100 protein-coding genes and 1 pseudogene (1 of these 101 only partly in view) are annotated in these 99,508 nt (G+C 69.5%); 48 read left to right on the top strand and 53 right to left on the bottom strand.

Features of this window, described 5'->3' with window-relative positions; translation table 11 throughout:
• Nucleotides 1-225: 225 nt before the first annotated feature.
• From ACZ6DT_RS05805 to ACZ6DT_RS05795, 3 genes are read right to left on the bottom strand one after another with little or no spacing between them, the layout of a single operon-like run.
• Entirely contained in the window at nucleotides 226-855 is a 630-nt protein-coding gene (locus ACZ6DT_RS05805) for an anti-sigma factor family protein (RefSeq protein ID WP_465589275.1), read from the bottom strand.
• Complete coding sequence (locus tag ACZ6DT_RS05800; protein WP_465589272.1) at nucleotides 852-1,364, bottom strand: sigma-70 family RNA polymerase sigma factor; 513 nt, start codon at nucleotides 1,362-1,364, stop codon at nucleotides 852-854. The genes ACZ6DT_RS05805 and ACZ6DT_RS05800 overlap by 4 nt, the downstream gene beginning before the upstream one ends.
• Nucleotides 1,361-1,729 carry a hypothetical protein gene (locus tag ACZ6DT_RS05795; protein WP_465589269.1) on the bottom strand — a complete coding sequence of 123 codons (369 nt, stop codon included), beginning with the start codon at nucleotides 1,727-1,729 and terminating at the stop codon, nucleotides 1,361-1,363. Before ACZ6DT_RS05795 ends, ACZ6DT_RS05800 begins: the two co-directional genes overlap by 4 nt.
• A 132-nt stretch (nucleotides 1,730-1,861) precedes the next feature.
• Here ACZ6DT_RS05795 and ACZ6DT_RS05790 point away from each other — a divergent pair, with 132 nt between their 5' ends.
• Complete coding sequence (locus ACZ6DT_RS05790; protein ID WP_465589266.1) at nucleotides 1,862-2,302, top strand: Rieske (2Fe-2S) protein; 441 nt, start codon at nucleotides 1,862-1,864, stop codon at nucleotides 2,300-2,302.
• A 64-nt stretch (nucleotides 2,303-2,366) separates the two neighbouring features.
• Here the strand turns inward: ACZ6DT_RS05790 and ACZ6DT_RS05785 are convergent, their stop codons facing one another.
• On the bottom strand, nucleotides 2,367-2,822 hold the full coding sequence (locus ACZ6DT_RS05785; RefSeq protein WP_465589263.1) for a PTS sugar transporter subunit IIA: 456 nt from the start codon (nucleotides 2,820-2,822) through the stop codon (nucleotides 2,367-2,369).
• Nucleotides 2,819-3,064, bottom strand: a pseudogene (locus ACZ6DT_RS05780) (PTS sugar transporter subunit IIB); the annotation flags it as partial. The pseudogene ACZ6DT_RS05780 and the gene ACZ6DT_RS05785, both read right to left, overlap by 4 nt.
• Before the next feature lie 225 nt (nucleotides 3,065-3,289).
• Between ACZ6DT_RS05780 and ACZ6DT_RS05775 the strand changes: the two are divergent.
• The 4 genes from ACZ6DT_RS05775 to ACZ6DT_RS05760 all read left to right on the top strand — a co-directional run bounded on the left by ACZ6DT_RS05775 (nucleotide 3,290) and on the right by ACZ6DT_RS05760 (nucleotide 6,698).
• Nucleotides 3,290-4,078: a GntR family transcriptional regulator gene (locus ACZ6DT_RS05775; protein ID WP_465589260.1), complete on the top strand. Its 789-nt coding sequence runs from the start codon at nucleotides 3,290-3,292 to the stop codon at nucleotides 4,076-4,078.
• Nucleotides 4,075-5,331: a PTS transporter subunit EIIC gene (locus ACZ6DT_RS05770; protein ID WP_465589257.1), complete on the top strand. Its 1,257-nt coding sequence runs from the start codon at nucleotides 4,075-4,077 to the stop codon at nucleotides 5,329-5,331. The genes ACZ6DT_RS05775 and ACZ6DT_RS05770 overlap by 4 nt, the downstream gene beginning before the upstream one ends.
• A gap of 40 nt (nucleotides 5,332-5,371) precedes the next feature.
• Nucleotides 5,372-5,638, top strand: coding sequence for an HPr family phosphocarrier protein (locus tag ACZ6DT_RS05765; protein ID WP_076163675.1), 267 nt, complete (start codon nucleotides 5,372-5,374; stop codon nucleotides 5,636-5,638).
• Nucleotides 5,639-5,873: 235 nt separating this feature from the next.
• Nucleotides 5,874-6,698 (top strand): serine hydrolase domain-containing protein, encoded by an 825-nt coding sequence (locus ACZ6DT_RS05760; protein ID WP_465589255.1) that lies wholly within the window; start codon nucleotides 5,874-5,876, stop codon nucleotides 6,696-6,698.
• Here the strand turns inward: ACZ6DT_RS05760 and ACZ6DT_RS05755 are convergent.
• A complete protein-coding gene (locus ACZ6DT_RS05755; RefSeq protein WP_465589253.1) occupies nucleotides 6,688-7,629 on the bottom strand; it encodes a D-2-hydroxyacid dehydrogenase family protein in 942 nt (313 codons plus the stop codon). The genes ACZ6DT_RS05760 and ACZ6DT_RS05755 overlap by 11 nt on opposite strands.
• Nucleotides 7,630-7,722: 93 nt before the next feature.
• Here ACZ6DT_RS05755 and ACZ6DT_RS05750 point away from each other — a divergent pair, with 93 nt between their 5' ends.
• Nucleotides 7,723-8,352, top strand: coding sequence for a maleylpyruvate isomerase family mycothiol-dependent enzyme (locus tag ACZ6DT_RS05750; RefSeq protein WP_465589250.1), 630 nt, complete (start codon nucleotides 7,723-7,725; stop codon nucleotides 8,350-8,352).
• A 3-nt stretch (nucleotides 8,353-8,355) separates the two neighbouring features.
• Here the strand turns inward: ACZ6DT_RS05750 and ACZ6DT_RS05745 are convergent, their stop codons facing one another.
• Complete coding sequence (locus ACZ6DT_RS05745) at nucleotides 8,356-9,555, bottom strand: endonuclease/exonuclease/phosphatase family protein (protein WP_465589247.1); 1,200 nt, start codon at nucleotides 9,553-9,555, stop codon at nucleotides 8,356-8,358.
• A 152-nt stretch (nucleotides 9,556-9,707) separates the two neighbouring features.
• Here ACZ6DT_RS05745 and ACZ6DT_RS05740 point away from each other — a divergent pair, with 152 nt between their 5' ends.
• Nucleotides 9,708-10,124: a hypothetical protein gene (locus ACZ6DT_RS05740; protein WP_465589245.1), complete on the top strand. Its 417-nt coding sequence runs from the start codon at nucleotides 9,708-9,710 to the stop codon at nucleotides 10,122-10,124.
• Nucleotides 10,125-10,141: 17 nt separating this feature from the next.
• A complete protein-coding gene (locus ACZ6DT_RS05735) occupies nucleotides 10,142-10,810 on the top strand; it encodes a TetR/AcrR family transcriptional regulator (protein WP_465589242.1) in 669 nt (222 codons plus the stop codon).
• A 186-nt stretch (nucleotides 10,811-10,996) separates the two neighbouring features.
• Here ACZ6DT_RS05735 and ACZ6DT_RS05730 read toward each other — a convergent pair whose 3' ends face one another.
• From ACZ6DT_RS05730 to ACZ6DT_RS05700, 7 genes are all read right to left on the bottom strand, one after another.
• Entirely contained in the window at nucleotides 10,997-12,265 is a 1,269-nt protein-coding gene (locus tag ACZ6DT_RS05730) for a GrpB family protein (RefSeq protein ID WP_465589240.1), read from the bottom strand.
• A gap of 57 nt (nucleotides 12,266-12,322) precedes the next feature.
• Entirely contained in the window at nucleotides 12,323-13,180 is an 858-nt protein-coding gene (locus ACZ6DT_RS05725; protein ID WP_465589238.1) for a shikimate dehydrogenase, read from the bottom strand.
• Nucleotides 13,167-14,624 carry an endolytic transglycosylase MltG gene (gene mltG, locus ACZ6DT_RS05720; RefSeq protein WP_465590514.1) on the bottom strand — a complete coding sequence of 486 codons (1,458 nt, stop codon included), beginning with the start codon at nucleotides 14,622-14,624 and terminating at the stop codon, nucleotides 13,167-13,169. Before mltG ends, ACZ6DT_RS05725 begins: the two co-directional genes overlap by 14 nt.
• Nucleotides 14,625-14,983: 359 nt before the next feature.
• Entirely contained in the window at nucleotides 14,984-15,412 is a 429-nt protein-coding gene (gene ruvX, locus ACZ6DT_RS05715) for a Holliday junction resolvase RuvX (protein WP_465589235.1), read from the bottom strand.
• Nucleotides 15,413-15,479: 67 nt separating this feature from the next.
• Nucleotides 15,480-18,152, bottom strand: a complete 2,673-nt coding sequence (gene alaS, locus ACZ6DT_RS05710) for an alanine--tRNA ligase (protein WP_465589232.1) — start codon at nucleotides 18,150-18,152, stop codon at nucleotides 15,480-15,482.
• 101 nt (nucleotides 18,153-18,253) lie between these two features.
• On the bottom strand, nucleotides 18,254-18,565 hold the full coding sequence (locus ACZ6DT_RS05705) for a hypothetical protein (protein WP_037305987.1): 312 nt from the start codon (nucleotides 18,563-18,565) through the stop codon (nucleotides 18,254-18,256).
• Nucleotides 18,562-18,960, bottom strand: a complete 399-nt coding sequence (locus ACZ6DT_RS05700) for a DUF948 domain-containing protein (RefSeq protein WP_465589229.1) — start codon at nucleotides 18,958-18,960, stop codon at nucleotides 18,562-18,564. The genes ACZ6DT_RS05705 and ACZ6DT_RS05700 overlap by 4 nt, the downstream gene beginning before the upstream one ends.
• A gap of 143 nt (nucleotides 18,961-19,103) precedes the next feature.
• Here ACZ6DT_RS05700 and ACZ6DT_RS05695 point away from each other — a divergent pair, with 143 nt between their 5' ends.
• The 5 genes from ACZ6DT_RS05695 (at nucleotide 19,104) to ACZ6DT_RS05675 (ending at nucleotide 26,183) form a co-directional block, all read left to right on the top strand.
• A complete protein-coding gene (locus tag ACZ6DT_RS05695; RefSeq protein WP_465589226.1) occupies nucleotides 19,104-19,487 on the top strand; it encodes a hypothetical protein in 384 nt (127 codons plus the stop codon).
• Nucleotides 19,488-19,721: 234 nt separating this feature from the next.
• Nucleotides 19,722-21,800: a phosphocholine-specific phospholipase C gene (locus ACZ6DT_RS05690; RefSeq protein ID WP_465589223.1), complete on the top strand. Its 2,079-nt coding sequence runs from the start codon at nucleotides 19,722-19,724 to the stop codon at nucleotides 21,798-21,800.
• 102 nt (nucleotides 21,801-21,902) lie between these two features.
• Nucleotides 21,903-22,589: a VOC family protein gene (locus ACZ6DT_RS05685; RefSeq protein WP_465589220.1), complete on the top strand. Its 687-nt coding sequence runs from the start codon at nucleotides 21,903-21,905 to the stop codon at nucleotides 22,587-22,589.
• Between the two features lie 10 nt (nucleotides 22,590-22,599).
• Nucleotides 22,600-23,679, top strand: coding sequence for a hypothetical protein (locus ACZ6DT_RS05680; protein ID WP_465589217.1), 1,080 nt, complete (start codon nucleotides 22,600-22,602; stop codon nucleotides 23,677-23,679).
• A 125-nt stretch (nucleotides 23,680-23,804) separates the two neighbouring features.
• Nucleotides 23,805-26,183, top strand: a complete 2,379-nt coding sequence (locus ACZ6DT_RS05675) for a chitinase C-terminal domain-containing protein (RefSeq protein ID WP_465589215.1) — start codon at nucleotides 23,805-23,807, stop codon at nucleotides 26,181-26,183.
• A 399-nt stretch (nucleotides 26,184-26,582) separates the two neighbouring features.
• On the opposite strand, the gene ACZ6DT_RS05670 is transcribed toward ACZ6DT_RS05675, so the two are convergent.
• The 22 genes from ACZ6DT_RS05670 to ACZ6DT_RS05565 all read right to left on the bottom strand — a co-directional run bounded on the left by ACZ6DT_RS05670 (nucleotide 26,583) and on the right by ACZ6DT_RS05565 (nucleotide 48,433).
• Nucleotides 26,583-27,161 (bottom strand): 1,2-dihydroxy-3-keto-5-methylthiopentene dioxygenase, encoded by a 579-nt coding sequence (locus tag ACZ6DT_RS05670; protein ID WP_465589212.1) that lies wholly within the window; start codon nucleotides 27,159-27,161, stop codon nucleotides 26,583-26,585.
• Nucleotides 27,158-27,790, bottom strand: coding sequence for a methylthioribulose 1-phosphate dehydratase (gene mtnB / locus ACZ6DT_RS05665; protein WP_465589209.1), 633 nt, complete (start codon nucleotides 27,788-27,790; stop codon nucleotides 27,158-27,160). The genes ACZ6DT_RS05670 and mtnB overlap by 4 nt, the downstream gene beginning before the upstream one ends.
• Complete coding sequence (mtnC, locus tag ACZ6DT_RS05660; RefSeq protein ID WP_465589206.1) at nucleotides 27,787-28,503, bottom strand: acireductone synthase; 717 nt, start codon at nucleotides 28,501-28,503, stop codon at nucleotides 27,787-27,789. Before mtnC ends, mtnB begins: the two co-directional genes overlap by 4 nt.
• Nucleotides 28,500-29,516: a s-methyl-5-thioribose-1-phosphate isomerase gene (locus ACZ6DT_RS05655; RefSeq protein WP_465589203.1), complete on the bottom strand. Its 1,017-nt coding sequence runs from the start codon at nucleotides 29,514-29,516 to the stop codon at nucleotides 28,500-28,502. Before ACZ6DT_RS05655 ends, mtnC begins: the two co-directional genes overlap by 4 nt.
• Nucleotides 29,516-30,646, bottom strand: coding sequence for an acyl-CoA dehydrogenase family protein (locus ACZ6DT_RS05650; protein WP_465589200.1), 1,131 nt, complete (start codon nucleotides 30,644-30,646; stop codon nucleotides 29,516-29,518). Before ACZ6DT_RS05650 ends, ACZ6DT_RS05655 begins: the two co-directional genes overlap by 1 nt.
• A complete protein-coding gene (locus ACZ6DT_RS05645) occupies nucleotides 30,643-31,371 on the bottom strand; it encodes a nucleoside phosphorylase (protein WP_465589198.1) in 729 nt (242 codons plus the stop codon). Before ACZ6DT_RS05645 ends, ACZ6DT_RS05650 begins: the two co-directional genes overlap by 4 nt.
• Nucleotides 31,368-32,279, bottom strand: coding sequence for an ABC transporter permease (locus ACZ6DT_RS05640; protein WP_465589195.1), 912 nt, complete (start codon nucleotides 32,277-32,279; stop codon nucleotides 31,368-31,370). Before ACZ6DT_RS05640 ends, ACZ6DT_RS05645 begins: the two co-directional genes overlap by 4 nt.
• A complete protein-coding gene (locus ACZ6DT_RS05635) occupies nucleotides 32,276-33,280 on the bottom strand; it encodes an ABC transporter permease (protein WP_465589193.1) in 1,005 nt (334 codons plus the stop codon). The genes ACZ6DT_RS05640 and ACZ6DT_RS05635 overlap by 4 nt, the downstream gene beginning before the upstream one ends.
• Nucleotides 33,277-34,794: an ABC transporter ATP-binding protein gene (locus ACZ6DT_RS05630; protein WP_465589190.1), complete on the bottom strand. Its 1,518-nt coding sequence runs from the start codon at nucleotides 34,792-34,794 to the stop codon at nucleotides 33,277-33,279. Before ACZ6DT_RS05630 ends, ACZ6DT_RS05635 begins: the two co-directional genes overlap by 4 nt.
• Nucleotides 34,775-35,812 carry a BMP family ABC transporter substrate-binding protein gene (locus ACZ6DT_RS05625; protein WP_465589188.1) on the bottom strand — a complete coding sequence of 346 codons (1,038 nt, stop codon included), beginning with the start codon at nucleotides 35,810-35,812 and terminating at the stop codon, nucleotides 34,775-34,777. The genes ACZ6DT_RS05630 and ACZ6DT_RS05625 overlap by 20 nt, the downstream gene beginning before the upstream one ends.
• Nucleotides 35,813-35,887: 75 nt before the next feature.
• Nucleotides 35,888-36,127 carry a hypothetical protein gene (locus ACZ6DT_RS05620; protein WP_465589185.1) on the bottom strand — a complete coding sequence of 80 codons (240 nt, stop codon included), beginning with the start codon at nucleotides 36,125-36,127 and terminating at the stop codon, nucleotides 35,888-35,890.
• A gap of 509 nt (nucleotides 36,128-36,636) precedes the next feature.
• Nucleotides 36,637-38,004: a replication-associated recombination protein A gene (locus ACZ6DT_RS05615; protein ID WP_465589182.1), complete on the bottom strand. Its 1,368-nt coding sequence runs from the start codon at nucleotides 38,002-38,004 to the stop codon at nucleotides 36,637-36,639.
• A 43-nt stretch (nucleotides 38,005-38,047) separates the two neighbouring features.
• Nucleotides 38,048-38,896, bottom strand: coding sequence for an SGNH/GDSL hydrolase family protein (locus tag ACZ6DT_RS05610; protein ID WP_465589179.1), 849 nt, complete (start codon nucleotides 38,894-38,896; stop codon nucleotides 38,048-38,050).
• 75 nt (nucleotides 38,897-38,971) lie between these two features.
• Nucleotides 38,972-40,159 carry a phosphotransferase gene (locus tag ACZ6DT_RS05605; protein ID WP_465589176.1) on the bottom strand — a complete coding sequence of 396 codons (1,188 nt, stop codon included), beginning with the start codon at nucleotides 40,157-40,159 and terminating at the stop codon, nucleotides 38,972-38,974.
• 79 nt (nucleotides 40,160-40,238) lie between these two features.
• The gene (locus tag ACZ6DT_RS05600) at nucleotides 40,239-41,180 is read right to left on the bottom strand and encodes a DUF389 domain-containing protein (protein WP_465589173.1); all 942 of its coding nucleotides are present in this window, start codon (nucleotides 41,178-41,180) and stop codon (nucleotides 40,239-40,241) included.
• Nucleotides 41,180-42,952 carry an aspartate--tRNA ligase gene (aspS, locus tag ACZ6DT_RS05595; protein WP_465589170.1) on the bottom strand — a complete coding sequence of 591 codons (1,773 nt, stop codon included), beginning with the start codon at nucleotides 42,950-42,952 and terminating at the stop codon, nucleotides 41,180-41,182. The genes ACZ6DT_RS05600 and aspS overlap by 1 nt, the downstream gene beginning before the upstream one ends.
• Nucleotides 42,953-43,055: 103 nt before the next feature.
• Complete coding sequence (gene merB, locus ACZ6DT_RS05590) at nucleotides 43,056-43,631, bottom strand: organomercurial lyase (protein WP_465589167.1); 576 nt, start codon at nucleotides 43,629-43,631, stop codon at nucleotides 43,056-43,058.
• A 264-nt stretch (nucleotides 43,632-43,895) separates the two neighbouring features.
• A complete protein-coding gene (locus tag ACZ6DT_RS05585) occupies nucleotides 43,896-45,803 on the bottom strand; it encodes an intein-containing Rv2578c family radical SAM protein (protein ID WP_465589164.1) in 1,908 nt (635 codons plus the stop codon).
• An 80-nt stretch (nucleotides 45,804-45,883) separates the two neighbouring features.
• Nucleotides 45,884-46,006 carry a hypothetical protein gene (locus ACZ6DT_RS05580; protein ID WP_465589162.1) on the bottom strand — a complete coding sequence of 41 codons (123 nt, stop codon included), beginning with the start codon at nucleotides 46,004-46,006 and terminating at the stop codon, nucleotides 45,884-45,886.
• Nucleotides 46,007-46,086: 80 nt separating this feature from the next.
• Entirely contained in the window at nucleotides 46,087-47,034 is a 948-nt protein-coding gene (locus ACZ6DT_RS05575; protein WP_465589160.1) for a sucrase ferredoxin, read from the bottom strand.
• Between the two features lie 85 nt (nucleotides 47,035-47,119).
• Nucleotides 47,120-48,301 (bottom strand): cupin domain-containing protein, encoded by a 1,182-nt coding sequence (locus tag ACZ6DT_RS05570; RefSeq protein ID WP_465589157.1) that lies wholly within the window; start codon nucleotides 48,299-48,301, stop codon nucleotides 47,120-47,122.
• The gene (locus ACZ6DT_RS05565) at nucleotides 48,302-48,433 is read right to left on the bottom strand and encodes a hypothetical protein (protein WP_465589155.1); all 132 of its coding nucleotides are present in this window, start codon (nucleotides 48,431-48,433) and stop codon (nucleotides 48,302-48,304) included.
• A 171-nt stretch (nucleotides 48,434-48,604) separates the two neighbouring features.
• Here ACZ6DT_RS05565 and crcB (ACZ6DT_RS05560) point away from each other — a divergent pair, with 171 nt between their 5' ends.
• Both crcB (ACZ6DT_RS05560) and crcB (ACZ6DT_RS05555) read left to right on the top strand, forming a co-directional pair.
• The gene (gene crcB, locus ACZ6DT_RS05560) at nucleotides 48,605-49,015 is read left to right on the top strand and encodes a fluoride efflux transporter CrcB (protein WP_465589152.1); all 411 of its coding nucleotides are present in this window, start codon (nucleotides 48,605-48,607) and stop codon (nucleotides 49,013-49,015) included.
• Nucleotides 49,012-49,386, top strand: a complete 375-nt coding sequence (gene crcB / locus ACZ6DT_RS05555; RefSeq protein WP_465589149.1) for a fluoride efflux transporter CrcB — start codon at nucleotides 49,012-49,014, stop codon at nucleotides 49,384-49,386. The genes crcB (ACZ6DT_RS05560) and crcB (ACZ6DT_RS05555) overlap by 4 nt, the downstream gene beginning before the upstream one ends.
• A gap of 1 nt (nucleotide 49,387) precedes the next feature.
• On the opposite strand, the gene ACZ6DT_RS05550 is transcribed toward crcB (ACZ6DT_RS05555), so the two are convergent.
• Nucleotides 49,388-49,813, bottom strand: coding sequence for a MarR family winged helix-turn-helix transcriptional regulator (locus ACZ6DT_RS05550; RefSeq protein ID WP_465589146.1), 426 nt, complete (start codon nucleotides 49,811-49,813; stop codon nucleotides 49,388-49,390).
• An 86-nt stretch (nucleotides 49,814-49,899) separates the two neighbouring features.
• Between ACZ6DT_RS05550 and ACZ6DT_RS05545 the strand changes: the two genes are divergently transcribed.
• On the top strand, nucleotides 49,900-50,976 hold the full coding sequence (locus ACZ6DT_RS05545; protein WP_465589143.1) for an NAD(P)/FAD-dependent oxidoreductase: 1,077 nt from the start codon (nucleotides 49,900-49,902) through the stop codon (nucleotides 50,974-50,976).
• Nucleotides 50,977-51,057: 81 nt separating this feature from the next.
• On the opposite strand, the gene ACZ6DT_RS05540 is transcribed toward ACZ6DT_RS05545, so the two are convergent.
• From ACZ6DT_RS05540 to ACZ6DT_RS05530, 3 genes are read right to left on the bottom strand one after another with little or no spacing between them, the layout of a single operon-like run.
• Nucleotides 51,058-52,011 (bottom strand): LLM class F420-dependent oxidoreductase, encoded by a 954-nt coding sequence (locus ACZ6DT_RS05540; protein ID WP_465589140.1) that lies wholly within the window; start codon nucleotides 52,009-52,011, stop codon nucleotides 51,058-51,060.
• On the bottom strand, nucleotides 52,008-54,122 hold the full coding sequence (locus ACZ6DT_RS05535; RefSeq protein WP_465589137.1) for a S9 family peptidase: 2,115 nt from the start codon (nucleotides 54,120-54,122) through the stop codon (nucleotides 52,008-52,010). The genes ACZ6DT_RS05540 and ACZ6DT_RS05535 overlap by 4 nt, the downstream gene beginning before the upstream one ends.
• A 33-nt stretch (nucleotides 54,123-54,155) precedes the next feature.
• Nucleotides 54,156-55,010 carry a PPK2 family polyphosphate kinase gene (locus tag ACZ6DT_RS05530; RefSeq protein ID WP_465589134.1) on the bottom strand — a complete coding sequence of 285 codons (855 nt, stop codon included), beginning with the start codon at nucleotides 55,008-55,010 and terminating at the stop codon, nucleotides 54,156-54,158.
• A 156-nt stretch (nucleotides 55,011-55,166) separates the two neighbouring features.
• Here ACZ6DT_RS05530 and rocD point away from each other — a divergent pair, with 156 nt between their 5' ends.
• The 3 genes from rocD (at nucleotide 55,167) to ACZ6DT_RS05515 (ending at nucleotide 58,563) form a co-directional block, all read left to right on the top strand.
• On the top strand, nucleotides 55,167-56,369 hold the full coding sequence (rocD, locus tag ACZ6DT_RS05525; RefSeq protein ID WP_465589131.1) for an ornithine--oxo-acid transaminase: 1,203 nt from the start codon (nucleotides 55,167-55,169) through the stop codon (nucleotides 56,367-56,369).
• 31 nt (nucleotides 56,370-56,400) lie between these two features.
• Complete coding sequence (locus tag ACZ6DT_RS05520; RefSeq protein WP_465589128.1) at nucleotides 56,401-57,762, top strand: DUF2252 domain-containing protein; 1,362 nt, start codon at nucleotides 56,401-56,403, stop codon at nucleotides 57,760-57,762.
• A 192-nt stretch (nucleotides 57,763-57,954) separates the two neighbouring features.
• On the top strand, nucleotides 57,955-58,563 hold the full coding sequence (locus tag ACZ6DT_RS05515) for a phosphatase PAP2 family protein (protein ID WP_465589125.1): 609 nt from the start codon (nucleotides 57,955-57,957) through the stop codon (nucleotides 58,561-58,563).
• Here ACZ6DT_RS05515 and zapE read toward each other — a convergent pair.
• Entirely contained in the window at nucleotides 58,517-59,551 is a 1,035-nt protein-coding gene (zapE, locus tag ACZ6DT_RS05510) for a cell division protein ZapE (RefSeq protein WP_465589122.1), read from the bottom strand. The two genes, ACZ6DT_RS05515 and zapE, sit on opposite strands and share 47 nt — an antisense overlap.
• 98 nt (nucleotides 59,552-59,649) lie before the next feature.
• Between zapE and ACZ6DT_RS05505 the strand changes: the two genes are divergently transcribed.
• The 10 genes from ACZ6DT_RS05505 (at nucleotide 59,650) to ACZ6DT_RS05460 (ending at nucleotide 66,427) form a co-directional block, all read left to right on the top strand.
• Nucleotides 59,650-60,405 carry a pyrimidine reductase family protein gene (locus tag ACZ6DT_RS05505; protein ID WP_465589120.1) on the top strand — a complete coding sequence of 252 codons (756 nt, stop codon included), beginning with the start codon at nucleotides 59,650-59,652 and terminating at the stop codon, nucleotides 60,403-60,405.
• Nucleotides 60,402-60,959: an RNA polymerase sigma factor gene (locus tag ACZ6DT_RS05500; RefSeq protein WP_465589117.1), complete on the top strand. Its 558-nt coding sequence runs from the start codon at nucleotides 60,402-60,404 to the stop codon at nucleotides 60,957-60,959. Before ACZ6DT_RS05505 ends, ACZ6DT_RS05500 begins: the two co-directional genes overlap by 4 nt.
• Entirely contained in the window at nucleotides 60,959-61,384 is a 426-nt protein-coding gene (locus tag ACZ6DT_RS05495; RefSeq protein WP_465589115.1) for a hypothetical protein, read from the top strand. Before ACZ6DT_RS05500 ends, ACZ6DT_RS05495 begins: the two co-directional genes overlap by 1 nt.
• Before the next feature lie 185 nt (nucleotides 61,385-61,569).
• A complete protein-coding gene (locus tag ACZ6DT_RS05490; protein ID WP_465589112.1) occupies nucleotides 61,570-62,019 on the top strand; it encodes an Asp23/Gls24 family envelope stress response protein in 450 nt (149 codons plus the stop codon).
• Nucleotides 62,019-62,195: a hypothetical protein gene (locus ACZ6DT_RS05485; RefSeq protein ID WP_465589110.1), complete on the top strand. Its 177-nt coding sequence runs from the start codon at nucleotides 62,019-62,021 to the stop codon at nucleotides 62,193-62,195. The genes ACZ6DT_RS05490 and ACZ6DT_RS05485 overlap by 1 nt, the downstream gene beginning before the upstream one ends.
• Nucleotides 62,192-62,548 carry an Asp23/Gls24 family envelope stress response protein gene (locus ACZ6DT_RS05480; protein WP_465589107.1) on the top strand — a complete coding sequence of 119 codons (357 nt, stop codon included), beginning with the start codon at nucleotides 62,192-62,194 and terminating at the stop codon, nucleotides 62,546-62,548. The genes ACZ6DT_RS05485 and ACZ6DT_RS05480 overlap by 4 nt, the downstream gene beginning before the upstream one ends.
• Before the next feature lie 13 nt (nucleotides 62,549-62,561).
• Nucleotides 62,562-63,098 (top strand): DUF6286 domain-containing protein, encoded by a 537-nt coding sequence (locus ACZ6DT_RS05475; protein WP_465589104.1) that lies wholly within the window; start codon nucleotides 62,562-62,564, stop codon nucleotides 63,096-63,098.
• A complete protein-coding gene (gene amaP, locus ACZ6DT_RS05470; RefSeq protein ID WP_465589101.1) occupies nucleotides 63,095-63,682 on the top strand; it encodes an alkaline shock response membrane anchor protein AmaP in 588 nt (195 codons plus the stop codon). The genes ACZ6DT_RS05475 and amaP overlap by 4 nt, the downstream gene beginning before the upstream one ends.
• A 28-nt stretch (nucleotides 63,683-63,710) precedes the next feature.
• Nucleotides 63,711-64,790 carry an ATP-dependent DNA ligase gene (locus tag ACZ6DT_RS05465; protein ID WP_465589098.1) on the top strand — a complete coding sequence of 360 codons (1,080 nt, stop codon included), beginning with the start codon at nucleotides 63,711-63,713 and terminating at the stop codon, nucleotides 64,788-64,790.
• Nucleotides 64,791-64,861: 71 nt separating this feature from the next.
• The gene (locus tag ACZ6DT_RS05460; protein ID WP_465589096.1) at nucleotides 64,862-66,427 is read left to right on the top strand and encodes an alpha/beta hydrolase; all 1,566 of its coding nucleotides are present in this window, start codon (nucleotides 64,862-64,864) and stop codon (nucleotides 66,425-66,427) included.
• 220 nt (nucleotides 66,428-66,647) lie between these two features.
• Here ACZ6DT_RS05460 and ACZ6DT_RS05455 read toward each other — a convergent pair whose 3' ends face one another.
• Nucleotides 66,648-66,890 (bottom strand): DUF2630 family protein, encoded by a 243-nt coding sequence (locus tag ACZ6DT_RS05455; RefSeq protein WP_465589093.1) that lies wholly within the window; start codon nucleotides 66,888-66,890, stop codon nucleotides 66,648-66,650.
• A 90-nt stretch (nucleotides 66,891-66,980) separates the two neighbouring features.
• On the opposite strand from ACZ6DT_RS05455, the gene ACZ6DT_RS05450 reads away from it, so the two are divergent.
• Nucleotides 66,981-67,337 (top strand): thioredoxin family protein, encoded by a 357-nt coding sequence (locus ACZ6DT_RS05450; protein ID WP_020637318.1) that lies wholly within the window; start codon nucleotides 66,981-66,983, stop codon nucleotides 67,335-67,337.
• 86 nt (nucleotides 67,338-67,423) lie between these two features.
• Here ACZ6DT_RS05450 and ACZ6DT_RS05445 read toward each other — a convergent pair whose 3' ends face one another.
• Both ACZ6DT_RS05445 and pruA read right to left on the bottom strand, forming a co-directional pair.
• A complete protein-coding gene (locus tag ACZ6DT_RS05445; protein WP_465589090.1) occupies nucleotides 67,424-68,353 on the bottom strand; it encodes a proline dehydrogenase family protein in 930 nt (309 codons plus the stop codon).
• Between the two features lie 18 nt (nucleotides 68,354-68,371).
• A complete protein-coding gene (pruA, locus tag ACZ6DT_RS05440; protein WP_465589088.1) occupies nucleotides 68,372-70,009 on the bottom strand; it encodes an L-glutamate gamma-semialdehyde dehydrogenase in 1,638 nt (545 codons plus the stop codon).
• Between the two features lie 128 nt (nucleotides 70,010-70,137).
• Between pruA and ACZ6DT_RS05435 the strand changes: the two genes are divergently transcribed.
• Complete coding sequence (locus ACZ6DT_RS05435) at nucleotides 70,138-71,733, top strand: PucR family transcriptional regulator (RefSeq protein WP_465590511.1); 1,596 nt, start codon at nucleotides 70,138-70,140, stop codon at nucleotides 71,731-71,733.
• Nucleotides 71,734-71,828: 95 nt separating this feature from the next.
• Here the strand turns inward: ACZ6DT_RS05435 and ACZ6DT_RS05430 are convergent, their stop codons facing one another.
• The 4 genes from ACZ6DT_RS05430 to ACZ6DT_RS05415 form a co-directional block, all read right to left on the bottom strand.
• Nucleotides 71,829-72,836, bottom strand: a complete 1,008-nt coding sequence (locus tag ACZ6DT_RS05430) for an LLM class flavin-dependent oxidoreductase (protein ID WP_465589085.1) — start codon at nucleotides 72,834-72,836, stop codon at nucleotides 71,829-71,831.
• Between the two features lie 40 nt (nucleotides 72,837-72,876).
• The gene (locus tag ACZ6DT_RS05425) at nucleotides 72,877-73,269 is read right to left on the bottom strand and encodes a DUF6221 family protein (protein WP_465589082.1); all 393 of its coding nucleotides are present in this window, start codon (nucleotides 73,267-73,269) and stop codon (nucleotides 72,877-72,879) included.
• Between the two features lie 236 nt (nucleotides 73,270-73,505).
• Nucleotides 73,506-74,528, bottom strand: a complete 1,023-nt coding sequence (locus ACZ6DT_RS05420; protein ID WP_465589079.1) for a DNA polymerase domain-containing protein — start codon at nucleotides 74,526-74,528, stop codon at nucleotides 73,506-73,508.
• Nucleotides 74,529-74,547: 19 nt separating this feature from the next.
• Complete coding sequence (locus ACZ6DT_RS05415) at nucleotides 74,548-75,105, bottom strand: GNAT family N-acetyltransferase (protein WP_465589076.1); 558 nt, start codon at nucleotides 75,103-75,105, stop codon at nucleotides 74,548-74,550.
• A gap of 24 nt (nucleotides 75,106-75,129) precedes the next feature.
• On the opposite strand from ACZ6DT_RS05415, the gene ACZ6DT_RS05410 reads away from it, so the two are divergent.
• From ACZ6DT_RS05410 to ACZ6DT_RS05375, 8 genes are all read left to right on the top strand, one after another.
• Nucleotides 75,130-75,816, top strand: coding sequence for a TVP38/TMEM64 family protein (locus tag ACZ6DT_RS05410; protein WP_465589073.1), 687 nt, complete (start codon nucleotides 75,130-75,132; stop codon nucleotides 75,814-75,816).
• A gap of 180 nt (nucleotides 75,817-75,996) precedes the next feature.
• The gene (locus tag ACZ6DT_RS05405; protein ID WP_465590509.1) at nucleotides 75,997-77,601 is read left to right on the top strand and encodes a serine/threonine-protein kinase; all 1,605 of its coding nucleotides are present in this window, start codon (nucleotides 75,997-75,999) and stop codon (nucleotides 77,599-77,601) included.
• A gap of 73 nt (nucleotides 77,602-77,674) precedes the next feature.
• Nucleotides 77,675-77,980, top strand: coding sequence for a hypothetical protein (locus ACZ6DT_RS05400; protein ID WP_465589070.1), 306 nt, complete (start codon nucleotides 77,675-77,677; stop codon nucleotides 77,978-77,980).
• A gap of 19 nt (nucleotides 77,981-77,999) precedes the next feature.
• Nucleotides 78,000-78,422 carry a peptide-methionine (R)-S-oxide reductase MsrB gene (gene msrB, locus ACZ6DT_RS05395; protein WP_465589067.1) on the top strand — a complete coding sequence of 141 codons (423 nt, stop codon included), beginning with the start codon at nucleotides 78,000-78,002 and terminating at the stop codon, nucleotides 78,420-78,422.
• A gap of 93 nt (nucleotides 78,423-78,515) precedes the next feature.
• Nucleotides 78,516-79,319, top strand: a complete 804-nt coding sequence (locus ACZ6DT_RS05390; protein ID WP_465589064.1) for a TIGR04222 domain-containing membrane protein — start codon at nucleotides 78,516-78,518, stop codon at nucleotides 79,317-79,319.
• 113 nt (nucleotides 79,320-79,432) lie between these two features.
• Nucleotides 79,433-80,362, top strand: a complete 930-nt coding sequence (locus ACZ6DT_RS05385; RefSeq protein ID WP_465589061.1) for a TIGR04222 domain-containing membrane protein — start codon at nucleotides 79,433-79,435, stop codon at nucleotides 80,360-80,362.
• A complete protein-coding gene (locus ACZ6DT_RS05380) occupies nucleotides 80,355-81,167 on the top strand; it encodes an MbnB/TglH/ChrH family RiPP precursor modification enzyme (protein ID WP_465589058.1) in 813 nt (270 codons plus the stop codon). Before ACZ6DT_RS05385 ends, ACZ6DT_RS05380 begins: the two co-directional genes overlap by 8 nt.
• Nucleotides 81,164-81,514, top strand: coding sequence for an SCO6045 C-terminal-like domain-containing protein (locus tag ACZ6DT_RS05375; protein ID WP_465589055.1), 351 nt, complete (start codon nucleotides 81,164-81,166; stop codon nucleotides 81,512-81,514). Before ACZ6DT_RS05380 ends, ACZ6DT_RS05375 begins: the two co-directional genes overlap by 4 nt.
• Before the next feature lie 148 nt (nucleotides 81,515-81,662).
• On the opposite strand, the gene ACZ6DT_RS05370 is transcribed toward ACZ6DT_RS05375, so the two are convergent.
• The 4 genes from ACZ6DT_RS05370 to hemE are packed head-to-tail and all read right to left on the bottom strand — an operon-like array spanning nucleotide 81,663 to nucleotide 86,188.
• On the bottom strand, nucleotides 81,663-83,009 hold the full coding sequence (locus tag ACZ6DT_RS05370; protein ID WP_465589052.1) for a CoA transferase: 1,347 nt from the start codon (nucleotides 83,007-83,009) through the stop codon (nucleotides 81,663-81,665).
• Complete coding sequence (gene hemQ, locus ACZ6DT_RS05365) at nucleotides 83,009-83,701, bottom strand: hydrogen peroxide-dependent heme synthase (protein WP_465589049.1); 693 nt, start codon at nucleotides 83,699-83,701, stop codon at nucleotides 83,009-83,011. The genes ACZ6DT_RS05370 and hemQ overlap by 1 nt, the downstream gene beginning before the upstream one ends.
• A gap of 25 nt (nucleotides 83,702-83,726) precedes the next feature.
• Nucleotides 83,727-85,109, bottom strand: coding sequence for a protoporphyrinogen oxidase (gene hemG / locus ACZ6DT_RS05360; RefSeq protein WP_465590506.1), 1,383 nt, complete (start codon nucleotides 85,107-85,109; stop codon nucleotides 83,727-83,729).
• 5 nt (nucleotides 85,110-85,114) lie between these two features.
• On the bottom strand, nucleotides 85,115-86,188 hold the full coding sequence (gene hemE, locus ACZ6DT_RS05355) for a uroporphyrinogen decarboxylase (protein ID WP_465589046.1): 1,074 nt from the start codon (nucleotides 86,186-86,188) through the stop codon (nucleotides 85,115-85,117).
• Nucleotides 86,189-86,276: 88 nt separating this feature from the next.
• Here hemE and ACZ6DT_RS05350 point away from each other — a divergent pair, with 88 nt between their 5' ends.
• From ACZ6DT_RS05350 to ACZ6DT_RS05340, 3 genes are all read left to right on the top strand, one after another.
• Nucleotides 86,277-86,840: a DUF3000 domain-containing protein gene (locus ACZ6DT_RS05350; protein WP_465589044.1), complete on the top strand. Its 564-nt coding sequence runs from the start codon at nucleotides 86,277-86,279 to the stop codon at nucleotides 86,838-86,840.
• Between the two features lie 923 nt (nucleotides 86,841-87,763).
• Complete coding sequence (locus ACZ6DT_RS05345; protein WP_034318331.1) at nucleotides 87,764-88,480, top strand: response regulator transcription factor; 717 nt, start codon at nucleotides 87,764-87,766, stop codon at nucleotides 88,478-88,480.
• A gap of 68 nt (nucleotides 88,481-88,548) precedes the next feature.
• Nucleotides 88,549-89,814, top strand: coding sequence for an HRDC domain-containing protein (locus tag ACZ6DT_RS05340; protein WP_465589041.1), 1,266 nt, complete (start codon nucleotides 88,549-88,551; stop codon nucleotides 89,812-89,814).
• A 106-nt stretch (nucleotides 89,815-89,920) separates the two neighbouring features.
• Here ACZ6DT_RS05340 and ACZ6DT_RS05335 read toward each other — a convergent pair whose 3' ends face one another.
• Nucleotides 89,921-90,577 (bottom strand): TetR/AcrR family transcriptional regulator, encoded by a 657-nt coding sequence (locus ACZ6DT_RS05335; protein ID WP_465589038.1) that lies wholly within the window; start codon nucleotides 90,575-90,577, stop codon nucleotides 89,921-89,923.
• A 178-nt stretch (nucleotides 90,578-90,755) separates the two neighbouring features.
• Here ACZ6DT_RS05335 and ACZ6DT_RS05330 point away from each other — a divergent pair, with 178 nt between their 5' ends.
• From ACZ6DT_RS05330 to ACZ6DT_RS05305, 6 genes are all read left to right on the top strand, one after another.
• Complete coding sequence (locus ACZ6DT_RS05330) at nucleotides 90,756-92,222, top strand: amino acid permease (protein WP_465589035.1); 1,467 nt, start codon at nucleotides 90,756-90,758, stop codon at nucleotides 92,220-92,222.
• Nucleotides 92,223-92,233: 11 nt separating this feature from the next.
• A complete protein-coding gene (locus ACZ6DT_RS05325) occupies nucleotides 92,234-93,067 on the top strand; it encodes an urea amidolyase associated protein UAAP1 (protein ID WP_465589032.1) in 834 nt (277 codons plus the stop codon).
• Nucleotides 93,064-93,675, top strand: a complete 612-nt coding sequence (locus tag ACZ6DT_RS05320; RefSeq protein ID WP_465589030.1) for an urea amidolyase associated protein UAAP2 — start codon at nucleotides 93,064-93,066, stop codon at nucleotides 93,673-93,675. The genes ACZ6DT_RS05325 and ACZ6DT_RS05320 overlap by 4 nt, the downstream gene beginning before the upstream one ends.
• Nucleotides 93,672-97,247 (top strand): urea carboxylase, encoded by a 3,576-nt coding sequence (gene uca, locus ACZ6DT_RS05315; RefSeq protein WP_465589027.1) that lies wholly within the window; start codon nucleotides 93,672-93,674, stop codon nucleotides 97,245-97,247. The genes ACZ6DT_RS05320 and uca overlap by 4 nt, the downstream gene beginning before the upstream one ends.
• A complete protein-coding gene (locus tag ACZ6DT_RS05310) occupies nucleotides 97,244-98,857 on the top strand; it encodes an allophanate hydrolase (protein WP_465589024.1) in 1,614 nt (537 codons plus the stop codon). The genes uca and ACZ6DT_RS05310 overlap by 4 nt, the downstream gene beginning before the upstream one ends.
• 186 nt (nucleotides 98,858-99,043) lie before the next feature.
• Nucleotides 99,044-99,508, top strand: the 5' portion of a protein-coding gene (locus tag ACZ6DT_RS05305; RefSeq protein WP_465589022.1) for a D-alanyl-D-alanine carboxypeptidase family protein. It continues 123 nt past the right edge of the window; 465 of the gene's 588 nt are visible here — the first part of the coding sequence; its start codon is at nucleotides 99,044-99,046; its stop codon lies beyond the right edge, outside the window.

The following is a 99,508-nucleotide window of genomic DNA, read 5'->3' as shown; positions in this document are numbered from 1 at the left end:
ACAGTTCTTCTCACGCATTTGTGAAGGGGGGGGCGTGGCCGGTGGTTGGGCGTTTGTTCCGGGAAGCCCCCCTGGAGGGACCCTGGGTCCCTCAAGGAGGCCTTCACGGAACGCGATCGCCACAGCAGACCTGCTGGCAGCGGTCGGATCGTCCGGTCCGAAAGTTTTCGGAGTGGGGGCAATCCGCGTCGCCTCCGGCGTCGAAGGCCTGTCATGACACCGGGATCAGGGGTTCATCCGCAGCAACGGCAGACCCGAGGGCGTGCGGATCTCCAGCGCCTTGATGTCGCCGGTGCGCATCGCGGTGCCGACCACGATGTGCGCGGTGTCCTTGGGCATCGCGCGCCAGGACGCGAGTTCGCTGGTGCCGGCGGCGGCGCCGACGGCGACCAGGATGTAGTCCCCGGTGCGGTTGCCGCCGTAGCTGCACGTCATGTCGACCCTCGTGCCGGTGTCCGTGGCGGACATGGCGACCTCGGCGGTCACCGGATAGTCGCCGAGCGGGGTCATCGGGTCGCCCGCCGTCGCGACCGGGCCGGCCAGGACGACCACGAGCGCGACACCGGCGGCGACGGCCACGCCTGCCGCGGTGGTGGTGATGGCCCGTTGGATCCGCCTTCCCCGGCGGACCCGTTTGAGCACGGTCGGCAGCAGTTCCGGCGAGGGCGCGGGTTCGTCTTCCGGCAGCGCGGGGGCGCCTGCCTGGGCGAGCAGGCCGGGGATTCCGGCCAGCTCGCGCACGGATGCGGCGCACCGGTCGCAGACGCGAAGGTGCTTCTCGTAGGCGAACCGGTCTTCCGGGGACAACGCCCCGAGCACGTAAGCCGCGTCGTAGGTGGCGAAGGGGTCGGTCATTGAGTCACCCCTCTTTCCTCCAAGATCAGCCGCAACGCCCGCAACGCGTAGTGCGTCCGCGACTTGATGGTCCCTTCGGCCGCACCCAGCCGCTTCGCAGCGTCGGCGACGGAGTAACCCTGGAAATAACACAGGACGAGCACGTCCCGGTGTCTCGGCGAGAGCTCGCCGAGGGCTTCGGCGACCAGCCAGCCTTGAACGGCCCGTTCGGTGCCGTCCGTGACCGCCGTTTCGGGCGGCTGGCCGGTCACCACCTCCGGATGCGCCTCGGAGGCGCGCCAGTCGTCGATGGCGATCCGCCTCGCGACGGTGAACAGCCAGCCGCGGGCCGATCCCTCCGTCTGGTCGAGCACCTTGGCGTTACGCCAGGCCCGCAGCAACGTCTCCTGGACGACATCCTCCGCGCGGACCCGGTCTCCGCTGGTGAGGTGCAGTGCGTAGGACCAGAGCGCCGCCGCGTGCTCGTCGTGCAGAGCCCGCATCAGCCGGTCCTCCGCGAATTCTTTCACCGATCCGTGCTTTCGCGGTTGAGGAGCAGCGGGAGGGCGAAGACCACGCACACCACTTCGGCGATCAAACCCCAGAGCTCGGCCTGTGTGGTGAAGCGCTCCGAGACGCCGAAGAAACCTGTGGTCAGCGAGAGCACGTACGCACCCAGCGTCGCCAGGCCGAAGCCGATCGCCGCGAGCGCGGGCAGCCGGTGGTGCCACACCAGGACGGCGACCGCGATGACCACGCCCGCCACGACGTTCACCAGGAAGAGCGGGCCGACCACGTCGGTTTCCGACGCCCAGTCCTGCCATACGACGTAATGCACCCATGCCGAGCCGAGCAGGCCCGCCGCCACGACCGCCCGCAGCAACCACCGGATCATGTCCGTATCTCTTTTCCGCGTGTTCGGTTCCCCTATGCCTTTGAACACGGAAAATCGGGTCTCCCGGTTCAATCCGATACCCGATGGACGCCGAAATTGAACCGGATGGCCGCTCCGACCGTGTGTAGGGGCATGACTGCCGAACTCCACTCCCGCCGCACCGTCCTGACCACCGGAGCCGCCGTCGCCGGCGCGGCCGTCGGTGCCGTGGCCCTCACGGCCTGCGGAAGCGAAACCCCGCCGTCCGGCTCCACCACCGCACCGTCCGCCGCAGAGCCGGGCGAGACCCTGACCGCGCTCTCCGACCTCGAGGTCGGCAAGGCGAAGGCCGCCAAGACCGCCGACGGCAAGGACGTCATCGTCACCAGGACCGCCGAAGGCACGGCGGCCGCGTTCAGCGCGATCTGCACGCATCAGGGCTGCGCGGTCGTCCCCGAGGGGGCCGAGCTCAAATGTCCCTGCCATAACTCGATCTTCGACGCCGCGACCGGCGCGGTCAAAAAGGGACCGGCGGACCAGCCGCTGCCCTCGATCGCGGTCAAGGTCATGAACGGCCAGGTCGTCACGGCCTGACGAACACGAAAGGGTCCCTTTAGGACGGAATTTCCGTCCTAAAGGGACCCTTTGAGCCGAGGCTTCAGCTGTCCCAGGTGAAGATCGCGTCGCCCGCCTCGACGTCGCCGCCGGTGAGCAGTCCCGAAAGGACTTCGGCCTTCGCGTCCAGCGCCACCACCGGCACGATCGGCGAGTAACCCGCGGCCTCGACCGCCTCGGGGTCCCACTCGACGACCGGCTGCCCGGCGCGGACGGTCTCACCCTTGACGACGTGGAGGCCGAACCCCTCGCCCTTCTGCTTCACCGTGTCGATCCCGAGGTGGACCAGCACCCCGCGGCCGTCTTCGGTGGCCACCACGAAGGCGTGCGGGTGCAGGGTCACGACCGTCCCGGCGACCGGCGCGACCGCGTCCTGACGCCCGCCCGAGGGCATGACCGCGAGACCGGGGCCGACCATCGCCTGCGCGAAGACCGGATCGGGCACTTCGGTCATAGCGGTCGTCTTACCGCTCACGGGGCTCAGAATTTCGAGACTCACATCAGGTCCTCGATGTCGCTGGCGATCGTGTCGGCCTCCGGCCCCACGATCACCTGGACGCCCGCCCCCATGCGGACGACGCCCATCGCGCCGGCGGCCTTCAGCGCCGCCTCGTCGAGCAGGCTCATGTCTTCGAGCTCACACCGCAGCCGGGTGATGCAGCCCTCCACCTCGATGACGTTCTCGGCACCGCCGAGACCCGCGAGGATCTTTTCCGCCCTGTCATCCGCCATCGCGGTCTCCCTGTTCCCTGTCGGTTTCCCACATGCGAACCAGCTGTACTACGCCGTTCGCCGACTCGCACGTGATCCCTGGCCACGAACGCGTAACGGTGGTTGACACCCGCTCGTGCGACGGAGCATCCTGCCCCATCGGATCATTGGTCTAGACCGGAACGTACCAATCTTCCGGATCAGATGCGAGTACGGGTTCCCCCGACCGACCGGCCCGAAAGGACGGTGACCGTCATGAGCGCTTCCGCGCAGCTGCCGCCGTCCGACCGTGTGATCAACGGACCGACGCCCAAGCACGCCCAGCTGCGGGAGATTCTGCGCCGCACAGTGGAGCGTGAGCTACCCCCAGGCTCGCCCATCCCCTCGGAACGTGACCTCGCCGAGACTTACCAGGTGTCGAGGCTCACCGTCCGCTCGGCGATCGGCAAGCTGGTCGAAGAAGGGCTCTTGTCGCGAGTGCGCGGCAAGGGGACGTTCACCGCCGCGAGGCGGATGGAATTGCAGCTCTACTTGATGTCCTTCACCGAGGACATGCGCCGTCGCGGGATGACGCCGACCACGGAGGTCGTCAAAACGGCCACCGAGGTCCCGCCCGCCCCTTCGGCGCACGCCCTCGGCCTGGCCCCGGGAACCCCGGCGCACCGGCTGGTGCGGCTCCGTCGCGCCGACGGGGTGCCGCTGGCGGTCGAACGCGGCTGGTATCACGCCGGCCGGATGCCCGGCCTGCTCGATCTCGATCTCACCCGATCGTTGTACGTCCAACTCGCCCAGTCGTATGACCTGCGCCCGGACCACGCTTGGCAGACGGTCTGGGCCGAATCCGCGGACCGCGAAACGGCACGCCTGCTCGGCATGCGCGCCGGCAGCCCGCTTCTTGTCTTCCGCCGGGTCTCCAGTGTCAACGGGGAGCCGATCGAAGACATGACTTCCTGGTACCGGGGCGATCATTACCAGGTCACCATGCAGCTGGACCGGAACACCCCGGATTCCGGTCACCATCCTCACTACGGAGGTACCCGATGAGCTCCACCACCGCCGAGGGGGCGAAGAGCAAGGGCAAGGGACTGGCCGGGCTTCAGCGCTTCGGCCGCAGCCTCATGCTCCCCATCGCCGCTCTGCCCGCCGCCGCGCTCCTCAACAGGTTCGGTCAGCCCGACCTGCTCGGCGAGGAGGGGCTCGGCTGGACCAAAGTCGCCGAGGTTCTCGGTGCGGCGGGCAACTCGCTGTTCAACTGGCTGCCGCTCCTGTTCGCGGTGGGTATCGCCGTCGGCTTCGCCCGGAAGAGCGACGGTGCGACCGCGCTGGCCGCCGTGGTCGGCTTCTTCGTGTTCACCAGCGTCCTCCAGGTCTTCGCGCCGTTCTCCGAGCTGCCGGGCTGGAACCCCGAGAAGCCCGCGGGCCTGATGCTCAACCCGATGAAGTGGCCCTACAGTGTGCTGGCCGGTGTGATCGTCGGCCTGGTCACCGCCCTGCTGTGGCAGAAGTTCTACCGTATCAAGCTGCCGCCGTACCTGGCCTTCTTCGGCGGCCGCCGGTTCGTGCCGATCGTCACCGCCCTGACGCTGATGATCCTCGCGGTGCCCTTCGGCCTGGTCTTCCACTGGGTCAACGAAGGTATCCAAGCCGCGGGAGAGGCGGTCACCGGCGCCCCTGTCGTCGGTGGCGGTATCTACGGTGTGCTGAACCGGTTGCTGATCCCGGTCGGCCTGCACCAGCTGCTGAACGTGCCGGTGTGGTTCATCTTCGACGGTGGCGACCTCACCCAGTTCTTCGAGGGCGACCCCACCCGCGGCGCCTTCATGACCGGGTTCTTCCCGATCTTCATGTTCGCCATCCCCGCCGCGGCGCTGGCGATCTGGCAGAGCGCGAAGCCCAGCCAGAAGAAGATCGTCGGCGGTGTGATGATCGCCGGTGCGCTGACCTCGTTCCTGACCGGGATCACCGAACCGATCGAGTTCTCGTTCATGTTCGTCGCGTGGCCGCTGTACTTGATCCACGCGGTCCTGACTGGTACGTCGATGGCACTGGTGAACGCGCTCGACATCCACCTCGGCTTCGGCTTCTCCGCCGGGGCGATCGACTTCGCGCTCAACAGCGGTCTCCCGGCGGCGAGCAGCAACGTTTGGCTGCTCATCCCGATCGGGTTGGCCTATGGAGTCATCTACTACGTGATCTTCCGTTTCGTGATCAAGAAGTGGAACCTGCGGACCCCGGGCCGCGAGGACGACGCTGTCGAGGCGGATCTCGAAGCCACCGCGGCGAAGCCCGTCAAGTAGTTTCAGCTCAGTAGAACCGAAGGCACGAAAGGGAAAGAACATGCCGGAGAAACGCGTCACCGTGGCCAGCAAGGTGGGCCTGCACGCCAGGCCCGCGGCCACGGTCGCCAAGGCGGCCGCGGCGCAGCCCGTCGCGGTGTCCATCGCCAAGGCGGGTGGTGACCCGGTCGCGGCCGGCAGCGTGCTGAACCTGATGACGCTCGCCGCCGGCTACGGCGACGAGGTCATCATCAGTGCCGAGGGTGAGGGGGCCGAGGCGGCCGTCGACGCCATCGCCGAGCTGGTGGCGACCGACCTCGACGCCTGACCCGGTCCCTGCGTGTCCGGGGTGAACCCGCGACCGCGATCGACGTCGGCAGGGCGCCATCCGGTCATCCACGTCACGGATGCGGACAGAGCGCCCTGCCACCGCGATAGCGGGGGCCTTCGGCCGGGCGGGTTCACGCGTACGGCCACCTTCACAGGTGCACCTTCGGCTCCGCCGACAAGTTCTCCGAAGCCCGGGCCGCCCCGACCGGCCCGGGCTTCGTAGGGTGTTGGACATGGACAGCGTGCGCGAGATCGAACAGTGGCCTTCCGCCAACGCCGCCACGGCCGTGGTGACCGCCGCCGGTGACGTGCTGGGCACGCACGGCGACACGACGAAGGTGTACAAGCTGGCGTCGGTGACCAAACCGCTCACCGCCTACGCCGCACTGATCGCCATCGAAGAGGGCGTCGTCGAGCTCGACACCCCCGCCGGGCCGGAGGGCGCCACGATCCGGCATCTGCTCGCGCACACCTCGGGCCTGGCCTTCAACGAGCACAAGCCGATGGCCGCGCCGGGCAACCGGCGCCTGTACTCCAACGCCGGATTCGAGCAGCTCGCCGACGCGCTCACCCAGCACTCCGGCATCCCCTTCGCCGACTACCAGGCGGAGGCGCTTTTCCAGCCGCTGGGCATGAAGGCGACCAAGCTGACCGGCTCCCCCGCTTCGGGCGCGGAGTCCACTGTGGACGACATGGTCGCGTTCGCCGCCGAACTGCAGGCACCGAAGCTCGTCGCCGCCGAAACGGTGCGCGAGGCGACTTCCGTGGTCTTCCCCGAACTTTCCGGTGTCCTGCCCGGGTTCGGCCACCAGAAGCCGAACGACTGGGGCCTCGGTTTCGAGATCCGCGACCACAAGAGTCCACATTGGACCGGATCGTCGAGCTCACCGCGGACCTTCGGCCACTTCGGGCAGTCCGGCACGTTCCTCTGGGTCGATCCCGACGCCGGCGCCGCCTGCGTCGCGCTCACCGACCGCGCCTTCGGACCATGGGCCGCCGAGGTGTGGCCGCCCTACACCGACGCCGTGCTCGCCGAACTGCGCGACCTCACTCCATGACACGGATCGGCGAACCCGCCTGGAAGGCCGCGATGTCCTCCACCGCGTCGCGGTAGAAGATCTCGTAGGCCTCCCGGGTGACGTAGCCGATGTGCGGGGTGAGCACGACGTTGTCCAGCGTCCGCAGTGGATGCTCCGACGGCAGCGGCTCGACGTCGTAGACATCCAGCGCGGCGACCGCGATCTCCTTGCGGCGCAAGGCGTCCACCAGCGCGGCTTCGTCCACGATCGGGCCGCGTGAGGTGTTGACCAGCATCGCCGACGGCTTCATCGCGGCGAGTTCGGGCGCACCGACCAGCCCGCGGCTGCGGTCACTGAGCACCAGATGGACCGACAGGACGTCCGCACGGGCGAACAGTTCCTCTTTCGAAACCGCCGTCACGCCGTGGGGATCGGCCTTCTCCTGGGTCAGGTTCTGGCTCCAGGCGATGGTCTCCATGCCGAAAGCCTGGCCGATCTTGGCCGCGCCGGCACCGAGCCTGCCGAGCCCGAGCAACCCGAGGGTCTTGCCGGACAGGATCGTGCCGACAGTGGTCTGCCAGCCGCCGTCGCGCATGTTCGCCGACTCCACCGGCACGTTCCGGGCGGCGGCGAGGATCAGCGCCCAGGTGTGCTCGGCCGCCGGGGCCGCGATGTACCCGGTGGAGGAGACGACCACACCATTACGCCGGGCGGCGGCCACGTCGATGGCGGCGTTGCGGTGGCCGGTGCTCACCAGCAGCTTGAGGGCGGGCAGCCGGTCGAGGACCTCGGCCGGGAAGCGGGTGCGCTCGCGCATCGCGACCACGACGTCGAAGTCCCGGAGGCGGCCCACCACGCCGGCGGGATCCGCGAACGGCTTCGTGAACACCTCGATCTCGGCGCCGAGGGAATCCCAGTCCCCGAAACCGAGCGCTACTTCCTGGTAATCGTCGAGAATCGCGATCTTCATGATCGCCAGGCTAGTTCAGCTCTTTCGAAGAACTCGAACGGCGAGGACTCTGGTTCCATGGCGGCGAGGTGTATCGCAGAACAGAGGAGCGGGATGAACGACGGCGAGATCCTGGCCTGGACCGAGACGGAACGGCTGAGCTTCGCGGATCTGCTGGCGGGTCTCGCCGAGCACGACTGGTCGGCGACCACCCTGTGTACGGAATGGACGGTCCACGCGATGGCGGGCCATCTCGCGCAGACCACCAGGAACCGGCTCAAGGACACCCTCGTCGGCATCGTCAGGGCCAAGGGCGACTGGGACAGGATGAACGTCGACCAGGCCGTCGCCTACGCCACCCGGTTCTCCCCGGCCGAACTCGTCGCTCAGATCCGCGAGGACGCCGGATCACGGCGCCGCTCACCCGGCGCCAAACCGGTCGACCCGCTCGCCGACGTGCTCATCCACGGCCAGGACGTCGCCCGCCCGCTCGGCATCACCCGGCCGATGCCGGAGAAGCCGGCGATCGCGGCGCTGGAGCACCTGCTGGTCAGCCCGTTCTGGGGGGCCAAGAAGCGGTGCAAGGAACTCAAGTTGATCGCCACCGACGCCGAGTGGACCGGTGGCACGGGCCACGAGGAGGTGCGGGGCTCCCTCGTCGACCTGCTTCTGGCCGTGAGCGGCCGGAGCACCGGCCTCGCCACCCTCACCGGCCCGGGCACCGTCCGGCTCGGCGCCGGCTGAACGTCACCAGCGCGGGACGAACACGTCGACCCGGACCAGGTGGTGGTCCGAAGCGTCGTTGAGCCGGGCCGACGGTGAGCCGGGCAGCGGCCAGAAGACCTCGGCGCGCCAAGGGAACAGGCCCTTCGACGGCAGGACGTAGTCGATCCGCAGGTTCCCCGGCGCGTTGTCGTTGAAGTCGCCGGTGTCGAAGAAGGGGTCGCCCTTCTGGCCGATGTTGGCGCCTGCCTGGTCCTGGGCGGCGCGCACGCCCCCTTCGCTGCCCGGCCGGGTCTCGATGACGCGCGGCGCGTTCAGCAGGCGTGAGATCGCGCCTGGGACGCTGTCTCCGTCGAGCGGGTCGGAGTTGTAGTCACCGGCGACGACGAACTTCTCGTGCGCGCGGAGCCCGCCTCGACGGCCGTCGTCGTCGTAGATGTAACGGCCCTTGCCCGGGGTCACGTAGTCCGCCCAGAAGCGGATCTCGTCGTTGTTGCGGGTGCCGTTGCGGTCTTCGGGGCCGTCGAAGGTGGGCGGCGTCGGATGCGCGGTCAGGAAGTGGACGGTCGAGCGGCCGACGCGGACCGGGACGTCCCAATGGGACTTCGACGACAGGCGCAGCACGTCGAGCGCCTGCGGCGAGTACCAATCACCCGGCGCCGGGGTGGCCGGGTCGTCCGGGAGCAGCGCGCCCGGCATGTCCTTCCAGCGGAACTTCTGGAACGTCCGCACGTGCTTGGTGTCGATCGGGTACTTGGACAGCACGAGCATGCCGTACTGGCCCTCGAAGAGGCCGAAACCGTGCGCGTCGTTGCCGCCGCCGACCTGGCCGTTGCGGTCGAGGTCGTGGCCGGTCGCGACGCCGGTGTTCGACGGCGCCGTGAAGGCGTACGGGTAGTCGATCGGCGCGGCGCCGTTCTGGCCGCGCTCGAGGTAGTTCTCGCGGAACAGATCGGCGGCGCGGTTGCCGGGCACGTAGTCGAACTCGTTGATCAGCAGCACGTCCGGCCGGTTGCGCTGGATCACCTCGGCGACCTCGCCCGCCTGGGCGTTGCCCGGCTGCGACAGGTCGGTCACCAGCTGACCGGCGGCGCCACGGTTGAGCGAAGCGTTGTACGTCGCGAAGCGGACGTTGTGCCCGACGGTGGCTTCCGCCGGTGTGGCGGCCAGCAGCGTCCCGGCCAGTAAGGCGCCCGAGGTGAGCACGGCGGCGATGCGTTTCACGGTCTTGAACTCCCCGTTTCGAGGGCGACAGTCGGTGCGACCTTACGCACCTCACGCGGCCGCACGGGTGAGCTTCAGGTGAACAGCAGCTCTTGAACGCGTTCAAGAGCTGGGCTACGGTACTTCTTGAACACGTTCAAAAGGAGGTCCTCATGCAACCCGTCGTCGTGGCCTACGCGCTCTACCTGGCCATCACCGTCCCGCTGACCGTGCTGGTAGCCCGCACGTTGAGCAGGCACGGCAAGACGTTCCTGGAAGACGTCTTCCAGGACAAACAAGCGCTGGCGCATTCGGTCAACCAACTGCTCGTCGTCGGGTTCTACCTGGTCAGCCTGGGTTTCGTGACCCTGTTCCTGACCAGCGACGACATCGTCCTCGACGCGCGCGACGTCTTCGAGATGCTGTCGGTCAAGGTCGGCACCGTGGCGCTCGTACTCGGCGTGATGCACGTCGGGAACGTGCTGGTGTTCAACGGCATCCGGCGCAAGCACCTCAATCACGCGGCCGCGCGTCCCGTTCCGCCGCCCTACCCCGGCTATCCGGCGCCCGCTCCGCACCCCGCGCCCTGACCGGATAACGTGCAGGCGTGGCGAAGAGTGAGGAAACCAAGTCACTGATCGTGGCGACCGCGTTACGGTTGTTCGCCGAGAACGGCTACGACCGCACGACCATGCGGGCCATCGCCGCCGAAGCGGGTGTGTCGGTCGGGAACGCCTACTACTACTTCGCCTCGAAAGATCAGCTGATCCAGGGTTTCTACGACGAGATCGCCAGGGTGCACCTGACGACGGCGCGGCAGGCGATCGAAGGTGAGCGGGACTTCGGCGCGCGGCTCAAGAGCGTCCTGCTCGCCTGGCTCGACGTCGCCGAGCCGTACCACCGCTTCGGCACCCAGTTCTTCGTCAACGCCGCCGACCCGGACTCGCCGCTGAGCCCGTTCAGCGAGGAGTCTTCGCCCGCGCGGGACGCCTCGATCGGCCTGATGCGCGACGTCATCGCCGACTCCGACGTCAAACTCGACCCGGACCTGCGCGACGACCTGCCCGACCTGCTGTGGCTCTACCAGATGGGTGTCGTGCTGTTCTGGGTCCACGACCGCTCCCCCGGCCAGAAACGCAGCCGGGTACTGGTGGAACGGACCGTCCCGCTGATCGCGCGGCTGGTGGGGCTTTCGCGGCTGCGGGTGCTGAGGCCGGTCAGCCGGGAAATCGTTTCGCTGATCCGGGACCTTTCGAAGCGCGACTATGCCGCTTGACGCGCGTTTTAGTCACCTACTTGCGTTTCGGAGGCTCGCACGATTCCGTGAAGGCCTCCTTGAGGGACCCTGGGTCCCTCAAGGAGGCCTTCACGGACTTCTGGGACGCGAGCCAGAAGCCGTTCCTCGGGCACTTCAGCCTCAACGCGAGCGCGTGCAGCCGGTCGAGGCCCCGCAAGTAGGTGACTAACTGCGAGTCGGGGAGGGTTCCCGGACCGTGCGGAAGTACAGGAACCGCGGCTGGGTCCGCAGCTTCGCGTACCACCGCGGGTCCGATTCGGCGATCGTCTCGTCCGGCATCGGCTCGACCAGCCTGTCGACCGCGAAGCCGGCGTCCCGCACCGCGCCGAACGTCCAGCTCAGCGGCCGCCGGTAGAACCGGACCTTCTGCCCCGCCGGGAACTCGTCTTCCAGCAGTTCGAGCTGGAAGTAGTTCCGCTTGTCGAACCAGCGCCAGTCCTCGCCGGGATGGTGCACCGAGAACACCAGGAGCCCGCCCGGTTTGAGCACCCGCCGGAACTCCGCCAACGCCGGCGCCCACTCCTTCAGGTAATGCAGCACGAGCGACGCCGTGATGACGTCGATCGAACCGTCGTCCAGAAAGGACATCGGCCGCGAGACGTCGGCCGTCTCGAACTTCGCGACGTCCCCGAACTTCTCCCTGGCGATGGCGACCATACCCGCGCTGGCGTCGACGCCGAGGACGTCCGCGCCTTTCGCGGCGAGCAGCGCACTGAGATGACCCGCCGCGCTGCCGACGTCCAGCACCCGTTTGCCCGCCACGTCCCCGGCCAGCTCGACGATGGCGGGGCGGTCGTAGTGGGCGTTGGTGCTGCTGGTTTCGGCGTGCGCCGCGTAGAGCCGGGCGAACCCGTCGTATTGGGCCGCGCGCGCCCGCTCGATGATCTCGTCGATCACCTCGGTCTTGGCGTCGGCGTAGTGCTGGATGTACTTCCAGGTGCGCGACGCGAGTTCGCGTTTCTTGGCCTCGTAGAGCTTCCGCTCGTCCTCGTGCGCGATCAGGCGGTCGCGGAAGAGCCGGTAACGCTCGGTCTGGCCGTTGTCCGGCGAGTAGACGTGCAGGTTGATGTTGGTGTCCGGGCCTTTGAAGGCTCGGTGCTTCTCCCACTCCGGCTCGCGGATGACGAGCTTGTAGCCCTCGGCCTCCAACTGCGGCACATAAGCGTCCTCGTCGTCCGAATCGGTGACGATCAGCATGATGTCGATGATCGGTTTGGCGCACAGTCCCGGCACCGATGTGGAGCCGACGTGCTCCAGGACCAGCGCGCGTTCCCCCAGGATTCCCCTGATGCGCTTGGCTTCCCGGTCGAACAGGGCGGGCCACTCCGGGTCGTATTCGGCCAGCGTGACGGTGGAATTCAGGACCGGAGCCTGCTCGACCCACGCATTGTTGATGTCTTCTTCGGTGTAGTCGTCTCGATCGGGTTTGGGCACGACCCCTCGTTCCTTCCTCAAGGCAGTCGGCCAGATTATCGAACCCGGACGATCTTGTCAGGAGATCGGCAGCGAAAGGATCCCGCCGGTCGCCGCGCGCAGCGCGTCCCGCATCTCCGCACGCGGCGCCGGCTGCCCGGTGAAATACTCGGACTGCCCGAAAGCCTGGTGCAGCAACATGTCCAGTCCGGTCGCGAGCCGCCCGCCCTGCTCGGCGACGGCTTCGGCGAGCGCGGTCGGCCAGGGGTGGTAGATGACGTCGAGGACGCAGTTGATCCGGGCCAGCTCCGCCAGATGCGGCCGGACGGCCTCCGGGGGCACGGTGTTCACCAAGACCGCCGAGCCGGCCGCGAGTTTCCCGAAGTCGGCGTCGGCCCAGCGGAGGACTTCGGCGTCGAGTCCGGCCCGCCGCGCCGCCTCGACCGTTTCCGTCGCCCGTGCGGGATCCCGCACGACGAGCCGCACCGTTCGCACACCGAGCGACGCGAGCCCGACGACGGCAGCCGCGGCCGTTCCGCCCGCTCCGAGGATCACAGCGGTGTCGTTCTCACCGGGCGAGTACTCCCCCGCGATCCGCAGCGCCTCGGTGACCCCGTCGACGTCGGTGCAGTCCGCCAGCCAGCCGGTTTCCCGGCGCGCCAGCGTGTTCGCCGCGCCGACCGCCGCCGCGCGTGGCGTGACCTCGTCGGCGAACTCCAGCGCGGCCCGTTTTCCGGGCATGGTCACCGAAAGCCCGGCCCACTCGGGGCCAAGACCACGGACGAACCCGGGCAGTCCGGGGCCGTCCATCTCGACCCGCTCGTAGGTCCAGCCGTCCAGGCCCAGCGCACGGAAGGCGGCGCCGTGCAGCACGGGCGAAAGCGAGTGTTCGACCGGCTTTCCCAGGATCGCGGCCTTACGGTTAGTAGACACCACGCCTCTGTGCGTCGAGCTTGTTCTTGTTGTGCTCGTCGTTCGTCACCGCGAAACAGGAGAGCCCGTTCTTCTCGCACTTGACGAAGAAGAGCCAATCTCCCGCGACTGGCTTTAGCGCGGCCTGGATCGCTTCCGCGCTGGGCACCGCGATCGGCGTCGGGGTCAGGCCATAAGACTTGTAAGTGTTGTAGGCACCCGCTTTTTCCCGTTCCTCGGGCTTCGTGAGCAACGTCGGCCGGTCGAGGATGTAGTTGATCGTCGAGTCCATCTCGAGCCGCATCTTGTCGGCGAGCCTGTTGTAGATGACCCGCGAGATCTTCCCGAAGTCGGCCTTCACCGCCTCGCGTTCGATGATCGACGCGATGACGAGCGTCTCGTACGGTGTCCTGCCCTCGCCCTTGGACTGATCGCTCAGCCCGGCGTCGAGGATGCGCTTCGCGGAGGCTTTCACGACGTCGGTGAGCAGTTCCTCGGCCGTCCAGCCGGGTTTGACGTTGAAGATGCCCGGGGCGATCAGCCCTTCGAGCCGCCGGTCCTTGTGCTCGGCCTTCGTGGCGGATTCGACGGCCCACGACGGGACGCCCAGCTTCGCCAGATCCGCGGTCTCGATCGTCTTCCGCAGTTCCTCGACCGGGATACAGGTGCTCGTGCCGTTCAGGTCCGCGCAGGAAGCCTTGGACAGTAACGAATACACGCCAGGTGTCACCTTGCCGTCCGGCTGGGTGATGTCGTGGAACTGAGTGTACGGCCGGATTTCGACCTGGCCGACCTTCGACGCGGGAGCGGTCATCTTCTCGACCGCGCTGGCACCGGACATTTTCGTCTTCATGACGTAATAGCCCTGCTGGAGCCGCGAGACGGCGGTGTTGTCCTCGCCCGCCTTCACGAACGCCTTGCCGCTGGCGACCACCCCGGCCGCCTGCAACCGGTTGCCGATCGCGGACGTCGAGTCGCCCTTCTCCACCCGGACGAGGACGTCGCTCTCGCCGGCGCCTTCGTAGTCTTCGTAGCCGAAGATCTCGGTGAACCCGTAGTAGGCACCACCGGCGAGCAGGAGGAGCACGGCCAGCGCGGCGATCCAGCCCAGCGCGCGCTTCTTCTTGCGCTTCTTGGGCGGCGGTCCCTGACGTTCCGGGCGCTCGTCCTCGATGCGTTCCGGCTCCGCGCGATCGTCGTCGTCGTCGTAGACCTGGGCGTCGTCGTAATCCTCGTAGCCGTCGTACTCGTCATAGTCGTCGTACGCGTCATCGCCGAAGATCTCGTTGTACTCCTCTTCGCTGCCCTGAGGCGGCGAAGAAGGAGCGACGCCGGGACGCCGTGCCATCGGCGCTTCCTGGATCGCGGGGAGGATGTCGGTCGGCCGCTCGTCCGGGAGCGGGCCGTCGTCCTCGCGGCGCCTGCGGCGGCCGGGGCGGGGCGGTTCGTCCTGCGCGTAGGCGGGCATACCGAGACCCCGGTCACCCGGCTGCGGGGACCGCCGCTGCGGTGCCGGAGGCGGCGGAGGAGCCGCCGCGGGTTCCGGAGCCCGCCTCGGCGGGGCCGGACGTTGTGCCGGCGGCGGATCGTCGGCGGCACGCCGGACGCGCGGTGGCGGCTCTTCGGGAGACCGGCGGGTACGCGGCGGTTCTTCCACCGGGGGCCGCACGGGCGGCGCCTCAGGGGGTTCCTGCCGGATGTGCCGTCGTCCCGAGGGCTGGGGTTCGGGACTTCGACGGGGCGGGGCCGGCGGCTGGATGCCTTCCTCAGGCTCCCGCAGCCGTCGTCTACCGCCCTGACGGCGCTCGGGCCGGCCGTGGGGCTCGGTCATGTATCGCCCTTCCGTGCGCGATGTGCCGCTACCGCGTCGATCCACGCCTGCAGGATCTCGACCGCGGCCGCCTGATCGACGACGGCACGATGCTTGCGTCCCTTCACCCCACGCTGCGACAGCATCCTGGATGCCGTCACCGTGGTCAACCGCTCGTCGGCCAGTCGCACCGGCACCGGAGCGACCCTGGCCGCGACCTTTTCGGCGTAGTCGAGCGCCGCTTCGGCCGCGGGGCCGTGCCGGTCCTTGAGCGTTCTCGGCAAGCCGACGACGACTTCGACCACGTCGTGTTCCGTGACGAGTCCGACGAGCTGATCGACGTCCTTATTGCCCGCCGCGTCGCGAGTGAGGGTAACGAGCGGGCTCGCGAGGATGGGGTCGGGATCGCTGAGCGCGACCCCGACCCGGACGGATCCGACATCCACCCCGAGCCGCCTGCCGCGCCCCGGATCGGACTCCCCCGGCCGATCCGGGCGCCGCCCAACGGCGTCGTCAGCCAACTTGGGCGACCGCCGCGCGCAGTGAGGCGATGGCCTGTTCGGCCCCGGCCGGGTTGGTACCCCCGCCTTGGGCCATATCCGGCTTGCCGCCGCCGCGGCCGCCGATCGCCTCGGCGAACGACGGGACGAGCTTGCCCGCCGCGACCCCCTTGTCCTGCGCCGCCTTGGTGGTGGCGACGACGAAGGCGACCTTCTCGCCCTGCGGGGCGAACAGCGCGACGATGCCGGGACGGTTGCCGAGCCTGCCGCGGATGTCGGAGGCCAGCGCGCGCAGACCGTTCGAGTCGACGCCCTCGCCGAGCTTCTCCGCGACGACCGCGATTCCGCCGATGTCCTCGGCCTTGTCCGCGAGCGAACCCGCCGAGCCGAGCACCTGCCGGGTGCGCAGCTGCTCGATCTCCTTCTCTGCGTTCTTGAGCCTTGTGAGCACGTCGTCGATGCGCGACGGCAGCTGGTCCGAGGGCACCTTGAAGGTGTTCGCGAGCTGCGAGACGAGCAACTGCTCCTTGCGGACGTACTTGAGCGCGTCCGTGCCGACCAGCGCCTCGACGCGGTGCACGCCGGAGCCGATGGACGAGTCGCCCACCAGTTTCACCAGGCCGAGCCGGCCGATGCGGTCGACGTGGGTGCCACCGCAGAGTTCGCGGGAGTACTCGCCCATGTCCACGACGCGGACGTCGTTGCCGTACTTCTCGCCGAAGAGCGCGACCGCGCCCAGTTCGAGGGCCTTGTCCTTGGTGGTGACGAAGGTGTTCACCTCGACGTTGGTCTGGAGGTAGTCGTTGACCTCCTCCTCGACCTCGGTCAGCACGTCGGCCGAGACGCCGCCGGAGGTGGTGAAGTCGAAGCGCATCCGGCCCGGCGAGTTCAGCGAACCGGCCTGCGCCGCGCGCTTGCCGTACGCGCCGCGCACGGCCGCGTGGACCAGGTGCGTCGCGGAGTGCGACCGCTCGATCGACAGGCGGCGGTGCTGGTCGACCGAACCGGTGAGCGCGGTGCCGATGCCGATCTCGCCGTCGAGCACCTCGACACGGTGCACGAACAGGCCCGGCACGATCTTCTGCACGTCGTGGACCTTGAGCTCCACGCCGTCGCCGAGCAGGACGCCGGTGTCGGCGACCTGGCCACCGCTCTCGGCGTAGAACGGCGTGCGGTCCAGGACCAGCTCCGCCTTCTTGCCCGTGCCGACGCTGCGCACCGGCACGCCGTCTTCGAGCAGCGCGACGACCTTCGCCTCGGCCTGCAGGTCGGTGTAGCCGAGGAATTCGGTCTCGCCGTGCTGTTCGAGCACCTTGCGGTACTCGGACAGGTCACCGTGACCGGTCTTGCGCGACGCCGCGTCGGCCTTCGCACGCTGCCGCTGCTCGTTCATGAGCGTGCGGAAGCCCTCTTCGTCGACGGACAGCCCCTGCTCGGACGCCATTTCCAGGGTCAGGTCGATCGGGAAGCCGTAGGTGTCGTGCAGCTGGAACGCCTTGTCGCCGGCCAGCAGCGAACCGCCGGAGCGCTTGGTCTCCTGAGCCGCCAGATCGAAGATGCGCGAACCGCTGGTGAGCGTGGAGAGGAACGCCTCCTCCTCGACGCGCACGACGTCCTCGATGCGGTCGAAACCGGAGACCAGCTCGGGGTAGGTCGGGCCCATCGTGTCGCGGACGACCGCCGCGAAGGCGGGCAGCACCGGCTCGTGCACGCCGAGCAGGCGCGCGGAGCGGATGATGCGGCGCAGCAGGCGGCGCAGCACGTAACCGCGGCCGTCGTTGCCGGGGGTGACACCGTCGCCGATGAGCAGGACACCGGTGCGGGCGTGGTCGGCGATGACGCGGAACCGGACGTCATCGACGTGACTGTTGTGGCCCGAGCCGTAGCGCCGGCCGGAGAACTCCTCGGCGCGGCCGATCACCGGGCGGACGAGGTCGGTCTCGTAGACGTTCTCGACACCCTGCAGGATCGTCGCGACCCGCTCGACACCCATTCCGGTGTCGATGTTCTTCTTCGGCAGCTCACCGATCGGTTTGTGGCCGTGCTTCGGGCTCTTCTCACCCCTCACGTCCTGCATGAAGACGAGGTTCCAGATCTCGATGTAGCGGTCCTCGTCGGCGACCGGGCCGCCCTCGCGGCCGTAATCGGGGCCGCGGTCGTAGTAGATCTCCGAGCAGGGACCGCCGGGACCGGGCACGCCCATGTCCCAGTAGTTGTCCTTGCCGTCACGGGACTGGATGCGCTCGCCGGGCAGGCCGGTGAGCTTCTTCCACAGGCCCGCCGCCTCGGCGTCGTCCTCGTAGACCGTCGCCCAGATACGTGCCGGGTCGAGGCCGTAGCCGCCGTCGCTCTGGGGCTTGGTGATCAGCTCCCAGGCCGCCTCGATGGCGCCTTCCTTGAAGTAGTCGCCGAAGGAGAAGTTCCCGGCCATCTGGAAGAACGTGTTGTGCCGCGTGGTCTTGCCGACCTCGTCGATGTCCGGGGTGCGGACGCATTTCTGGACGCTGGTCGCGCGCGGGTACGGCGGGGGGACCTCGCCGAGGAAGTACGGCTTGAACTGGACCATGCCGGCGTTGACGAACAGCAGGTTCGGGTCGTCGAGGATCAACGGCGCGCTGGGCACGCGCGTATGTCCCTTGTCCTCGAAATGGCTCAGAAAACGCTGGGTGATTTCGTGTGTTTCCACGGGAACGTCCTTGTATACGGGCTCGCGCGCAGGCGCTGGGAATGCGGACAGGCGGGAACGGCGGGGGGCTCGGGTCTGTTCCGGACGCGGACGCGACCCGATCAGCCCTCCGCCCGGCGAGCTCGCCGGGCCGGGCGCCGCGGCGACGCCGCGTGCCTGCCCGCAGGGCCGTCGGCGGCCGTGCTCAAACCGGTGCGTTCGGACACCATGTCGTGCAGCTCCTGTTCCCGTTCGCTCATCCCGGCGCGGACCTCCGCGCCGAACGAACCGACGGCGCCCGCGAGTTCCCGCACGGCGTCGCCCAGGTTCGAGGCTAACCCCGCCGGCGTGGCCTGGCGAGCGGTTTCGGTCGCTTTGCGTGACAGGGCGACGCCGGCGACCACGCCGACGCCGAGCCAGAACAGGCGCTTCATTTGCGGCCCCGCTTCTTCGCCGGGCGGGCGGCCTTCGCTTCCGCCTTCTTGCGGCGGGCCTTGATGGCCTTGCTGAGGCCGTAGGACAGCGCGGCCGTCTTCACCAGCGGTCCGCCGAGCGTCGCGGTGAACACCGACGACAGCGCGGACATGTTGCCGGAAACGGCCTGCGCGTTGGCGGTGATGCCGTCGACCCGCTCCAGCTGCGTGTTGACGTGCGTGAGCGTCTCGTTCGCGCCGATCAGCAACGGGTCGGTGTTCTCATGCGCCTTGCGGATGGCGATCGTGGCCTCGTCCAGGGTCCGGCCGAGCTTGAACAGCGCGATCGCCAGAAGCACGACGAGTACGACGAATGCTCCTGCGGCGATCAGCGCGGCGATCTGCCCTGCCGACACGGGCCCTCCTCAAGGGTCTGCGGTCTTTGGTGCCCGTGAGGTTACCGTCTCGCCAGCCGTTCGGCGGTGTCGCCCCGCCGGACGGTCACTCAGCGCAGTGACCTCACGACGAACCGGCGGGAACCGGACGTCAGCGCTCGCTCTTGGGCGGCCTGGTCCTCGCCTGCCCGGGCGGGTCATCGGGCGCGCGGCTGTTGCGGCGTTCGCTCCCCGGCGGCGGCGCGGAGGCGTCGGGGGCCCGTGCGTCCCGCGAGCCGGGCGAGGCCGTGGTCCGGACCGGCGCGGGCCTGGCGCTCGTGCGTGAAGTTTCGCGGCCCGGCTCGGGTGCTTCCCGCGATTCACCCGGCGGTGTCATGGGCGGCGCTGTTGTGGGTGGCGGTGTCGTCGGCGGCGGTGTCGTCGGTGTCGTCGGTGGCGGTGTCGTCGGTGGCTGGGACGTCACCTGTGGCGCGGGTACCGGCCTGGGGACCAGCGCGGTGGGCAGGTCCGGCACGCTGGAGAGCGCGACGAGGAGAAGAACCCCGTAACAGGCGGCGCCGCCGACACCGATCGCGATCCGGCGGACGAAGACACGGCGGCGGCCACCGGAGTCGGCGAACACCGGTCTCGCGAGGTCTCCCCCACGGTCGTTCTCGTCGTGACGCTCAGGAATCACGGCCATCCAGGGTTCGTACGGGCGGAACACTCCAAGCACGGGAACCGACTCCGAGTCGACCGGTTCGGTTCTTGTGACGTTCATGTTACTGGGTCAAGGTTCCGGCATGCCTGAACTGTCACGTCGTACGTTGCTGGGCGCCACCGGCGCCGCGGCCGCCACCACCCTGCTCCCGCCGTCCGTGCACTCCGCCATGGCCGAACCGATGCGGCGCGGCGGGCTCGACGCGATCGAGCACGTCATCGTGCTCATGCAGGAGAACCGGTCGTTCGACCACTACTACGGCAACCTGCGCGGCGTCCGGGGCTTCTCCGACGCCCATCCGCTCGAACTGCCGTCGGGGAAATCGGTGTTCGAGCAGCCGAATCCCGCCGGCGGCACGGTGCTGCCGTTCTCGGTACGCGAGGCGGCCGAACTCGCCGGGCGGAAAGCGGACGACATCCAGTACCTGGGCGACCTCGACCACAGCTGGAACGGCAGCGGCAAGGCGTGGGCACGTGGCTGGAACAACGGCTGGATCGCGGCGAAGACGCCGGCCACCATGACCTACTACGAGCGCCGCGACATCGCGCTGCAGTACGAACTCGCGGACACGTTCACCATCTGCGACGCCTACCACTGTTCGATCTTCGGCTCGACCAACCCGAACCGGAACTTCCTCTGGACCGGGACCACGGGTTTCGAACCGGGCAGCACGACGAACCGCGCGGTGACGAACGCCGCCTACTCCTACGACCACAAGGGTTACGATTGGACGACGTATCCCGAGCGCCTCGAGGCCGCCGGGGTGCCGTGGCAGATCTACCAGGAATGGGACAACTTCACCGACAACGCCGTCGAGTACTTCGTACCGTTCAAGAAGGTCGGCACGAAGATCCTCGCTTCGGTCGAGGAAAAGTTCCGCACCACCGAGGAGTTCTACGACGCGCTGCCGAAGAAGACCCCCGAGGAACGCGCGAAGCTGCTGGCGCAGTTCGACGCCGGGGTCGCGAAGCTGACGCCCGCCGAGCGGAACCTGTTCAAGAAGGCCATGTACCGCAGCGAGCCGGAGACGCTGGTCACCCGGCTGAAGGCGGACATCCAGGCACGACGGCTGCCCGCGGTCACCTGGCTGGTGCCGTCCGCGAAGGACTCCGAGCACCCCGGCGCGTCCACACCGGTCGGCAGCGCCAACCTGATCTACCGCGTGCTCGACGCGCTGGCGTCCGACCGCGAAACGTGGTCCAAAACGGTGCTGCTGATCAACTTCGACGAGAACGACGGCTACTTCGACCACGTCCCGCCGCCGATGCCGCCCGGAAACGCGGCCAACGACGCGGACCACTTCAACGGCCAGCCGCTCGGCTTCGGGCCGCGCGTGCCGATGACGGTCGTCTCACCGTGGTCGATCGGCGGCAACGTCGACTCCACCGTGTACGACCACACCTCGGTGCTGCGGTTCCTCGAGCGCTGGACCGGAATCGCCGAGCCGAACATCAGCAAGTGGCGGCGGACCGTCGCGGGCGACCTCACCGGTGCCTTCGACTTCTCGCGCGCCGGACGCCGGCCGCGGGTGAACCGGCCCGGCCCGGTGCCCGCGCCGATCAGCCGCTGGCGGCCGTCCGCCCCGGTGGAGCAGAGCCTGCCCGTGGCCGAGCCCGGCAACCGGCCGTCCCGTCCGCTGCCGTACCAGGTGTCGGTGTCCGGTTCGGTGGACAAGTCGGGGAATCTGGCGCTTTCGCTGGCCAACAGCGGCTCCTCGTCGGCGCATTTCGCGCTGTACCCGTACAAGGGCGAATTCGCCGAGCCCGCGCATCGCGACGTCCGCGGCGAGGCGCCGGAACTCGTGCGCCTGGCCGGTGACGAGTACCGCGTGGTCGTCCAGGGGCCGAACCGGTCGTGGTGGGAACTGCGCGGAAACCGTCGCGGGGCCGCCGCGGGTGTCGACGTCCGGACACGGTTCCCGACCTGGCGTTCGGGTGTCGAATTCAAACTGTCCAACTCGGGTGCTTCGGCCCTGACGCTGCGGCTTTCGTCCTCGCGGCTCACCCGGGTGGTGCGGGTCGGCGCTGGGCGTTCGGTCACGGTGGACTGGCCGGTTTCCGGTGGCTGGTACGACGTGAAGGTCACCGCGGACGGGGATCCGTCGTTCCTGCGGACGCTGACCGCGCGGGTGGAGAACGGTCGGACCGGCGTCTCCTGCTGATCGGTCCGTGAAGGCCTCCTTGAGGGACCCAGAGTCCCTCAAGGAGGCCTTCACGGACCTTAAACGGTTGCGTGCGGGTCGCCATTGTTTCTAACGTCGCTTATGACCGTCACCTTGCACACGCTCTGTTTCGCCGCTCACGACCCGCGACGTCTGGCGCGCTTCTGGGCGGGCCTACTCGGCTGGACAAGCGAGGGCGACGCCCTGGTCCCGGACGACGACACCGGCTTCCGGCTCCGCTTCCTGCCGACGGAAGAACCGAAGACCCGCCAGAACCAGATGCATTTCGACCTGACGAGCGATTCCCTCGAGGACCAGCGGCGGACGGTCGCGAAGGCGCTCGAACTCGGCGGCAGGCATATCGACATCGGCCAGCTTCCCGAGGAAGAGCACGTGGTGCTCGCCGACCCCGAGGGTAACGAGTTCTGCGTCATCGAGCCGGGCAACGATTTCCTCGCCGGATGCGGTTTCGTCGGCGCGGTGGCGAGCGACGGTTCGCAGGAGGTCGGTTACTTCTGGAGCAAGGCGCTCGGCTGGCCGCTGGTTTGGGATCAGGACCAGGAGACCGCGATTCGGTCGCCACACGGCGGTCCGAAGATCACCTGGGGCGGACCGCCGTTCACTCCGAAGACCGGGCCGAACCGGCTCCATTTCGTTGTGCACGGCCCGTTTTCGGAAGTCGAGCGGCTCGTCGCGCTCGGCGCGACCCGGCTCGGCACCGGCGAGAGCGGTCAGGTGGAGATGGCGGATCCCGACGGGAACGAGTTTTCTGTCGTGGTGCTCGGATAGCCTCCGCCGTATGGACATGAGAGCTGTCGCCGAGACCCTCATCGCGGGGGAACACGTCAGCACCTGGGATCTACGGGACAGCGGACCTGATGATCTTCTCGAACTCCGCGAAATCCGGCGAACCGGGAATCAGGCGCTTCGCAACGCGGCACGCACCCTGCTGTTCGGTTTGGGCGGCCCGGAGGCACTCGGCGAGTACGACCTCGCGCTCGTCCGCCGGCTGATCCGGAGCAAGCTTGCCACCGAAGTTCCGGTCGCGATGCGGTACTGCGAGTTCTGGTACGCCATCCCGACCACGGACCAGGCGTCGGTGCTCGACGCGTTCGGCCTGTCCGATCCGGAGCCGGTGACCATGTCGCTGGGTACCGAAATCCGGCGGCAGCGCCATGACGGCTCCGGGCATCAACACTGCGCCCGGAGTTACGTCAGTCCGGCGCTAGATGGATGGACATTCGTGTTCGGCCGGCCGTCGGACGACCTGCACCCCGCGAACGTCACCGAAGAAAGCACTTGGAGCATCGAACCGCGCGAGCACTATCAGGCCATGCTCGCGAACGAGAAGGTCTGGCGCGAAGTGGATCGGGAGCGCTGCGTCGCGTTGAGCCGCCGGTTCGGCGAAGCACACAACTACTACCGCAGCTATGGCGACTCCATGACATCGTGGTGCGTCGCCGAAAAAGGTGAACTGGTCCGATTCTACGACGTCGCCGCACCCGAGGAATCGGTCGGCGAACTCGCGGCCGAGAACGGTTACCTGCTCCCGCACGAGGACACCCCATTGCCCGAGGGCTGGGCCGACGACATCCAGCACACGGAGAACCCCTTGGACTGGCAACGGGAATGGATCCGGCGGCACCGGCGGCTGAAGGTGGAGCTCGGGTTGCCGGACCACTGCGACGCGGACACGATCGCCGAAGCGCTTTCAGTGCACCCCGGCACCATCGGCCCGCACACCCGCGTCGAAGGGCACGGGGTCATAGCACTCACCGGATGTGGCCGGAAGTATGGCCACCCGCGAACCTTGTTGACCGGCCTGACCTACACACCGGCGCCGGAACCGCCCTCCCTCCTCGACGAGGACCAGACCTGACGTAGCACAGGTACGCTCCGCCGTACGGCACAGGATGGAAATTGGTCTACACCTATTGACGCGCGCCAGGTCAGCGGCTCAAGCTGCTGTGACCGAGGGCCATCTTCCACTGTCGGAGGTTCGGCGTGCCAAGGAGAACCAGGAAACTACTCCCCCTGCTGGCGTCGCTCATCACGCTGGCCGGACTCATGATCGTCGTCATCACCCCGTCCACGTCGAGCGCGGCAGGTCACGAGGACTGTCGCCCCGACGGGCTGTACCGGACACCCGGCGTCGACACTCCCTACTGCACCGTCTACGACACCGCGGGCCGCGAATCCCTGGGAGAAGGGCATTCCCGCCGCGTGATCGGCTACTTCACCAGCTGGCGCACCGGGAAGAACGGCGCACCGGCCTACCTGGTCAACAACATCCCGTGGTCGAAGGTCACCCACCTCAACTACGCGTTCGCCCACGTCGACGCGCAGAACAAGGTCTCGGTCGGCGCGCCGAGCGCGACCAACGAGTCCATCGGCATGGAATGGCCGGGCGTCCCCGGCGCCGAGATGGATCCGTCGTTGCCCTACAAGGGACATTTCAACCTGCTGACCAAGTACAAGAAGCAGAACCCCGACGTGAAGTCGCTGATCTCGATCGGCGGCTGGGCCGAGACGGGCGGCTTCCTCAACCCGGACGGCACCCGTAACGCTTCGGGCGGCTTCTACAAGATGACGCAAACCCAGGCGGGCATCGACGTCTTCGCGGATTCCGTCGTGGAGTTCCTGCGCACCTACGGTTTCAACGGCGCGGACATCGACTACGAGTACGCGACGTCCGCGAACTACGCCGGCAACCCGGACGACTACTGGATCGCGCAGTCCAACCGCGGCACCCTCTGGGCGGGCTACGAGAATTTGATGCGCACGCTGCGCGAGAAGCTCGACAGGGCGGGCGCCGCTGACGGCAAGCACTACCTGCTGACGGCCGCCGTGCCCGCGTCCGGCTGGTTGCTGCGCGGCCAGGAGGTCTACGGCGTCACCCGGTATCTCGACTACGCCAACATGATGAGCTACGACCTGCACGGCGCGTGGAACCAGTTCGTCGGACCGAACGCGGCGCTCTACGACGCGGGCAACGACGCGGAACTCGCGCACTGGCAGGTGTACACCACACCGCAGTACGACGGGCAGGGCTATCTCAACACCGACTGGGCCTATCACTACTTCCGCGGCGCCATGCAAGCCGGCCGGATCAACATCGGCGTCGGGTTCTACACCCGCGGCTGGCAAGGTGTGTCCGGCGGGACGAACGGACTGTGGGGCAAGGCTCCGCTGCCGGACCAGAAACAGTGTCCACCGGGCACCGGATCCCACGTCGGTTCGACGGTGCCGTGCGGCAACGGCGCGATCGGCATCGACAACCTCTGGCACGACCTCGGCTTGGCGGGCGGCGAGGTCCCCGCGGGCGCGAACCCCATGTGGCACGCGAAGAACCTCGAGAACGAGATCACCCCGGACTACCTGGAGGCCTACGGGCTCACCCCGAAGACCGACCCGACGGACCGGGTCTCCGGCAACTACAACAGGTTCTACGACAACACGATGGTGACGCCGTGGCTGTGGAACAACGACAAGAAGGTGTTCCTGTCCACTGAGGACGAAGCCTCGCTCGCCACGAAGGCCAAGTACGTGGCCGACAAGGGCATCGGCGGCATCATGATCTGGGAACTGGCGGGCGACTACGCCTTCGACGAGGCCAAGGGCCAGTACTTCATGGGCGACACGCTGATCACGAAGATCAACGACGGCCTGCGCGGCGCCGCCCCGTACGGCAACAGCAAGTCGTCGCGTCCCGCGCCCTCGTCGGTGCTGAACGCCAACGTCAACCTGACCGGATTCGCGCTGGGTGACGCGAACTACCCGATCACCCCGCGGATGCGCATCACCAACAATTCGACCACCACCATCCCCGGCGGGACGAAGATCGAGTTCGACTACGGCACCAGTGCGCCCGGCAGCATGTCCGATCAGTCCGGCTTCGGTCTGACGGTCACGAGCAAGGGTCACAGCGGGCCCAACGTCGGTGGGATGAAGGGAGACTTCCAGCACGTCGCGGTGACCGTGCCGACCTGGCAGAACATCGCGCCGGGCGCCACCGTCGAGATCCGGCTGAACTACTACATGCCGATCGCGTCGCCGTCGAACTTCACGTTCACCTTCGGCGGTACGACGTACGCGATCGCGTCGGACCACCCGCGTGGCGGCGGTGCCCCGCCGACGACCACCACCCCCACCACGACCACCGGTACGACGACCACCACGACCAGTCCGACGACGACGAGGACGACCACCACCACCCCGACGACGACCACCACGGTGCCGTCCGACGCCTGGAAGCCGAACACCGACTACGCCACCGGTGCTCGCGTGACCCACAACGGCGCGGCATACGTGTGCCGTCAGGGCCACCGGTCGCTGCCCGGCTGGGAGCCGCCGAACGTGCCTGCCCTCTGGACCCCCGCCTGACAGAGCCCGGCAGCGCGCCAGGAAAGGTCCTTTCCTGGCGAATGCCGTAAGGAAAGGACCCTTTCTGGCGTCGGAGCTTCCGTGAAGACCTACGCGATTCGGCATTCCGTGAAGGCCTCCTTGAGGGACCCAGAGTCCCTCAAGGAGGCCTTCACGGCTCTTGCGTGTCCACACCGGACGCCATGCGAAACCGAGGTGCCGGTATTTTGCTTACCTACGCCTGACCAGGCCGGTCTCGGATTGATTGCTCAGCGCGTGCCGGGTGTTGACAATGCAGGAATCGGGACGTTCAGTGCCCCGATTCCTACCTCGTCGAGGGGGCGTTCCGGTCTCGGTGCTTGATCAACGGAAGATCGGGAACACCTCCCCGCTCACACCATCCCGCACGAGCCCAAAGCCTCAGTAGCGCCCGGCCGTCAACGTGTCGAAGTCCGGGAAGCTCCCCGCCAGTGTTTCGCCGGTGAAGTCGCCGACCCAGCCACCGTCGTCGTGGAAGAACCGGATGGACACGTAGTCGGGCCGCGTGCCCATGTCGAACCAGTGCGTGGTGTTCGCGGGCACGCTCAGCAGGTCTCCCGCCTCGCACAGCACCGCGTACACCTTCCCTCCGACGTGCAGGTAGAACACGCCGGACCCACGCGCGAAGAAGCGGTCTTCGTCATCGTCGTGGGTGTGCTCGGCCAGGAACTTCTGCCGGGCTTCGGCGGCTTCGGCCGCCCAGCCGGGCTCGCCGGACGGGGTCATGCGGACGGCGTCCACGAAGGTGTAGCCCTCGGCCGCCGAGACCTTGCCGATCGGCTCCTCGTAGGCGGCCAGCACCTGCTCGGGCGTCACTTCGCGCGGCAGGTCCGGGACGAGGTCCCAGCGTTCGAACCGGACACCGAGCCGCCCCAGTTCCCCGGTGATCACGGCCGGATCTTCGGTCCTGAGCGCGATCTCGTCGGGCCGGTCGTCCGGCCACACCGTCAGCAGGGTCATCGCACTCCCCTTTCTCGACCGACAAGTCTTGTCTCTACCCGGAACCGGAGCAACCACTCCAAACATTCCAGGCGGTGGCGAGCGTGGCGCAGGTCATCGCCCCAGACGTAGATCCCGTGCCGCGCGACGATCACCGCCGGCGTGTCCGCCCGGAACCCCGTCTCGAACGTGTCACCGAGGACGCGCATGTCCTGGCCGTTGGCGATCACCGGGATCGTCACCAGGTCGTCGTGCGCGGCGCGACCGAAGCCCTTGAGCATTTCGAGATCCCGCAGTTCGACGCCGTCGGGCCAGTGTTCGGCGGCGACCACCGGCGCGAGCGCGTGCACGTGGATCACCGCGCCCGCGCCCGACACCGCCGCGATCCGGGCGTGCAGCCCGGCCTCTGCCGACGGCACCTTGTCCGGATGTGGCTGGTCGGCGACGGCCAGCCCGTCCTCGCCGACCACCACGACGTCGTCACTGGTCAGCTCGCCTTTGTCCCGGCCGCTGACGGTGACGGCGACCCGCAGCGGCTCGCGGCCGAGCACCACCGAGAGGTTGCCGGACGTCCCCCGCATCCAGCCCAGCCCGGCGAACCGGGCGGACTCCTCGGCCAGTGCGCGCCCGGCGAGTTCCAGCATGGTCATCGAGGCACGACCTTCACCTCGTCGAACGTCCGGATGGCCCGGTGCGTCCCGAAGTCCGCGTCGCCGAAGGGCTCACCGTCGCGCGCGAGGCCGACGGTCTGCCAGCCGTCGGCGGCGGCCCCGTCGAGTTCGGCCGGGACGTCGGAGAAGAACACGATGTCACCCGGCTCCGCCTCCAGCGCGGAGGCGATCGCGCGGTACGACGGCGCCTCGCGCTTCGGCCCGGCGTTGACGGTGTCGAAATGCTTCTCGAACAGACCGGTGACGTCGCCGTCGGTGGTCCGCGAGAACGACGCGATCTGCCCGGCGACCGAACCGGACGAGAACACCGCGAGCCGCAGCCCGGACTCGTGCCACGACCGCAGCGCCGGGGCGACGTCGCCGAAGAACTCCGTCGTGAGGTCGCCCTCGGCGTACCCGCGCTGCCAGATGAGACCCTGCAACGTCTTCAGCGGCGCGATCTTCTGATCGGCGTCCATCCAGCCGTGCAGCACCCGCACGATGTCCACTGTGGACGCGTCCGCCGGGAGATCGCCGAGTTCCTTGATCCGGGCGACGGCGCCGGCGACCTCGGGGTCGTCCGGGTGTTCGTCGATCCACGGGCCCAGCCGCGGGCGCGCGTAGTCGTAGAGGGTCACGTGCACGTAGCTGGTGGCGGTCAGCGTGCCCTCGATGTCGAGGACCACCCATCGGGCGGTCAGCGTTGCGGTCACTGGTTCGCTTCCCCTTCTGCGTAGTACTCACGGAGCCGCCGGGGTTCGAAGGCCCCGCGGTCGGTCACCACCGTGGTCACGAACCGCGGTGGTGTCACGTCGAAGGCCGGATAGTGCCCACGCACGCGTTCGCTCGCGACGCGGTGGCCGAGCGCGCTCAGGACCTCGTCGCCGTCGCGGTATTCGATCGGCACGTCGGCGCCGGTCGGCGCCGCCTGGTCGGGCGCCTGGACCATCGCGTGGAACGGCACGCCGAACGCCACCGCCGCCACCGCGAGCCCCAGCGTGCCGATCTTGTTGACGACGTGGCCGTCCATGGTGACCCGGTCGGCCGCGGTCACCAGCGCGCCGACCTCACCCGAGGACAGCACCGCGGCGCCCATCCCGTCGGTGATCAGCCGGGTGTCGGCGCCCATCTCGGCGAGCGTCTCGGCGGTCAGCCGCGCGCCCTGCAGATACGGCCGGGTTTCCGTGCAGAGAAAGGAGAATTCTTTGCCCTGCCGCCGTGCGGCCAGCACGAATTCGACCAGGTACAGATCCGCCCAGCAATGCGTCAGCACGGTCGCCTCGTCCGGCACCAGCTCGGCGGCGTGCGCACCCAGCGCGCGGCTGCGCGATCGGTACGACTCGTCACCCAGTCGCGCTCCCGCCGTCGCGGCCTCGACGAGATCTCCGGCCGATTTGCCTACTTCGGACAGGACGGCGGAGACGGCCTTGCGCAGGTGGTTGTTGGTCTTGCGGGTCGCGATGATCCGCTCCCCCGCCCGCTCCAGATACGCGCGGGCTTCGGCGGGCGCGAGTCCCGACGCCTCACGAGCGGCGAGGACCATCGCGCCCAGTGCCGCGAAATACGGCCCGGACGACTGCGTGACCATGTCCTCGATGGCCGCCGCCACCTCATCCGAAGTGCGGCACAGCACCCATTCCCGTTCGAACGGGAAGACCCGGCGGTCGAGGATGTGCACGCCTTCGTCGTCGAGTCGGACGCTTTCGGCGAGGATCGGCAGTGTCATCAGCTGTACCCCGAAAGGCACGGCGGGATCCCGTTGAGGAAGTGGTCGCCGACCTCGCGTGCCTTGTAGGTCACGGGGTCGTGCAAGGTCAGCGTGCGGGCGTTGCGCCAGAAGCGATCGAAGCCGTACTTCGTCGCGGTCGCCCGGGCGCCGGTGAACTCGAAGACCTTGCTCGTGATCTCGACGGCGGCCCGGCTCGCGACGATCTTCGCCGACGAGATGGCGATCGCCGCTTCGGCACGCTCGGCCGGGGTCAGCTCGAATCCGCGCTCATCGGCCTCGCCGAGCGCGGCGACCGCGGCGTCGACGGCGAATCCGGCCGCCCGCGCGGTCGCGACCAGCTCGCCGTATCCGGCCAGGATGTACGGATCCTGCGTCGCTTTGTCCACATCGGACAGTGTCCAGGGCCGCGCGGTCTCCCGCGTGTACACCGCGGCCGCGTCGAGCGCGCCGAACGCGAGGCCGACGTACACCTGCGCGAGCATGAGCTGGAAGCCGATCGCCGCCAGGGAGGTCCGGGGCACCTTCGGATCCGACTGGTCCTCCGGCTGGGCGCCGAGCACGTCGTCGGCGGCGATCCGGACGGCTTCGAACCGCACCGCGCCGCTCGCGGTGAGCCGCTGGCCGATGTTGTCCCAGTCACCGGGGAAGGTGATCCCGTCGGCCCGCGCGTCGACGACGAACGTCAGCTTCTCGCCGTTGTCCGTCCTCGTCGCACTGACCACCAGGCGGTCGGCGACGGCCGCGCCGGTGGCGAAGGTCTTGGTGCCCTCGACGGTGAACCCGCCGTCGACCGGGGTCAGGAGCAGGGCCGCGTCGAGCGGATTGCTCACGCCCGCCCAGAACCAGCCCGGTTCGCTCGCCGCACGCGGCCCGAACAGGCCGGTGCGCCAAAGCTGCAGGTAGTGGTAGCCGAGCAGATGCCCGACCGACGCGTCGGCGGCGGAGACGATCCGGGTGGCCTGGTTCGCGGCCGCCCAGCCGGCGGTGTCGAGCAGAGGCAACAGGCCGGACTCGCGCAGCAAGCCGACTTCTTGGTCAGGGAGACGCCCGGCGAGGTCTCGCTCAGCCGCGTCCGCCGCCAGGGTGCTCGCCAGCTCGAGTGCCGCTTTTCGCCACACTTCGGTCATTCCGCCCCTTCCACCTCGATCAGCGCGTCCAGCGCCACGCGGGTCGCCCTCGCCACCCCGGTGGACACGACGTCGCGATGCGGGTCGTAGGCCGACGGGTCGGGGTGCTCGGGCCGCGCGTCGCCGTCGATCACGAGCACACCACCGGCCCGCAGGCCGCGCAATGCCGCGAACACCAGCAGCGTGGAGAGTTCCATCTCAATGGCGATCACCCGCGCGGCCAGGTACTCGGTCATCGGGAGGGTGAGCACCAGCGGGCTGAACGCGGCCCGGGTCCACACCACGCCCCGGTGTGCCTCCGGTGCCTCGCGGCTCAGCGCCACGACGACCTCCGGAGTGGCGAACGCCGGGTACTCCGGGTGGATCAGCTGCTGGGTGACGCCGTCGTCGCGGACCGCGGCCTCGGCGATGACGAGATCGCCGTCGGTGATCCCCTCGGCCAGCGAACCGGCGGTACCGAGCCGGAGGAACGTGCGGACACCCGCCTCGGCCAGCTCGCCGAACTGGCACAACGCGCCAGGCCCGCCGACGCCGTGTGACGACACGACGACCGGAACACCCTTCCAGGTGCCGGTATAGGTCCGGTACTCGCGGTTCTGCCCGACGAGGACGGCGTCCGCCAGCGATTCGGCCACCGCCGTCGCGCGGTCCGGATCGCCTACGACGAGGGCGCGCGGCGGCAGTCCGTGCCGGGGGATCTTGGTAATGGGCAGGACGTCGCTCACGCGGACTGTCCTTTCTTCCGCTTGAATCCATCCATGCCCCCGCCGCCACCCTCAACGGAGACGCTTCGCGCCCACCATCGATTCGACAGGAACAGCGCCACGAGCGTGACGACGTACGGGGCGGCATCGGTGGCCTGCTGCGGCAGCCCGATGCCCTGCAACCGGAAGCCGAACGCTTCCGCGAGGCCGAACAGCAGCGCCGCGAGCAGCACCCCGAGCGGATGAGCGCGGCCCAGCATCACCGCGACGACGGCGATCCAGCCGCGGCCCGCGGTCATGTTCTCGGCGAAGAGCGTCACCGAACCCAGCGCCAGTTGCGCGCCGCCGAGACCGCACAGCGCTCCTCCGGCGAGGATCACTCCGTAGCGGTACTTGGTCACGTCGACGCCGAGACTGGACGCGGCCTCCGGACGCTCGCCGACACCGCGCAGTCGCAGGCCCCACGGATGCCGGTACAGCAGCACCGCCAGCGCGGGCACGGCCAGCCAGGACAGGTAGACCAGCAACGACTGTCCGGGAATAGGCCCGAACTGGCCCAGCCCTAGCAACGAGGGATCGCTGAAGGAGCCTTCGGTGCCGAAGACGGTGCGGATGAGGAAGCTCGTCAGGCCGACCGCGAGCAGGTTGCTCGCGACACCCAGCACGATCGGATCGCCGTCGAAGGTGATCGAGCCGATCGCGAGGATCAGCGAGTACGCCGTCGCCGCGAACACCGCCACGACAACGCCGATCCACGCGCTGCCGGTGTACCAGCTCCCGGCGACGGCGCCGAAGCAGCCGACCAGGAGCGAGCCTTCGAGCGAGATGTTGAAGACCCCGGCCCGCTGGCACAGCGCGCCCGCGAGCGCGGCGAACAGGATCGGTGTCAACGCGGTGAGCGCCGAGGAGAACAGGCTCGCGTCGATCATGCCCGCTTTCCCTTCCGCTTGAAGGCCCCCGAGGTGGCCGCGAGGAAGATGATCAGCACCGCCTGCAGGACCGCGGTCAGTTCGCGCGGGACCTGGGTGGCGCGTTCCATCGCGAATCCGCCGCTGGTCAGCGCCGCGAAGAAGACCGCCGCGAGCAGTGTCCCGAGCGGGCTCGCCCCGGCGAGCAGCGCCGCGAGCAGGCCGATCCAGGTGTACTGCGGCGTGATCAGCGCGCCGTCGATGAACCGGTACGGGAAACCGAGGACGGCGATCGCGCCGACCAGCCCGGCCGACCCGCCCGAGGCGGCCAGCAGCCGCAGGGTGAGTTTCGGCCGGTCGATCCCGGCGTAGGCGGCGAACCGCGGCGCCCAGGCGGTCACCCTGGTCTCGAAACCGGCGGGTGTGCGGGCGTCGATCACCGTGTAGACCGCGATGACCGCCACCACCAGGAAGATCCCGGCCGTCACGCCGTCGATTTCGGGCAGCCGCGTGCCTTCGGGCAGTTGCGGGCTCTGCGGCAGGCTGGAGCCGGCGTCCTTCAACGGGAAGCGCACGAGATACCCGGCGAGCGACATCGCCGGATAGCTCAGCAGCAACGTGCTGATCAGCAACGGGACACCCAGGCGGTTCTCGCAGACCGCGGCAAGCGCGGCGTACGCGGCTCCGGCGAGGATGCCCGCGACCAGCGCGAGGGTCACCTTGACCGGCCCAGGACCGGGCACGTACAGCCCGACGGCGAGCGCGCTGACGGCCCCGAGCACCAGCTGTCCCTCACCGCCGAGGTTCACCATGCCCGCGCGCAGCGGGATCGCGAGCGCGGTCGCCATCCCCGCGACGGGAACGGCGTAGGCGAGGGTGTCGCCGATACCGTCGGGACCGAACGCGCCCGAGACGATCGCGCCGTACGCGGCCAGCGGATCGGTTCCGGTGGCCAGCAACAGGATCGCGCCGAGGACGAGCGCCGCGGCGACCGGGACGGCGACGAGGCGGACGCGGGTCATCCGGCACCTCCGGCCATCGCGAGGCCGATCGTGTGCTGATCGGCCTCGTCCTTGGTGAATTCGGCGACGATCCGGCCCTCGAACAGCACCAGCACGCGGTCCGACAACGCGAGGATTTCGCTGAGTTCGGCGGAGATCAGCAGGACGGCGTGCCCGGCGTCGCGATGGGCGACGAGCCGGGCGTGGATGTTCTCGATCGCGCCGACGTCGACACCTCGCGTGGGTTGTTCGACCAGCAGGAACGGCGCGCCGTGGGTGAGTTCGCGGCCGAAGATCGCTTTCTGCTGGTTACCGCCGGACAGTGTGCCCATCGCGGCGGCGGGGCCGGACGCGCGGACGTTGTAGTCCTCGATGATCGCCGACGCGTGGTCGTCGATCGCCCTGCGACGCAGGAATCCCTTGCGCACCAGGGGACGCTTGCGGTGAAAACCGACGGCGAGGTTCTCCCGGAGGCTCGCCGTGGGCGCCGAACCGACCTCGGCGCGATCTTCCGGGACATGGGCGAGCCCGGCTTCCCGGCGCGCGCGGACCGAAAGTCCGTCGAGATTCTGTCCATTGAGGACAATGGTGCCGCCGGTCTTCAGGAGGCCGGTGATCGCGTCCGACAGCTCGGCCTGTCCGTTGCCCGCGACTCCGGCGACGCCGACGATCTCCCCCGCGCGCACGGTCAGGGAAACGTCGTCCAGCAACGGCTTTCCTTCCATTCCGGGAACGGTCAAGGAGCGGGCTTCGAGGACGGCCTCGCCGGGAGTCCCGGGCGGATGCACGCGGTCGAGGTCGACCACGCGTCCGGTCATCGCGGCGGCGAGCCCGGCGGCCGTCTGGTCCGCGGTGCGGCCACGGGCGCTGACACGGCCGTCCCGCAGCACCGTGACATGGTCGCTGACGGCGAGGACCTCCTGGAGTTTGTGCGACACCAGCAGAATGGTGCGATCTCCGGCGGCGAGGGCACGCAGCACACCGAACAGCCGCTCGGTTTCGGGTGGGGTCAACACGGCGGTCGGTTCGTCGAGGACCAGCACGTCGGCCTCGCGATACAGCAGTTTGAGGATCTCGACGCGCTGCCGCAGCCCGACCGGCAGGTCACGGACCCGGTCGCCGGGCCGCAGCCGCAGTTCGTGCCGTTCGATCAGCTCGGTGACGCGGGCCGTCGCCTTCTTGCGGTCCAGCAGGCCTCGGCGGGTCGGTTCGCTGCCGAACACGACGTTCTCGGTGACGGTGAGCTCGCCGAACAGCGCGAACCCCTGCTGCACCATGCCGACACCGGCGTCGATGGCCTGCGCGGGCGAGCCGAAGGAGACTTTCTCGCCGTGCAGGGAGACCGTGCCCTCGTCGGGCCGGTGTAGACCGTAGAGCACGGACATGAGCGTCGATTTACCCGCACCGTTCTCGCCCATCAGGGCATGGATCTCGCCTCTGCCGACGTCGAGGTCCACGTGGTCGTTCGCGAGCACTCCGGGGAACCGCTTGACGATCCCCCGGAGTGAGACGGCGTCAGGACTTGGCGGGGTCATCGACGACGATCGCGCCCGAGATGATCCGGTCCCGCAGCTCGCCGGCCTTGGCCAGCACGTCGGGGTGGCTCGCGACGACACACTGCGACGTCGCGGCGTCCGGCTCCAACCCCGTCAGGGAGATGCCCTTCTCCTTGAGGCCGTAGGACTTGATCTCGCCGGTCTTCCCGCCGAGGATCGCGTCGACCCCGTCGCCCACGACGACGTCGGTGCGCTTGATGACGTTGTCCACGACCTGCCCCGGGCTGGCCGGGCACTGGTTGGCGTCGACGCCGAACGCGAAGAACTTGCCCTGTTTCGCGGCCTCGAACACGCCGAGGTTACCGGCCGCGGAGGCCGCGCCCATGACGTGGTCGACGCCCTGACCCGCGAGCGTGGTGGCCAGCGCCTTCGCGCGTGCCGGATCGTTGAACGGGTTCGCGCCGCCGATGAACAGCGGCGCCAGCGTGGTGCCGGGTTTGGCCTCTTCCGCCCCCTGCCCGAACGGGATCGAGTACCGGCGGAACTGGGGCGTGTCGAGCACGACGACCGCGCCCACCTTGCCGGACTTGCTCAGGAGCCCGGCTTCGGCGCCGGCGAGGTAGCTGCCCTCGTGCTCACGGAACATCGCGCAGGTGACGTTCGGGAACGGTTCGGTGGTGCAGGAGTCCACGAACAGGAACTTCTGCCCGGGATTGCGCTCGGCCTCGGCCGCGATGGCGTCGGCGAAGTTGAAGCCGACGGCGACGATCACGGCGGGCTTCTCCCGCACCGCGGCCGCGAGATTCTGCTGGATCGAGGCCGGATCGGTGCTCTGGTACACCTTCTGCGTCCCGTTGTGCTTCTCGGCCGAGTCCTCGATGCCCTGGACGGCGAGCTTGAGGAAGTCGTTGACGCCCACCGGGCTCGGCGTGATCAGGACCAGCGCGGGCCCCGCGGCGTTCTGCGCGGCCGGGTCCTTGGCCGAGGCGTTGCACGCGGCGATGAGCGTGACGGCGGAAACGGCCATGACGGTCCGCAGGAGGGTTCTCGGCGACATGTCCCGGACTGTATGTCGCCGGTCCACGATATGACACCGATTCCCACCATGCGGAACCGTGTAGGTCGTTATACGTCAGGCGTCCCCGAGAGGGCGACCGGCGGTGCGGCGCAGGGTGAACCGGTCGATCTCGGCGCCGTCGTTGCGCAAGGTCCGCACGGTCAGCGTCGTCCGGCGGGCGGGACAGGCGGGCTCGACGTCGATGGCGAGGAACGAGTAGCCGGTATACCGCACCCGTGACCAGGACACGGTCACCTTCCGGCCACCCTTGACCCAGCGGTACGACTGGAACTCCCCCGCGAACGTGTCGGGCACGGGGAAGCGGCAGAGGCTCTTCCGCCGCCACCGCAGGTCGCGTACACGGGCCGTCGCGATCCGGCTCGACGGTGTCGCCGATCTTGACCTCGCGGATCACCTTCCGCCACGCAGGGCGTCGGTGCGTTCGTAGATGTGGTTGTGCCCGCCCAGGACGGACTCAAGGGGGCTTTACTGTTCCGGTGACACACCGGGGTCTGGCCCTGCTCGAAGTACCTGAAGGCCCCCTTCCTTGCGCTAGGCGCAAGGAAGGGGGCCTTCAGGTACTGGGCAGAAAGCGCAGGTCTAATTTCCTTGGCTGAGCCGGGAAAAGGGGTCCTTCACGCGCCCGCGTTGTGATTGGCCGTACCGCTGAGTCTCGTGGGGATGCTCCCATTCCGTGAAGGCCTCCTTGAGGGACCCTGGGTCCCTCAAGGAGGCCTTCACGGACCTGCCCGCTCACCTATAAACTTCGAGCCTGAATCGCCACTCACGACCGGACCAGCACTGACAAACCCTCCGAAGGCGGGCTAACGCTCACCCCGGACGGTGCGCCGCAGCTTCGGCACCCGCTCGTACAACGTCCGCTCCGCCCCGCGCTGCGTCGGTTCGTAGTAATCCCGGCCGACCAGTTCGTCCGGTGGATACTGTTGCGCCAGAACACCTTCCGGCACTTTTTGCGGATGCCGGTAGCCCTTCGCGTTGCCGAGTTTCTCCGCCCCCGCGTAATGCCCGTCCCGAAGATGCGGCGGCACCGTGCCGATCCGCCCGGACCGGACGTCACTGAGCGCGGCGTCGATGCCGGTGACGATGGCGTTCGACTTCGGCGCCGTCGCCAGGTGCACGGTCGCCTGCGCCAGCGCGAGACGGCCTTCCGGCATCCCGATGAACTGCACCGCGTGCGCCGCCGCGATGGCCGACTGCAACGCCGTCGGATCGGCCATGCCGATGTCCTCGCTCGCGTGCACGACCAGGCGGCGGGCCAGGAACCGCGGATCCTCCCCCGCTTCGATCATCCGCGCCAGGTAATGCAGCGCGGCGTCCACATCGGACCCGCGGATCGATTTGATGAACGCGCTGATGACGTCGTAGTGCTGATCGCCGTCGCGGTCGTAGCGCACCGCCGCTTTGTCCACTGTGGACTCGACGATGGCGAGGTCGATCGTCTTGGCCTCGGTCGCGCTCGCCGCGTCCGCGGCCGCTTCCAGTGCGGTGAGCGCGCGCCGCGCGTCGCCGGAGGCCAGCCGCACCAGATGTGCCCGCGCGTCCTCGGTCAGGGCGAGTTCGCCGCCGAGACCGCGTTCGTCGGCCAGCGCGCGGTCGATCAGCGCGACGATGTCGGCGTCGGTCAGCGGCCGCAGCTGGAGCACCAGCGACCGCGAGAGCAGCGGCGAGACGACGGAGAACGACGGGTTCTCCGTCGTGGCCGCCACCAGCAGCACCGTCCGGTCCTCGACGGCGCCGAGCAAGGCGTCCTGCTGGGTCTTGGAGAACCGGTGGACCTCGTCGATGAACAACACCGTGTTCTCGGCGTTGTAGTTCCGGCGGCGACGGGCCTCTTCGATCACCCCGCGCACCTCCTTCACCCCGGCCGACAGCGCCGACATCGCCACGAACCGGCGACCGGTCGCGGCCGAGACGAGGTTCGCCAGCGTGGTCTTGCCCGTCCCCGGCGGGCCGTAGAGCAGCACGGAAGCGGGAGCCGCGCCTTCGACGAGCCGCCGCAGCGGCGCGCCCTCGCGCAGCAGATGCTGCTGGCCGACGACCTCGTCGAGCGACCGCGGCCGCATCCGCACCGCCAGCGGTGAGCCCGCCGGAACGGCGACGTCCCTCGGCTCGGCCCGCTCCGGCGGCGGCCCGAGGTCGGGGTTCACGGTGAAGAGTTCGTCCTGTGCCACGGTGTCGACGGTAGCCGTAGCCACCGACGGTTCCGGCCACAGGTCAGCGCAGCCGCTCCCGGAACGAGTGCCACATGATCACGGCCGCGTACGGCGCGAACTCGCGGCCCCGCCGCCACACCCACGGGACGCCCCTGAGCACCAGCCAGCCGACGTGCCCGGCGGCGCTCGGGTCCACCCCTCCCGAGCAGGTCAGGCTGACCGGCCGCGGCACCGCGAACCCGGCCTCGGCGAGCCGTTCGGTGAACCCGGTGGCCAGCATCCGGTGCCCGAGTTCCGACGGATGCAGGCGGTCGACGCTCCACGCGGTGAGGTCGTAGGCGCCGGGCAGCAGTTCGAGGTCGAGGCACGGCACACCCTCGCGCTCGACGACGCCGTCGATGGCGGCGTTCAGTTCGGCCACCCGCTCGCTCAACGCGCGCCGCAGCGACCCCGGGAGGCGGAACACCTTGCCGTGGTCGTGATAACGCACCGGGACCACGGTGGTGCCGACGGCGGCCAGTGCACGGATCACCTCGGTGAGGTCCGCGGCGATCTTCTCGGCGCTGAAATCGGGACGCAGTGTGTCGTTCATCCCCGCCACCACCAGCGCGACGTCCGGCCGGTGCGCCACGGCCGCGGGGAGCTGCTTCGTCCGCACGCATCCCATGCGCGCTCCGGTGAACGACGGGTTCAGGTAGCCGTCCGGCTCGACGCCCAGCGCCTCGGCGACGATCGGGCCGACCCCGCGCCAGCCGCCTCGGTTCGGCAGCGGGTCGCCGAGGCCCACGGCCGTGGAATCGCCGAGCACGACCACTCGGCGAGCGGACCGCGATACGGCCGGGGCAAGAGGAAGGAGAGGTTCGGGACTCGGAGTGACTTCGACACTGATCACGGTCACGGTAGCCACCATCGGCCACGCAGACTCACCAGTGGTGATGCCTGGGTAACGCGGCGAGGACGGTCGAGCGAAAAGTCCGTGCGGCGGCTACCGGAACGCCGGATAGAAGGCGAGGTCCGCGTGCGGCCCCAGCCTGGCCCCGAGCGCCGCGGCGACCCTGGTGGCGTGCTCGGAGATGTCCGTCAGGCGGGCGCGCAGCGATTGCTTGGCCAGTTCCCGCCACCAGGTGACCAGCGCGGCCTCCCGGCTGATCGGCGTGGCGCGCCGCTCCAGGTCCAGCTCCGGGAGGATCTCCCAGGTGATGACCCACAGCAGGAGCAGCTGACCGTCCATCAGATGGTCGGCCAGTGCGTCCTCGTCCGCGAGCCCCGGCCAGACCGAGACGACCTCGGACCGCCAGGCCGCGATCATCGCCTCGCTCATCCCCGGTGGGAGCGCCAGCGCGTCCGGGCTCGACGCGAACGGGAGCCGCAGGTACGCCACGTCCATCAGGGTGCTGCGCACCCGGCCGCGTTCGAAATCGAGGAACCGCACCCCGCCGCTGGTCACGAGGTTGTTGTCCGGGCTGAGGTCGACCGGGCTGAACGCGCGGTAGGACGGCGAACCCGCCCGCTCGGCGACCTCCATGACCCGCCGCTGCACCGGCTCCGGGGTCTCGACGTCGAGCAGTTCCTCCAGCAGCCCCGGCAGTTGCGCGCAGACCGCGGGCAGCGGCGCGTCCTCGTTCTTGACCGGGCCGCCCAGACGGCGCAGCAGCGCGTTGAAATCGGGTTCGCGGCTCGCCGTGCTCGCGTGCAGCCTGCCCAGCGACCGCGCCCAGGACAGCAGCGCCCGTTCGGCGCCGCGAGCGTCACGGGCGTGAAGCTTGTCGTGCAGCGTCGGGACGCCGCCGAGGTCCTCGATCACCAGGACGCGATCCCGGCCGTCGTGCGCCAGCAGCTCCGCGCACATCCGGTCCTCCGGCGCGAGCGCGGTGAACAGCTGGTAGCTGACCGCCTCCTGCGCGAACGGATCGGGCCGTCCCGGTTCGGGCGGATCGGGGTAGTGCTTGATGACCAGGGTCCGCGGCAACGCGAACGGCGACGACGCCACCCGCGCCCGCACGACCGTCGCCGGGCCACTGCCGGCGAGGTCTTCGGGGGCGACGAGGGTGATCGCGCTGCCGAATCGGCGCGAAAGGACCGACTCGCCGGCGGCGACCGCGGCCGCGACGGCGAGGGTTTCGGCTCCAGCTCCGACGGTCGAATCGTCGGCAGAGGAGGTATCGACTGTCATTGCCACCGACCCTACTCGTGACTGAGCAACCATGACCACTGAGATCCGGGCAATCGCGCGCACTGGCGCGATCTGGGACTCATCCGCGTGAAAGCGGACGTTCCATCACCCTCGATCGTTGCCCGCGACGGCGCAATGTCAGCACAATGGCCGCAGCTGCAACGATTCCGATGAGATTGACCAGCAGCTGACCGGCCGAATAAAGGCACCGTTCCCACTGACCGGCAACCGCCGCGACGACCGCGTAACCCGCCGCGGGAACCGTCGTCACCGAGATGAACACGCCCACGAGCGCGGCGGATTTGGCCGAAGTCATGGAAAGCATCCCGGCCGCACCGGCGAGCAGCGCGACGATGAGCGACGCGATCCCCACCTGGTAAACGAAATCCACCTCGTGGTTGTCCGCGAGTTTGCTGACCTCGAGCACTTCGGTGGCGTTGCCCACCAGGACCACACCGAGGGTGATCACCATCGCGATCGGGAAGCCGCCGAGCAGCGCGACGGCGCCCTGCTTCACAAGATCTCCCCGCCGGAGCACCATTCCGACGGCGATGGCCGCCAGCGGGCCGAATTCCGGTCCCACGACCATGGCACCGACGATGGTGATCGAAGAATTGGTGACCACTCCCACCGCCGCCAGCAGGCACGCGATGGTCAGGAATGCCTGAAACGTCCAGGTGAGCCGGGACTCCTCTCCGGAGCGGCCGACGAGTTCCTGCCACACCACCGCGTCCGCGCCCTCGCCCGGCGCGGCCTCCTCGGCCTTGTCGGCGGCGTCGGACACCGCGGTGTCCAGCGCTTCCAACGTGATGCCGCCGGTGTGGTCGAGGTCGAGTCCGCACAGCGACTCGATGATCTCGTCGGTCGCCTCGCGGGCGATGTCCGCCTCGATCAGGTCACCCTCGGGCGCGACCGCCACCCCGTGATGCACGACGAGGTGCGCGGTCCCGGAGTGTGCCCGCAGGATCCGGATCGCTTCTTCGGTCCGGTCCGGCGGGCACACGGCTCTGAGATGGAGCATCAGTTCTTGACGAGCGGCGCGGGCTTGGCGTCGATGCCCGCCTCCTTGCGCTGCTCCGCCGTGATCGGCGCGGGAGCGGCGGTCAGCGGGTCGAACCCGCCGCCGGTCTTCGGGAACGCGATCACGTCACGCAGCGACTCGGCCTTGGCCAGCAGCATGACGATCCGGTCCCAGCCGAACGCGATCCCGCCGTGCGGCGGCGGCCCGAAGGCGAAGGCGTCGAGCAGGAAGCCGAACTTCTCCTGCGCCTCTTCCTCGGACAGGCCCATCAGCTCGAAGACCTGCTTCTGCAGTTCCTGCTGGTGGATACGGATCGAGCCGCCGCCGATCTCGTTGCCGTTGCAGACGATGTCGTAGGCGTAGGCCAGCGCGTTGCCGGGGTCGTCGGCGAGTTTGCCGATCCACTCCGGGGTCGGCGAGGTGAAGGCGTGGTGCAGCGCCTTCCACTTGCCGCCGCCGACGGCGACGTCGTCGGACTCCTCGGCCGAGATGAACATCGGGAAGTCGACGACCCAGACGAACGACCAGGCGGTCTCGTCGATCAGGCCGAGACGGCTGCCGATCTCCAGGCGGGTGGCGCCCAGCAGCGCCCGCGCGTCGGCGGCCTTACCCGCGGCGAAGAAGACACAGTCGCCGGGCTTGGCACCGACGGCTTCGGCGACCGTCTCGCGCTCCTTCTCCGACAGGTTCTTCGCGACCGGGCCGCCCAGCGTGCCGTCCTCGTTCACGAGGATGTAGGCGAGTCCGCGGTGCCCGCGCTGCTTGGCGAAGTCCTGCCAGGCGTCGAGGGTACGGCGCGGCTGGTCGGCCCCGCCAGCCATCACGACGGCGCCGACGTACGGCGCCTGGAACACGCGGAACGGGGTGTCGGCGAAGAACGCCGTCATGTCGGTGAGCTCGAGGCCGAAACGCAGATCCGGTTTGTCCGAACCGTACTTCTCCATTGCCTCGGCGTAGGTGATGCGCCGGAACGGCCGGGGAATCTCGGCGCCGATCAGCTTCCACAGCGCCGTCACGATGTCCTCGCCGAGGGCGATGACGTCGTCCTGCTCGACGAAGCTCATCTCGATGTCGAGCTGGGTGAACTCCGGCTGCCGGTCGGCGCGGAAGTCCTCGTCCCGGTAGCAGCGCGCGATCTGGTAGTACCGCTCGAGCCCGCCGACCATGAGCAGCTGCTTGAACAGCTGCGGCGACTGCGGGAGCGCGTACCAGGAACCGGGCTTGAGCCGGGCCGGGACCACGAAGTCGCGGGCGCCCTCGGGGGTGGAGCGGGTCATGGTCGGGGTCTCGACCTCGACGAACTCCTGCGCGTGCAGCACCTCGCGGGCGGCGCGGTTGACCTCGCTGCGCAGGCGCATCGCCGCCGCGGGGCCGCTGCGGCGCAGGTCGAGGTAGCGGTGCTTGAGGCGCACCTCCTCGCCGACGTCGACCCGGTCGTCGATCGGGAACGGCAGCACGGCGGCCTCGGACAGCACCTCGAGCTCGGTGGCCAGCACCTCGATCTCGCCGGTGGGGATCTCGGCGTTGGCGTTGCCGTCGGGACGCGTCGAGACCTCGCCGACGATGCGGAGGCAGTACTCCGACCGCAGCTGGTGAGCGCGCTCGGCCATCTCGCCCTCGCGGAAGACGACCTGGCTCACGCCGCTGGCGTCGCGCAGATCGATGAAGATGACGCCGCCGTGATCGCGCCGCCGAGCCACCCATCCGGTGAGGGTGACCGTCTGACCGGCGTGCTCGGCACGCAAGGTGCCGGCTTTGTGGGTGCGAAGCACTGCGGGTGCTCTCCTTCGGCATCACGTTCTGCGACTCGTCGGCTTTTCACCGACGACTCGAAAGGCTATCGAAAGGCCCCGAATGCCTCGCTACCAGGTGTTCTCAGATCGTCGGCCAGGCCTCCAGCGCCGCGACCATCCGCCGGGTGTGCGCCAGATAATCGGGTACGGAAAGGACCCGGCCGTCGATGTTCTCCAGCAGCCAGCCCGTGGCCGCCTCCTTCGAAGCGAAGAACTGCGTGCATACCAGCGCCTCGAAGTGGTCCTGGCCGAGCGTGAGGTCGATCCCGGACAGCCGCGACGCGGCGACGACGGCGTGCGGCGGATCGACGCTCAAGACCCTCTCGCGGGTGAAGTGGACGCGGACGCGTGCTCCGGTCGCCGGGCAGACCGAATCCGCGTGCACCGGTTCACCGGTGGCGACGGCCAGCAGGAACAGGTCCACGCGGTACCGGTCGGGACCCGCGCGCTCGGCCGCGCGCGAGCCGCGGTCCATCACGACCAGGCCGTCGCGGATGACGAAACCCATCAGGTCCATCAGGCGGTGGGCTTCGTCCGGGGCCATGCCGACGGTGGCGGCGAGCCTGCCGATGGCGATGGGGTGTCTGCCCGCCCTGGTCAGCTTGGTCGCGGCCCAGGCGATGCGGACAGCGGCGGTGCGATCCGTCCGGGTGGTCAACAGGGCACCTCCTCGCCTTCGTCCCTTTTGAGATTAAGCACGAAAAGGTTTTCCGCCAAGTCACTGCGCCGAACGGCCGAATCCGTTGCGCGATAAGAAAGTTCACCGTGCGCGACCAGCATCGAGGCGAAGTTTCCGGCTGCCGCTCGGAAAGGTGCGGACTTTCGGTCCAGTGAGACGAAAGTGACGCGTGCCGCACGCGGTGTGGGCGAGGTGGCGGTGAGCTTCAAGCGAGGTTGCGAAAGTCGCGCGGTGCCGGCCGCCCTACAGCAATTTGAGCTGCTCCGCCGCCGGAACCACCACCTCTCCCGAACGCTGCACGGGCATCGTCACCTGCGTTCGCTCCCCGTCATCCGCATGGGAACCGAAGCCGTGACGGCGCGACAACGGGCCGACGCGGGCTCCCAGCCGCTCCCGATAGGACTTCGGGAGGTACGCGCCGCGTGAGTACAGCTCGCGGTACTTCGGCACCAGTTCCGGATGTTCCCGGCCGAGCCAGCGGGCGAACCATTCCCGCGCGCCCGGCCGCAGGTGCAACGGGAGGACGGTGACCCGTGTGGCACCGGCCTCGGCCAGCCGCGAGAACAAGGCGTCGAGCGCCTCCACGGAATCGGTCAGGTACGGCAGCACCGGGGCGACCAGCACCGAGCACGGGAGCCCGGCGTCCCGCGCCTTGCGGATCAGGTCCAGCCTCGCCCGCGGGCTCGGTGTCCCCGGTTCCAAGCGGCGTTGCAGGTCCTCGTCGAGCAGCGCGAGTGAGATCGCCAGCCCGGCGGGCACGTCCTTCGACACCGACTCCAGCAACGGCAGATCCCTGGCCAGCACGGTGCCCTTGGTCAGAATGGACAGTGGCGTGCCCGCATCGGCCAGCGCGGTGATGATGGGCGGCATCAGCTTGTACCGGCCTTCGGCGCGTTGATAGGGATCGGTGTTCGTGCCCATCGCGACGTGCTCGCGGGTCCAGCTCGGCCGCCGCAGCTGCGCGGCCAGCACCTCGGGCGCGTTGACCTTCACGATCACCTGCGTGTCGAAATCGCGTCCGGCGTCGAAATCCAGGTACGTGTGGGTGTTCCGGGCGAAACAGTTGTGCGTGACCATGCCGTCGGCGATGAAGTCACCGGTGCCGGTGGTGATGTCGAACAGCGGCAGCTCGATGCCCAAGGGCTCGATGGACGTCACTTTCCGCCTGGTCCGGCCGATGACGAGGCCGTCCAGTGACCGTTTCCAGCCGACGGCGGGATCGGAGAGATGGAAGAACCGCACCTCCTCCGACGGTCCGCCGAGGAGTTGCACCGTCCACACCGGACTGAACTTGACGTTTTCGGTTTTGACGTAACGGAAGCCGAAGTTGTCGAGAGCGGCACAGAAGGTCGAGATGATGTCCTGTTCGTCGTGGGTGACGCGCAGCGAGCCATGCCGGTAACTCCCGGAGAGATCGAACAGCCCGGCCAGGAATCCGCGCCGCCAATGGGAATCCGGTGAAGGCGGCACCTGCACGAAACTGACCGACGCGCCGAAATCGGGCAGATACCCGAGGGCGCGGTCCGCGGCGTCCTTCTCGGCCGAGAAACCGCCAGAGCGCAACATCCCGCACAGGTATCCGGCGCGATAGCCGAGAGTGTCGTCCGGGGTGCGGGCTAGTTTGCCGACGCCGACGAGTTCGGTGCCGCCGACCAGATGCGGCCGCTGCGCCGCGCCGAACCGCGTACCGGTGACGTGCTTCCAGCCGCGGCCGGTCAGGAACCGGTGGTCGCCACTGGCCACGATGGACGTTCCGTCTTCGAGGGTCAGACGGTATGCCGGTTTCACCGTCGACCAGTGCGCGAGCACCTCCGTGGGCACCAGGCGGCGCCCCGCGCCGCGCCCGCGCGTCCCGTAGATCGCGTCGCCGGGCGCCAGGTCCGCCAGCGCCTTCGTCCGGCCGTCGGCCATCAGGACCGGCGTCCCGCCTTCGAGGCAGTACGTGCACGCGTGAGAACACCCGCGGTACGGGTTCACCGTCCATCCGAACGGGACACCCGACCCCTCGGGCACCTTGTTCAGCACGGATTTGGCGTGCACCTCGTGAAAGGTGACGCCGTCGAACTCGGGCGCGCGCACCGAACGCCGCAACCCGTCCAATCCGGGCAGTACCGGCTCGCCGCCGTCCGCCCGCTGTCGATCCCATCGCACCCGGCCAGTCGAACACATGTTCTAGACGAGTGTCAAACAGCTGTTCGAACATGGGTGATCTTCGGATGTGACGACGAACTCTAGACCGTCGGGACTCGCGGGGTGACCGCCTCGCGCAGCTCAGCCGCGGCCTGAACGAGGAGCTCGGAGAAGGTCACCTCCGGGTCGGCCGGCCAGTGGGACGTGGCGCGCCGGGAGCTCACGCTCGTCACATCCGGGCGTTTCGTCCTCTCGATGCGGTAGTTGCGTGCGCAAGTACCGCATTCAGAGGACGAAACGCGGGCTAGAGCTTGGTGATCTCCTCGGTCACGTACCCGGCGGGCTGGATCAACCCCGTGCACCGGCTCTCCCCGCGCGGCGTCGCCGACCGGCGGCGCACCGTCACCGAGTAGAAGTCCTGGCCGCCCCGCACGGTGACCACCCGCGCGTCGGATTCGAGCAGTGGCTCCTCCTGGACGGCGAGCACGTCGTCCAGACCGGGCAGGTCCAGCCGCCGCCGGAGCGCGATCTCCGCGAACTGCGCCCACGCCGTCCGGGCGGACGTCCGGCCGCGAAGCTGCTCCGGCTCGACCTGCCCGCGCAGGGCGGCCTTCGCGACCAGCGCCGCTTCGGCCGGGTTGAGCTGGCCGTGCAGGAAACCGTCGGGGACCACCAGGAGGTTGCCCGCCCAGCGGTCACCGCCGACGTGGCTGACCTCCCAGGCCCGGCCGGGATGGTTGGCGTCGAGCGTCGAGGCCAGCGGGCGGCCGAGCACCGCGCAGCACATGTCCTTGGTGCCGTGGGTACAGACCAGGAACAGCGGCCCGTCCACTCGCGTGCCGAGTCCGCCGATGCCGTCCGCGACCGCTTCGAGATCCAGTTCGGCCAGTTCGCCGAGGTCGCGGATCTCCAGGCGTTCCAGCCAGCGGTTCCCCGGTTCGCCTCCGCCGAGATAGACGGAGCGGGGGCGATCCGGGTCGCGACGATGTTTGCCGGGGCGCCGGATCAGCAGCGGACGGAGCCCGTGGGAACGTCTCAAGTTCTCGAGCAGCTCACGGCGCTCGGCGGGGAAGGCCTCCCCGAGGACGTTCTCCAGCGCGTCCGCGGGCCAGGGGCCCGGCTGCTCGATGAGCAACCAGCAACGCATGTCCGCGGCGGTGCCGGCCGGGCTCGCGCCGAGCATGCGCGCGACGGTGGCGCAGCCCGGCAAAGCGGCGGGCGGCGCTGGGGTGTCCGAGAGCTGAGCGGTCATCGGATGACTGCTCCGGACTTCACCTTAGGCATGCCTTAGCTTACCCCGGCCGGTCTCCCCTCACACTTCTCGTCCCCTGTGACTTTCAGTCGATCGAGAGGAGCCCCTGCGTGGTCAGCTCGCCGAGGAAGGCCCGCACGGTCCCCCGATCGAGTTCGGACAGCTCGGCGAGTCGCTTGACCGCCTGCGGCGTGCCGTCGAGCAGTGCCTTCAGCAGCGGAGCCGCCGCGCCCGCGAAGACGAACCGTTTGCCGTCCGCGAGCAGGGTCACCCGGCCGTCGCCTTCTTCGAGTACCGCTCGCGGGACGAGGAAGCGGATCTCGGTCTCGTCGCCGTCCGGCAACAGTCCGGGGGTCGCCGCCCAGGGCAGCCCGACACGCGGATGCGCCAGGGCCGACGAGTCGCGCTCGGCGAGGAACCTGTCGACGACGCCGGTGGTCAGCGCGGCTTCCAGTTCCGCGCGCAGTGCGGCGACACGGGCCACCCGCTCCTCCCCCGTCCCGAATCTCGGGAGGTCCTGACGGAACACGGTGCTCGCCCGGAGCTTGTCGGCGAGCCAGGACACCAGGTCGATCCCGGTGGCCGGACTGAAACCGAGGGTGAGGTGCAGCGACATCTCCCCCACCGCGGTGACGTCGTGCCAGTGCCCGCGCGGGACATAAAGGACGTCGCCGTCTTCGAGGATGAACTCGTCGATCGGCTCACCGGGCCGCTCGGGCTGTTCGACGTCACGGTGCAGCGGCGCGGGCCTGGTCGGGCCGTGCATCCGCCAGCGTTTGCGGCCGGCGACCTGGATGATGAACGCGTCGTGGTCGTCCCAGTGCACGTCGAAGCCATGGGTCACGCCCCAGCCCGCGTACAGATTGACCTGGACGCTCTCGCGGAGATCGTGTTCGAGGGTTCTGGCGAGGTCGCCGATCGGGTCGCTGAGTTCCTGGATGGCGTCGAGCACCATCGTCGCGCCGCCGCGGAGGTGCTCGGTGAACGGTGCGGCTCGCAGACGCGGGACCGTGCCGCTACGGCGGGTGGGGACGAGATCGGTGTAGCTCTCCATGGGCACCGGGGTGCCGTCGAGCGCGAGGCGCAGTCTCGGGAACTCAAGGCGATGTCGCCGGAGGATCGCGTTCAGCGCCGGCCACGGCAACAGGTCGGCGAACCGGCCCGCGCGGCCTTCGAAACGGCGATAGGTCTCGCCCTGGACTTCTTGGAAGAACTGGCTGACCCCGAGCGGAGCCACGAGGTCAGCCAGCGTCGGCGTTCCGGGCACTCAGCCGTCGTTGCCGTCGTTGTCGGCGGCCGCGCCGTTGGCCTTCCCGCGGTCGACCGCGGTCGGGATCATTTCGACCTCCAGCAGCAAACCGCTGTCGGGAGCCTGCGTACCTGTCTGTTCCTGTGCCATCCTGCCACCTTTTCTCAGACGAGCGGACGGACCGAAAATCGGCCTGGAGCGCCGCCAAGCCTACGACACGTTTCGAGAAAATTCACTGACCAGCAGGGAAAAACGGCTTAGTGAGCGATCTTCGACACCGTGCCGCGGGTTCACCCGGACAGCGGTTCTAAGCTGCCATCCATGGCTGATGCGGCATCCGTTCCCCGCCCGCGATGGGACGTGCTCGCGGCCGTCGGCGCGGGTGGCGCGCTGGGCAGCCTCGCCCGCTACGGCCTGTCGGTCGCGTTTCCCCATTCCCGGGGTCAGTTCGCGTTTTCGACCTTCGCCGTCAACGCTTCCGGCTGTCTGCTGATCGGTGTCCTGATGGCAGTGCTGACAGCGGCTGAAGACCCGCACCGGCTGCTGCGTCCCTTCATCGGGGTCGGGATCCTGGGCGGCTACACCACGTTTTCGACCTACGCGACGGACACACTCGATCTTGTGACGAGCGGACGTCCGTTCACCGGGTCGGCGTACGCGTTCGGCACGGTGGCCGCCGCGTTGGTCGCGGTCTACGCCGGGCACGAGATCAGTCGCGCGGTGAGGAAATGACCGTCCTCTTCGTCGCGCTCGGCGGCGGTTGCGGTGCGATCGTCCGGTTTTTGGCCGATCTTCGACTGCGGGCACGGCGAGGTGCCGCCTTCCCGTGGGGCACGCTCGCGGTCAACATCGTGGGCTCGTTGCTCCTCGGGATCCTCACCGGCTGGGCACTGCACGGCGGGCAGCCGGACGGGGTCCGCTCACTGGTGGCCGTCGGATTCTGCGGCGGGCTCACCACTTTCTCGACCTTCGGCTACGAAACGCTGCGTCTCTTCACCGAGAAGACGCGCCCGCGGGCCGTGCTGAACGTCGGAGTCACGATGGTCGCCGGAATCGGCGCCGCGGCGGCGGGGCTTCTGCTCGCCGGCGCGATCTGGACCTGAATCAGTCTTCGGGGGCCATCCGCCACGCGGCCGCGGCGACCGCCTCACGCTGCTCGGCCGGGAGATCGGCCGCCATCTCCTCCAGTTTCTCGACGACACCCTCGTGCGCGGCGTTCGCCAGCCGGAGGCCCTCCTCCGTCAGCGTGATCCTCAGCGCGCGGCGGTCACCGGAATCCGCGACCCGCTCGACGAGAGAGCGCCGCTGCACCCGGTCCACCAGGCCGGTGACGCTGGACTTCTCCAGGTTCAGCATCTTGCCGAGGTCGGTCATCCCGACGCCCGACTCCCCCTGTGCCAGCACGCAGAGCAGCTGCGCCTGCTGCGGTGTGAGGTCGTGCGAGCGGCCGACGTCGATGAAAGCCCGCTGCACCAGATGCGAAAGCCGCACCAGCGCCGTCGCGAATCCGAGGTCTTCGGCCGTGGTCATGACCGCAGTCTACTTGACGATCGTTCGGAGTACGAACTACTGTAGTTTGCAGTACGAACATTACGCACTACGAACTAGGGGATCTCATGACCACGACCGTGGCCGTCATCGGCGGGGGATACGGCGGCACAAGCGTCGCCAAGGAGCTGGACTCGTTCGCCGACGTCGTTCTCGTCGAGCCACGCGAAGACTTCGTCCACCACGTCGCCGCGTTGCGCGGGCTCGTCGATCCCGAGTGGACGGATCGACTCTTCTACCCGTACACGCGGCTTCTCGAACGGGGACGAGTGCTCCGCGACCGCGCGGTGAGCGTCGACCAGGACGGCGTCACGCTCGCGTCGGGCGAGCGGCTCACCCCGGACTACGTCGTGCTGGCGACCGGTTCGGCGTACCCGTTCCCGGCGAAGATCGATTTCCACGACAGCGCGTCTGCGAAGGCGAAGATCCGCGCCACCCGGGAGGAACTCGCGGGCGCGGACAAGGTGTTGCTGCTCGGCGCGGGCCCGGTGGGCCTGGAACTGGCGGGTGAGATCAAGGCGGTGTGGCCGGAGAAGGCCGTGACGATCGTCGACCCGGCGAAGGAGATCCTGCCCGGCTTCCCGGAGGAGTTCCGCGCGGAGATCCGCCGCCAGCTCGGCGAACTGGGCGTCGAACTCCTGCTGGCCACTTCGCTGACCGAGCCCCCGGTCTCGGAACCGGGGCAGGCCAAGACGTTCACCTCGGAACTCACCGGAGGCGGCGAGGTGACCGCCGACCTGTGGTTCCAGTGCTTCGGCGGCGCTCCGCACACCGCGTACCTCGACGGCGAACTGGCGGCCGCGCGGCAGGCGAACGGACAGGTCGAGGTGACGCCAGAGCTGCGGCTTCCGGGACAGCCTCGCGTATTCGCGCTCGGCGACATCACCGCGCTGCCCGAAGGAAAGCTGGCGAAGGTGGCGGGCGACCACGCGGAGGTCGTCGTGGCCAACATCCGGGCGCTGATCGAGGGCGGCGAGCTGCGGACCCACACCCCGGGCGGGCCGATGATCTCGCTACCGCTCGGGCCTTCCGGTGGCGCGACCTACGCCGAGGAGGCCGGGGTCCTGGACGCGGCGACGACCTCGGAGATCAAGGGGTCGCATATGATGGCTTCGCGGTACGACGAGCTGTTCGACGTCGCCTGAGTGCCCCGACACGCGCTATGAACGGTCCGTTACTTGCGAAATTTGCAAGTAACGGACCGTTCATAGCAACCGGATGGCCGGTCAAGAGCGAGGAGCGAGACCCCGCACCTGAGCGAAGGGGTCCTCCCCCGTCGGCAGCAGCGCGATGATCGGCGTCGTCAGCCCGTTGTCCACATAGGACCGCACCTGCTCGCGGCACGAGTCCAGACTGCCGTGGACGATCAGGTCGTCGACGACCTCGTCCGGGATGACCTGGTTCGCCTTTTGCCGGTCGCCCGCGGCCCACGCCTCGTGCATCGGCGCGAGCGCGTCGCCGCGGCCGAGCCATTCGTGGAACGCCGCGTACACCGGTACGGTCAGATAGCTCGAGATGAGCATCCGGCCGAGGCCGCGCGCGGCGGCCTTGTCCTCGGTGGGGCAGACGAAGATCCGCGCGGCCAGTTCGGTGTCCGGACCGATCTCGGCACGCACCTTCGGCACGTCGGAGGCGGCGAGCCAGTTGGTGATGGCGCCGTCGGCCTCCTTCGCGGCCAGCCGCAGCATCCCCGGCCGCAGCGCGGCGAGCATGATCGACGGCGGCGGGTCGGTGGGCCGCTCCAGCCGGAACTTGCTGACGGAGAAGGTCTCGTACTCTTCGGTGACCTTCTCCCCCGCCAGCGCCGACCGCAGGAACCGCAACGTGTCCCGTGAGCGCGCGAACGGGGCCTCGAACTCGGCGGCGTTCCAGTTCTTCACGATCACCGGCGACGACGCGCCGATGCCGAGTACGAACCGGCCGGGCGCCAGTTCCGCGACGGTCGCCGCGCTCATCGCCAGCAGCCCGGGCCCGCGCGTGTACACCGGCACGATCGCGGTGCCCAGCCGCAGCCGCGGCGCCCACTGCGAGGCCAGTACCAGCGGGGTGAAGGCGTCGTTGCCCGCCGTCTCGGCCGACCACGCGTCGGTGTAGCCGAGGTCCGGCAGCTCCCGCACCATCTCCTCGTGCGCCGCGAGTGGCACCCCGGTCAGCGGAATGGTGATGCCCCACCGTTTCATGCGTTCTCCTCGCTCTTGACCTCGGCACCGGACAGCTCACGCACGATCCAGTCCACCTGCGTGCGCATCAGGTTCTCCGCGACCTCTTCGGCTTGCGGCGTCATATGCGTCGCGCCGGCCAGCGGCAGGAACACGTGCGCGCGTCCCTTGGCCAGCAAGGCCGACGACAGACGCAACGAGTGGGCGACGAAAACGTTGTCGTCGGCCAGTCCGTGCACGATCAGCAACGCCCGCGAAAGGTCCCCGGCGCCGGCGATCAGCGAGTTGTGTTCGTACGCGGCCGTTTCCTCCTGCGGAAGCCCGAGGTAACGCTCGGTGTAATGCGTGTCGTACAACGACCAGTCGGTCACCGGGGCGCCCGCGACACCGGCGTGGAAGACGTCGGGGCGGCGCAGCACGGCCAGCGCGGACAGGTAGCCGCCGTAGGACCAGCCGCGGATCGCGACCCGTTCCAGATCCAGTTCCGGATGGAGCGCGGCCGCCGCGTGCAGGGCGTCGACCTGGTCGGCGAGGGTGACGTCGGCGAGCTTGCCCGCGATCTCCTTCTCCCACGCGGAACCCCGGCCGGGCGTCCCGCGCCCGTCGGCGACCAGTACCGCGAAACCCTGGTCCGCGAGCCACTGTGGGGTCAGGAAGGCGTTGCGGGTCCGCAGGACACGCTGGGCGTGCGGGCCGCCGTACGGGTCGAGCAGCACCGGGAGCTTGCCTTCGCTCTCCTCGTACCCGGTCGGCAGCACCAACGCGGCACGCAAGCCCCGCTCTCCCAGCGTCAGCCAGGTCAGGTTCGGCACGACGTCGGGGTCGACGGTGTAGGAACCGATCCGCGCCACCGTCTTCTCGCCGGAGACGACGGTCACCACCGGGCCGCTGTGTTCCAGGCTCCACGACGAGAGCACGGCCAGCGAAGCGTTGCCGGAGCCGACGTGCACACCGTCCTGAGTGGACAGACGGCGGAGTTCGCCGCCTTCGGTGCGGAAGACGTGGATCTGCGTCGGATCGGCCTCCGACGCGCTGAACAGCACCTCGTCGCCGACGTGCAGGACCGAACGCACCTGCAGTCCCGGCGGGGTGACCGCGACCCCGTCGACGATCAGCCGGTGGTCGCCGTCGGCGGCGCTCTCCCGGACCAGACGGCCGTCGGTGGTCCACGCCGGGACGCCGGCCGCGAGCTCGACCCAGCGTTCGTCGGTCTCGGTGTGCAGCACCTCGACCGAACCGTCCGCTGGGTCGACCGCCTGGATCTGGAGTTTCCGCTGGTCACGCGACTGCACGGACAGCAGCGGCTTACCCGCCGCCGACCAGTGCACCGCGGCCAGGTACTCCCAGTCGGTCTTCGCGACGTCGACGCGCGAGCCGTCGAGCCCGAGGATCGCCAGCGTCACGTCGGCGTTCGTGGTGCCCGCCGCCGGGTACGCGACGACGTCGGCCGCCGACTGCGGATTGGCCGGGTCGGCGATCGTCCAACGCGGCACGTTCGCGCGATCGGAGCGCTCGACCAGCAGGCTCTTCCCGTCCGGAGACCACCAGTAGCCGCGGGTGCGGCCCATCTCCTCGGCCGCGATGAACTCCGCGAGCCCCCACGCGATGTCGTCGCCGTCTTCCTCGACGAGCACGCGATCCTCACCGGTGGCGCGGTCGATCACCCGCAGCCGCCGATCACGGACGTACGCGACCCGGGTGCCGTCCGGGCTGGGCCGCGGGTCGACGACCGAACCGTCGACCAGGACGGACACCGCGCCGGTGGCCAGATCGAGGGTGTGGAGCTTGCCCGACAGCGGGAACGCGGCGACGGTGAAGGCGTCGTCGACCGCGTAGCCGACCACGCCGCCGCCGGTCTCCCGGCTGCGCTCGCGGCGGGCACGCTCCTCGGGCGGCAGGTCCTCTTCACCGGGCAGCAGCTCGGCCGCGTCGACCAGCTTCGTTTCCTCGCCCGACACGACGTCGAACGACCACAGGCTGTGCCGAGGGTCGGTACCGGACCCGGACCGCAGGAACAGGATGCGGGAGCCGTCCGGGGCGACCTTGAACTCTTTCGGCGCGCCGAGGGTGAAGCGCTGGGTACGGGCCTGACGGCGGAGGAACGGGAGATCTTCGAGGCTGGTGTCGGTCACGTCCGCACTCTTTCAGAAAACACCGCCAGACGTTCAGCCCAGTATGCCGAGTTCTTCCAGCTTCTTGATCTCCGTCCCGGGATCGAAGTCGGCCGGAGGGAATTTCGGGTCCATCTCCTCGATCGTCTCGATCAGCAGCCGAGCGACCAGCCAGTTGCGGTACCACTTGCGGTCGGCCGGGACGGCGTACCAGGGCGCGGCCGCCGTGGAGGTCTTCGCGAAGATGTCGGCATAGGCCTGCTGGTAGTCGTTCCACTGGGCACGCGCGTCGAGGTCGGCGGGGTTGTACTTCCACCATTTCGCGGGGGTCTCCAGCCTGGCCTTGAGGCGCTTCAGCTGTTCCTCCGGCGAGATGTCGAGGAACACCTTCACGATCGTCGTGCCCGCGTCGGTCAGCTCCTTCTCGAACGCGTTGATCTCGGCGTAGCGCTTGCGCCATTCCGCGGCGGGCAGCAGCTTCTGCACGCGCGGGACCAGGATGTCCTCGTAGTGCGAGCGGTCGAAGACACCGATCTGGCCGGGCGCGGGAAGCTGTTTGCGGATCCGCCACAGATAGTGGTGCCGCTGTTCGGCCGCGGTCGGTTTCTTGAACCCCGCGTACCGCACGCCCATCGGGTTGACCAGGCCGAGGACGTGGCCCACCGTGCCGCCCTTGCCGGAGGTGTCCATCCCCTGCAACACCAGCAGGACGCCGCGGTTTCCCCCGCCGACGCCCTCCGCGTAGAGGGCCTCCTGCAGTTCGGCGAGCTTGCCGCCGGCATCGGCGAGGTCTTTCAGCACCTTGGGCTTCTTGTGCGGCCCGATCGGGAACGAGCCTGGATCGTGCCGCTCGGCCCCCTTGCCGACCCGCAGCGTGTCCCGGACGGAGACGGTGTCCTTTTTCGCCATCCGGCGACGATAACCGCGGTCCGGACGCCGCGCCTCCGGTGATCGACTTCCAAGATGCACGATTTCGCCACCGAAAGGAGCCGATACGCAACGAACAACGGGTCAAAGCAACGTTTCCCGGATGAAAGCGGACGGATGGACATCTAACCTGAACGCATGACGACCGCCGACTTCATCGCGCTCGACGAGCAGTGGAGCACGCACAACTACCACCCCCTGCCCGTGGTGATCGCCACCGCCGAGGGCGCTTCGGTCACCGACGTCGAGGGCAAGACCTACCTCGACTTCCTCTCCGGCTATTCCGCGCTGAACTTCGGGCACCGCCACCCCGGGCTCATCGCCGCTGCGGTCGAACAGTTCGGCCGGGTGACGCTGACCTCCCGCGCCTTCCACCACGACCAGCTCGGGCTGTTCTGCAAGGAGCTCGCCGAGCTGACCGGCACCGAGATGACCCTGCCGATGAACTCCGGCGCGGAAGCCGTCGAGTCCGCGGTGAAGATCGCCAGGAAGTGGGCGTACCGGGTCAAGGGTGTGCCCGACGGGACCGCGGAGATCGTCGTCGCCGGCTCCAACTTCCACGGCCGGACGACGACCATCGTGTCCTTCTCCACCGACGAGACCGCGCGCGCCGACTTCGGTCCCTTCACCCCCGGCTTCGTCACGGTCAAGTACGGCGACGCCGAGGCGCTGCGCGACGCCATCACCGAACGCACCGCCGCCATCCTGCTGGAGCCGGTGCAGGGCGAGGCGGGCGTGATCGTGCCGCCCACCGGCTACTTCGCCGAGGTGCGGCGGCTGTGCGACGAGCACGGCGTCCTGCTGATCGCCGACGAGATCCAGTCCGGTCTCGCCCGCACCGGCACCGTCCTCGCACTAGACCACGAAGGCGTCCGCGCCGACGTCTACACCTTGGGCAAGGCCCTCGGCGGCGGGATCATGCCGGTCTCGGCGGTGGTCGGCGGCAAGGACGTGCTCGGCGTGCTGCGGCCGGGTGAACACGGCTCCACCTTCGGCGGGAACCCGGTCGCCTGCGCGATCGGACGGGCCGTGGTCGGGTTGCTGAAGACCGGTGAGTTCCAGGAGCGCTCGCGGGATCTGGGCGCCCACCTGCACTCGCGGCTCGGCGAACTGGTCGGCAACGGGCTGGCCGAGGTGCGCGGGCGCGGGCTCTGGGCGGGGATCGACATCGCGCCCGGCGGGCCGACCGGCCGGGAGGCGTCCACCGCGCTGGCCGAACGCGGCGTGCTGTGCAAGGAGACGCACGACCACACGCTGCGGATCGCGCCGCCGCTGGTGATCACGCGCGAAGAACTCGACCGCGGTATCGACGCCATCACGGCGGTCGTCAAGACCCGGTGAACCTTTCGGACGGGCTGTACGTTGCCTGTCCATGGGAGACGAGCGGGAGTGGGTGGAGCGGCCGCTGGTCGGCACCGAGACGGTGTCGCCGGAGGGCTGGTCCGCCAGGGGCAAGGCGCTGCGGGCCGAGGCCCCGACGTCCGCGCACGATCACGCGGCGGCGGGCGAGGGCCGTCCGAGCGTGGCGGAGTTCTTCGCGCGGAGCAACGAAGGCCGTTTGCCGGAACTGGTGGAACTGCGGCGCGAGCGCATGCTCGCGTCGCCGTTCACCTTCTACCGCGGCACCGCCGGGCTGATGGCCGCGGATCTGGCGGGCTCGCCGTCGTCGGGGCTGACGGCCCAGCTCTGCGGGGACGCGCACGCCGCGAACTTCGGGCTGTACGGCACGCCCGAGGGCCAGATCGTCATGGACATCAACGACTTCGACGAATCCGTGCCGGGCCCGTGGGAATGGGACCTCAAACGGCTCGCCGCGAGCCTCGTACTGGCCGGACGCGAAAGCGGCATCGGCGAATCGGACTGCCGCGAGGCCGCCGAAGACGCGGTGAAATCGTATCGGCGCACCATCCGGGGGCTGGCGGAACTGCCGTTCCTGCGATCGTGGAACGCGCTGCCGGACGCGTCGGTGCTGAGCAAGGTCAAGGCGCACGAACTGATCGACGACTTCGAGGAAGCCGCCGAGAAAGCGCGGAAGAACACCAGTGCCAAGGTCACCGCGAAATGGACCCGGCGAATCGACGACCACGAGACCGGCCTCGAACGGCACCGGTTCGTCGAAGACCCGCCAGTGCTCACGCACGTCGACGACGCGACGGCGGAAGCGGTCGTCGCCGGGCTGGTGTCCTATGTGGACACCCTGCGCGAGTCGCGGCGGACGCTGATCTCGCGGTACCGGGTGTCCGATGTGGCCTTCCGGGTGGTCGGCACCGGCAGCGTCGGACTCCGCAGCTACGTCGCACTGCTGCACGGGAACTCGGGCGAAGACCTTGTGCTGCAAGTGAAACAGGCCAATCCGTCGGCGCTGGCGCCGTATCTCGGGCTGGCTTCGCCGGAGCACGAGGGCCGCCGGATCGTCGAGGGCGCGCGGCTCGTGCAGGCCGAGACCGACATCCTGCTCGGCTGGACCACCATCGACAGCGTGCCGTACATCGTGCGGCAGTTCCGGAACCTCAAGGGCGACATCGATCCCGCGGAACTGAAGAAAGACCACCTCGACGACTACGGCCGCCTGGCGGGCGCGCTGCTGGCGCGGGCGCACGCGCGGTCACTGCATCCGCGGATGCTGGCGGGGTACTTCGAGGACGACGAAGACCTCGACGAGGCCATCGGGGCTTACGCCGTGCGCTACGCAGACCAGACCGAAGCGGACTTCGCCGCCTTCGCCGCTCTCTGACCGCCCGCATTTCGTCCTCTGAATGCGGGGGTGACGCAAGTCCGTGAAGGCTCCCTTCCCGAGTACATGAAGGACCCCTTCCTTGCGCCTAACGCAAGGAAGGGGTCCTTCATGCACTTCAGCCCGGCACCGGGACCCGGCGCGTTCAGTCCTCTGCATGGTGACTGATCACCCGTCACGTAATCTCGCCGGATGAGCGGAAGAGCGCCGTACGGGCTGGTCGCGGTCACCTGCGCGGTGATCATGGTCGTGCTCGGGATGCTGGTCTCGGGCGAAGGTCTGTCCGGCCCCGACGAGTTCGCCGTCAAGTGGGTGGAGCGCACCTTCGGCCGCGACACCGGCCTTCTCCGGCTGCTGGTGCTGCCGACCGAGGCCTACGTCCTCATCCCGGTTTCGGTCCTCGTCGCCGTCCTCTGCCTGATCGGAGGACGACGGCTCGAAGCGGCGTTGACGATCCTGAGCCCGCTCATCGCGATCTTCGCGAACACCTGGGTACTCAAACCGCTCTTCGACCGCTGGAAGTACACCTATCTCGCTTACCCCAGCGGGCATACCGTCGCACTGGTCGCGGTGCTGACCGTGCTCATCCTGCTCGCCCGCCCCGGCGTCGCGACGGGCGTCATCGCGGTCGTGGGCTCGGTGGTCCTCGGCGGGGTCACGATCGGCATGATCGGCCTCGGCTACCACTACCTGACCGACGTCGTGGGCGGCACGTTGTTCGCCGTCGCGACCGTGTGCGCGACGTGGGTGCTGCTCACCCGGGCTGCACGGCGTCGCGCGCCAGTGCCGTCAGACGGCTGACGGCGCGCAGGTACTTCTTGCGGTAGCCACCGTTCACCATCTCCTCGGTGAACAGATCCGGCACCGGCTCGCCCGAGACCACCAGCGGGATCGCGCGGTCGTAGAGCCGGTCGGCGAAGGCGACCAGCCGCAGTCCGACGTTCTGGTCGGGAACCGGGTGGATGTCGCGCAGGTGCACCCGGGTCACGCCGTCGAGAAGCCTGCCGTAGCGCGAAGGGTGCAGCCCGCCGAGGTGTTCGCACAACGCGTCGAAATCGTCCACAGTGGACTCGGGATGCGTGGCGGCGGAGGCTTCCAGCTCCTCCGCGGTCGCGGGCGGCGGCGCGTCCGGCAGGCCGCGGTGGCGGTAGTCCGGGCCGTCGACACGGCAGACGCCGAACCGGGCGGACAGCGACTGGATCTCGCGCAGGAAGTCCGCCGCGGCGAACCGGCCCTCCCCGAGTTTGTCCGGCAGCGTGTTGGAGGTCGCCGCCACGAAGACGCCCGCCGAGATCAGCTCCTGCAGCAGCCGGGTGACGAGCATGGTGTCACCGGGGTCGTCGAGTTCGAACTCGTCGATCGCCAGGAACCGGTGTTCGGAGAGCCGCCGCACCGCCTCGGCGAAACCCAGGGCGCCGACGAGGTGGGTCAGCTCCACGAAGGTCCCGTACGCCTTGGGCGACGGAGTCTCGTGCCACGCCGAGGCGAGCAGGTGTGTCTTGCCGACGCCGAAGCCGCCGTCCAGGTAGAGCCCCATCGGCCCGGACGGCGTCTCGTCGCCGCCGCCGAACAACGCGCGCAACTTCGACTTCGGCTTCCGGTTCGAAGCCTCCGACACGCGCTTCGCGAACGCGCTACAGGTGACGACGGCCTCGGCCTGGCTCGGCTCGTCCGGATTGGGCACGTAGGTGGAGAACCGGACCGCGTCGAACCGGGGCGGTGGGACGAGCGCGGTGATCAGCTCGTCTGCGGACAGCTCCGGACGGCGATCGATCAGGCGGGCGGGCATTCGCCGAGGGTAACGGCACCGGCGTCGGCCGTTCACTCTCCCTGAACGGGCGAATCCCCCGCTCAGCGGTGCCGTCGGGCGCGTGCTGGGATGTCGGTGTGCAGCTTTTGTGGCCAACGACACCGGTCGATCCCGTCTCAGATGCCGACCTCGAGCGCCTCTACGGGTACCCCGAGGACATGACCGACCTGACCCGTCCCTGGGTCCAGGTCAACTTCGTCAGCTCCGCCGACGGTGCGGCGGCGGTCGACGAGCTGTCCGAGGGGCTTTCGCACCCCGCGGACAAACGGATCTTCCTGCTGGGGCGGCTGCTCTCCGACGTGATCCTGGTCGGCGCCGGCACGGCGCGCGCCGAGGGCTACCGCGGCGCGCGCGTCGGTCCCGAACGCGCGGCCCGCCGGATCTCGCTCGGGCTGTCCGAGGTCCCGCCGATCGCGGTGGTGACCCGTTCCGGTGAACTCGACCCCGGAGGCCCGCTGTTCACCGACACCAAGGTCCCGCCGATCGTCATCACCACCGAGAAGGCGCCGCGAGCCGCGCTGGAACGCGCGGGGGCCGAAGTGCTCGTCGCGGGGGTCGAGGACGTCGACCTCCATCGGGCACTCGACCTGCTGGACGAGCGCGGGCTGCGCCGGATCGACTGCGAGGGCGGGCCGACGCTGTTCGCCGACCTGATCGCGGCCGACCTCGTCGACCAGCTGTGCCTGACCGTCGCCCCGCTGCTGGCGGGAGCGGGCGAGAGCCGGATCGCCCACGGCCGTCCGGCCCCGGAACCGCGGCGGATGGACCTCGCGTCCGTGCTGTTCGAAGACGGCTTCACCATGCTGCGCTATCGCCGCCGGGAGAGCGGGTGAACGAGGCCGCGCCGGTCGCGGACGAGGAGCTGGTGGCCCGGGCCGCGGCCGGGGACCACGGCGCCTTCGACACCTTGGTCCGGCGGCACACGGCCAGGATGTACCGCGTGGCGCTGCGGATCACCGGCAGCACGTCGGAAGCCGAGGACGTCGTCCAGGAGGCCTGGCTCTCCGCGTGGCGCGCGCTGCCCGGGTTCCGGTACGAGTCCGCGGTGTCCACCTGGCTCTACCGCGTGACGACGAACGGCGCGCTCGGCCAGGTCCGGCGCCGGAAACCGACCGTGCCGCTCGACGAGGGCGACGCGGGTGTCGTACCTGGTCCGGAGGGTCAGGTGGTGAGCGCCGAGCAGGTCGGCACGGTGCTGCGCGCGATCGCCGAACTGGACGTCGGCCAGCGGATCCCGCTGATTCTGCGAGAATTCGAGGGGATGACCTACGACGAGGTGGCCGAGGTTCTGGAAGTCAGCGTGCCCGCTTTGCGCGCCCGCCTGCACCGCGCCAGGGTCGCGCTGCTGGCGAAACTCGGTGACAACTTCCGACCCGGGGAACGGTGATGAGCGAGGATCCGCGCGACGACCCCCGGTGGGAGCAGGTGCGCGCCGCCGCGAGCCGTCCGGTGCCGACGCCGCCAGGACTCGTCGAACGGGTGCTCCGCTCGGTCGGCGGCGTCCGCGGCAAACACACCACCGTCCCGCTCGACCTGCCTTCGGCGGGCGGCAAGACCCAGGTGTCGGAACGGGCGCTGGTGCTGATGACCAGGCGGCTCGCCGCCGAGATCGGCCATGACCTCGGCGGGGTCCACGTTTCGGCCGTCGCGCTCGAAGAAGACGTGCTGCAGGTGCTGGTCACCATCCGGTTCGGTGTCGAAGCGGCGGTCGCGGACCTCCTGCGCCGCAGGGTCGGCGCGGCACTCACCCGCCAGCTCGGCTCGGCCCCGCCCGCGATCAACGTCCACGTCGTCGACGTGCATCCCGACTGAGGGCGCGTGAGGACGGCTCGGTGCTGTCGGGCATGTCGCCAACGAAGCTTTCGCGGAACTGATTAGCCCATCCGGGGGACAACGCGTGACGGCTCGGCATGCGCGGGTGTCCTGGTCGGTGAGAGCGTAGGAACCGCCGCGCGCGCAGGTCGCGCGGCACCGCAGGCCGAGAAGGAGCGAACTTCATGGCGCAGCCGAGCGTGAGCAAGCCCGACACCCTGGTGACGGGGTCGTCCCTCAACGAGGAAGGAGCCGCCGGCAAGACCACGATCTCGTCGGTGGTGGTGCAGAAGGTGGCGGGTCTCGCCACCCGCGAGGTGACCGGGATTCACGCGCTCGGCGGCGGGGTCTCCCGGGCCTTCGGCGCGATCCGCGAGCGCATCCCCGGTTCCGGCACGGTCACCACGTCCGGCGTCTCGGTCGAGGTCGGCGAGAAGCAGGCGGCGATCGACCTCGACGTGGTCGTCGAGTACGGCGCGCGCATCGTCGACGTCGCGCGGGCGGTGCGCCGCAACGTGATCGGCCAGGTCGAGCAGATCACCGGCCTCGAGGTGATCGAGGTCAACATCTCGGTCAACGACATCCAGCTGCCCGACGAGAACGGCGGCGAGACCGAGACCTCGCGGGTCGAGTGATGAACGGGACCCAGACCGGCCTGCTCGCCGGCCTCATCCTCGGCCTCGCCGCGACCCAGGGCTTCCTCGCGTTCCTGGTGACACTGGCCGTCGGCGTCATCGGCCTCGTCCTCGGCCGCGTGCTCGACGGCGAACTCGACCTCGGCGACCTGTTCGGCCGGGGCCGCGACAAATGACCGTGCCGCCCGAACCGGAGGATCGCGGCACCCTCACCATCGCGCCCGCCGTCGTCCGCAAGATCGCGCAGCACGCCGCGGACCAGGTCGACGGGACCACCCGCGCCGAGCGGCGGATCGCCGGACTCGGGCTGGGGACACACGGCGCGAGCGCGAAGGTGAGCGGTGAGGGCAACGACGTCGACCTCGTGCTGGACGTGGCGTTGCACTATCCGGCGCCGGTGCGGCGGATCGTCGGCGATCTGCGCGCCAGGGTCGCCGAGGAGGTCGAGCGGATCACCTCTTACCAGGTCCGGGACGTCTCGGTGACGGTCTCCGCGCTCCTGCCCGACATCGCGCCTCGCGTCCGTTAGAAGGAGCACCGGTATGCGTTTGTTCGTCCGCCTGCTGTCCGCCCTGATCGGGCTGGCGCTGGCCGCCGCCGGGGTCCTGCTGGCGCTGGAGGTCGGCTGGGGCTGGTGGCGGCCGGGGCGTGGGCCGCTCTTCGTCCCGTGGGACGGCTGGCGCGACAGGCTCGCGGAACTGTCCTGGAGCGCTCCCCCGGTCCGGTACCTCGCGATCGCCGTCGTGGTCGTGGGGCTGCTGCTGATCCTGGCGGCGGCCTCGGCGGGGCGGCGCGCCATCCGGCTGACCGATCCGGCGAACGAGGTCAGCGTGACCACCTCGCCGCGTTCACTGGCGAGGCTGGTGGGCGTGACCGTGCGCGCGCAGGACAACGTCGCGGGCGCGAAGGTCACCGCCACCGCCAAGAAGATCCGTGTCCGCGCGACGAGCAGGCTGGAAACCGAAGGCGAGCTGCGGCCGCGGCTGCTGGAGACGGTCGCCGGTCTGCTCGACGACGTCCCCCTGGTGCGGCGGCCGAAGGTGTCGGTCGTCGTCGACTCCCCGAAGGACCGCCGATGACCCGTTCGGTCTCCGCCAAGGCACTCGGCCGGTCCACCGGCACGGAACGCGTCCTCACCGTCCTCATCGGACTCCTCGTGCTGCTCGGCGGGGCCGCGGTGGTCGTGGTCGGCGCGGGGTGGCTCGGCACGCACCGCGCCGAACGGCCGCTCGTCGATCCGATCGCCCTCGACTGGCTGTCCCAGCACGCGCTCGCCGCCCGGATCGGCGCCCTCGTGCTCGGCGTCCTCCTGCTGTGGCTGGGACTGTGGTGGTTCTTCCGGTCGCTGCGCCCGGAAGGCCGCCCGGACCTCGAACTCGACGACGACCTCGTGGTGACCTCCTCGGCCATCTCCGACGCCGTCCGCGCCGACGCGGAGACGGTCGACGGGGTCGGGCGGGCCAGGGTCCGCGCGGTCGGCGACAAGGAGAACCCGGCGCTGCGGATCACGCTCTGGCTGAACGAGGGCACCGACCTGAAACGGGTCTGGGAGCAGCTCGACGGCACGGTGCTGGCCCGGGCGCGAGAGTCGCTCGGGGTCGACGTCCTGCCGACCGCCGTCCGGATCGAACTCGACACGACGGCACCGCAACGGGTGCGCTGAGCGCGCCGATACGGCAAGAATGGCCGTCATGCCGCTTCCCTTGACACCGCCGGTCAAACCGATGCTCGCCAAACCGGCGAAGGCGATCCCGGATTCGGGCGGACTGCTGTTCGAGCCGAAATGGGACGGGTACCGCTGCCTGGTGTTCCGCGACGGCGACGAACTGACGCTGCAATCGCGGTCGGAGAAACCGCTCAACCGGTACTTCCCCGAGGTCGTCGAGCGGCTGAAGGCCGCGCTGCCCGAGCGGATCGTGCTGGACGGCGAACTGGTGGTCGCCCGGGACGGGAAGCTGGACTTCGACGCGCTCACCGACCGGGTCCACCCGGCCGAAAGCCGGATCAAGCTGCTGGCGGAACAGACCCCGGCGGAGTTCGTCGCGTTCGACCTGCTGGCGCTCGGCGACGAGTCCTATTTGGACGAACCCACGTCGAAGCGGCGGGAACGGCTGGAGAAGCTGGCTTCCGACGGCGTCCACCTGACCCCGGCCACTTCGGATCCGGCGATCGCGCGGCACTGGTTCGAACTGTTCGAGGGCGCGGGGCTCGACGGCGTCATCGGCAAACCGCTCGACGAGCCGTACAGCCCCGGCAAACGCGTGCTGCTGAAGTACAAGCACTCGCGCACCGCCGACTGTGTGCTCGCCGGGCTGCGCTGGCACGTCGACGGCGAACCGGGTGAGATGGTCGGCTCGTTCCTGCTCGGGCTCTACGACGAGAACGGCGTACTGCACCACCCCGGAGTCGTCGGTTCGTTCCCGGTCACCCGGCGGCGTGAACTGGCCGAGGAACTGGCGCCGCTGATCACCGACGGCGCCGATCACCCCTGGCTGGGTGACAACGTGCGGGACAAGCAGCGGATCCCCGGCGGGATCACCCGATGGAAGTCCAAGGAAGCCCCGTGGGTGCCGCTGAAGCTCGAGAAGGTGGTCGAGGTCGGCTACGAGCACACGGAAGGCGGATATCCGTCGCGGTTCCGCCACACCGCGCAGTTCAAACGCTGGCGTCCCGACCGCGAACCGGACTCCTGCACCTACGCGCAGCTCGACGAAGTCGCCCGCTACGACCTGGACGCGGTGTTCCGCGGCGAGGTGAAACGCACCCGCTAACCGGGGCCTGACACGTCACCTGCGAAGCTCGTCCACGAGCTTCGTCATGCCCGGAAAGTGAGGACCAGCCCGTGCGCCCCGCCAGCACCGTCCGCCGCAGGCCACGGCTGATCCTGATGACGACCCTGGTCACGGCCGTGCTCGCGGGCTGCACCGCCGGACCGTCGGTACGACCGGCGGTGATCGACAACGACGGCAAACCCAGCCCCGGCGGGGCGACGACGGCGCAGCAGGTGCCGTTGCCGCCGCTCACCGAACCGCGGTCGCCGTCGATCAACTGGGAGGACTGCGACGAGGCGACCCGGCAGCGGCTGGGCCAGCCGTCCGTGCCGGACACGCTGAAGTTCTCGTGCGCCAGGGTACCCACCACGCTCGACGCACCGGACCTGCCCGGCCGTGGGCTCTCGCGGCTGTCGGTGGTCAAGACCGGGGGCGGGCCGATCCCGCTCGCCGTGGTCAACGACGTCGACGGTGAGCCGGGTTCGCTGTACGCCGCGCGGCTGGCCGCGACGCTGCCGCCCGAGTTCCTGCGGAAGTTCTCCCTGATCGGCGTGGACCGGCGCGGGACCGGGACGTCCGCGCCGGTGCAGTGCATCCCGGCGGAGATCCGCACCGACCTGCTCGGCGGCGACCCGGCCGCGGGCGACCTCGAAGGCGTCGTCGACGCGGCGCGCAGGGCCGGTCAGCAGTGCGCCATCGAAATGGACGACTCGCAGGTCGCGATGGACAGCTGGCGCGCCGCCGGCGACCTCGAAGAACTCCGGAAGCAACTGGGGCTGGACAAACTGCACGCGCTGGGGCGCGGCGACGGTTCGAAGGTCCTCGCCGAGTACGCCGTGCGGTTCCCCGCGCAGGTCGGCCGCGTGATGCTCGACGGCCTGCCCGACCCCGCCCCCGACGCCGCGGCCGTGCAGGAGTCCGTCGCCGCGAGCGCGCAGGCCACGCTCGACGCGTTCGGTGCCGACTGCATCGCCAGGGGCTGCCCGATCGGTGACGCCCGTTCGGCCGTGACCGCCGTCGCGGACCGGCTCCGCTCCGCTTCCGCGACGACCACCGACGGCGCGGAGATCACGCCGGGGATCGCGCTGTACGCCGTCTACTCCGGCCTCGCGCAGCGCTCGCGCTGGGTCGAACTCGCGGAAGCGCTCAAGACCGCGCAGACCGGCGACGTCACGCCGCTGGCCGCGTTCGCCGAACCCGTACTGAAGGACTCCCGGGCGCGGCCCTCACGGCTGGACGGCACGATCGCGACCAAATGCAACGACAGCGCGACCCGGCTCTCGGCCGAAGAACTCACGCGCGCGACCACGACCCTGCGCGACAAGCACCCGCAGTTCGGTGTGTTCGCCGCGCAACAGCTGGCATGGTGCAGCCCGTGGCCCGTCCGCCGCGAACCGCTCCCGCCGGCCGGCGCACCGGGCGCCCCGCCGATCCTCGTCGCGGGCACCGCGACCGACCCGGTCACGCCGGAGCAGGGCACCGGCCGAGCGGCCGACCAGATGCCGAGCGCGGTGACGATCACGTGGCAGGGCGCCGGGCACGGCGCCCTGAGCCTCTCGCCGTGTGTCGCGGACGCGACACGGGCCTTCCTGATCGACGGGAAGGTTCCGGTCGACGGAACGCTTTGCCCGGCCTGAGCCGCTCCGGGCCTGCTTCTGGACCGTAAGACTCCAGTGAGCGCCCTCGCCTGCGCCCCAGCACGGCACCCAGCCACCTCGGGGACCGAGCGTGTTGCGAAAGCCACTTTCGCAACCCTCCGTGACCATTCCCCCCACCCCCGCGCGCCATGAACGGTCCTTTACTTGCAAATTTTGCAAGTAAAGGACCGTTCATGGCACCGGCCGGGCGCGACACCCACTACTGCCGGTAAGACTCCACCTCGGAGATCGGCCGTGCCGAGGCCTGGTCCGGGTCCTCGTCGAATTCGACACGCGCCCGCCGCTGCCGCAGCAGGTCCCAGCACTGGTCCAGCCGCTCCTCCACCTTCGCGAGCCGGGACCGGTCGTCCGAGCTCAGCCCGGTGCCGATCGCCCGCGAACGGAGTTCGTGCTCCTCGCTGACCAGCTCGTCGATCCGGCTGAGGATGTCACCGTCGGCCATCTGCGCCTCCTGCGAAACCTGGGTTGCTCCATCCGAGACGCTACGCGCAATCGCGGGAATGTGCGTACCGCCCGATTCGTTACGCCGGGCATGAGCACAGTGGAGCTGACCGCCGCCAACTTCGATCAGGTCGTGTCGGAGAACGACTTCGTGATCATCGACTTCTGGGCTGGTTGGTGCATGCCGTGCCGCCAGTTCGCGCCGACCTACGAAAAGGTGTCGGGCAATCACGACGACATCGTTTTCGCGAGCGTCGACACCGAGGCCGAGCAGCAGCTGGCCGCGGCCTTCGACGTGCGTTCGATCCCCACGCTCGCGGTGATCCGCGACAAGACGGTCATCTACGCGCAGCCGGGCGCGCTCCCGGAGAAGACGCTGGAAGACCTCATCCAGCAGGCGCGCGACATCGATATGGACAAGCTCAAGGAAGAGGCCCAAGAAGCCTGAGAAAACAAAAGAAGGGGCCCTTCCCGGCGGATTTCGCCGGGAAGGGCCCCTTTGTCTTTCAGCGGAACAGTGCCACCGGGAGCCGGTCAGCCCCGGGTGGCGAGTCCGCGCAGGAAGAACGCCAGGTTCGCCGGGCGTTCCGCCAGCCTGCGCATGAAATAGCCGTACCATTCGTCGCCGTAGGGGACGTAGACGCGCATCGTCTTGCCGTCGCCCGCGATCCGGCGCTGCTCTTCGGGACGGATCCCGTACAGCATCTGGAATTCGTGGTCGTCCGCCTTGCGGTCCGCGTCCATCGCGAGCTTCTCGGCGATCGCGATCATCCGCGGGTCGTGCGAGGCGACCATCGGGTACCCCTTGCCCTGCATGAGGATCTTCAGGCAGCGCACGTAGGACTTGTCCACTTCGGACTTGCCCTGGAACGCGACCTCCTCGGGTTCGGCGTACGCGCCCTTGCACAGCCGGACGCGCGAACCCTCGGTCGCCAGGTCACGGCAGTCCTGCTCGGTCCGCCGCAGATAGGCCTGCAGCACCGCGCCGACCCAGGGGTACTCGGTGCGCAGTTCCCGCAGGATGCCCAGCGTCGAATCGGTGGTGGTGTGGTCCTCCATGTCGAGGGTCACCGTGGCACCGACCGCTTCGGCCGCCGCGCAGATCTTGCGGGCGTTCTCCAGCGCGACCGTCTCACCGTCGGCGGGCAGGAACTGGCCGACCGCGGAGAGCTTCACCGAGACGTCCGCGCCGAACGCGAGGCCGTCGGCCGCCAGCGCGGTCAGCAGTTCCTCGTAGGCGCGGACGGTCGTCGCGGCCTGCTCGGCGTCGGTGGTGTCCTCGCCGAGGTGGTCGAGGGTGACCCGGAGGCCGTCGTCGGCCAGTTCGCGGACCACCCGGGCGGCGTCGGGCGTCTTCGCGCCGGCGACGAACCGGCTCACCACCGATCGGGTGGCGGGGACGACCTCGACCAGCTTGCGCATCCGCCGGGATCGGGCGGCGGCGAGCAACGGGGCACGCAACATCACGGACTCCTGGAGAACTCAGCCCTGGTGGGGGTAACGGACGCTGGTAGGCGGAACGAAGGTCTCCTTGACCGAGCGCGGGCTCGTCCAGCGGAGCAGGTTGAACACCGAACCGGCCTTGTCGTTGGTGCCGGAAGCGCGGGCACCGCCGAAGGGCTGCTGGCCGACGACCGCGCCGGTCGGCTTGTCGTTGACGTAGAAATTGCCGGCGGCGAAGCGCAGCGCCTCGGACGCTTTCGCGACGGCCGTGCGGTCGTTCGCGATGACCGCGCCGGTGAGCGCGTAGTCGGCGGTCTCGTCGATCAGCTTCAGGACGTTGTCGTATCCCTCGTCGGTGTCGTCGGAGTAGACGTGCAGCGCGAGGATCGGGCCGAAGTACTCGGTGCGGAAGATCTCGTGCTTCGGGTTGTCCGAAACCAGGATCGTCGGGCGCACGAAGTAGCCGACGCTGTCGTCCGCGGTGCCACCGGCGATGACGTCGATCTCGGGGTCCTCGGCGGCGCTGGCCAGCACGGCCGCGTGCTTGTCGAAGGCGCGGCGGTCGATCACGGCACCACCGAAGTTGTCCAGGTCGTTGACGTCGCCGTAAGTGATGGCTTCGGTCTCGGAGACCAGCTCGTCCTTCAGGCTCGCCCAAAGCGAACGCGGGACGTAGGCGCGGGACGCGGCCGAGCACTTCTGGCCCTGGTACTCGAAGGCGCCGCGGATCAGCGCGGTGCGCAGGATGTCGACGTCGGCCGAGGCGTGCGCGAGCACGAAGTCCTTGCCGCCGGTCTCGCCGACCAGCCGCGGGTACGTGCGGTAGCCGGAGATGTTGGCGCCGACGGTGGCCCACAGGTGCTGAAAGGTGGGGGTGGAGCCGGTGAAGTGGATCCCGGCCAGGTCGCGGTGGGTCAGGGCGACCTCGGAGACGGCCTTGCCGTCACCCGGAAGCAGGTTGATGACGCCCGGCGGCATGCCGGCCTCTTCGAGCAGCCGCATCAGCATGTGCGCGGCGTAGCTCTGCGTCGGCGACGGCTTCCACAGCACGACGTTGCCCATCAGCGCGGGCGCGGTCGGCAGGTTGCCGGAGATCGCGGTGAAGTTGAACGGGGTGATGGCGTACACGAAGCCCTCGAGCGGACGGTGCTCCATCCGGTTCCAGATACCGGGCGAGCTGACCGGCTGCTCGGCGAGGATCTGGCGGCCGAAGGCGACGTTGAAACGCCAGAAGTCGATCAGCTCGCAGGCGGAGTCGATCTCGGCCTGGAGGGCGGTCTTCGACTGGCCGAGCATGGTGGCGGCGTTCAGCCTGGCGCGCCACGGGCCTGCCAGCAGGTCGGCGGCACGCAGGATGATCGCGGCGCGGTCGTCGAAGGACAGCGCGCGCCAGCCGGGGGCGGCGGCCTTGGCCGCGGCGATCGCGTCGTGGGCGTCCTGCGCGGTCGCGCTGTGGATGACGCCCAGCACCGCCTTGTGGTTGTGCGGCTGGACGACCTCGATCTTCTCGCCGCCGCCCTTGCGCTGCACACCACCGATCGTCGCGGTGATGTCGATGGGGTCGGCGCCGCCCAGCGACTTGAGCGCGCCCTCGAGTTCAGCGCGCTCGGCGCTGCCCGGTGCGTAGTTCAGCACCGGCTCGTTCTTCGGCACGGGGGTCTGGGTCACGGCGTCCACTGACTGCTCCTGACTTCACTTCGCCGGGTAGAGGTCTCACCCCGAACGGTAGACCGGACGGCCCGCCAACGGCTTGTCCGACTGGCTAGAATCAGGGTGACCATCTTGTCCGATCGGCTTAATCGGTGATGACAGCGACTACCCAGACGACCCCTGGAACAGCCTCATTACGGCACGTTCTCGCCACGCTCGGGGAACCGCTGGTCAGGGTGCTGGCGGCGCCTGCCGGGCTCGGCGTCGGCGTGGACGACGTCGTCATCCACGATCCGGAGGACCCGCCCGACGCCCATCCGGGTGACCTCGTCCTGGTGATCGGCGTTCGCGGACGCTCCGCCGCGGGTGCGATCCGGGCGGCGGGACGGTCCGGCGCGGCCGCCGTCGCGGTCAAGAACGGCATGGCCGTCGTGAACGTCGCGGCCGACGCGGGGATCGCGCTGATCGAAGTCGGCCACGAAGCGCGCTGGGAGCAGGTCGAGGCGTTGGCCAGGGGCGTCGTCGACGCGGCCCGCGCGGGTGGCGAAGCGGACAGCGGCGAAGTGCTCGGCGACCTGTTCTCGCTCGCACAGACCATCGCGACGCTGACCGGTGGCCTCGTCAGCATCGAGGACACCGCGAGCCGCGTGCTGGCCTACTCACGGGCGGGCGACGAGGTGGACGAACTGCGCAGGCTCTCGATTCTCGGCAGGGAAGGTCCGGAACGGTACCTCGCGATGCTGCGCGAATGGGGTGTCTACCAGCGGCTTCGCGCCGGTGAGGGGATCGTCCGCATCGACGAGCGGCCCGATCTCGGCATCCGGCGGCGGATCGCGGCCGGCATTCACGCCGGGTCGCAGCCGCTCGGCACGATCTGGGTCCAGGAGGGCGCGCATCCGCTCACCGAAAGCGCCGAAGTCGCCTTGCTCGGCGCGAGCCGGGCGCTCGCGCCGCAGCTGATCCGGCACCGGACCTTGCCCAGCCCGGAACTCCGGTTGCGCGAGGACCTGCTGGCGGGACTGCTCGACGGCCGTCTCGACGTGGAATCCGTCGCCGACGACATCGGCGCGGATCCCGGCAAACCCGCGATGGTGCTGGGGTTCTCGCTCCCCCGCGACCGGGCCGCGACCGACCGGCAGCTGCGCCGGGCGGAGCTGGTGCACCTGATCACCGTGCACACCGCCGCGTACCGGCGGAGCGCGCTGGTGAGTGTGATCGGCGGCCGCGTCTACGCGCTCCTTCCCGACCTCCCCGAGCACGCCGAGACGCGGATCCTGGCGCTGGCCAAGGAAATCGTCGGCACCGCGCAACGGCATCTCGACGTCCGGGTGCGCGCGGCGCTGGGCGGTGTCGTGCCGCGTCTCTCCGACGCGGCCGCCTCGCGTGGCGACGCGGACCGTGTGCTGGCGACGATGGCGCGCGGGCACGGGACCGCCGACGTCGCCTCGCTGGCCGACGTCCGCGCCGAGGTCCTGCTCTCGGAGGTACTCGCCTTCCTGAGCGAACAACCGAGGATCCGTGATCCGCGGCTGGCCGACCTGGTCGCGCACGACGCCGAACACGGCGGCATCCTGGTGCCCGCGGTACTCGCCTACCTCGACGCGTTCGGCGACGTGCGGAAGGCGGCGCGCGAGCTGAACATCCACCCGAACACGGTCCGCTACCGGGTGCGCCGCGCCGGCGAGGTGTCCGGCATCGACCTGGACGACCCCGCGCAGCGCATGCTCACCCAGCTTCTGCTGCGCCTCTAGTGTCGGGCCAACCGGAGATCAAGCGGCGGCAGGGGCACCCGTCCGCTCACGGCGCGAGGCCGACTCGGCGGTCATGGCCGTGACACTGGCGAAAGTCACGACACGGCGGCGAAGCCGCGCAGTCCGGCGACCTCGGCCAGCCCGCGATAGGAATCCAGCCGCTCCGCCTGGTCGAAAGTGCTGGTGGTCACCAGGATCTCATCGGCGCCGGTCTTGGCGACGAGGTCGGCCAGCCGGTCACCTATCTCATCGGGAGTGCCGGCGAGCTGACCGTCGAGCGCCCGGTCCAGCCGCTCCCGATCGCGGTCCGACTGCGCCCCGGCGAGGATCTCCTCCACCGGCGAAAGCGGCGGGAAGACGCCGTGCGTGCGCGAGTAGACCGTCGACCACGCTTCGGGGATCAGCAACCGCCGGGCCCGCTCGGTCGTCTCGGCGACCGCGATCGCCGTGGACACCACGACGTACGGTCGCGAAGCCTGCGCGGAAGGACGGAAGCCGGAGCGATAGCCCTCGATGGCTTCGAGCAGCGGCCCTTCGCCCCGGACCGGCGCGATCACCAGCGGCAGTCCCAGTTCCGCGGCCAGCTTCGCCCCGGCACCGGTGGCCAGCAGGAACGCGGGCACGCGCAGACCTTCCGCGGGAATGGCGTGCACGCCCGGATACGCCGTCTGGTCGCCCGTGAGGAAGCCCAGCAGTTCCCGGACCTGGTCACCGAAGCGGTCGGCGTCGTCCTTCTCGTGCCCGAGCGCCTGCCGGACGCCGCCGGTGAACCCGACCGACCGGCCCAGCCCCATGTCGATCCGGCCGGGGAAGAGTGCTTCGAGCACGCCGAACTGTTCCGCGACCACGAGCGGCCGGTGGTTCGGCAGCATCACACCGCCGGTGCCGACCCGGATCCGCTCGGTCGCCGAGGCGACCGCGGCCGCCAGCACCGTGGGCGCCGTGCCCGCGACGCCGGGCACGCTGTGATGTTCGGAGACCCAGAACCGGTGATAGCCCAGCGCTTCGATGTCCCGAGCGAAGGCGACCGTGTCCCGCAGGGCGCGGGGCGCGTCGCCGCCGCGGCGGGTCGGGGACCGGTCGAGTACCGAAAGCGTGATCACTCTCGGGTCAACGCGTCCGGGCCGGCCGGGCATTCCCCGCTCAGGGTCGCCAGCGCTCGCTGTAGTCCGGGTGGTCGGCGTGCGGCAGGGCCAGCAGCCGCAGGGTGAGGCACCAGTTCGTCCCGGCCTCGTCGGCGGGGACGTGGCAGGTCTCGCACCAGTACTCGTTGCCGTACAAGGGGAATCCCGGGACCTTCTCGGAAACCGTGGTGCGGTGCGCCTGCAGGAGCCGCCGGGTCGCCTCGATCTCGTTGATCATCTGGTTGACCGTGTCGAGTTCGATGTCGTTCAGCGAACGGATCTTCTTTTCGATGACGACCTTGGTCTCACCACGATTGAGCGATTCGCTGATCTCGGTTTTCTTGACCGCCTGCATGATCAACGCCTGGCGTTGCCCCACACGCGCGGCGAGAAAGGCGATCAGGTCGTCCACGGGTACTCCTTCGTCCTCCCCCAGCCTAGTGTTCGGAGGGAAATGTCGCTGGCAGGAAGCCCGGCGTTACGGCGGGGTCCCGCGCGTCACACAGTCTCGTATCGATCCACCGCGCGACGGTGACTGGTTTCTGGATCGACACGAAAGCGCAATCACTCCGGGAGCAAAACGAAGAAAAGAACGCGGATGGTTCACGGATACGGCACGCGTCGTCACGAAATGCGTTGCCGGTCCGGCTAGGCGGTGTCGTCCCGCGCCTTGCTGGGCTGGACGCGCTTCGGCTCGCCCGGCATCTTCGGGTAGTCCGGCGGATACGGCATCTCGCCAAGGCCGTGGTCGCGTTCGTCCCGCGCGTACCACTCCAGCAGGGCCTCGATGCCGAACGCGCGCTCGTCCATCGGCGCGTGCAAGTCCCCGCGCTCGGCGTAGAAGGCGCCGGCGGTGAGGACGTCGAAGTCGTCCGGGTCCACTTCGGTCAGCAGATCCCACGTCAGCGGCATCGACACCGTCGCGCGCGGCGTGCCGCGGACCGACCACGCCGACGCCACCGTGCGGTCACGCGCGGCCTGGTTGTAGTCGATGAAGACCCGGCCGCCGCGCTCTTCCTTCCACCACGCGATGGTCGCCTTCTCCGGGATCCGGCGCTCGACCTCGCGGCCCAGCGCGATCACCGCGTGCCGGACGTCGATGAAGTCCCACTCCGGCCGGATCCGCACCAGGACGTGTACGCCGCGGCCACCCGAGGTCTTCGGATAGCCGACCAGCCCCGCCGAGTCGAGGACCTCGCGCACCACACCCGCGACCTCGACCGCGCCGGAGAACCCAGCCTCGTCGGGCGGGTCCACGTCGATGCGGAGCTCGTCGGGATGGTCGACGTCGGGCCGCCGCACCGGCCACGGGTGGAAGTCGAAGGTGCCCAGGTTCGCCGCCCAGGCGAACACGGCGGGCTCGGTGGGGCAGACCTCTTCGGCGGTCCGGCCCGACGGGAAGGTGATCTTCGCGGTCTCCACCCAGTCCGGGGCGCCCTTCGGCACGCGCTTGGCGTAGAACCACTCACCCTCGACGCCGTCGACATAGCGCTTCAGCGTCGTGGGCCGCTCCCCGATCGCGCGCAGCAGTGGCTCGCCGACCGCGACGTAGTGCTCCACGACCTGGCGCTTCGTGATCCCCCTGGCCGGGAAGTACACCTTGTCCGGGCTGGACACGCGGACCTTGCGCTCGCCTGCCTCGACCTCGATCGGCTCACCGTTCTTGGGCATGCGCCCACCGTATCGCCGATCAGGGCCGGGGATCCGTCGCCAGAACGGCCATCGTGAGGACGTCATGCCATTCGCCGTCCCACCACAGCGCTTCTCGCTGGAGACCCTCATGGACGAACCCGGCCTTCTCGTAGACCCGCCGCGCCCGTGGGTTGTAGTCGAAGACCTCGAGTGACACGCGGTTCAGGCCGACGACGTCGAAGGCGTAACCCAGCAGGAGCTTCGTCGCCTCGGTGCCGTAACCCTTCCCGAAGACGTCGGGGCCGGTCAGCGCGATCCTGAAGGCCCCGGAGCGGTTGTGCTCGTCGATGTCGGAAAGCACCACGTCACCGAGGTAGGCGCGGTCTTCCTTGCGGAGGATCGCGTAATCCGCCCGGTCTTCCAGTCCCGGCCTCGATGCCAGGAACCGGTGGATCTGTTCCTCGGTGAACTTCGTGTGCGTGCCGGTCAACCGGATGACCTCCGGGTGCCGCACCGCTTCCCAAGCGGCTGCGAAGTAGGAGTCGTCGAGCTGCGTCAGCACGACGTTCTCGCCGTTGAGTTCGGGCTGCGTCCGCAGCGCCTCGGTGTCGATCACAGCGAATACCGTACGGTGGACGCAGTGTCCGGCCGTACCAGATTACTCCTCGCGCTCCCCGTGCTCGCCGTCTTCGTGACGGCCGCGGTGCTGCTGCCGATCCCGAGTCCGGCCGGGCTGCGGACCTGGGCGGCCGAAACGGGCCCGGCCACGCCGCTGGTGTTCTTCCTGGCCTACTCGGTACTCACCGTGGCGCCGATCCCCCGCACCGTGTTCAACCTGGCGGGCGGGCTGCTGCTCGGCGCCACGACGGGCATCGCCGTCGGCATCCTGGCGACCATCGTCGCCTCCGCGCTCTCCTTCACCCTTTCGAGGGCACTCGGCCGCGATCTTGTCACCCGGCACCTGCATCGGGCGAAGGTTCGCGCCGTCAACGACCGGCTTTCCGGCGGCGGAGTACTGGCGATCACCTCCTTACGGCTGATCCCGATGGTGCCGTTCGCTCCGTTCAGTTACCTGTGCGGAGTGTCATCGGTCCGTTTCACCCCGTATCTGATCGGGACCGCGCTCGGCAGCCTGCCGGGCACGATCGCGGTCGTCGTCCTCGGTGACGCGCTGACCGGGGAAACCCCGCCCGCCCTGCTGATCTGTTACGCCGTGTTCGCCGCCGCGGGGGCCATCGGACTGCTCAAGGTCTTCCGGCGGAAAGCCCGTCCGGTGCCCGGAATGAGCGACGAGGAAGAATTGCCCGCCTCCGCACCGGCGAGCTGACGGGGCGCCGAAACCGCCGCCCGCTACACTCGATCGGGTGCGCGGGACCCGTCAGGTCGCGTAACGCCACCATCACCCGGGATGTGTTCGTCAAAGAATGTGTCAGGAGCAGTCGCCATCGACACCGGTCAGCTGATCGCTGGGCACTACCGCCTGGTCGAGCAAATTGGTAGCGGTGCCATGGGGGTGGTCTGGCGTGCCATCGATGTCCGCCTCGAGCGCTCGGTGGCGGTCAAGCAGATCCTCCCGCAGCCGGGTGTCTCCGAGGCCGAACGCGACAACATGCGCCAGCGCGCCATGCGCGAGGCGAAGAACGCGGCCCGTTTCCAGCATCCGAACGCGATCGTGGTGTTCGACATCGCCGAGCACGGCGGCGATCCCTGCCTGGTGATGGAATACCTGAACGGCCCGAGCCTCTCGGCGATCATCTCCGGGGAAGGCACGCTGCCGCTGGGGCGCGTGGCGAAGATCGGCGAGCAGGTCGCGTCGGCGCTGGTCGCCGCACACCGCGCCGGGATCGTGCACCGCGACGTCAAACCCGGGAACATCCTGATCGACGAGTCCGGCACCGCGAAGATCACCGACTTCGGCATCTCGCGCGCGGCCGGCGACATGACGCTCACCCAGACCGGACTGATCGGCGGCACCCCGGCCTACCTCGCGCCCGAGCTGGCGCGCGGCTCGGACCCGGTGCCCAGCTCCGACGTCTTCGCGCTCGGCGCGACGCTCTACCAGGCGATCGAGGGCCAGACGCCGTACGGGAACAGCTCCAATCAGCTGGCATTGCTGTACGCGGCCGCGAACGGGCAGATCAACCCGCCGCAGCAGGCGGGCCCCGCGACGGCGCTGCTGATGAGCCTTCTGCGCACCGAGCCGACCGAACGCCCGACCATGGCCGAGGCCCGTGAGCGCCTCGCCGCGCTGGCGGCGAACGAATCCGCCGCGGGCACGGCGGCGTCGCCGCGGCTCTTCGGAGCGGGTGGCGGTAGACAGCCTGCCGTGCCCGACACCCCGGGGCACGGCATCCCGGGCGCGGACCGGCCGCCGTGGCAACGGACCGACAAGCCGGCGCAACCCGCCGCGGCGGCTCCTCCGCCGCTCACCAAGACACACACGCCGACGGCCGCCTTCATGCCGATGCGTTCGCCGTCCGCTCCGCCGAACACGCCGCCGCGTCCGGTCGCCGCGATGAGCCCGCCGCCGTCCGCGGCCGCTCCGACTCGGCCGTCCCCGGCCAAGCCGTCCGACGCCAAACGCAAGGCCGTCCTGTTCGCGGGCGCCGGTGCCGCGGTCGTGGTGATCGCCGTGATCGTGTTCCTGGTGCTGAATTCGAGCAACGGGGCCAGCCCCCAGGCGGGCGACAACACCGGGGCCAACCCGCGGCCCAGCGTCTCGGCGCCCAAGTCGAGTGCCCCGTCTTCGTCGCGTGCCGCGCCGGCGGGCTTGGGGAAGACCCCCAGCGACAGGATCACGAGCTACTCGAGCGTGGGTGCTTTCGTCCTCGACTTCTTCGACACGGGCAGCATCGGGACATCCACGAGCTGGAACATGCTCACGGATGCCGCGAAGGAGGTCTACGGTTCGGAGCAGGCTTTCGCCGAATACTGGAGCACCCACAAGGTCACCGGCGCTGAGACCGCCCGGGCGGACAAGGGCGGCGGCAACGCCGATGGCTCGATCGACATGAACGTCACACTGAACAAGGGACCCCGTCCGGCGCTGCGCGTGGTCCAGGTCGACGGGAAGTATCTCATCGACGCCGACACGCGAGTACTCGGCAACTGACGCAGCGTGGCGGTGATGAGACCCGCCTCGCTGGTGGTAGGCCAATCGCCGCTCGTGGCTTACTGTTGCCGGTATGGCCGATAGCGGACCTTTCGGACCTGGACAGAATCCTCGTTTCGACGAGGACCTGGTAGGCCTCGACCCGTACGATCCCGAAGCTCGTGCCTTCGCCGAGCATCTGGACCGCATCGAACGCTGCGGCCCGAACTTCACCGTGGAGGCCTGCCTCGACGGCGTCTCCGATTTCGCCGACTCCAGCAACCGTCTCGGCGGCCTGCGCTGGTGGATTTCGGCACTCGTCGTGGTCCTCATCGTGCTCGGCGTGATGGTCACCGCATGGGACATCATCGGCCGGGCCATCGCGTGGCTCGCGGAGTAACGTGGAACCGGTGAAAGGCATGAAACCCGTTGTCGGAGCCACGCCTCGCGTGGTCAAGTCCGAGCAGGAATGGCGGGAGCAGCTCAGCCCCGACGAGTACGCCGTGCTCCGCAAGGCGGGCACCGAGCGCCCCTTCACCGGGGAGTACACCGACACCGAGACCACCGGTGTCTACGAGTGCCGAGCCTGTGGCGCCGAACTGTTCCGCAGCGACACGAAATTCGAGAGCCATTGCGGCTGGCCCTCGTTCTATGACCCCGCCGACACCGACGCCGTCCTCCTCCGCGAGGACACCGCCATGGGGATGCGCCGGATCGAGGTGCTGTGCAAGTCGTGCCACAGCCACCTCGGGCACGTCTTCGAAGGCGAGGGCTACGACACGCCGACGGATCAGCGGTACTGCATCAACTCGATCTCGCTGAAGCTCGTTCCCGAGTCGTAACCGAACGAAGCCAACCACCGCCCTCCCCGACGCGTTCCCTGTGCACAGGGACAGCGTCCGGGAGGGCTTTCGGGTGGGGAGGCTTGTTGTCGTATGAACGAACCTCGGGGAATCTCCGGACCGGATTTCGGGTGGCTGTACGCCTTGGCCATCACGCTCCCCTTCGCCATCGCGGGGCTTCACACGCTTTGGCTCCGGCGCGGCTTCCACTCCGGCGGCAGGCTGCCGAGCGTGCAGCATGTGGCGGCCTTGGCGGGCGGCACCTCGCGGGTCACCGAAACGGTGGTCGCCGCGATGCTCGAACGCGAACAGGCCCGGGTCGGCGGTTCAGGCAGGCTGTATCGCACGCCGCTGGTCCCGGTCGACCCACTGGGGCTGGAGCTCGCCGGTGAGCTGTCGTCGTTCCCCGACCACGAGCTGCGGACGACGATGAGCCGCGGTCCGGCGATGCGGGCGCTGTGGGCCGACTTGGGCCGCCGCGGCCTGGTCGTCGCGGAAGGACGACGACGGCTCGCGTGGAGGATCACCGCCGCCGTCTACGTCGTCCTTCTCGGAATCGGAACGGCCCGGTGGATCGTCACCGTCGGCACAGTGCTCCTGACCGCGCTTCTCGTCGTCGCGCCGGCCCTGCTGATCGTCACCCTCCGGCTCGGCCGGACCGACTACGAGGGCAGGACCACCGCCGCGGGCCGCGAGGTGCTGGCCGAGGCGGAGACGGATCGAAGCCTCGTTTCCGGTGCGGCGGGTGCGGTGGCCCTCGGCGGCTTCGCCGCGTATCCCGAGCGCGAACTCGCCGGCGTCCTGAGCCGCTACGGCGGCCGACCGGGCAAGGACACTCGCACCTTCGGCTGGGGCGACGGGACCGGTTCGAGTACCTGCGGGACCGGCAGCTACTGACGGTCCAACTGCCGTCGTGAAGGTCCACTCCGGATGTTCGAATGACGGAACCACGACCGGACGGAGAAACGTCCGACCACGGTAAGTGCACCTGCTCGTGAAAGGCCCGTGCGATGGAAGACACCTGGGGCATCCCCGGACCCACTTTCCTGGCGATCTATGGCGCCCTGCTGGTGTTCCCGCTGCTCGTCGGTCTCCTGTGGACGATCGCGGTCAAGCTGGGCCGCAAGGCACCGCGCGCCGCCGTGAGCGGATCGGAGCCGACGGTGTACGAACTCGCCTATCTCGCCGGCGGCCCGGACCGGGTGGTCGACACGGCCATCGCGGCGCTGGTCGACCGCGGGACGTTGCGGGTCAGCAGTTCGAAGCAGCTCCAGCTGACGGGTCCCGAGCCCGCCGACCCGATCGAGAAGGCAGTCGCCAAGGGCGCGCGGCCGGGGTACAACGCCACGACCCGCGGCATTCGCGACCGGCTGCGGATGTCGGGACCGATGCAGGCGTTCGCCAAGGGGCTCGAGCAGCGAGGACTCGTGGTCGCGGACCGGGCGCCTCGGATCCGCCAGGTCGTGTTCTTCCTGTACCTCGCCGTGCTCGTCCTCGGTGTGACGCGCCTGATCGCCGGGATCGCGGGCGATCACCCCGTCGGTTTCCTGATCCCGCTGCTGATCGCGGCCGGATTCGCGACGCTGATCGCGCGGGCGGTCAAGAACAAGCGGTCGGGCCCGCGCCCGACCGGCGAAGGCGCCCGGATCCTTCACCGGGCCAGGTCCGCCCACGGACGGGAGCGCAAGCGCGTGATCCCCAACGCGACCGCGATGGACGGCGCGATGATGGGCGGTGCCGCCGCGGCGGTCGCGTTCGGCGGTCTCTCCTACTACCCCGACGAGGAGCTGAGCGCGGCCCTGATCCCGCCTCCGGTCTCCAGCGGTTTCGGCGGCGGTTCGTCCGGCGGCGGCTCCACGTGCAGTAGCGGCAGCGGAAGCTCGTGCAGCAGCAGCAGCAGCGGCGGAAGTTCCTGCGGAGGTGGCGGCTGTGGTGGCTGAGGGGCCGGGCAGGCTCGGGATCGGCATCGGCTGGCGGCACGAACTGGACCTGTCGATCGCGCGGCTGCCCGGCGTCGACTGGGTCGAGGTCGTCGCCGAAAACCTGCACGCCGGACATCTTCCCGAGACCCTCGTCGCTTTGCGTGACAAGGGAATCCCGGTCCTGCCGCACGCGGTCTCGCTTTCGCTGGGCGGGGCCGAACCGCTGGACACCGCGCGCGTCGAACATCTGGCGGAGGTCACCCGCGAGCTCGGCGCGCCGATGGCCGGCGACCACGTGTGCTTCGTGCGCGCGGGCGGCCTCGACTCGGGGCATCTGATGCCGCTCCCCCGCACCCGGGAGGCACTCGATGTCCTGGTGGACAACGTCAAACTGACGCAGTCCATCGTGGACGTCCCGTTCGCGCTGGAGAACATCGCGGCCGTTCTGGAGTGGCCGGACGCGGAGTTCACCGAAGCGGAGTTCCTCCGGGAGCTGACCGACCGGACCGGCTGCCTGCTGATCATCGACGTCGCCAACCTGTACGCCAACGCCCGCAACCTCGGCACAGATCCCGAACGGTTCCTCGACGAGATCCCGTGGGAGCGGCTGGCGTACACGCATATGGCGGGCGGTGTCGAACGCGACGGCGTCTACCACGACACGCACGCCCATCCGGTGGTGCCGGAGGTGCTGGACCTGCTGCGCGAACTGCGGCGGCGCACCGAGCCGCCGGGTGTTCTGCTGGAGCGCGACGACGACTACCCGCCCGACAGCGAACTGGCGGCCGAGCTGGCCGCGCTCAGGGAAGCGGTCTCGCCGTGACGTCGCCTCGGGAGCGGCTCGCCGCGCGGCAGGCCGAGCTGCTCAAAGCGTTGCTCGCCGGAGGCGACGCTCCGCCGGGCTTCGACGTGGACAGGCTCCGTATCGAGGCGAACGTCCTGAGGAACAAGCAAAGCAGGCTGATCGCCTTCCTTCGCCCGGATCTCGCCGAGGCTCTCGGAGACCGGTTCGGCGCGCTCTTCCGCGAGTACGCGACGAGCAGCCCGAAGACCGACGCGATCCGCGCGCGGGCCTACGCGGACGCTTTCGGCACGTGGCTCGTGGAACGCGGCGAAGTGCCGAAGCCCGCACGCCGGTTCACGAGCTGGCTTCGCCCACGCCGCATTTAGTCCTCTGAATGCGGTTCGTTCACCACGCGGTCGCTCACCGGCACTTCGTGGTCCCGAAGCCCGCCCTGCCGCCGGTGCCCCCGATGCCACATCGGGAGCGCCGAACACGCTAGGAGCGTGCCGCGTTTAGTCCTCTGAATGCGGTGTTCTACCAGACCGGGCGGTCGCTTCCGGGTACGTGCGTCGCTTCCGTCCACTGTGGATTCGAACCGGGCAGCGTGCCCGCCATCGTGACCCGCGTGACCCGGCCGAGCTGACCGTCGACCTCTTCGAGCCATTCGCCGCCGTCGAATCCGGTGGGTCCGGCTTCCTTGCGTCCCAAGGAGTTCAGCCACTCCGCGGTTCCGGCGAGCGAGCTCCGGACATGCTGACTGCCGCCTTCGGTGACCGCACGGCGGACGGCGGTCATGATCGCCGCCGCGGTGAGCCAGCCGGTCGCGTGGTCGAGTGCCTGCACCGGAAGCGGTCCCGGGCCGTCGAGTCCGGCCGTCTTGCCGCCCTCGTCGGCGATCCCGGACGCCATCTGCACCAGGCTGTCGAACCCGCGCCTGCGCGCCCATGGTCCTTCCCAGCCGTAGGCGGACAGGTCCGCGATCACGATCCCCGGCCGGAGTTCCGCGATCGCTTCCGGGGAGAAGCCCTTGGCCACCAGCGACCCCGGCCGGAAACCCTGCAGCACGACGTCGGCGCGGGCGATCAGCTTGCGCAGCCGCGAGCGCCCGGCCTCGGTCTCCAGGTCGACGTACGCCGAGAGCTTGCCCATCCCGGTGTCGACGGCCAGCGGCGGCACGGTCGGCAGCTGGGCCGACCCGATGTGCATGACGGTGGCGCCGTGCGCGGCGAGCACGCGGCCCGCGACCGGTCCGGCGATGACGTGGGTCAGGTCCAGGATCCGCACCCCGCCCAGCGGCCGGCCGGACTCGAACATCCGCACGGGCTCGGACGGCCCGAGCGACCGGATCTCCGCGATGGGCTGCCCGGCGGCCGCCTGCCCTTGCTTGTGCGCCAGCCACTCCTCGCGGGAGCGCAGCACCGCGGCCGCGCCGCCTGCGCCGATCACCGCCGACTCGACCTCGTACTTCGACTTGGCAGCCACGACCTTCTCGAACGCCGCGCGGGTCGCGGGCACGCCCAGGCCCCAGCACACGGCGGAGACGTGCCGCGGGTAGTTGCAGTGCAGCCGCACCCAGCCGTCGTTCGCGCGGTAGTCGCCGGACAACGGCGCGCTGAACGGCACCGGTTCCCCATCGACCCGGATGTACTGCTCGCTGTGGAACGACGCCGCGGCGTGCCGGGTGTCGACCGAGACCTTGCCCGGCTCGATTCCCCGCAGCCGCAGCAGTTCACCGGCGGCCAGCGTCGCGACGGCGATACTCGTGGTCGCCGCCTCCTCGACCCGGAAGGTCCCGGGCAGCACCGACTCCGGGCCGGTGATCTCGACGGCGTCGTCGGCGAGGGTGTCGCCGGTGAGCGTGGTCCAGACGCGGGTGTCCACTAGGGCAGCAGGGCGATCAGCTCGGCCGGGGCCACCTTCGTCCCGGTGTAGAACGGGATCTCCTCGCGCACGTGGAGGCGGGCCTCGGTGCCGCGCAGATGACGCATCAGGTCGACGATGCGGTGCAGTTCGTCGGCCTCGAAGGCCAGGATCCACTCGTAGTCGCCCAGCGCGAACGACGCGACCGTGTTGGCGCGGACGTCCGGATAGTCGCGGGCCTCCTTGCCGTGGTCGGCGAGCATCTTGCGGCGCTCGTCGTCCGGCAGCAGGTACCACTCGTAGGAGCGGACGAACGGGTAGACGCAGATGAACTTGCGGGCCTCTTCACCGGCGAGGAACGCCGGGATGTGGCTCTTGTTGAACTCCGCCGGGCGGTGCAGCGCGACCTGGCTCCACACCGGCACCGAAGCGCGGCCGAGCGGGGTGTGCCGGAAACCGCTGTAGGCCGCCTGGACCTGCTCGATCTCCTCGGCGTGCCACCAGATCAGGTAGTCGGCGTCGGCCCGCAGCCCCGAGAGGTCGTAGACACCGCGGACGACGACGCCCTTGGCCTCCAGCGCGTCGAGGTACTCGGTGGTCTCCGCGGTCGCCTTCGCGCGGTCTTCGCCGAGCTTGCCCTGCTCGGCCCGGAAGACCGACCAGGCGGTGTAGCGGATGGTGTCATTGAGCTCGTTGTAGTTCAGCCGCGCCATACCGCCATCTTGGCACTGCCGGTGCTCAGGAGCCCTCGTGGGTCGGTGTGATCCCGGCGATGCGGCGGGCGGCCGCGTCGGCGGTGGCGATACACGCCGGGAGTCCGACGCCGTGGAGCGTCGCGCCCGCCACGGCGAGCCCCGGGACGTCCGCGACGGCGCGTTCGATCCGTTCGACGAGTTCGAGATGCCCGGTGCCGTACTGCGGGAGCCCGCCGCCCCATCGGGTCACGAGGGTGTCGATCGGTTCGGCGGTGACACCGGTCAGGCGGGCCAGATCGTCACGGACCACGCGGACGAGTTCGTCGTCGTCGGCGTGCAGCGCCCCCGGCTCACCGAAACGGCCGACCGAGCCACGCACCAGCACCGGACCGTCGCCGTACTGCGCCCACTTGCGGGAGGAGAAGGTGAACGCCTTGGCGGCGAACGGCTTCCCGGCCGCGTCCTGTTCACCCGCGCCGATCAGCACCCCGGACGACTCCGGCAGTGCGGTACCCGGCGGAAGCGCGAGCGCGATCACCGCCATCGACGCGAGTTCGACCTCGGCGAACGCCGAAGACGCCACTCCCACGACGCCGTCGAGCAGCCGCCGGGCCGAAGGCGCCGGGACGGCGAGAAGAACGGAGTCAGCGTCGAGGTCGTCGACCTTCCAGCCGCCGGTGGAGATGCGCTCGAGCGCCGTCACCGTGGTCCCGGTCCGGATCTCGGCGCGGGACAGCTCCGCGAGCCGGGCGATCAGCGTCCCGAGGCCGCCCAGCAAAGTGCCGAAGACCGGCGCCGTACTCGGCGAGGCGGGCATGAGCGAGGCGGCGCCTTCGGTGAGCGAGCGTGCGCCGCGATCGATCGCGGACGCGAGCCCGGGCATCGTCGCGCGCAGTCCGAGGCCGTCCGCTCCCCCGGCGTAGACCCCGCCGAGCAGCGGATCGACGAGCCTGTCGACCAGTTCGTCGCCGAAACGCTCGCGCAGCAGCGGGCCGAGCGGCACGTCCCCGGCGGGCAGCTCCACCGGCGACAGCGACGACTCGGCCTCCACCAGGGCGCGGCCCTTCTCCGACAGCACCCCCGCGACCGCGTCGGCCGAGGCGGGAACGCCCATGACCGTGCCCGGCGGCAGGCCGAGCACGGATCCGCCGGCGTGGATCTTGGCGCGGGCCTTGGTGGGGTGGACGAGGCTTTCGCCCAGCCCGATCTCGCGGACCAGGGCGAGCGCCTCGGGACGGCGGGCGAGGAAGGCCTCCGCTCCGACGTCATAGCGTTCGCCGGCGAGTTCGACCGTGCGGAGCTTCCCGCCGAGGGAGTCCGTCGCTTCGAAGACGACGATCCTGGCGTCTTCGCCGAGCAGCGTCCGCAGCCGGTACGCCGCGGTCAGTCCCGAGATACCGCCACCGACGACGGCGACGGTGTTCACGGGCTTCACGGCTGGAGCTCGTGCACCAGCCCGACCACGCGCGTCAAGACGTCCGGGTCGACGCCGGGCAGTACGCCGTGGCCGAGGTTGAAGATGTGACCGTCGGCCGCGCGGCCCTCGGCGTGGATGCGCCGGACCTCCGCTTCGAGCACCGGCCAGGACGCGTGCAGCAGCGCCGGATCGAGGTTGCCCTGGACGACACCGCCGCCGAGCCGGCGGACCGCTTCGTCGAGCGGGATGCGCCAGTCGACGCCGACCACGTCGGCACCCGCGTCGCGCATGGCCATCAGCAGCTCGCCGGTGCCGACGCCGAAGTGGATCCGGGGGACGCCGTAACGCGCGACCGCGGACAGCACCTTCGCCGAATGCGGCAGGACGAACTCGCGGTAGTCCCGCTCCGAGAGCGCGCCCGCCCACGAGTCGAACAGCTGGATCGCGTCGGCCCCGGCGTCCAGCTGCGCGGACAGGAAGGTGATCGCCATGTCCGCGAGGCGCCCGGCCAGTTCGTGCCACAGCTCCGGCTCGGAGTGCATGAGCGCCTTGGTGTGCTCGTGGTTGCGGCTCGGGCCACCCTCGATGAGATAGGACGCCAGGGTGAACGGCGCGCCCGCGAAGCCGATCAGCGGCGTCTCGCCGAGTGACCCGACCAGCAGCCGGACCCCTTCGGCGACCCGCTCCACCTGTTCCGGGTCCAGCACCGGCAGCGCGCGCACGCCCGCGGCGTCGCGGATCGGCTCGGCGACGACCGGTCCGGTGCCCGCGACGATGTCGATGTCGAGGCCCGCCGCCTTGAGCGGGACGACGATGTCACTGAAGAGGATGGCCGCGTCGACGCCGTGACGGCGGACCGGCTGGAGCGTGATCTCGGCGAGCATCTCGGGGTCGAAGCAGGCGTCGAACATCGAGGTGCCCTCGCGCAGCGCCCGGTACTCGGGCAGCGACCGGCCAGCCTGGCGCATGAACCAGACGGGGGTGTGGGCCGGGCGTTCGCCGCGCGCGGCGGCCAGGAACGGCGCACCGGGCAGGGCGCGACGGGCCGCGGGAACGGTCTGCGCGGGAGAAGCAACTGAAGGAGACATCACGGTTCATGGTGCCATGGGCGCTCAGGGGCCTCACTCTCGGCGCGTCTGCGCCCCGAACGGGACGATCGCGTCCTACAGTCGGTTGGTGACCGCGATGACATCAGTACCCGATCTCTTCCGTGAAGCCGTCGCGGCGTTGCAATCGGTCCGGCCCCGCCCCGAAGTGCAGCTGGAGACGATGCGCCCGCCGCAGCGGCTGGCGCCGTGGTCCTACGCGGTGAGCTGCGAGGTGGAAGGACCGGCGGACGTGCTGGCGTCGGGACGGCTGGTGCTGCTGCACGATCCGGACGGCCAGGAGGGCTGGGACGGGGTTCTGCGGCTGGTCATGTACGTCCGCGCGGAACTCGACCGCGAACTGGCGACCGATCCCTTCCTGCCCGCCGTGGGCTGGTCTTGGCTGACCGACGCGCTGGAGAGCTCCGGCGCGGATTGGACGGCGCTGGGCGGCACCGTCACCGAGACGTCCTCGGCGCGCTTCGGCGACATCTCCGGGCCCGCTCGCACCGACGATCTGGAACTCCGGGCTTCCTGGACGCCGACCGACGCCGCGCTGCGGCCGCACGGGCAGGCCTTCTGCCAGGTGATGGCGAGTGTCGTCGGGCTGCCGCCGGTCGGCGTGACCCTCTTCGAGCAGCGCCAGTCCTCCTGAAGACCGGTTAAAGAGCCTCTGCAAGATCCGTGAAGGCCTCCTTGAGGGACTCTGGGTCCCTCAAGGAGGCCTTCACGGACTCGACATCGGGCCCGACACGCCGGATCCCGGCAATCGAGACATAGCATTCGGGTTATTTTGCGAGTTCCGGCCAGCTAGCGTCGCTAGGAAAGCTAGCGATACTAAAGGTCCCTTGCTATCGCCGGCGGATCGGCGACCCAAGTACATGAAGGACCCCTTCATGGCGTCTAGCGCAAGTAAGGGGTCCTTCATGTACTTGCGAAGACCCGCGAAGCGGCCGAAGGCGCTCATACGCGAGGGCCTTAGAGCGTCCACACGCCGCCGAGGCGCCCTTCGCGGCCATCTGGACTAGACCAGCCCCGACCAGCGCGGAGCCGCTCGCACAGAGGTCTGAACCACCTCGTTCGTGCTAACCCTGCGATCACCGTCCGCAACAAGATCAACGCGGCCCGAAGCGCCCCCGAGGACCCCTCGAAGCCTTTCCGGAGCGTGACCATCGCAGTCACTGAGCGGAGCGATCATGACTCTCCGCGAAGTTGATCAAGCCCCACGCCCAAGGCGGATTCCGGGCTCCGGCACACTGCTCTCCGAGCGTCCCGGGCAGAGGCACCGGCAGGTGCACGGCTCATCTGCACAGTCGGTTGGGCCCCGGTATCCCCAGTGCATCGTGCTCGTTCGGCGATCTGTTAGCCACCGGCTGTGTACTAGCCCGATCGTGTTACGACGAACTCCCTGAGTGACCACTGGTTTGAGATAGATACCCATTCGATCCCCCCGTGAAGGCCTCAGGGCGGCTACAGTGCCATCGACGACACCACTTTCGGTCTAAAGCTGGCGCGGCTGAACGGCCGAAAGTCCCGGTGCCGGTCGGGGGGCACGACCGACTCCAGGGAGGTAGTGACGTGGCTACCGTCGGCATTTCTCAGGCCGTCCGATCCACGCCAGCCGGTTCATTGCCGGCGAGCATGGTTCCGCACCCGCGGGAAGAGCTTTTTTCCGTGTTGGTGGTCGATGACCACCCGCTGTTGAGGGAGGCAATCTCAGCAAGACTCGCACAGATGGGTGCGGGCACCGTCCACGAGGCCGCCACGGTGGCCGAGGCGAGGGCGCGAGCACAGGCCACTGGGCCTTGTGATCTGGCGATCCTCGATCTCGGACTGCCGGATGGCAGCGGCATCGAGCTGGTTACGGAACTCCGTAGCCATGGCTGGCCTCGAGTAGTGGTGCTCGCTTCATCAGACGACCCGTACGCGGTCAGGTCGGCGTTCCAGGCCGGCGCCCAGGCATACCTGCTCAAGTCGGCATCGCCGGTCGTAGTGACCGACGGCGTCCGCAGGGTGCTCGAGGGCGGCGTCTACGCGGACCCGAGCGTCGCACCGGTCCTGGCCACCGGTACCCGAGTCGCCGGCACCGACAACACCCCGCGCGAGCTTTCCGCGCGCGAGGTCGAGGTGCTGCAACTCGTCGCCGACGGCCAGAGCAACAAGGAGATCGGTGAGGAACTCAGCCTCTCCGCTCTCACGGTGAAGTCTCACCTCTCCCGCATCGGGCGCAAGCTCGGCACGGGTGACCGGGCTCAGATGGTGGCGCTGGCCATGCGTGCCGGCGTGATCCGCTGACAAAGGCGAACAGCCCCGCGGGACGGGCGGACCAGGCGCGGTCCGCTCGTCCCGTAGGGTCTTCACCTATGGAAGGCGACCGCCCCGGAGAACCGCAGACGGACCCGAAGACCGGCACCGATGACACCGGTGGACCGGTTCTTCTGCGCGAGCCCGCCGAGGGCACTCCGCCGGTGATCGCCGACGCGACAGCCCTCGCCGAAGCCTGTGCGAAGATCGCGGGCGGCAGCGGGGCCATCGCCGTGGACACCGAACGCGCGTCCGGCTACCGATACTGGCCGAAGGCCTATCTCGTGCAGCTGCGCCGCGAAGGCGCCGGTTCCTTCCTCATCGACCCCATTCCGCTCGAAGGGCAGCTCGAACCCCTCGCGGAAGTGCTCAACCACGCCGAATGGGTGCTGCACGCGGCCTCTCAGGACCTGCCGTGCCTCGCCGAACTCGACCTGCGCCCGAAGAGCCTGTTCGACACCGAACTCGCCGGACGGCTCGCCGGGTACGAACGGGTCGCCCTCGGCACCCTCGTCGAACTCCTTCTCGGCTACCAGCTGGAGAAAGGCCACAGCGCCGCCGACTGGTCGAAGCGCCCGCTTCCCGTCGACTGGCTGAACTACGCCGCCCTCGACGTCGAGCTGCTCATCGAGCTGCGCGAAAAGCTCGAGGCAGACTTGGCCGCCCAGGGCAAGCTCGACTGGGCCCAGCAGGAATTCGAGGCCGTCCGCACCGCGCCGCCGCCCGCCCCCCGGGCGGAGCCGTGGCGCCGGACCTCCGGAGTGCACAAGATCCGGAGCGCCCGCGGTCTCGCCGCCGTACGCGAACTGTGGCAGGCGCGGGACGAACTCGCCCGCAAACGCGACCGCGCGCCGAGCCGGATCCTGCCCGACAGCGCCATCATCAACGCCGTCACCGCGGATCCGAAGACCGTCGAGCAGTTGCAGGAGCTCCCGGTGTTCAGCGGCCGGGTCCAGCGCAAATACACCGCGAGCTGGCTGCGGCATCTGCAGGCGGCCCGCGCGCTCCCCGCCGACGAACTGCCCACCCCCGCGCAGCAGACCGACGGCCCGCCGCCGGTGAACCGATGGGCGGACAAGGATCCCGACGCCGCCGCCCGGCTTTCGGCCGCCCGCGCGGCGCTGACCGCGATCGCGGAGGACCGGCGGCTCCCGGTGGAGAACCTGCTGCTGCCGGAATTGGTGCGCCGCACCTGCTGGCGTCCACCCGCGGACCTGAGCGAGGACTTCGTCGCCCAGGTCCTCCGTGAGGGCGGTGCCCGGCCGTGGCAGGTCGAGCTGACCGTGGCGGCGCTGAGCAAGGCGCTTCAGGCCACCGCTCCCTGATCCCCGCGAGCTGAAGGACGCTTTCGTCTCCGGAATACGGGATGGGCGCGCAGCGCCTCCGTTGAGGGTGGCGGCGGGGGCATGGATGGAGCGGGGAAAGTCCCCTTCAGTCCTCCAGCAGCATCCGGGCGGCGGCCCGCAGCCCCGCGTCCGGTTCGCCGATACCGGCGAGCCTCAGCACGCTGTCGGCCCCTTCGACGGCGTGCGCTTCGACGTCCAGATCCGGCTGGTCACGCCGGACGATCGCGATGCTCTCGACGAGCCCGAACACGAGGTCGGTCCGGATACCGACGACGTCACCCGGTACGCCGGCCGCCGCGACGAGTGAGCCGTAGACGCGTTTCAGTTCCGCCCGTTCGGCCCGGAACCGCGCCAGCCTCGGCGACGAGATCTCCGGCAGCAGATACAGGGCGCCGAGATTGTGCCGTGCGCTGCCGAGCAGATGGATGTCGGCGTACGCCAGCGCCCACAACCGCGTGCCGACCGGCGCGAGCTTCGCCGAAAGCCCGCCCGCGACGTCCAGCGACGGCCGGACGGTGTCCTCCAGCAGCGCCGCGAGAATGTCCTCTTTGGACGGAAAGTGGTAGTAGAGGGACGCCTGGCGCAGACCGGCGCGTTCGGCGATGGCTCGGGTGGTCGTCGCCGCGTACCCGGCGCCGGTGAACAGCTCCCCCGCCGCGTCCAGTACGGCGAGCCGCGCTTCCCGCTTGCTCGCCGCCGCGCCGCTGGCTCTCGGCCTTCCCACCCCGGTCGTTTTCGTCATCTATCCGATCCTGCCATTTCTTCGCGAAGATCTTTGTTACGTCCGGTGGTCGGCCCAGGTTACCCAATCCGGTATCTGTTGACACCGCGCTTACCCGGCGGAGATCGGAAGGATCCCGCACGCGCTTAATTTCGGTCAGCCGATCGAAATTCGGCCCTTGAGACAGGAGCCTCCGCAAATGCCTTCCGAAGACCTTTCCGCCTTCGGGTACCGCCAAGAACTTCGCCGGACACTCGGCGGTTTCTCCGCCTTCGCCGCCGGTTTCTCCTTCGTTTCCATCCTGACCACGGTGTTCCAGCTGTTCGCCTTCGGCTATTCCTTCGGCGACACGCTCTTCTTCTGGACATGGCCGCTGGTCATCGCCGGGCAATTGCTCGTCGCGCTCAACTTCGCCGAACTCGCCGCCCGATTCCCGCTGGCCGGATCGGTTTACCAGTGGGCGAAACACCTCTCTCCAGGATTCGGGGGCTGGCTCGCCGGCTGGATGATGCTGGTGGGCTGTGTGGTCGCGCTCGCGGGTGCCGCGATCGCGCTGCAGGTCGTGCTCCCGTCGGTCTGGAGCGGCTTCCAGCTCGTCGGCGGGGATCCGGCGATCACTTCCCCGACCGGCGCCAGCAACGCCGTCCTGCTCGGCACCCTGCTGATCGTCGTCACCACCGCGATCAACGCGAGCGGCGTACGGCTCATGGCGCGGATCAACGACATCGGAGTCGCGGCGGAACTCGTCGGCGTCCTCGTGCTGGTCGTCGGTCTCGCGTCGTTCGCGGTCCGCGGCCCGCAGGTCGTGACGCAGCCGGCGGGCGAAAGCCCGGGAGCAGGCGGCGTTCTCGCTTCGGCACTGATGGCCGCGTACGTTCTCTACGGTTTCGACACCGCCGCCTCGGTCGCCGAGGAGACCAAAGACGCGCGCCGCATCGCCCCGCGGGCGGTACTCCGCGCGCTCTTGATCTCCGGACTCGGCGGGCTCGCCGTCGTCCTCACCGCGCTGATGGCGGCGCCGAGCCTGACCGACGGGCAACTGGCCGGGAAAGGCCTGCCGTATGTGATCACCGCCGTCTTCGGTGACACTCTCGGCCGGGTCTTCCTCGCCGACGTCGCGATCGCGGTCGTCGTCTGCACGCTGACCATCCAGACCGGCACCGTGCGGCTGATCTACTCCATGGCCCGCGACGGCGCTCTCCCCGGCGCCAAGCGGCTTTCCGCGGTGAACGCCCGCACCGGCACACCGATCGCGCCGGCCGTGCTGTCCGGGGTGCTCGCCATCGGGCTCCTGCTGCTGAATCTGGGGAATCCGACCATCTTCAGCACCATCACCGGCACTTCGGTGGTCGTGGTGTACCTCGCCTATCTCCTGGTCACCGGGCCGCTGCTGATCCGGCGCCGTCAAGGCCGTTTCACCGCCGAGCCCGGCCATTTCTCCCTGGGGCGATGGGCTATTCCGGTCAACATCGCGGCAGTAGGGTACGGCGCGATGATGATCGTCAACATCGCTTGGCCACGAGCCGAGATCTACGACCTGGCGGGCACCGGTTCCGTCTGGGTCCTGTTGTTCCCGATCGAGTTCGTCGGCGCCGCGCTGCTCACCGGCTACTTCTGCTGGCGCCGCCGCTCCGCGCTCACCAAGGTTCCCGTCCCCGCGACCTGAAGGAAGGTTCCATGAGCACGACATCGACCACGTACGGCGCTCGCGACCACGCCCGCGCACAGGCGGGCACGGTGACCGAAGCGATGCCCGCCATCCCCGCGTCCACCTGGCCGGATCCGCCGCCCGGGATCGACCCGGCGAAGCTGGTCTGGGCCGAGACCGTCGCCGGTGGCGGCTACACCCACAAGGTCCTCGCCCGCGGCACCGAACTGCGGCTGACCGACGTCGAGGGCGACGCGTGCGCGCATCTGCTGCTGTTCAACGCGGACCAGCCTTGGGAGCGGCTGAACGTCGCGGACACGGTGAAGGTCCAGTGGAACGCCTACCTCGGCGAGGCGATCGCGCTGCTTTCCGACCAGGCGCGGGTACTAGCGACCGTCGTCACCGACGAAAGCGGTAAGCACGACGCGCTCTGCGGAACGTCCACTGTGGACGGAAACACCGAGCGTCACGGTGACGGGAGCCCCCAGGGCGCTTCGCCGTCGGGCAATGCGCTGTTCACCCTCGCCGCGGCGAAACACGGCCTCACGCCACGCGATCTCCCGCCGAGCCTGTCCTTCTTCCAGGGCGTCCACGTGGAGGCCGACGGCGGGCTGACGTTCACCGGCTCGGCGGGCCCCGGCAAATCCGTGGTCCTGCGCACGGAACTCCCGGTCGTGGTCCTGATCGCCAACGTGGCCCATCCGCTCGACCCGCGCCCCGACTACACGGTCACGCCGCTGCGCGTCCTCGCCCAGCGCTCCGCTCCGTCCACTCCGGACAGTCCTGAATGGACAACCTCCCCCGAGGCGCAGCGTGCCTTCGAGAACACCGCCGACTACCTCACCGCAAGGGGCCTGGCATGACGATCGTCTCCGACACCGAGGTCGCCGCGCGGGCGCCGTACTCCACCGTGCTTCGCGAGGGCGAAACGCTCGCGATCATCGATCTCGGCGGCAACCAGGCCGTCGATTTCCTCTGCTACGACGCCGCCGACACGGCGAAGAGATACAGCGCGGCCGCCACGATCGCCGCGCAGCGCAACATCTTCCTCACCACCGGCAGCGTGTTGCGCACCGGTGAGGGCGCGCCGCTGCTGACCGTCGTCGAGGACACCTGCGGACGGCACGACACGATCGGCGGCGCCTGCAGCAAGGAATCGAACAGCCTCCGCTACGGCCAGCACACGCGATACCAGCACGCCTGCGTCGAGAACTTCCTCACCGAAGGCGCCAAATGGAACCTCGGCAAACGGGATCTGGTCGGCAACGTCAACTGGTACATGAACGTACCGGTCGAACAGGACGGCACGCTCGGCATCGTCGACGGCATCTCCGCGCCGGGTCTCGAGGTCAAACTGCGTGCCGAGACCGACGTCCTGGTGCTGGTGTCGAACTGCCCGCAGCTCAACAATCCGTGCAACGGCTTCGATCCGACGCCGGTCCGGATGATCGTCACCGGCGGTGGCATGTGAAGCTGCTCGTCGCCAACCGGGGGGAAATCGCGGTCCGCGTCATCCGGACCGCCAGGGAGATGGGCATTCCGACGGTCGCCGTCTATTCCGACGCCGACCGTACGGCCGCGCACGTACGGCTCGCCGACGAAGCCGTCCGGCTCGGCCCGGCACCGGCGAGGGAGAGTTACCTCCTCGCCGACGCCGTCATCGAAGCCGCGTTGAAGACCGGGGCGGACGCGATCCACCCGGGTTACGGCTTCCTGTCCGAAGACGCCGCTTTCGCCAGGGCGGTGGAAGCGGCCGGGATCCGGTTCGCCGGACCCACCGCGGACCATCTCGAAGTCTTCGGCAGCAAGCACACAGCACGGCTGAAGGCCGTCGAGGCCGGTGTCCCGATGTTGCCCGGAACCGGGCTGCTGGACACCCTGGCCGACGCCGAAACCGCGGCCGCCACGATCGGCTATCCGGTGATGCTCAAGGCCACCGGCGGTGGCGGCGGGATCGGCATGCGTGCCTGCGCGTCCGTAGCCGGGCTGCGGGAAGCCTGGGAAGCGGTGCAGAGCATCGCGGCCAAGAGCTTCTCGACGTCGGGCGTGTTCCTCGAACAGCTGGTGACCCACGCGCGGCACGTCGAGGTCCAGGTGTTCGGCGACGGCGCGAGCGAGGTGCTGGCGCTCGGCACGCGGGACTGCACCCTGCAGCGGCGCAACCAGAAGGTGCTCGAAGAGTGCCCCGCGCCGGGGCTTTCCGAAGCGATGCGGGAGAAACTGGTCTCCGCGGCCGTCGACCTCTGCGTTTCGGTGCGCTACCGGTCGGCAGGGACGGTCGAGTTCATCTACGACCCGCAGCGGGACGTGGCCGCGTTCCTGGAGGTGAACACGCGCCTTCAGGTCGAACACCCGGTCACCGAGGCGGTGTACGGGATCGACCTCGTCGAGTGGATGCTCCGGCTCGCCGACGGCGACACCGGCATGTTCGCCACCACGCCAACGCCGCGCGGGCACGCGGTCGAAGCGCGGGTCTACGCCGAGGACCCGGCCGCCGGGCACCGGCCGAGCGCCGGCCTGCTGACCCGCGCCGACTTCCCGGACGGCGTCCGGGTCGACACCTGGGTCGAGGCCGGCGCGAACGTGACGACGCATTACGACCCGTTGCTCGCCAAGGTGATCACCGTCGGCGAGGACCGGGCCGAGGCGCTGGCCGCCCTGGGCGAGGCGCTCGGCGAAAGCCGGGTGGACGGCGTCCGGACGAACCTCGGCCAGTTGCGCGCGGTCGCCGTGGATCGACGGCTGCACGAAATCACGCACGACACCGCGACGCTCGACGTGATCACCGATCCCGAACCGCGGATCGAGGTCCTTCGGGGCGGCACGATGACCACCGTCCAGGATTGGCCGGGACGGCTGGGGTTCTGGCACGTGGGGGTCCCGCCGAGCGGCCCGATGGACGATCTGTCGCTGCGGCTGGGCAACCGCGCACTCGGCAATCCCGAAGGCGCGGCGGGCCTCGAGTGCACTGTAGACGGTGTCTCGCTGAAGTTCACCGACGCCGCGATCGTTTGCGTCACGGGATCGCCGTCAACGGTGACCCTTGACGGCTCGCCGGTTCCGCAGTGGACTCCGGTCGAAGTCCCCGCGGGCGGCGTGCTCGACGTCGGCACCGGCACCGCCGGACTCCGCGCGTACGTGCTCGTCCGCGGCGGGATCGACGTGCCGGACTTCCTGGGCAGCGCGGCGACGTTCACCCTGGGCGGCTTCGGCGGGCACGGCGGGCGCGCGCTGGCCACCGGTGACGTCCTCTCCCCCGGTCCGGAACCGGAGAACGCCGTCACCGGAACGGTTCCCGAAGCCGATCGCCCGGTCTTCGCGACGCACTGGGAGATCGGCGCCTCCGAGGGACCACACGCCGCACCGGAGTTCTTCACGCCGGACGACGTCGAAACGTTCTACGCCACCGACTGGGAGGTGCACTTCAACTCCGCGCGGACCGGTGTCCGGCTCGTCGGGCCCCGGCCCCGCTGGGCACGCGAAGACGGCGGGGAGGCGGGCCTGCACCCGTCGAACATCCACGACACGCCGTACGCGATCGGCGCCGTCGACTACACCGGCGACCTGCCGATCCTGCTGGGACCGGACGGGCCGAGCCTCGGCGGTTTCGTCTGCCCGGCGACCGTGGTGACCGGGCAGCGCTGGAAACTCGGCCAGGCGCGGCCGGGCGACACCGTGCGCTTCGTGCCGATCACCACCGAGCACGCCTGCTCCTTGCGGGATGAGCCCCATACCGCGGTCGAGGCGAGCCGGAAACCGATCGACGACGGCGGCATCCTCGGCCGTCTGTCCACATCGGACGAGAATCCCGAGGTCACCTACCGGCGCAGCGGCGACGACAACCTGCTGATCGAGTACGGGCCGATGAAACTCGACCTGGCCCTGCGGATGCGGGTCCACGCCCTGGCCGACAGGCTGGCCACGGAAGGGCTCGGGGGCGTCGGCGGCGTCCTTGATCTGACCCCGGGCATCCGCTCGCTGCAGGTCCACGTCGACCCGGACGTGCTGCCGGTGCCGAAGCTCCTCGGTCTCGTGCAGGAGGTGGAGCACGATCTGCCGCGGACCGCCGATCTCGTGGTGCCGAGCCGGACCGTGCGGCTGCCGTTGTCGTGGGACGACCCCGCCACGCGCGAGGCGATCGAGCGATACATGGCGGGCGTGCGCGACGACGCGCCGTGGTGCCCGTGGAACATCGAGTTCATCCGGCGGGTCAACGGTCTGTCCAGTGTGGACGACGTCTACCGCACGGTGTTCGACGCGGAGTACCTGGTGCTCGGTCTCGGCGACGTCTATCTCGGCGCGCCGGTGGCCACTCCGCTGGACCCGCGGCACCGGCTGGTCACCACGAAGTACAACCCGGCCCGTACCTGGACCGCGGAGAACTCGGTCGGCATCGGCGGCTCGTACCTGTGCATCTACGGGATGGAAGGCCCCGGCGGGTACCAGTTCGTCGGGCGGACCGTGCAGGTGTGGAGCGGCTGGCGGCAACGCGGGTCGTTCGAACCGGGTTCGCCGTGGCTTCTGCGGTTCTTCGACCGGATCTCGTGGTACCCGGTGACCGCCGAGGAACTGCTCGACCTGCGGGCACAGAGTTCGGCGGGGGAACTGGAACTCGTCATCACCGACGGCGAGTTCGCACTGGCCGACCACGAACGGTTCTTGGCCGACAATGCCGACGACATCGCCGCTTTCCGCGCGAAGCAGAGCGCGGCGTTCGAGGCGGAGCGGCAGGCCTGGGCGGCGGCGGGCGAATTCGACCCCCGTCCCGAACCCGTCGGAGCGAAGCTCCCGACCTCGAAGATCGAGGCCCCGCCCGGCGGACACGTCGTCGAAGCACCGTTCGCCGCGACCGTGTGGCGGGTGGACGCCGCACCCGGCAAGAAGGTCGACCCAACGGAGACACTGGTGATTCTCGAAGCGATGAAGACCGAGGCGCGGATCCCCGCGCCCGCCGCCGGGGAGGTCGTCGAGGTGCTCGTCTCCCCCGGTGATCAGGTCGCCCCCGGCACGCCGCTGGTGGTACTGGGAAGGAGCGCGGGATGAGCGTGCTGGAGCGGGTGCGCGCGGCGTACCACCGGATCGCGCGGGTCGACCGGCCCGAGATCTGGATCGACCTGCGTCCCGAGGCGGACGTGCTCGCCGACGCGGAGAAGCTGGAAGCCCGTCGTGCGGCGGGGGAATCCTTGCCCCTGTACGGGAAACTCGCCGCGATCAAGGGCAACATCGACGTCGCCGGGCTGCCGACGACAGCGGCGTGCCCCGAGTACGCCTATCTACCGGACGAGGACGCCCCGGTGGTGGCACGGTTGCGGGCGGCCGGGGCGCTGATCCTCGGCACGACCAATCTGGACCAGTTCGCGACCGGACTGGTCGGCACGCGCAGTCCGCACGGCGCGGTCCGGAACGCGATCGACCCGGCGTACGTGTCGGGTGGGTCGAGTTCGGGGTCGGCGGTCGCGGTGGCGCTCGGCATCGCGGATCTCGCGCTGGGTACGGACACCGCCGGATCCGGGCGGGTTCCGGCGGCGTTCAACGGGATCGTCGGGCTGAAGCCGACGCGCGGGCTGCTGCCGACGACCGGTGTGGTGCCCGCGTGCGCGAGCATCGACTGCGTGACGGTGTTCGCGCGGACGGTCGACGAGGCTTCGGTGGCGTTCGCGTGTCTCAGCGGGCCGCGGGATCTTCCGGTGGTCCACCGGCCGTTCCGGATCGGTGTGCCGGAGGCGACGGGACCTCTTCAAGATGGGTGGGCCGAAGCGTTCTCCGCGGCGGCTGAGTCGTTCCGCGAGGCCGGCGCCGAGCTGGTCACTGTCGACATATCGGCGTTTCTCGACGCGGCGCGTCTGCTGTACGAAGGCGCCTTCGTGGCCGAGCGTTACTCCGGGGTCGGTGAGTTCATCGACGCGCGTCCGGACGCCGTCGATCCGGCCGTGCGGCAGATCATCGGCGCGGCGAAGGACATCCCGGCACACCGGTTGTTCACCGACCTCGCCACGCTCGACGGTCTTTCGCGTGCAGCGTCGGCGGTTCTGTCCACTGTGGACTGCCTGCTGCTGCCCACGACGACCGAGCACCCGACGATCGCTGAGGTCGAGGCCGACCCGCTGGGCGTGAACGCCCGGCTGGGCCGGTTCACGAATTCGACGAACCTGCTGGGCCTGTCGTCGCTCGCCGTGCCCGCCGGATCCGTCGGCGGCCTGCCGTTCGGGGTGATGCTGGTCGGAGCCGCGTACGCCGACCGGATCCTCGCCGACGTCGCCCGGCTGGTGCCGCGGCGGACGCGGATCGCCGTCGTCGGCGCTCATCTGCGCGGGCAGCCGCTGAACCACGAATTGACCTCGCGTGGCGGGCGGTTCGTGGCGGCGGGGCCGACGGCGGCCGAGTACCGGCTCTACGCGCTGGACACCGTGCCACCGAAACCCGGCCTCGTCCGGGTCGCCTCGGGTGGCGAGCCGATCGAGGCGGAGGTGTGGGACCTGCCCTTGGGCGGCTTCGGCGAGTTCGTGGCGGGCGTTCCCGCGCCGCTGGCGATCGGGAAGGTGCGGTTGGCCGACGGGAGCGAGGTGTCCGGCTTCGTCTGCGAACCGGTGGCCCTGGACGGCGCCGAGGACATCACCGGGTACGGCGGGTGGCTCGGGTACCTGAGCCGCTGAGGCATTGCCGGGCCGGCTCCCATGTCGCATTGGGGACACTGAGCGTCTCGAATGCGACATGGGGGGCCCGGCCTGTCTCCCGAATCGCCACTCACCAACGCTTTTCCGATTCGGTTGGCCTTCCGGGACGTTCTGGGAACAACCTCACAAACCCTGGCGGCCCGCCGGGCGCCGGGTAGCTTCGGAGTGGTGCCGACCACATTCACCTCCAGCCGCAGCACCGCCATCAGCGTGCTCGTGGCGCTGGGGCTCGTCGGGATCGCGATGGTGACGCTGGGAGCCACCGGCGTGGCCGTCAAGGCGGTGAACGGGCAGCCGCTCGCGATCCTCGAAGAGGTCCCCGGCCCCGAGAGCGGCCCGACGTGCGCCGTCGACAAGCGTTATGTCGACGAGGACACCTTCGGTATGCGCCCGGACGTGATCGAAGCGTGGAACACCATGCGCGCCAAGGCCAAGACGCAGAACATCACGCTCTGCGTGAACGACGGCAAGCGCAGCCGTAGCCAGCAGCAGCGCGAGTTCGACAAGGCCGTCGAGCGGTTCGGCTCCGTGGAACAGGCCAAGAAGTGGGCGTTGCAACCGGAGACGTCCATGCACGTCAAGGGAATCGCCGTCGACATCCAGCCGCTGAATTCGGCCGCGTGGGTGGAC

The organism is Amycolatopsis sp. NPDC041971 (assembly GCF_055588925.1).
This window is presented reverse-complemented; position numbering and strand designations above follow the sequence as displayed.

Bases quoted from the DNA above. Each gene is read 5' to 3' on its own strand.
- ACZ6DT_RS05795 (WP_465589269.1), bottom strand. From the start codon at position 1,729: ATGATCCGGTGGTTGCTGCGGGCGGTCGTGGCGGCGGGCCTGCTCGGC.
- ACZ6DT_RS05640 (WP_465589195.1), bottom strand. From the start codon at position 32,279: ATGATCGACGCGAGCCTGTTCTCCTCGGCGCTCACCGCGTTGACACCG.
- ACZ6DT_RS05605 (WP_465589176.1), bottom strand. From the start codon at position 40,159: ATGACAGTCGATACCTCCTCTGCCGACGATTCGACCGTCGGAGCTGGA.
- ACZ6DT_RS05450 (WP_020637318.1), top strand. From the start codon at position 66,981: ATGAGCACAGTGGAGCTGACCGCCGCCAACTTCGATCAGGTCGTGTCG.
- ACZ6DT_RS05445 (WP_465589090.1), bottom strand. From the start codon at position 68,353: ATGTTGCGTGCCCCGTTGCTCGCCGCCGCCCGATCCCGGCGGATGCGC.
- ACZ6DT_RS05515 (WP_465589125.1), top strand. From the start codon at position 57,955: ATGAGCGGAAGAGCGCCGTACGGGCTGGTCGCGGTCACCTGCGCGGTG.
- ACZ6DT_RS05490 (WP_465589112.1), top strand. From the start codon at position 61,570: ATGGCGCAGCCGAGCGTGAGCAAGCCCGACACCCTGGTGACGGGGTCG.
- ACZ6DT_RS05485 (WP_465589110.1), top strand. From the start codon at position 62,019: ATGAACGGGACCCAGACCGGCCTGCTCGCCGGCCTCATCCTCGGCCTC.
- ACZ6DT_RS05320 (WP_465589030.1), top strand. From the start codon at position 93,064: ATGACGATCGTCTCCGACACCGAGGTCGCCGCGCGGGCGCCGTACTCC.
- ACZ6DT_RS05635 (WP_465589193.1), bottom strand. From the start codon at position 33,280: ATGACCCGCGTCCGCCTCGTCGCCGTCCCGGTCGCCGCGGCGCTCGTC.
- ACZ6DT_RS05325 (WP_465589032.1), top strand. From the start codon at position 92,234: ATGAGCACGACATCGACCACGTACGGCGCTCGCGACCACGCCCGCGCA.
- mtnB (WP_465589209.1), bottom strand. From the start codon at position 27,790: ATGACCATGCTGGAACTCGCCGGGCGCGCACTGGCCGAGGAGTCCGCC.
- ACZ6DT_RS05335 (WP_465589038.1), bottom strand. From the start codon at position 90,577: ATGACGAAAACGACCGGGGTGGGAAGGCCGAGAGCCAGCGGCGCGGCG.
- hemQ (WP_465589049.1), bottom strand. From the start codon at position 83,701: ATGGCGCGGCTGAACTACAACGAGCTCAATGACACCATCCGCTACACC.
- ACZ6DT_RS05420 (WP_465589079.1), bottom strand. From the start codon at position 74,528: ATGCCCAAGAACGGTGAGCCGATCGAGGTCGAGGCAGGCGAGCGCAAG.
- ACZ6DT_RS05455 (WP_465589093.1), bottom strand. From the start codon at position 66,890: ATGGCCGACGGTGACATCCTCAGCCGGATCGACGAGCTGGTCAGCGAG.
- ACZ6DT_RS05740 (WP_465589245.1), top strand. From the start codon at position 9,708: ATGCAACCCGTCGTCGTGGCCTACGCGCTCTACCTGGCCATCACCGTC.
- ACZ6DT_RS05630 (WP_465589190.1), bottom strand. From the start codon at position 34,794: ATGACCCCGCCAAGTCCTGACGCCGTCTCACTCCGGGGGATCGTCAAG.
- ACZ6DT_RS05790 (WP_465589266.1), top strand. From the start codon at position 1,862: ATGACTGCCGAACTCCACTCCCGCCGCACCGTCCTGACCACCGGAGCC.
- ACZ6DT_RS05330 (WP_465589035.1), top strand. From the start codon at position 90,756: ATGCCTTCCGAAGACCTTTCCGCCTTCGGGTACCGCCAAGAACTTCGC.
- ACZ6DT_RS05520 (WP_465589128.1), top strand. From the start codon at position 56,401: ATGGGAGACGAGCGGGAGTGGGTGGAGCGGCCGCTGGTCGGCACCGAG.
- ACZ6DT_RS05775 (WP_465589260.1), top strand. From the start codon at position 3,290: ATGAGCGCTTCCGCGCAGCTGCCGCCGTCCGACCGTGTGATCAACGGA.
- ACZ6DT_RS05600 (WP_465589173.1), bottom strand. From the start codon at position 41,180: ATGCTCCATCTCAGAGCCGTGTGCCCGCCGGACCGGACCGAAGAAGCG.
- ACZ6DT_RS05670 (WP_465589212.1), bottom strand. From the start codon at position 27,161: ATGACCCTGCTGACGGTGTGGCCGGACGACCGGCCCGACGAGATCGCG.
- ACZ6DT_RS05385 (WP_465589061.1), top strand. From the start codon at position 79,433: ATGGAAGACACCTGGGGCATCCCCGGACCCACTTTCCTGGCGATCTAT.
- ACZ6DT_RS05550 (WP_465589146.1), bottom strand. From the start codon at position 49,813: ATGACCACGGCCGAAGACCTCGGATTCGCGACGGCGCTGGTGCGGCTT.
- msrB (WP_465589067.1), top strand. From the start codon at position 78,000: ATGAAACCCGTTGTCGGAGCCACGCCTCGCGTGGTCAAGTCCGAGCAG.
- ACZ6DT_RS05750 (WP_465589250.1), top strand. From the start codon at position 7,723: ATGAACGACGGCGAGATCCTGGCCTGGACCGAGACGGAACGGCTGAGC.
- ACZ6DT_RS05530 (WP_465589134.1), bottom strand. From the start codon at position 55,010: ATGGCGAAAAAGGACACCGTCTCCGTCCGGGACACGCTGCGGGTCGGC.
- crcB (WP_465589149.1), top strand. From the start codon at position 49,012: ATGACCGTCCTCTTCGTCGCGCTCGGCGGCGGTTGCGGTGCGATCGTC.
- ACZ6DT_RS05760 (WP_465589255.1), top strand. From the start codon at position 5,874: ATGGACAGCGTGCGCGAGATCGAACAGTGGCCTTCCGCCAACGCCGCC.
- amaP (WP_465589101.1), top strand. From the start codon at position 63,095: ATGACCCGTTCGGTCTCCGCCAAGGCACTCGGCCGGTCCACCGGCACG.
- hemE (WP_465589046.1), bottom strand. From the start codon at position 86,188: ATGTCTCCTTCAGTTGCTTCTCCCGCGCAGACCGTTCCCGCGGCCCGT.
- ACZ6DT_RS05755 (WP_465589253.1), bottom strand. From the start codon at position 7,629: ATGAAGATCGCGATTCTCGACGATTACCAGGAAGTAGCGCTCGGTTTC.
- ACZ6DT_RS05405 (WP_465590509.1), top strand. From the start codon at position 75,997: ATGGGGGTGGTCTGGCGTGCCATCGATGTCCGCCTCGAGCGCTCGGTG.
- ACZ6DT_RS05765 (WP_076163675.1), top strand. From the start codon at position 5,372: ATGCCGGAGAAACGCGTCACCGTGGCCAGCAAGGTGGGCCTGCACGCC.
- rocD (WP_465589131.1), top strand. From the start codon at position 55,167: ATGACGACCGCCGACTTCATCGCGCTCGACGAGCAGTGGAGCACGCAC.
- ACZ6DT_RS05805 (WP_465589275.1), bottom strand. From the start codon at position 855: ATGACCGACCCCTTCGCCACCTACGACGCGGCTTACGTGCTCGGGGCG.
- ACZ6DT_RS05465 (WP_465589098.1), top strand. From the start codon at position 63,711: ATGCCGCTTCCCTTGACACCGCCGGTCAAACCGATGCTCGCCAAACCG.
- ACZ6DT_RS05565 (WP_465589155.1), bottom strand. From the start codon at position 48,433: ATGGCACAGGAACAGACAGGTACGCAGGCTCCCGACAGCGGTTTGCTG.
- ACZ6DT_RS05435 (WP_465590511.1), top strand. From the start codon at position 70,138: ATGACAGCGACTACCCAGACGACCCCTGGAACAGCCTCATTACGGCAC.
- zapE (WP_465589122.1), bottom strand. From the start codon at position 59,551: ATGCCCGCCCGCCTGATCGATCGCCGTCCGGAGCTGTCCGCAGACGAG.
- ACZ6DT_RS05475 (WP_465589104.1), top strand. From the start codon at position 62,562: ATGCGTTTGTTCGTCCGCCTGCTGTCCGCCCTGATCGGGCTGGCGCTG.
- ACZ6DT_RS05390 (WP_465589064.1), top strand. From the start codon at position 78,516: ATGAACGAACCTCGGGGAATCTCCGGACCGGATTTCGGGTGGCTGTAC.
- ACZ6DT_RS05770 (WP_465589257.1), top strand. From the start codon at position 4,075: ATGAGCTCCACCACCGCCGAGGGGGCGAAGAGCAAGGGCAAGGGACTG.
- ACZ6DT_RS05480 (WP_465589107.1), top strand. From the start codon at position 62,192: ATGACCGTGCCGCCCGAACCGGAGGATCGCGGCACCCTCACCATCGCG.
- ACZ6DT_RS05545 (WP_465589143.1), top strand. From the start codon at position 49,900: ATGACCACGACCGTGGCCGTCATCGGCGGGGGATACGGCGGCACAAGC.
- ACZ6DT_RS05340 (WP_465589041.1), top strand. From the start codon at position 88,549: ATGGAAGGCGACCGCCCCGGAGAACCGCAGACGGACCCGAAGACCGGC.
- ACZ6DT_RS05540 (WP_465589140.1), bottom strand. From the start codon at position 52,011: ATGAAACGGTGGGGCATCACCATTCCGCTGACCGGGGTGCCACTCGCG.
- ACZ6DT_RS05310 (WP_465589024.1), top strand. From the start codon at position 97,244: ATGAGCGTGCTGGAGCGGGTGCGCGCGGCGTACCACCGGATCGCGCGG.
- ACZ6DT_RS05400 (WP_465589070.1), top strand. From the start codon at position 77,675: ATGGCCGATAGCGGACCTTTCGGACCTGGACAGAATCCTCGTTTCGAC.
- crcB (WP_465589152.1), top strand. From the start codon at position 48,605: ATGGCTGATGCGGCATCCGTTCCCCGCCCGCGATGGGACGTGCTCGCG.
- ACZ6DT_RS05685 (WP_465589220.1), top strand. From the start codon at position 21,903: ATGACCGTCACCTTGCACACGCTCTGTTTCGCCGCTCACGACCCGCGA.
- ACZ6DT_RS05690 (WP_465589223.1), top strand. From the start codon at position 19,722: ATGCCTGAACTGTCACGTCGTACGTTGCTGGGCGCCACCGGCGCCGCG.
- ACZ6DT_RS05655 (WP_465589203.1), bottom strand. From the start codon at position 29,516: ATGACACTGCCGATCCTCGCCGAAAGCGTCCGACTCGACGACGAAGGC.
- ACZ6DT_RS05705 (WP_037305987.1), bottom strand. From the start codon at position 18,565: ATGAAGCGCCTGTTCTGGCTCGGCGTCGGCGTGGTCGCCGGCGTCGCC.
- ACZ6DT_RS05650 (WP_465589200.1), bottom strand. From the start codon at position 30,646: ATGACCGAAGTGTGGCGAAAAGCGGCACTCGAGCTGGCGAGCACCCTG.
- mltG (WP_465590514.1), bottom strand. From the start codon at position 14,624: ATGCCCGCCTACGCGCAGGACGAACCGCCCCGCCCCGGCCGCCGCAGG.
- ACZ6DT_RS05610 (WP_465589179.1), bottom strand. From the start codon at position 38,896: ATGGTGGCTACCGTGACCGTGATCAGTGTCGAAGTCACTCCGAGTCCC.
- ACZ6DT_RS05575 (WP_465589160.1), bottom strand. From the start codon at position 47,034: ATGACCGCTCAGCTCTCGGACACCCCAGCGCCGCCCGCCGCTTTGCCG.
- ACZ6DT_RS05680 (WP_465589217.1), top strand. From the start codon at position 22,600: ATGGACATGAGAGCTGTCGCCGAGACCCTCATCGCGGGGGAACACGTC.
- ACZ6DT_RS05495 (WP_465589115.1), top strand. From the start codon at position 60,959: ATGAGCGAGGATCCGCGCGACGACCCCCGGTGGGAGCAGGTGCGCGCC.
- ACZ6DT_RS05625 (WP_465589188.1), bottom strand. From the start codon at position 35,812: ATGTCGCCGAGAACCCTCCTGCGGACCGTCATGGCCGTTTCCGCCGTC.